This is a genomic window from Brachybacterium sp. J153 (genome assembly GCF_036311905.1).
Lineage (GTDB): Bacteria > Actinomycetota > Actinomycetes > Actinomycetales > Dermabacteraceae > Brachybacterium.
In genome coordinates this window covers 1-113,580 of sequence record NZ_JAZDCH010000005.1, presented here as the reverse complement: position 1 = coordinate 113,580, position 113,580 = coordinate 1, and the positions used below count along the sequence as shown (strand labels likewise).

101 protein-coding genes, 1 tRNA gene and 1 riboswitch (1 of these 103 only partly in view) are annotated in these 113,580 nt (G+C 73.0%); of the genes, 35 read left to right on the top strand and 67 right to left on the bottom strand.

Annotated elements, in window-relative coordinates:
• On the bottom strand, positions 1-346 hold the beginning of the coding sequence (locus tag V1258_RS03415) for a ParA family protein (RefSeq protein ID WP_329748361.1). It extends 446 nt beyond the left edge of the window; the window shows 346 of its 792 coding nt (coding positions 1-346); its start codon is at positions 344-346; its stop codon lies beyond the left edge, outside the window.
• A gap of 95 nt (positions 347-441) precedes the next feature.
• Here V1258_RS03415 and V1258_RS03410 point away from each other — a divergent pair, with 95 nt between their 5' ends.
• Entirely contained in the window at positions 442-1,461 is a 1,020-nt protein-coding gene (locus V1258_RS03410) for a methyltransferase (protein ID WP_329748360.1), read from the top strand.
• A gap of 81 nt (positions 1,462-1,542) precedes the next feature.
• Here V1258_RS03410 and V1258_RS03405 read toward each other — a convergent pair whose 3' ends face one another.
• The 5 genes from V1258_RS03405 to V1258_RS03385 form a co-directional block, all read right to left on the bottom strand.
• Entirely contained in the window at positions 1,543-2,172 is a 630-nt protein-coding gene (locus V1258_RS03405) for a TIGR03085 family metal-binding protein (RefSeq protein WP_329748359.1), read from the bottom strand.
• 4 nt (positions 2,173-2,176) lie between these two features.
• Positions 2,177-3,178, bottom strand: coding sequence for a sugar phosphate isomerase/epimerase family protein (locus V1258_RS03400; RefSeq protein ID WP_329746732.1), 1,002 nt, complete (start codon positions 3,176-3,178; stop codon positions 2,177-2,179).
• Between the two features lie 123 nt (positions 3,179-3,301).
• Positions 3,302-4,462 (bottom strand): Gfo/Idh/MocA family protein, encoded by a 1,161-nt coding sequence (locus tag V1258_RS03395; RefSeq protein WP_329748358.1) that lies wholly within the window; start codon positions 4,460-4,462, stop codon positions 3,302-3,304.
• A 73-nt stretch (positions 4,463-4,535) separates the two neighbouring features.
• The gene (locus V1258_RS03390) at positions 4,536-5,645 is read right to left on the bottom strand and encodes a Gfo/Idh/MocA family protein (protein ID WP_329748357.1); all 1,110 of its coding nucleotides are present in this window, start codon (positions 5,643-5,645) and stop codon (positions 4,536-4,538) included.
• On the bottom strand, positions 5,642-6,391 hold the full coding sequence (locus V1258_RS03385) for a sugar phosphate isomerase/epimerase family protein (RefSeq protein WP_329748356.1): 750 nt from the start codon (positions 6,389-6,391) through the stop codon (positions 5,642-5,644). The genes V1258_RS03390 and V1258_RS03385 overlap by 4 nt, the downstream gene beginning before the upstream one ends.
• A gap of 113 nt (positions 6,392-6,504) precedes the next feature.
• Between V1258_RS03385 and V1258_RS03380 the strand changes: the two genes are divergently transcribed.
• Positions 6,505-7,302 (top strand): transglutaminase-like domain-containing protein, encoded by a 798-nt coding sequence (locus V1258_RS03380; protein WP_329748355.1) that lies wholly within the window; start codon positions 6,505-6,507, stop codon positions 7,300-7,302.
• Positions 7,303-7,351: 49 nt separating this feature from the next.
• On the opposite strand, the gene V1258_RS03375 is transcribed toward V1258_RS03380, so the two are convergent.
• Together V1258_RS03375 and V1258_RS03370 are read right to left on the bottom strand one after the other, a co-directional pair.
• Entirely contained in the window at positions 7,352-8,344 is a 993-nt protein-coding gene (locus V1258_RS03375; RefSeq protein ID WP_329748354.1) for a PAC2 family protein, read from the bottom strand.
• A 103-nt stretch (positions 8,345-8,447) separates the two neighbouring features.
• Positions 8,448-9,251, bottom strand: coding sequence for a TSUP family transporter (locus V1258_RS03370; protein WP_329748353.1), 804 nt, complete (start codon positions 9,249-9,251; stop codon positions 8,448-8,450).
• Between the two features lie 130 nt (positions 9,252-9,381).
• On the opposite strand from V1258_RS03370, the gene V1258_RS03365 reads away from it, so the two are divergent.
• The 11 genes from V1258_RS03365 (at position 9,382) to V1258_RS03315 (ending at position 21,616) form a co-directional block, all read left to right on the top strand.
• A complete protein-coding gene (locus tag V1258_RS03365; RefSeq protein WP_329748352.1) occupies positions 9,382-10,389 on the top strand; it encodes a LacI family DNA-binding transcriptional regulator in 1,008 nt (335 codons plus the stop codon).
• Between the two features lie 215 nt (positions 10,390-10,604).
• The gene (locus V1258_RS03360; protein ID WP_329748351.1) at positions 10,605-12,455 is read left to right on the top strand and encodes an ABC transporter substrate-binding protein; all 1,851 of its coding nucleotides are present in this window, start codon (positions 10,605-10,607) and stop codon (positions 12,453-12,455) included.
• Between the two features lie 7 nt (positions 12,456-12,462).
• Complete coding sequence (locus V1258_RS03355; RefSeq protein WP_329748350.1) at positions 12,463-13,473, top strand: ABC transporter permease; 1,011 nt, start codon at positions 12,463-12,465, stop codon at positions 13,471-13,473.
• A 1-nt stretch (position 13,474) separates the two neighbouring features.
• The gene (locus tag V1258_RS03350) at positions 13,475-14,476 is read left to right on the top strand and encodes an ABC transporter permease (RefSeq protein WP_329748349.1); all 1,002 of its coding nucleotides are present in this window, start codon (positions 13,475-13,477) and stop codon (positions 14,474-14,476) included.
• A complete protein-coding gene (locus V1258_RS03345; protein WP_329748348.1) occupies positions 14,473-15,408 on the top strand; it encodes an ABC transporter ATP-binding protein in 936 nt (311 codons plus the stop codon). Before V1258_RS03350 ends, V1258_RS03345 begins: the two co-directional genes overlap by 4 nt.
• Positions 15,405-16,250, top strand: a complete 846-nt coding sequence (locus tag V1258_RS03340) for an ABC transporter ATP-binding protein (protein ID WP_329748347.1) — start codon at positions 15,405-15,407, stop codon at positions 16,248-16,250. The genes V1258_RS03345 and V1258_RS03340 overlap by 4 nt, the downstream gene beginning before the upstream one ends.
• A 112-nt stretch (positions 16,251-16,362) precedes the next feature.
• On the top strand, positions 16,363-17,019 hold the full coding sequence (locus V1258_RS03335) for an HAD-IA family hydrolase (RefSeq protein ID WP_329748346.1): 657 nt from the start codon (positions 16,363-16,365) through the stop codon (positions 17,017-17,019).
• Positions 17,020-17,029: 10 nt separating this feature from the next.
• The gene (locus tag V1258_RS03330) at positions 17,030-17,599 is read left to right on the top strand and encodes a maltokinase N-terminal cap-like domain-containing protein (protein ID WP_329748345.1); all 570 of its coding nucleotides are present in this window, start codon (positions 17,030-17,032) and stop codon (positions 17,597-17,599) included.
• Between the two features lie 696 nt (positions 17,600-18,295).
• Positions 18,296-19,219, top strand: a complete 924-nt coding sequence (locus V1258_RS03325) for a carbohydrate ABC transporter permease (protein WP_329748344.1) — start codon at positions 18,296-18,298, stop codon at positions 19,217-19,219.
• Positions 19,216-20,157, top strand: coding sequence for a carbohydrate ABC transporter permease (locus V1258_RS03320; protein ID WP_329748343.1), 942 nt, complete (start codon positions 19,216-19,218; stop codon positions 20,155-20,157). Before V1258_RS03325 ends, V1258_RS03320 begins: the two co-directional genes overlap by 4 nt.
• 91 nt (positions 20,158-20,248) lie before the next feature.
• A complete protein-coding gene (locus tag V1258_RS03315; protein ID WP_329748342.1) occupies positions 20,249-21,616 on the top strand; it encodes an ABC transporter substrate-binding protein in 1,368 nt (455 codons plus the stop codon).
• Between the two features lie 91 nt (positions 21,617-21,707).
• On the opposite strand, the gene V1258_RS03310 is transcribed toward V1258_RS03315, so the two are convergent.
• The 5 genes from V1258_RS03310 to V1258_RS03290 form a co-directional block, all read right to left on the bottom strand.
• A complete protein-coding gene (locus V1258_RS03310; RefSeq protein ID WP_329748341.1) occupies positions 21,708-23,105 on the bottom strand; it encodes a multidrug effflux MFS transporter in 1,398 nt (465 codons plus the stop codon).
• A gap of 131 nt (positions 23,106-23,236) precedes the next feature.
• A complete protein-coding gene (locus tag V1258_RS03305) occupies positions 23,237-24,277 on the bottom strand; it encodes a CPBP family intramembrane glutamic endopeptidase (RefSeq protein WP_329748340.1) in 1,041 nt (346 codons plus the stop codon).
• Between the two features lie 98 nt (positions 24,278-24,375).
• On the bottom strand, positions 24,376-25,140 hold the full coding sequence (locus tag V1258_RS03300; RefSeq protein WP_329748401.1) for a queuosine precursor transporter: 765 nt from the start codon (positions 25,138-25,140) through the stop codon (positions 24,376-24,378).
• Positions 25,141-25,211: 71 nt separating this feature from the next.
• Positions 25,212-26,021 (bottom strand): GH25 family lysozyme, encoded by an 810-nt coding sequence (locus V1258_RS03295; RefSeq protein WP_329748339.1) that lies wholly within the window; start codon positions 26,019-26,021, stop codon positions 25,212-25,214.
• Between the two features lie 67 nt (positions 26,022-26,088).
• Positions 26,089-26,901, bottom strand: a complete 813-nt coding sequence (locus tag V1258_RS03290; RefSeq protein WP_329748338.1) for a TetR/AcrR family transcriptional regulator — start codon at positions 26,899-26,901, stop codon at positions 26,089-26,091.
• 195 nt (positions 26,902-27,096) lie between these two features.
• On the opposite strand from V1258_RS03290, the gene V1258_RS03285 reads away from it, so the two are divergent.
• Together V1258_RS03285 and V1258_RS03280 are read left to right on the top strand one after the other, a co-directional pair.
• Positions 27,097-29,889, top strand: coding sequence for an MMPL family transporter (locus tag V1258_RS03285; RefSeq protein WP_329748337.1), 2,793 nt, complete (start codon positions 27,097-27,099; stop codon positions 29,887-29,889).
• A complete protein-coding gene (locus V1258_RS03280) occupies positions 29,889-32,768 on the top strand; it encodes a YhgE/Pip domain-containing protein (RefSeq protein ID WP_329748400.1) in 2,880 nt (959 codons plus the stop codon). Before V1258_RS03285 ends, V1258_RS03280 begins: the two co-directional genes overlap by 1 nt.
• Before the next feature lie 43 nt (positions 32,769-32,811).
• Here V1258_RS03280 and V1258_RS03275 read toward each other — a convergent pair whose 3' ends face one another.
• From V1258_RS03275 to V1258_RS03260, 4 genes are all read right to left on the bottom strand, one after another.
• Entirely contained in the window at positions 32,812-36,273 is a 3,462-nt protein-coding gene (locus V1258_RS03275; protein WP_329748336.1) for an error-prone DNA polymerase, read from the bottom strand.
• Between the two features lie 51 nt (positions 36,274-36,324).
• The gene (locus V1258_RS03270) at positions 36,325-38,046 is read right to left on the bottom strand and encodes a DNA polymerase Y family protein (RefSeq protein WP_329748335.1); all 1,722 of its coding nucleotides are present in this window, start codon (positions 38,044-38,046) and stop codon (positions 36,325-36,327) included.
• A complete protein-coding gene (locus tag V1258_RS03265) occupies positions 38,046-38,951 on the bottom strand; it encodes a hypothetical protein (protein WP_329748334.1) in 906 nt (301 codons plus the stop codon). The genes V1258_RS03270 and V1258_RS03265 overlap by 1 nt, the downstream gene beginning before the upstream one ends.
• A 282-nt stretch (positions 38,952-39,233) precedes the next feature.
• Positions 39,234-40,493, bottom strand: coding sequence for a Bcr/CflA family efflux MFS transporter (locus tag V1258_RS03260; protein WP_329748333.1), 1,260 nt, complete (start codon positions 40,491-40,493; stop codon positions 39,234-39,236).
• Positions 40,494-40,676: 183 nt separating this feature from the next.
• Between V1258_RS03260 and V1258_RS03255 the strand changes: the two genes are divergently transcribed.
• Together V1258_RS03255 and V1258_RS03250 are read left to right on the top strand one after the other, a co-directional pair.
• Positions 40,677-41,708, top strand: coding sequence for an NAD(P)-dependent alcohol dehydrogenase (locus V1258_RS03255; protein WP_329748332.1), 1,032 nt, complete (start codon positions 40,677-40,679; stop codon positions 41,706-41,708).
• Positions 41,705-42,379, top strand: a complete 675-nt coding sequence (locus V1258_RS03250) for an HAD family hydrolase (protein ID WP_329748331.1) — start codon at positions 41,705-41,707, stop codon at positions 42,377-42,379. The genes V1258_RS03255 and V1258_RS03250 overlap by 4 nt, the downstream gene beginning before the upstream one ends.
• 16 nt (positions 42,380-42,395) lie before the next feature.
• On the opposite strand, the gene V1258_RS03245 is transcribed toward V1258_RS03250, so the two are convergent.
• The gene (locus V1258_RS03245) at positions 42,396-42,821 is read right to left on the bottom strand and encodes a hemerythrin domain-containing protein (RefSeq protein ID WP_329748330.1); all 426 of its coding nucleotides are present in this window, start codon (positions 42,819-42,821) and stop codon (positions 42,396-42,398) included.
• 203 nt (positions 42,822-43,024) lie between these two features.
• Between V1258_RS03245 and V1258_RS03240 the strand changes: the two genes are divergently transcribed.
• On the top strand, positions 43,025-43,768 hold the full coding sequence (locus V1258_RS03240; RefSeq protein WP_329748329.1) for a class I SAM-dependent methyltransferase: 744 nt from the start codon (positions 43,025-43,027) through the stop codon (positions 43,766-43,768).
• Between the two features lie 110 nt (positions 43,769-43,878).
• Entirely contained in the window at positions 43,879-45,075 is a 1,197-nt protein-coding gene (locus tag V1258_RS03235) for an MFS transporter (protein WP_329748328.1), read from the top strand.
• A 34-nt stretch (positions 45,076-45,109) separates the two neighbouring features.
• Here V1258_RS03235 and V1258_RS03230 read toward each other — a convergent pair whose 3' ends face one another.
• The 3 genes from V1258_RS03230 to V1258_RS03220 all read right to left on the bottom strand — a co-directional run bounded on the left by V1258_RS03230 (position 45,110) and on the right by V1258_RS03220 (position 47,717).
• Entirely contained in the window at positions 45,110-45,991 is an 882-nt protein-coding gene (locus tag V1258_RS03230; RefSeq protein WP_329748327.1) for a helix-turn-helix domain-containing protein, read from the bottom strand.
• Positions 45,992-46,081: 90 nt separating this feature from the next.
• Positions 46,082-46,843, bottom strand: coding sequence for a TrmH family RNA methyltransferase (locus V1258_RS03225; RefSeq protein WP_329748399.1), 762 nt, complete (start codon positions 46,841-46,843; stop codon positions 46,082-46,084).
• Between the two features lie 79 nt (positions 46,844-46,922).
• Positions 46,923-47,717 (bottom strand): ABC transporter ATP-binding protein, encoded by a 795-nt coding sequence (locus V1258_RS03220; RefSeq protein WP_329748326.1) that lies wholly within the window; start codon positions 47,715-47,717, stop codon positions 46,923-46,925.
• Positions 47,718-47,813: 96 nt separating this feature from the next.
• Here V1258_RS03220 and V1258_RS03215 point away from each other — a divergent pair, with 96 nt between their 5' ends.
• Entirely contained in the window at positions 47,814-49,370 is a 1,557-nt protein-coding gene (locus tag V1258_RS03215; RefSeq protein WP_329748325.1) for an RNB domain-containing ribonuclease, read from the top strand.
• The gene (locus V1258_RS03210; protein WP_329748324.1) at positions 49,367-50,158 is read left to right on the top strand and encodes a hypothetical protein; all 792 of its coding nucleotides are present in this window, start codon (positions 49,367-49,369) and stop codon (positions 50,156-50,158) included. The genes V1258_RS03215 and V1258_RS03210 overlap by 4 nt, the downstream gene beginning before the upstream one ends.
• A gap of 68 nt (positions 50,159-50,226) precedes the next feature.
• On the opposite strand, the gene glgA is transcribed toward V1258_RS03210, so the two are convergent.
• Positions 50,227-51,420 carry a glycogen synthase gene (glgA, locus tag V1258_RS03205; protein WP_329748323.1) on the bottom strand — a complete coding sequence of 398 codons (1,194 nt, stop codon included), beginning with the start codon at positions 51,418-51,420 and terminating at the stop codon, positions 50,227-50,229.
• Positions 51,421-51,525: 105 nt separating this feature from the next.
• Between glgA and glgC the strand changes: the two genes are divergently transcribed.
• Positions 51,526-52,767, top strand: coding sequence for a glucose-1-phosphate adenylyltransferase (gene glgC / locus V1258_RS03200; RefSeq protein WP_329748322.1), 1,242 nt, complete (start codon positions 51,526-51,528; stop codon positions 52,765-52,767).
• Positions 52,764-53,426, top strand: a complete 663-nt coding sequence (gene serB, locus V1258_RS03195; protein ID WP_329748321.1) for a phosphoserine phosphatase SerB — start codon at positions 52,764-52,766, stop codon at positions 53,424-53,426. The genes glgC and serB overlap by 4 nt, the downstream gene beginning before the upstream one ends.
• Before the next feature lie 2 nt (positions 53,427-53,428).
• Here serB and V1258_RS03190 read toward each other — a convergent pair whose 3' ends face one another.
• Together V1258_RS03190 and fabG are read right to left on the bottom strand one after the other, a co-directional pair.
• Positions 53,429-53,956 (bottom strand): SixA phosphatase family protein, encoded by a 528-nt coding sequence (locus V1258_RS03190; RefSeq protein WP_329748320.1) that lies wholly within the window; start codon positions 53,954-53,956, stop codon positions 53,429-53,431.
• Positions 53,957-54,013: 57 nt separating this feature from the next.
• Positions 54,014-54,739: a 3-oxoacyl-ACP reductase FabG gene (gene fabG / locus V1258_RS03185; RefSeq protein WP_329746685.1), complete on the bottom strand. Its 726-nt coding sequence runs from the start codon at positions 54,737-54,739 to the stop codon at positions 54,014-54,016.
• 148 nt (positions 54,740-54,887) lie between these two features.
• Here fabG and V1258_RS03180 point away from each other — a divergent pair, with 148 nt between their 5' ends.
• The 5 genes from V1258_RS03180 (at position 54,888) to V1258_RS03160 (ending at position 59,872) form a co-directional block, all read left to right on the top strand.
• Complete coding sequence (locus V1258_RS03180; RefSeq protein ID WP_329748319.1) at positions 54,888-57,026, top strand: hypothetical protein; 2,139 nt, start codon at positions 54,888-54,890, stop codon at positions 57,024-57,026.
• A 95-nt stretch (positions 57,027-57,121) separates the two neighbouring features.
• A complete protein-coding gene (locus tag V1258_RS03175; protein ID WP_329746683.1) occupies positions 57,122-57,535 on the top strand; it encodes a hypothetical protein in 414 nt (137 codons plus the stop codon).
• Positions 57,532-58,599, top strand: coding sequence for an SURF1 family cytochrome oxidase biogenesis protein (locus V1258_RS03170; RefSeq protein WP_329748318.1), 1,068 nt, complete (start codon positions 57,532-57,534; stop codon positions 58,597-58,599). Before V1258_RS03175 ends, V1258_RS03170 begins: the two co-directional genes overlap by 4 nt.
• Positions 58,571-59,389: a glycerophosphodiester phosphodiesterase family protein gene (locus V1258_RS03165; protein ID WP_329748317.1), complete on the top strand. Its 819-nt coding sequence runs from the start codon at positions 58,571-58,573 to the stop codon at positions 59,387-59,389. The genes V1258_RS03170 and V1258_RS03165 overlap by 29 nt, the downstream gene beginning before the upstream one ends.
• 132 nt (positions 59,390-59,521) lie before the next feature.
• Positions 59,522-59,872, top strand: a complete 351-nt coding sequence (locus tag V1258_RS03160) for an RNA polymerase-binding protein RbpA (protein ID WP_329746680.1) — start codon at positions 59,522-59,524, stop codon at positions 59,870-59,872.
• Between the two features lie 93 nt (positions 59,873-59,965).
• Here V1258_RS03160 and V1258_RS03155 read toward each other — a convergent pair whose 3' ends face one another.
• The 9 genes from V1258_RS03155 to V1258_RS03115 all read right to left on the bottom strand — a co-directional run bounded on the left by V1258_RS03155 (position 59,966) and on the right by V1258_RS03115 (position 71,203).
• On the bottom strand, positions 59,966-60,538 hold the full coding sequence (locus V1258_RS03155) for an FxsA family protein (RefSeq protein ID WP_329748316.1): 573 nt from the start codon (positions 60,536-60,538) through the stop codon (positions 59,966-59,968).
• A complete protein-coding gene (locus V1258_RS03150; RefSeq protein ID WP_329748315.1) occupies positions 60,535-61,341 on the bottom strand; it encodes a polyprenol monophosphomannose synthase in 807 nt (268 codons plus the stop codon). The genes V1258_RS03155 and V1258_RS03150 overlap by 4 nt, the downstream gene beginning before the upstream one ends.
• Positions 61,342-61,343: 2 nt before the next feature.
• Positions 61,344-62,987: an apolipoprotein N-acyltransferase gene (gene lnt, locus V1258_RS03145; protein WP_329748314.1), complete on the bottom strand. Its 1,644-nt coding sequence runs from the start codon at positions 62,985-62,987 to the stop codon at positions 61,344-61,346.
• Entirely contained in the window at positions 62,984-63,745 is a 762-nt protein-coding gene (locus V1258_RS03140; RefSeq protein WP_329748313.1) for a hypothetical protein, read from the bottom strand. Before V1258_RS03140 ends, lnt begins: the two co-directional genes overlap by 4 nt.
• A 35-nt stretch (positions 63,746-63,780) precedes the next feature.
• Positions 63,781-66,771, bottom strand: a complete 2,991-nt coding sequence (locus V1258_RS03135) for a DEAD/DEAH box helicase (RefSeq protein WP_329748312.1) — start codon at positions 66,769-66,771, stop codon at positions 63,781-63,783.
• The gene (locus V1258_RS03130) at positions 66,768-67,736 is read right to left on the bottom strand and encodes a diacylglycerol/lipid kinase family protein (protein WP_329746674.1); all 969 of its coding nucleotides are present in this window, start codon (positions 67,734-67,736) and stop codon (positions 66,768-66,770) included. The genes V1258_RS03135 and V1258_RS03130 overlap by 4 nt, the downstream gene beginning before the upstream one ends.
• Positions 67,733-68,620 (bottom strand): twin-arginine translocase subunit TatC, encoded by an 888-nt coding sequence (tatC, locus tag V1258_RS03125; protein WP_329748311.1) that lies wholly within the window; start codon positions 68,618-68,620, stop codon positions 67,733-67,735. Before tatC ends, V1258_RS03130 begins: the two co-directional genes overlap by 4 nt.
• Positions 68,621-68,698: 78 nt before the next feature.
• A complete protein-coding gene (gene tatA, locus V1258_RS03120) occupies positions 68,699-69,025 on the bottom strand; it encodes a Sec-independent protein translocase subunit TatA (protein ID WP_329746672.1) in 327 nt (108 codons plus the stop codon).
• Positions 69,026-69,142: 117 nt separating this feature from the next.
• Entirely contained in the window at positions 69,143-71,203 is a 2,061-nt protein-coding gene (locus V1258_RS03115) for a WYL domain-containing protein (protein ID WP_329748310.1), read from the bottom strand.
• A gap of 53 nt (positions 71,204-71,256) precedes the next feature.
• Here V1258_RS03115 and V1258_RS03110 point away from each other — a divergent pair, with 53 nt between their 5' ends.
• Positions 71,257-72,375, top strand: a complete 1,119-nt coding sequence (locus V1258_RS03110; RefSeq protein WP_329748309.1) for a DUF3866 family protein — start codon at positions 71,257-71,259, stop codon at positions 72,373-72,375.
• Between the two features lie 34 nt (positions 72,376-72,409).
• Here V1258_RS03110 and V1258_RS03105 read toward each other — a convergent pair whose 3' ends face one another.
• The 16 genes from V1258_RS03105 to V1258_RS03030 all read right to left on the bottom strand — a co-directional run bounded on the left by V1258_RS03105 (position 72,410) and on the right by V1258_RS03030 (position 89,551).
• Complete coding sequence (locus V1258_RS03105; RefSeq protein WP_329748308.1) at positions 72,410-72,901, bottom strand: PH domain-containing protein; 492 nt, start codon at positions 72,899-72,901, stop codon at positions 72,410-72,412.
• A gap of 49 nt (positions 72,902-72,950) precedes the next feature.
• Positions 72,951-73,808, bottom strand: coding sequence for an ATP phosphoribosyltransferase (hisG, locus tag V1258_RS03100; RefSeq protein ID WP_329746668.1), 858 nt, complete (start codon positions 73,806-73,808; stop codon positions 72,951-72,953).
• 90 nt (positions 73,809-73,898) lie between these two features.
• Positions 73,899-74,183 (bottom strand): phosphoribosyl-ATP diphosphatase, encoded by a 285-nt coding sequence (locus tag V1258_RS03095; protein WP_329746716.1) that lies wholly within the window; start codon positions 74,181-74,183, stop codon positions 73,899-73,901.
• A gap of 100 nt (positions 74,184-74,283) precedes the next feature.
• The gene (pnuC, locus tag V1258_RS03090; protein ID WP_329748307.1) at positions 74,284-74,994 is read right to left on the bottom strand and encodes a nicotinamide riboside transporter PnuC; all 711 of its coding nucleotides are present in this window, start codon (positions 74,992-74,994) and stop codon (positions 74,284-74,286) included.
• Between the two features lie 97 nt (positions 74,995-75,091).
• A riboswitch (FMN riboswitch) is annotated at positions 75,092-75,211 on the bottom strand.
• 92 nt (positions 75,212-75,303) lie between these two features.
• A complete protein-coding gene (gene rpe / locus V1258_RS03085) occupies positions 75,304-75,990 on the bottom strand; it encodes a ribulose-phosphate 3-epimerase (protein ID WP_329748306.1) in 687 nt (228 codons plus the stop codon).
• On the bottom strand, positions 75,987-77,630 hold the full coding sequence (locus V1258_RS03080) for an RsmB/NOP family class I SAM-dependent RNA methyltransferase (protein WP_329748305.1): 1,644 nt from the start codon (positions 77,628-77,630) through the stop codon (positions 75,987-75,989). Before V1258_RS03080 ends, rpe begins: the two co-directional genes overlap by 4 nt.
• A complete protein-coding gene (gene fmt, locus V1258_RS03075; protein ID WP_329748304.1) occupies positions 77,627-78,595 on the bottom strand; it encodes a methionyl-tRNA formyltransferase in 969 nt (322 codons plus the stop codon). Before fmt ends, V1258_RS03080 begins: the two co-directional genes overlap by 4 nt.
• A 72-nt stretch (positions 78,596-78,667) precedes the next feature.
• Positions 78,668-80,908, bottom strand: coding sequence for a primosomal protein N' (locus V1258_RS03070; RefSeq protein ID WP_329748303.1), 2,241 nt, complete (start codon positions 80,906-80,908; stop codon positions 78,668-78,670).
• Complete coding sequence (locus V1258_RS03065; protein ID WP_329746662.1) at positions 80,878-81,258, bottom strand: FKBP-type peptidyl-prolyl cis-trans isomerase; 381 nt, start codon at positions 81,256-81,258, stop codon at positions 80,878-80,880. Before V1258_RS03065 ends, V1258_RS03070 begins: the two co-directional genes overlap by 31 nt.
• A gap of 35 nt (positions 81,259-81,293) precedes the next feature.
• Positions 81,294-82,226, bottom strand: coding sequence for an FKBP-type peptidyl-prolyl cis-trans isomerase (locus V1258_RS03060; protein WP_329748302.1), 933 nt, complete (start codon positions 82,224-82,226; stop codon positions 81,294-81,296).
• A gap of 74 nt (positions 82,227-82,300) precedes the next feature.
• Positions 82,301-83,713, bottom strand: coding sequence for a Pup--protein ligase (gene pafA, locus V1258_RS03055; RefSeq protein ID WP_329748301.1), 1,413 nt, complete (start codon positions 83,711-83,713; stop codon positions 82,301-82,303).
• Between the two features lie 4 nt (positions 83,714-83,717).
• On the bottom strand, positions 83,718-83,906 hold the full coding sequence (locus tag V1258_RS03050; RefSeq protein WP_329746659.1) for a ubiquitin-like protein Pup: 189 nt from the start codon (positions 83,904-83,906) through the stop codon (positions 83,718-83,720).
• Positions 83,907-83,955: 49 nt separating this feature from the next.
• Positions 83,956-85,620, bottom strand: a complete 1,665-nt coding sequence (dop, locus tag V1258_RS03045) for a depupylase/deamidase Dop (RefSeq protein ID WP_329748300.1) — start codon at positions 85,618-85,620, stop codon at positions 83,956-83,958.
• Positions 85,617-87,206 (bottom strand): proteasome ATPase, encoded by a 1,590-nt coding sequence (gene arc / locus V1258_RS03040; RefSeq protein ID WP_329748398.1) that lies wholly within the window; start codon positions 87,204-87,206, stop codon positions 85,617-85,619. The genes dop and arc overlap by 4 nt, the downstream gene beginning before the upstream one ends.
• Before the next feature lie 78 nt (positions 87,207-87,284).
• Positions 87,285-88,367 (bottom strand): tRNA (adenine-N1)-methyltransferase, encoded by a 1,083-nt coding sequence (locus V1258_RS03035; protein WP_329748299.1) that lies wholly within the window; start codon positions 88,365-88,367, stop codon positions 87,285-87,287.
• Between the two features lie 68 nt (positions 88,368-88,435).
• The gene (locus V1258_RS03030) at positions 88,436-89,551 is read right to left on the bottom strand and encodes a M50 family metallopeptidase (RefSeq protein ID WP_329748298.1); all 1,116 of its coding nucleotides are present in this window, start codon (positions 89,549-89,551) and stop codon (positions 88,436-88,438) included.
• A 109-nt stretch (positions 89,552-89,660) separates the two neighbouring features.
• Here V1258_RS03030 and V1258_RS03025 point away from each other — a divergent pair, with 109 nt between their 5' ends.
• Entirely contained in the window at positions 89,661-90,470 is an 810-nt protein-coding gene (locus V1258_RS03025) for a PAC2 family protein (protein ID WP_329748297.1), read from the top strand.
• Between the two features lie 43 nt (positions 90,471-90,513).
• Here the strand turns inward: V1258_RS03025 and mshC are convergent, their stop codons facing one another.
• The 3 genes from mshC to V1258_RS03010 form a co-directional block, all read right to left on the bottom strand.
• Complete coding sequence (mshC, locus tag V1258_RS03020) at positions 90,514-91,797, bottom strand: cysteine--1-D-myo-inosityl 2-amino-2-deoxy-alpha-D-glucopyranoside ligase (protein ID WP_329748296.1); 1,284 nt, start codon at positions 91,795-91,797, stop codon at positions 90,514-90,516.
• 34 nt (positions 91,798-91,831) lie between these two features.
• On the bottom strand, positions 91,832-92,704 hold the full coding sequence (locus tag V1258_RS03015) for an undecaprenyl-diphosphate phosphatase (RefSeq protein ID WP_329748295.1): 873 nt from the start codon (positions 92,702-92,704) through the stop codon (positions 91,832-91,834).
• 199 nt (positions 92,705-92,903) lie between these two features.
• Complete coding sequence (locus V1258_RS03010; RefSeq protein ID WP_329746652.1) at positions 92,904-93,233, bottom strand: DNA primase; 330 nt, start codon at positions 93,231-93,233, stop codon at positions 92,904-92,906.
• A 131-nt stretch (positions 93,234-93,364) separates the two neighbouring features.
• Between V1258_RS03010 and V1258_RS03005 the strand changes: the two genes are divergently transcribed.
• Together V1258_RS03005 and V1258_RS03000 are read left to right on the top strand one after the other, a co-directional pair.
• Positions 93,365-93,661, top strand: coding sequence for a DUF5703 family protein (locus V1258_RS03005; protein WP_329748294.1), 297 nt, complete (start codon positions 93,365-93,367; stop codon positions 93,659-93,661).
• 67 nt (positions 93,662-93,728) lie between these two features.
• On the top strand, positions 93,729-94,229 hold the full coding sequence (locus tag V1258_RS03000; protein ID WP_329748293.1) for a prepilin peptidase: 501 nt from the start codon (positions 93,729-93,731) through the stop codon (positions 94,227-94,229).
• Between the two features lie 33 nt (positions 94,230-94,262).
• Here the strand turns inward: V1258_RS03000 and V1258_RS02995 are convergent, their stop codons facing one another.
• From V1258_RS02995 to V1258_RS02925, 15 genes are all read right to left on the bottom strand, one after another.
• Positions 94,263-95,108 (bottom strand): TrmH family RNA methyltransferase, encoded by an 846-nt coding sequence (locus V1258_RS02995; protein WP_329748292.1) that lies wholly within the window; start codon positions 95,106-95,108, stop codon positions 94,263-94,265.
• A complete protein-coding gene (locus tag V1258_RS02990) occupies positions 95,108-95,575 on the bottom strand; it encodes a tRNA (cytidine(34)-2'-O)-methyltransferase (protein WP_329748291.1) in 468 nt (155 codons plus the stop codon). Before V1258_RS02990 ends, V1258_RS02995 begins: the two co-directional genes overlap by 1 nt.
• 38 nt (positions 95,576-95,613) lie before the next feature.
• Positions 95,614-96,468, bottom strand: coding sequence for a ChbG/HpnK family deacetylase (locus tag V1258_RS02985; protein WP_329748290.1), 855 nt, complete (start codon positions 96,466-96,468; stop codon positions 95,614-95,616).
• A 13-nt stretch (positions 96,469-96,481) separates the two neighbouring features.
• The gene (locus tag V1258_RS02980) at positions 96,482-97,858 is read right to left on the bottom strand and encodes an MFS transporter (protein WP_329748289.1); all 1,377 of its coding nucleotides are present in this window, start codon (positions 97,856-97,858) and stop codon (positions 96,482-96,484) included.
• A gap of 177 nt (positions 97,859-98,035) precedes the next feature.
• Positions 98,036-98,121 (bottom strand) — tRNA-Leu (locus V1258_RS02975).
• Between the two features lie 91 nt (positions 98,122-98,212).
• On the bottom strand, positions 98,213-98,632 hold the full coding sequence (locus V1258_RS02970) for a hypothetical protein (protein WP_329748288.1): 420 nt from the start codon (positions 98,630-98,632) through the stop codon (positions 98,213-98,215).
• Between the two features lie 142 nt (positions 98,633-98,774).
• Complete coding sequence (locus V1258_RS02965) at positions 98,775-99,737, bottom strand: shikimate dehydrogenase family protein (protein WP_329748287.1); 963 nt, start codon at positions 99,735-99,737, stop codon at positions 98,775-98,777.
• Positions 99,719-100,876: an endolytic transglycosylase MltG gene (gene mltG / locus V1258_RS02960; RefSeq protein ID WP_329748286.1), complete on the bottom strand. Its 1,158-nt coding sequence runs from the start codon at positions 100,874-100,876 to the stop codon at positions 99,719-99,721. The genes V1258_RS02965 and mltG overlap by 19 nt, the downstream gene beginning before the upstream one ends.
• Positions 100,873-101,421 carry a Holliday junction resolvase RuvX gene (gene ruvX / locus V1258_RS02955; protein ID WP_329748285.1) on the bottom strand — a complete coding sequence of 183 codons (549 nt, stop codon included), beginning with the start codon at positions 101,419-101,421 and terminating at the stop codon, positions 100,873-100,875. Before ruvX ends, mltG begins: the two co-directional genes overlap by 4 nt.
• On the bottom strand, positions 101,418-104,126 hold the full coding sequence (alaS, locus tag V1258_RS02950; RefSeq protein WP_329748284.1) for an alanine--tRNA ligase: 2,709 nt from the start codon (positions 104,124-104,126) through the stop codon (positions 101,418-101,420). Before alaS ends, ruvX begins: the two co-directional genes overlap by 4 nt.
• Before the next feature lie 110 nt (positions 104,127-104,236).
• A complete protein-coding gene (rpsD, locus tag V1258_RS02945) occupies positions 104,237-104,863 on the bottom strand; it encodes a 30S ribosomal protein S4 (RefSeq protein WP_329746640.1) in 627 nt (208 codons plus the stop codon).
• A gap of 169 nt (positions 104,864-105,032) precedes the next feature.
• Positions 105,033-106,397 (bottom strand): replication-associated recombination protein A, encoded by a 1,365-nt coding sequence (locus tag V1258_RS02940; RefSeq protein WP_329748283.1) that lies wholly within the window; start codon positions 106,395-106,397, stop codon positions 105,033-105,035.
• A 57-nt stretch (positions 106,398-106,454) separates the two neighbouring features.
• On the bottom strand, positions 106,455-107,588 hold the full coding sequence (locus tag V1258_RS02935; RefSeq protein ID WP_329748282.1) for a quinone-dependent dihydroorotate dehydrogenase: 1,134 nt from the start codon (positions 107,586-107,588) through the stop codon (positions 106,455-106,457).
• Positions 107,585-108,070: a hypothetical protein gene (locus tag V1258_RS02930; RefSeq protein ID WP_329748281.1), complete on the bottom strand. Its 486-nt coding sequence runs from the start codon at positions 108,068-108,070 to the stop codon at positions 107,585-107,587. Before V1258_RS02930 ends, V1258_RS02935 begins: the two co-directional genes overlap by 4 nt.
• Positions 108,067-108,429, bottom strand: coding sequence for a hypothetical protein (locus V1258_RS02925; RefSeq protein ID WP_329748280.1), 363 nt, complete (start codon positions 108,427-108,429; stop codon positions 108,067-108,069). Before V1258_RS02925 ends, V1258_RS02930 begins: the two co-directional genes overlap by 4 nt.
• A gap of 89 nt (positions 108,430-108,518) precedes the next feature.
• On the opposite strand from V1258_RS02925, the gene V1258_RS02920 reads away from it, so the two are divergent.
• The 3 genes from V1258_RS02920 (at position 108,519) to sucB (ending at position 113,460) form a co-directional block, all read left to right on the top strand.
• Positions 108,519-109,988, top strand: coding sequence for a leucyl aminopeptidase (locus V1258_RS02920; RefSeq protein ID WP_329748279.1), 1,470 nt, complete (start codon positions 108,519-108,521; stop codon positions 109,986-109,988).
• Between the two features lie 220 nt (positions 109,989-110,208).
• Positions 110,209-111,612 carry a dihydrolipoyl dehydrogenase gene (gene lpdA / locus V1258_RS02915; RefSeq protein WP_329748278.1) on the top strand — a complete coding sequence of 468 codons (1,404 nt, stop codon included), beginning with the start codon at positions 110,209-110,211 and terminating at the stop codon, positions 111,610-111,612.
• A gap of 24 nt (positions 111,613-111,636) precedes the next feature.
• A complete protein-coding gene (sucB, locus tag V1258_RS02910; protein WP_329748277.1) occupies positions 111,637-113,460 on the top strand; it encodes a 2-oxoglutarate dehydrogenase, E2 component, dihydrolipoamide succinyltransferase in 1,824 nt (607 codons plus the stop codon).
• Positions 113,461-113,580: the final 120 nt, after the last annotated feature.

Here is a 113,580-nt window from a genome sequence, read left to right as displayed (position 1 = left end):
GGGCGTCGCGCAGGCGCCGCACCTCCCGGGGGCCGGGGGCGGGGGCGTCGAGCACCGCCGAGCGGCTCGAGCCGGGGATGATGTCGAGGTGCGAGGCGGCGTCCTTCGACCAGGGTGCATCGATGATCGACCGGTCGATCGTCTCGGTGCGCGGTGAGGTGAGGACCTCCGCGATGTCGAGGGTGCTCGCCGGCTCGCCCAGCAGGCCGAGCGTCGAGTCGCCCTGCGGGTCGAGATCGATGACGAGGGTGTTCACCTCCTGATGGAGGGCGGCCGAGGCCAGGCCCAGGGTCACCGACGTCTTGCCGACGCCGCCCTTCAGGGAACACACACTCACGATGAACACCCCGCGAGTCTACCGACACGCACCTGCACAGTCGCGCATTCACAGCCGGTAGCCTGCACAGATCACGCCGCCGCCCACCGAAGGAGGGTCCCTCCGTGCCGACCGCCGTCCATCAGCTCGTGCTCGAGGTCCTGCAGGGCTGCGCCGACGCCGCCCTGGTCGAGGCCTCCCGTCTCGGACCCGCCCGGATCGTGACCCCCACCGAGCTCGCCCTCGAGACGGATGATCTCGACGCGGTGCGGTCCCTGCGGCGCGCGGTCTCCGCCTCCACCGCCCTCACCGTGCCTGCGCGGAGACCGCGCGAGCTGCTCGAGACCTCGGTGCAGCAGCGGCTCGGCACCCTCCTCGAGGACCTGGCCCGGCAGCGGCCGCGCCAGCGCTTCACGGGGCTCCGCCTCGAGGCCGCGGGCTCCGACACCCCCGAGATGCTCCGGGTCGCCGAGGCGATCGCGGAACTCGCCGGCGTCGCGCCGGCGGCCGACGGCGACCTCGTCGTGCGGGTGCGTCGCGGACGGGAGGCGGGCACCTGGCAGGTGCTGCTGCGCACCACGCCGCGACCGCTCTCCACGCGGGCCTGGCGGGTGATCAACTATCCCGGCGCCGTCAACGCAACGATCGCCGCGACCGTCCTCGACCTGCTGGAGATCGGCGAGGAGGACTCGCTGCTGGACATGACCTGCGGATCCGGCACTTTCCTGGTCGAGCAGCTGCACGAGGTCGCTCCCGCGCGCTCGCACGGCACCGACCTGGACCCGGCGGCGATCGAGGCCGCCGAACGACATCAGCGGGCGGCGCGCCGCCGCGGTCGGATCGACTGGCAGGTCGGTGACGTGCTCACGGCGAAGATCGAGCCGGGCTTCACCCGGATCGTGACGAACCCGCCGTGGGGCACCCTCCACGGGGAGCACGAGAGCAACCAGCAGCTGCTCGCCGACCTGCTGCGCCGCGCCGCGGAGCTCGCCGCCCCGGAGGCCCGTCTCGGCATCCTCACCCACGAGATCACCCGCATGCACGCGGTGCTCGACGGGGACCGCTTCGGCTGGCGGCCGATCCGCGAGCACCGCTTCTTCCAGAAGGGCCACCACCCGCGGCTGTTCCTGTTCGAGCGCGGCTGAGCAGAGCGCGCCGGGGGCCTCGTGGCAGACGCCGCAGCCCCGAGGTCGCGCGTCAGACACCGCGGCCCCCGAGGTCGCGCGTCAGAGGCCGCGGCCTCCTGCGGCGAGCGCCTGTCGGCCCGCGTCGTCGCCGTGCACCCGCACCCGCGCGACCCGTTCCCGCCCCGTCGCCCAGAGCAGCAGGTCCACCGGCTCGCCGTGGACCCGCACGCTCGCGTCGGCCGTGCGGGAGCCGACCCGGGCCCCACCGAGCGGCGAGACCAGCAGCACCCGCACCGGGACCCGCAGGGTCAGGGGCGCCATCAGCCGCACCGCCCGCCAGGCGTCCTCCTGGGAGACCGCGTCGGGACCGCGCGGCTCCCAGCCGTCCTGCGCCCGACGCAGGTCCTCGTGATGGATCAGCTGCTCGGCGAGGCCGCTGAGACGGTCGACCGCGCCGAGCGGCGAGAGGCGGCCGGGTCCCTCCCGCAGGCGCTCGACGAGCGTCTCCCAGTCCGCGGCCCGCAGTTCGCCCTCGACGGCGCGGGCCCGCGCCCCGTAGGGCCCCGGCATCCGCAGGCCCGGCACCAGGGCACTGTGCCGCTCCCGGAGCAGCAGGTGCACCATCAGCTCACGTGCGTCCCAGCCGGGCAGGATCGTCGGGGCCGCGGGACCGAGCGCGAGGAAGGAGGCGGCGAGGGCCTCCCGCTCGTCGAGATGCGTCGGGGACATGCGCTCAGCCCTCGCTGCTGAACGCAGCGTCGAAGGACAGCTCGGAGGCCGGGTAGTCCAGGGACCGCAGGAACGCGAGCGCCTCCTCGGCGCCGTGCAACCGGTCCATGCCGGCGTCCTCCCACTCCACCGAGATCGGGCCCTCGTAGCCGATCGAGCGCAGCGCCCGGAAGGCGGCGTCCCACGGCACGTCCCCACGGCCGAAGGAGACGAAGTCCCAGCCGCGCCGCGGATCGCCCCAGGGCAGGTGGGAGCCGAGGCGGGTGTTGCGGCCGGTCATGCGCACCCGGATGTCCTTGCAGTCCACGTGGTAGATGCGGTCCGCGAAGTCGGTGATGAAGGAGACCGGGTCGATCTCCTGCCACATGAAGTGGGAGGGGTCCCAGTTCAGGCCGAAGGACTCGCGGTGGCCGATCGCCTCGAGGGTCCGCTGGGTGGTCCAGTAGTCGTACGCGATCTCGGAGGGGTGGACCTCGTGGGCGAAGCGCACCCCGCACTCCTCGAAGACGTCGAGGATCGGGTTCCAGCGGTCGGCGAAGTCCTGGTAGCCCTCGTCGATCACGTCCTGGCCGACGGGCGGGAACATCGCCACGTACTTCCAGATCTTCGAGCCGGTGAAGCCGATGACGGTGTCGACACCGAGCTTCTGCGCGAGGCGGGCGGTGTTCTTCATGTCCTCGGCGGCCCGCTGCCGCACGCCCTCCGGGTCGCCGTCGCCCCACACCGCCGGACCGACGATCGCCTGGTGGCGGAAGTCGATGGGGTCGTCGCAGATCGCCTGGCCCTTGAGATGGTTGGAGATGGCCCAGACCTTCAGTCCGTGCTTCTCGAGGATCCCGAGCCGCTCGGCGATGTAGTCCGCGTCGTCCCAGCGGCTCGCGTCGAGGTGCTCGCCGGCGACGGCGATCTCGAGGCCGTCGTAACCCCAGCCGGCCGCGAGCTCCGCGACCTCGTCGAGGGTGAGATCGGCCCACTGGCCGGTGAACAGGGTGTGGGGATGAGCCATGGTCGGTGCTCCTTCGCAACGGGCGTCGAGGTCGGATGCAGGTAAGTGGGGTGTCGGCGGCTGGGTTGGCGTGGGCGGCTCAGCGCGGGCTCGGTAGGAGCGCAGCGGGAGCTCGAAGGGAGTTCAGAGGGTGATCGTCGCTCCGTCGGCCGCGTCGGAGGCGATGATCGCGTCGAGCACCCGCTGCAGGGCGAGGCCGTCGGCGAAGTCGGGAGAGAAGGGCTCGCCGCCGGTGATCGCGACGAGGAGGTCCCGGGCCTGGTTGGTGAAGGAGTTCTCCCAGCCCAGGATGTGCCCCGAGGGCCACCAGGCGCCGAGATACGGGTGGGACCCCTCGGTGACGAGCACGCGGGTGAAGCCCTGCTCCTCCGCGGGGAGGGTGCGGTCCAGGAACCACAGCTCGTTGAGGTTCTCGAGGTCGAAGCGCAGCGCCCCCTCGGTGCCGTACACCTCGACGGTCAGCTGGTTCTTCGCGCCGGTCGCCATGCGGCTCGCCTCGATCGAGGCGATCGCGCCGCCGGAGAGTTCGAGGGTCGCCCAGGCGGCGTCGTCGACGGTGACGGGCTCGGGGCCGTCGGGACCGGACCGCTCGGGGACGAGCGTCGCGAGGCGGCCCCGCACCGCGGTGACGCGCTGACCGGTGAGGTACTGGACCTGATCGATGGCGTGCGAGCCGATGTCGCCGAGCGCGCCGGAGCCGGCGGTCTCCCTCCGCAGGCGCCAGCTCATCGGGGAGGCGGGGTCCACCAGCCAGTCCTGCAGATAGGCGGCGCGGACCTGGAGGATGGTGCCGAGCCGTCCCCGTTCCACGTATTCCCGCGCGAGGCGCAGTGCGGCGACGCGCCGGTAGGTGTGACCGAGCGCGGCGACCTGGCCGCGCGCCTGCGCCGCCTCGGCCGCGGCGACCATCGCCTCCGCCTCGGCGGTGTCGTTGGCGAGGGGCTTCTCGCAGAGCACGTGCTTGCCGGCCTCGAGGGCGGCGATCGCGATCTCGGCGTGGAGGAAGCCGGGGGTGCAGACGTCCACGATGTCGACGTCCTCGCGGGCGATGACCTCGCGCCAGTCGGTCGCGTGCTCTTCCCAGCCGAGCCGGTCGGCGGCCTCGGCGACGGCCTGCTCGTCCCGGCCCACGATCACCCGGCGGGCGATCGGAGGGACCTCGAAGGCGGCCTCGACGGTGCGCCAGGCCTGGGAGTGGGCACGGCCCATGAAGGCGTAGCCGATCAGAGCGACGCCGAGCGGGCGGTCCGCTCCGGGGGCAGCGGGGGAGTGGGGGGTGGTCATGGCGTCCTCCTGCGGGGCGGCGAGCGGCGTGCAGGGGCGGGCCCGGGGCGCAGCGCCCCGGGTCCGCACCGGGTCAGAGGGTCTTCGCGGCGGGATCGAAGTCCTGCTCGAGCGGGGCGGGTGCCTCCACGCTCGAGGTGATCTCCACCGCGCCGCTGGTCTGCGTCGCCTCGTCGAGCGCGATCATCACGTCCAGGACATGGGCGGCGAGCTCGCCGGTGAGGCGGTGGGGACGGCCGGCGCGGATCGCGCGGGCCATCTCCAGGGTGCCGAGGCCACGGCCGGCGATCGGGCCGACGGGCGGCTGCGCGGTCCAGTCCTCGGCGCCGCGCAGGGCGTGCAGGGTGTCGCCGTCGAAGACGTTCGGGTCCGGCAGCGCGAGGGTGCCGGTCGAGCCGGTCAGCTCGAGGGTGTGCGGGCGGCCGACCGCGTCGTCGAAGGACAGCTCGACCGCGGCGGAAGTGCCGGAGGCGAAGCGCAGCAGGCCCTGCACGCGGGTCGGGACCTCGACCTCGAAGGTCTCGCCGGCGCGGGGACCGGAGCCGATGGTGCGACGGTCCACCGAGCGGGAGCCGACCGCGCTCACCGAGGCGACGGGGCCGTAGGCCAGCACGAGGCTGGTGAGGTAGTACGGGCCGATGTCGTAGAGCGGGCCGGCGCCGATCTGGAACAGGAAGTCGGGCGCCGGGTGCCAGGACTCGGGACCGGGGGAGCGGAAGAGGGCCAGGGCCGAGCGGGGCTCGCCGATCGCGCCGTCGCGGAGGGCGCGCAGGGCGCTCTGGACGCCCGCGCCGAGCACGGTGTCCGGGGCGCCGCCGATGCGTAGGCCCTTCTCGCGCGCGATCTCGATCAGCGCGGAGGCGTCCTCGCGGGTGGTGGTCAGGGGCTTCTCGCTCCACACGTGCTTGCCCGCCTCGAGGATCGCGCGGGAGACGTCGAAGTGCGCGGCCGGGATCGTCAGGTTGACGACGATCTCGATCTGCGGGTCCTCGAGCACGGTCTCGACCCCGCCGTGGACGGGCACGCCGAACTCCTCGGCGCGGGCCTTCGCGGCCTCCGGGCGCAGATCGCCGATGGCTCGCACCTCGATGTCGGGGAAGGAGGTCAGCTGGGTGAGGTACTGCGCGGCGATCACGCCCGCTCCGATGAGGCCGACGCCGACGGGTCCGGTGGTGCTGGTCATGCGGTGTACTCCTGGAGGTGGGTGGTGAGCAGGTCGAAGGACCGCCCGATGGCGGTGAACAGGTTGCCGGAGTGGTTGTCGAACTCGATCACGCCGAGCTCGAGCTGGTCGCTGGCCGCCAGCACGGCGGGGACGTCCATCTCGCCCTCGCCGAGCGGCACCTGATCGTGGACGTCCCCGGTGAGGGGGCCGTCCTTGAGATGCGCGAGCTGGATGCGGCTGCCGAGCGAGGTCAGAAGGTGCGCGGGATCCGAGCCGCCGACGGCGGCCCAGAAGGTGTCCAGCTCGAGCACCACGCGGGGGTCGAGGTGCTCGGCGAGGATCTCCAGGCCGCAGCGGCCGTCCTCGTGCGGGCGGGCCTCGGCGTCATGGTTGTGGTAGCCGATCCGCACCCCGTGCTCGGACGCGAGCGGGGCGAGGGCGTTCAGCCGGTCCGCGATCGCGCGGATGTCCTCCTCGCGGTCCCACTGCTCGCGGTCCGTGTACGGGTCGATGACGGTGCGCACCCCGAGGGCCGCGGCCGTCGCGAGGACGCGCGAGGGATCCTCGGCGCCGAGCAGCGAGGCATGGGCCGACGGGGCGGTGAGTCCGTGCGCCGGCAACAGGGTCCGCAGCGTCTCGGCATGCTCGAGCAGGCCGAAGGGCTCGACCTGGCGGAACCCCATCTCGGCGAGACGGCGGAGGGCCGCATCGGCATCCTCGGCGAACAGGTCCCGGACGCTGTAGAGCTGGACGGAGATCTGCACGGGTGCACCTCGGAGCGACGACGACGACGGAACGCCCACACTATGTCGCTGATCACCGTCGGAGCAAAGGGGGTCCGGGCCGCGCGATGCGGCGGATGCGCGACACTGGGCTCGTGGAGAGACATGTTCGCGCGTGGATGCGCGCCGAGGTCGCCGAGGGCACCGATATCGCGCTGCTCGTCGCCGTCTCTGCGGCGCCCGTCGCCCAGGAGTCCCTGACGGTCGTCGCAGGCGGGGCGGAGCATCCCGTCGGCGAGACCGTCGACCGCTACGGGAACCGGCTGCACCTGCTGAACGGCCTGCCGGCGGGGACGGTGGAGATCGTCTACGCCGCCCGCGGGATCGCTCCCGCCGACGAGGACCCGGTGGAGGACGGCGACGCCGTGCTGCATCTGCGGCCCTCCCGCTACTGCGAGGTCGACGAGTTTACCCGGATCGCGGAGGAGATCGTCGGCGACCGGTCGGGGCTCGAGGCCCTGCAGGCAGTCGTGGACTGGGTGCACGGCCATCTCGACTACGTGCCGGGCTCGAGCAGCATCACCGACTCGGCCCGCAGCACCTATGTGGCCCGGCAGGGGGTGTGCCGCGACTTCGCGCACCTCACCTCGACCCTGCTGCGCGCGAGCGGCATCCCCGCCCGCTGCTCCTCGGTCTACGCGCCGGGCCTCAGCCCCATGGACTTCCATCTGGTGGTCGAGGCGCTCGTGGAGGACCGCTGGCTGCTCGCCGACGCCACCCACCTCGCGCCCCGGGAGTCGATGGTGCGGATCGCGACGGGTCAGGACGCGGCGGACACCGCGTTCATGACCACCCTCGCGGGCGATGTGCGGCTGACCGGTATCCAGGTCACGGCGGTCGTCGACCCCGAGCTGCCGCAGGAGGATCGGCGCCGGGCCGTCCCGCTGCGCTGAGCGACCCGTCCCGACGCGGTCCCCGGGCCGCGGGCGTGCAGGGCCCGGCTCAGGCGACGGGCTCGGAGCCCGGATCGTCCTCGGAGCGGGGATCGTCGGTGCGCTCCGGCGTCCCGTCGGCGGAAGGATCCGCGGCATCGTCGGTCGTCGCCTCTTCGGGCTCGTCCTCCGCCACCGCGGCGAGGAACTCCTCGATCTCCGCGGCGAGGTCCTCGCCGCGCGGCACCTCGACGCCGACGCCCGAGGTCAGCATCCGGTCGAAGCGCTGCTCGAGCCCGGAGACCATCTCCTGCAGCTGAGCGGACTCGGCGACCTGACCGGCGACCGCCTCGCGGACGGGGACGGCCTGCGCCTCGAGGGAGGCGACGGGCAGCACCGGGCCGTGCTCCTGGCCCACCGCGCGCAGCAGCGCGATCGCGGCGTCGGGGTAGGCGGTCTCGTGGAGGTACTGCGGGACGTGCGCGACGAGGCCCACGACGTCGTGGCCGGCGTCGGCCAGGCGCACGGTCAGCAGCGCCGTGAACGGGGAGCGCAGCCGGAAGGTGCCCGGCATGGTGCGACGGATCTGGATCGCGTCGGGATCTCCCGCGAATCGCGTCACCGGCAGCTCGCGGGTGTGGGGGACGGGGGCCGGGAAGCCCTGGACCACGAGGGTCCGCTCGATGCCGAGCTGGTCGACCACGATCCGCAGCGCGCTCGCCACCCGCTCCCACTGGAAGGACGGCTCCGGCCCGGTGAGCAGGAAGAACGTCTCGTCCTCGGGCGAGGTGATCTCGTGCAGCAGGATCTCGGGCCGCTCGTAGTCGGTGAAGTGGTCCAGCTCGAGCGTGATCTCGGGGCGGCGGCCCGCGTAGTCGTACACCTGGTCCATGTCGAGGCGTCCGACGACGCGGCTGGGCAGCGTGTTGAGCAGGTGGTCGTCCACGAGCGCCTGGGCGTGTCCGGCGTCGCTGAAGGCGCCGAGGGTCACCAGCAGGGTGCGGCCGCGCAGCGAGCGCGAGTCGACGTGGCGCTCATAGGTGAACAGCGTGGTCGGGTCCATGGTGGCCTCCTGGCGATCGAGCCGGCTCGGCGGCGGGTGACCCTCTGGTCAACGTGCTCGGACCGGGAGGTATTCCGGTCCGAGCGCGGCCAGGGCGCGGTGCTCAGGTGAGGAGCGCCACGGTGTCCGCGGCGAGGCGGAGCGCGAGGGCTCCGGTGACCACCAGGAACACGATCCGCACGAACCGGGATCCGAGGCGGAGGGCGAGCCGGGCGCCGAGGTATCCGCCGGCGATGTTCGCCGCGGCCATCAGCCCGCCCAGCAGCCACCACACCTCGCCCTGCAGACCGAAGACGAGCAGCGCCCCGAGGTTGGTGGTGAGGTTGGCGAGCTTCGCGTGGACGCTCGCCTCGAGGAACCCGTAGCCGAGCACGGCGACCATCAGGATGATGAAGAAGCTGCCGGTGCCGGGCCCGAGGACGCCGTCGTACAGGCCGACGCCGCCGCCGATCGCCGCGGTGCGCAGCTGGTGGCCGCGGCCGCTCCGCCGCGGCTCGTGCACGAGGCCCAGCTGTGGTTTGAGCAGGGTGTACGTGCCGACGGCGAGGAGGGCCACCAGCACGACGGGGGAGAGCCACGGGCGGGGGATGAGGGAGGCGAGTCCCGCTCCGGCGGCGCTCCCCAGCAGCGCGCAGAGCACCAGCGGGATCACCGTCTCGGCGACGGGGAGAATCCGCCGCACGTAGGTCAGCGAGGAGACGGCGGTGCCGGCGGCGGAGGCGATCTTGTTGGTGCCCAGCACGGTCGACGTTGAGGTCTCCGCGGGGAGTCCCGTGAGCAGGGCCGGCAGCTGGATCAGGCCGCCGCCGCCCACGACGGCGTCCACCCACCCCGCGAGGAGGGCCGCCGCGAGGAGCAGCACGAGGGTGAGCGCGCCGAGAGCAGCGAGCTGGTCGAGGAGGGGCACCCGAGCACTGTAGGCGAGGGGCGCACTGCCAGTGCCTCCCTCGGCGCCCGGCAACAGGGCAGGATCGGGCCGGCACGGTGCGGTCATCCCTTACCGTGAGCCCCAGACACCGAGGAGAGGAGGGATCGGCATGTCCACTCCCACCCTGCTGGACGTGGCCCGACGCGCCGGAGTCTCCAAGGGCACGGCCTCCAAGGCGCTCAACGACGTGCCCGGCGTCTCCGCGGCCACCCGCGCCCGGGTCGTCGCAGCGGCGGAGGAGCTGGGCTGGACCCCGTCCTATGCCGCGCGCGCCCTGTCCCGCTCGAGCACCGGCGTGGTCGGCCTCGCCCTCGCCCGCACCCCCGAGGTGGTCGGCGCAGACAGCTTCTTCATGGCCATGGTCGCGGGGATCGAGGCGGAGCTCGCGGCGACCGACCACGGCCTGCTGATGCAGCTCGTCCCCGACGCCGGCGCCGAGGCCGAGCTGCTCGGGCGCTGGGCGGCCGAGCGGCGGGTCGACGGCGTCGTGCTGCTCGACCCGCGCCGCGACGACCCGCGCCTGGCCGTCCTCGAGGCGACCGGGATGCCCGGGGTGACGATGAGCTGCGAGGTCCTCTCGCCGCAGCTGTCCACCTTGCTGGCCGACGAGGAGGAGCGGATGCAGGTGATGCTCGACCACCTCCTCGCCGCGCCCGTGCCGCACCGCCATCTCGTCTATCTCGGCGGACCCGCGGAGTTCCTCCACGTCGAGCACCGAGCGCGGCGCTTCCGGGCCGCGTGCGCGGAGCAGGGGATCGGCGGCACCGTGCTGCACTCCGACTACCTCCAGGCCGGTGTGGCGCGCTGGGCACACCGGCTGCTGGCGCTGCGGGCGAGCACGGGGGCCCGCGCGGTGCTCGTGGACAACGAGCTGCTCGCCGCCCAGCTGCTGGTCGAGCTGGCCCGCACCGAGGTGCGGGTGCCGGAGGACCTCGCGATCCTCGCCTTCGAGAACTCGATCCTGTGCACGGTCACGAGCCCCCCGCTCACCGCCCTGCACCGCAACATCCCGTGGGCCGGACGGGAGCTCGCGCAGATGCTGCTGCGCCGGATCGACGGCCCGGCCGAGGTGGTCCCGTCGGAGATCGGGACGCTGCGCCGGCGGGGGAGCGGCTGAGCGGTCGGGACCGTCCGCGGGGAGCCGCCCAGAGGGCGTGCGCAAGCGGGAACGTCCACGCTCTCGACGCCGACGAAAACCGGTTTCGATCGTTACGAGTTCGTGACCCGTACCACGTCCTGTAAATGGTGACGAGGGACTAATTTCTGCTGTCAACGGATCAGAGCTGATCCGCGGCTCCAACGGTGGAGCCCTTCCTGAGAGGCAGTGGTCCCATGTCCCACCGCGGTACTCCCGGCGAGTCCCCTCGCATCACGCTCCCCTCCCTTCCCTCGACCCGGCGCGGCTTCCTCGCCGCCACCGGAGCCGTCGGCGGCGCCGCGGCTCTCGCGGCCTGCGGCGGTGCCACCGGCGGAGGCGGCAACTCCGGCGGCTCGGACGCCGGGGGAGACCTCCCCGGCGTCGGCAACAACGGTGCGGCCGGCAGCGGCCGCAAGGGCGACGGTGCGGATCAGCTGTTCATCGCCGGCTTCCAGTGGAGCCCGCCCACCAACTTCAACACCTTCGCCGGCTCGCCCGCCTGGCCCGCCTCCTCGAACGTCGCGCAGTACATCTACGAGACCCTGCTCCGCTTCAACATCGTCACCGGCGAGCTCAAGCCAGGCCTCGCCGCCTCGCACGAGGTCGACGTCACAAGCACCATCACCCTGACCCTCCAGGAGGGCATCACCTGGCACGACGGCAGCGAGTTCACCGCCGACGACGTGCTCTACACCTTCGAGCTCGGCAAGATCGACCCGGGCCTCGGCGTCGCCTCCTTCTGGGTCGAGGTCGACGAGATGACCGCCGACGGCAACACCATCTCCGTCGCGATCAACCAGGACCGAAAGAACGTCGGCACCGTCCTGAACTCCCTCGCCACCCAGTTCATCGTCCCCAAGGCCGTCTTCGAGAAGGCCGCCGCCGAGACCGGCAACAAGATCGCCTCCTGGGAGACCACCGAGGCGATCGGCACTGGGCCCTTCACCCTCGAGCTCGCCGACCAGACCCAGATCATCCTCGCCCGCAACGACTCCTACTGGGGCCAGGAGTTCTACGGCGGCCTGCCCGCGATGACCAAGATCATCCACCCGATCTTCAAGTCCAACGAGGACGGCAACCTCAAGTTCCAGAACGGCGAGCTGGACGTCATGCAGCAGTTCGTCCCGCAGATCTGGAAGATGTGGGAGAGCGGCAAGCCGGTCGGCACCTACCTCCGCGAGGCGCCCTACTACACGCCCGGTTCGATGCCGATGCTGCTCATGAACACTGCTCGCCCCGGCCTCGACGACCCCGCCGTGCGCAAGGCCCTCGCCCACGCCGTCGACTACGCCTCGATCTCCGAGACCGCCATGTCCGGGTACTCCTCCCAGGTGCTCGCCTCGCTGATCATCCCCGACGGCGCCGAGGACCAGTGGCTCGACCGCGACAAGGCCTCCGCCGACGGCTGGACCTACGACGCGGCCAAGGCCGAGCAGCTCCTGCAGGAGGCCGGCTACGCCAAGGGCGGCGACGGCTTCTACGCCAAGGACGGCGTGAAGCTCGGCCCCTGGAAGCTGATCACCCCCCAGGGCTGGACCGACTGGAACGCGGCGCTCGAGATCGTCGCCAAGAACCTCCAGGCCATCGGTGTGGACGCGGCGACCAACTTCCCGCAGCAGGCACAGACCCAGTCCGCCATCCAGAACGGCGACTTCGACATGGCCTGCTGGTACGTCGCCGGCACCGGCCCGTCGACCCCGTGGCTGCGCTTCAGCGACGTCATGAGCAACGTGGAGATGGCCCCCGCGGGCCAGACGGCCTACCGCAACTACGGCCGCTGGGAGAACGCCGAGGTCAACGATCTGCTGCAGGCCGCCGCGGCCGCCGCGGACGACGCCACCAAGCTCGAGGCCCTCACTGCCCTCGACGACCTGTACCGCGCGGAGGTCCCGGCCTTCCCGCTCATGTACCGTCCCGACGAGTTCTTCGAGTTCAACGCCACGAACTGGGCGAACTGGCCCGCCGAGGACAACGACTACGCGCCGCCGATGTTCCGCGGCGCGGGCAACGAGTGGATCTTCAAGCTGCAGAAGATCGGCGGCTGACTCACCCGTGGTCCTCGGCCGTTACATCCTGCAGAAGACAGGGTGGTACCTGGTCGCGCTGGTGGCAGCAGTGAGTCTCAACTTCCTGCTGCCCCGGCTCGTCCCGGGCAACCCCGTCGACGTCATCGTCTCCAACCTCGCCCGCGGCGGTTCCGTCACCGGCGAGCAGCAGAAGGCGATCTACGAGAGCTTCGTCGCCGAGTTCGGGCTCGACGCTCCCCTCTGGCAGCAGTTCCTCACGTACCTCGGGAAGGTGTTCACCGGGGACCTGGGGACCTCCTTCGCCAACTACCCCGCCTCGGTGAACGACCTCGTCGGCCAGGCGCTGCCCTGGTCGGTGGCGGTCCAGCTGCCGGCGATCCTGATCGGCTGGATCGTGGGCAACCTGGTGGGCGCGGTCGCCGCCTTCCGCGGCGGCAACTGGGACCGCAGCGTGTTCACCTCGTCGCTGTTCCTGTCCTCGATGCCCTACTACTGCCTCTCGATCCTGCTGCTCTACGGGCTCGCGGTCGTGGCCGGCGTGTTCCCGGTGGGCGGCGCCTACTCGCTCGGGCTCACCCCCGAACTGAGCGTCGAGTTCCTCTGGGATGCGATCAGCTACTACTGGCTGCCGTTCCTGTCGCTGGTGATCGTGTTCATCGGCGGCCAGGCGGTGGGCATGCGCTCGATGGCCATCTACGAGCTGGGCGGCGACTACGTCAACTACGCGCGGGCGATGGGCATCAAGGACAACACCATCACCACGTACATCTTCCGCAACGCGATGCTCCCGCAGATCACCGGTCTGGCGCTGTCCATCGGCACCCTCGTCGGCGGCGCGCTGATCACCGAGCTGGTGTTCAACTACCCCGGCGTCGGCACCCTGCTGTTCAACGCGATCGCGCAGAACGACTACCCGGTGATCCAGGCGATCACGCTGATCATCACCGTGGCGGTGCTCGCGGCGAACTTCGCCGTCGAGATCGTGTACGGCATCGTCGATCCGCGCATCCGTGCGGCCAAGAGCGGGGAGAAGTGAGATGTCGACTCCGAACGCCCCGGTGACCGACGAGGTCACCGCCCCCCGCTCCAACCTCTTCCGCACGATGAACTTCTCCACCCGTTTCTGGATCTCCCTGGTGCTCGTCGCCGGTGTGGTGCTGCTCGGGCTGGCGGGCCTGGTCTACCCGACCGGGTCCGGGGAGAAGGTCGGCTCGCTCTACGACGCGCCCGGCAACGGACTGATCCTGGGCACCGACAACTTCGGGCACGACGTGCTCGCCGTGCTCATGGCGGGGACCCGTACGTCTCTCATCATCGGCCTGGTCGCCGGGCTCATCGCGACCCTCATCGGCGTCACCGTGGGTCTCGTCGCCGGATTCGTCGGCGGCTGGATCGAGGAGCTGCTCATGGGCATCACCAACGTGGTGCTCGCGATCCCCTCGATCATCGTGCTGATCCTGATCTCGATCTCGCTCCCGCAGAGCAGCATCTGGTCGCTCGCGGTGGTCATCGGCATCACGGCGTGGCCGTGGACGGCCCGCGCGGTGCGGGCCCAGGCGTCCTCCGTGGCGACGCGCGAGCACATCGACGTCGCCCGGCTCTCCGGGGCGCGCCTGCCCAGCATCCTGCTGGTCGACGTGCTCCCGTACATCCTGTCCTACGCGGTGATGGCCTTCGTGCTGCAGGTCTCCGGCGCGATCCTCGCCGAGTCGGCCCTGTCCATGCTGGGCCTCGGCCCCTCGGGCACCGACTCGCTGGGCACCCAGCTCCACTGGGCGCTCGCCTTCCAGGCGGTCGCTTCCGGTGCCTGGTGGGCGTTCCTGCCGCCGACGATCGTGCTCACCCTCGTCTCCTTCGGCTTCCTGCTCCTGCAGGCCAGCCTCGACGAGGTCTTCAACCCGCGCCTGCGGCGCGGCAAGAAGAAGCAGATGAAGGCTGCCGCGGCGCGCCGGGCGAAGGAGGCGGCGGCCCTCGCCGCCGCGACCCCGTCGGCCGCCTCCGGCTCCGCCGTCCCCACCGGCCCGGGAGGTGCCGCATGATCCCGCAGGACCCGACCGAGCATCCGCGCTCGGCGCCCCTGCTCGCCCGCGCCACCGACGTGCGCTCCGTCTACGGCGGCGGCGAGAAGGACTTCACCGCCGTGGACGGCGTGAGCCTCGAGCTGGGGGAGGGGGAGATCCTGGGCCTGGCCGGGGAGTCCGGCTGCGGCAAGACGACGCTCGGCAACACGCTCGCCATGATCGCCACCCCGCCGCTGTACGTCCTCTCCGGAACCCTCGAGATCGACGACGAGGTCATCGACCTCTCGACCCTCTCGCCGGCGGACGTCAAGCGTCATCGGCCCTATCGCGGCAAGACCGTCTCGATGCTCCCGCAGGGAGCGATGAACGCGATCAGCCCCACGGTGCGGATCCGCAGCCTGGTCCACGACGTGATGCGGGCGCACGACCCCCGGGCCACGAAGGACGAGTCCCTCGACCTCGCCCGGGACCGCCTGAAGATGCTCGAGCTGCCCGTGCGGGTCCTGGACTCGTACGCGCACCAGCTCTCCGGCGGCATGAAGCAGCGCGTCATCACGGTCATCTCGACCCTGCTGAACCCGCGCCTGCTGATCGCCGACGAGCCCACGAGCGCCCTGGACGTGTCCAGCCAGCGCATGCTCGTCGAGATGCTGCTGGCGATGGTCGAGCAGCGGATCATGTCCGGCGTGGTCTTCGTGACCCACGACCTGCCCGTCCTCTCGCAGGTCTCGGACAAGCTCGCGATCATGTACGGCGGTTCGATCATGGAGACCGGGCCCACGCGGCAGCTGGTCGAGGATCCGCAGCACGAGTACACCAAGAAGCTGCTCTCCTCCGTGCTCGACCCGACCAAGGACACCCGGGACCGCGGCAGGGAACGGGCGAGCGGCAAGGTCGTGCGGCCCGCCGCCGCAGCACCGACCGCCACCACGGCAGGGGAGACCTCATGAGCGAGAACACGACCGCACCCGAGGACGGGATGATCACCCGCAGCGTCTCCACCGAGCCGCCGCTGCTGTCCTGCCGCAACGTCACCAAGAAGTTCTCGGTGGCCGGCGGGCACATCACCGCGGTCGACGACGTCAGCCTCGACTTCCCCGAGGCGAGCGTGCTCGCCGTGGTGGGGGAGTCCGGCTCGGGCAAGTCCACCCTGGCGCGGATGCTGCTCCGGCTGATGCCGGTCAGCTCCGGCACGATCATCTTCCGCGACCAGGACGTCACGAATCTGCGCGGGGCCGAGCTGCGCCGCTACTGGTCCGAGGTGCAGGCCGTCTTCCAGGACCCGTTCTCGTCCTTCAACCAGTTCTTCACCGTCGGCTCGCTGCTGCGCCGCAGCCTCAAGCTGGCCCAGGTGGGGAAGGACGAGGGCGACGCCCTGATCGAGGAGTGCCTCGGCTACGTGGGGCTCACCCCGAAGGAGGCGCTGCACAAGTACCCGCACCAGCTCTCCGGCGGTCAGCGGCAGCGCGTCATGGTGGCGCGCGCGCTGATGATGCGGCCCAAGGTGCTGCTGGCCGATGAGGCCACCAGCATGCTGGATGCGACGCTGCGCGTGAACGTGCTCAACGTGCTGCACGACCTCCGGGCCGAGCTGGGCCTCACGGTCCTCTTCATCACCCACGACATCGGGCAGGCCACCTACCTGGCCGACCGGGTCGCGGTGATGGAGCACGGCAAGGTCGTGGAGCGGGGCAACACCGAGGAGGTCATCTTCTCGCCGCAGGCCGAGTACACCAAGCGCCTGCTCGCGGACGTCCCCGACCTCCGGGGGAGCCTCAAGCCGCGCGCCTGAACACCCGATCGACGGCCGACGGGGGACCGCTTGCGAGCGGCCTCCCCGTCGGCCGTCGATCGCTGTGCGGGACCTCCCGCGCGCGACGGCGCGGGCCTGGCACGATCGGGGCATGGCAGCGACGAGCATCATCTGGGACCTGGGCGGAACCCTCGTGGACACCTATCCGGAGGTGGACCGGGCCCTCGTGCGGGCCCTCGAGGAGCCGCTCACCCCGGCGCGTCTGCACGAGGTGGCGCTGCTGACACGCATGTCGAGCGCCCATGCGATCTCGGTTCTCGCCGAGCGATACGGCGTGCCGGAGGAGACGCTGCAGGCGGCGTACGACGCGACCAAGGAGACCTGGCGGGTGCAGCCTGCCCCGGTGATGGACGGGGCGCGCGAGGTGCTCGCCGCGGTGCACGCCGGGGGAGGGCTGAACCTCGTCGCGACCCACCGCGACCGGACGAGCGCCCAGACGCTGCTGGACGGCCTGGACCTCGCGGTCGACGACCTGGTGTGCGCCCCGGACGGCTTCCCGCGCAAGCCCGACCCCGCCATGCACCTCGAGCTCCTCTCACGGCACGAGCTCGAGGCGGCGACGGTGCTCGCCGTGGGGGACCGGCCCGCAGACGTCGCCGCCGCGCAGGCCGCCGGGATCCGCGGCGTGCTGCTCTGCACGCCCGGCGTCCCGCTGCACGCGCCCGGCGCGACGCGGATCGACGGCCTGCGCGACCTGCTCGCGGAACTCCCGGCGGGGGAGCGGGACGGCTCGGGCCCGCGCCGGTAGCGTGGTGACCATGGCGATCCTGCACCCCGCGACCCTGCATCCGTCCAAGGCCGAGCTCCTGGCCGACTTGCTGACCACCCGATCCTGGGGCGAGCTGGGGGAGCTGCGCCTGCTCGGCGCCTACCGCTTCGACGATCCCGAGGGCGAAGTGGGCGTCGAGTGTCACCTGGTGGAGGTCGGGGAGACCATCTTCCACCTGCCGCTGACCTATCGTGCGGCGCCCCTGCCCGAGGCCGGCGAGGACGCGCTCGTGGGCACCATGGAGCACTCGGTGCTCGGCACCCGCCACGTCTACGACGGCCTCGCCGACGAGGTCGCCCTGGAATGCTTCGCCCGGGCACTCGCCGGGGAGCAGCAGCAGGCCGAGCTCGAGGTGCATGCGCCCGACGGCACGACGACGCGCCGCGAGCCGACCGTGCAGCTGCGCCTCGAGGTCGACGAGGGGGAGCAGCCGCCGAGCCTGCAGTCGCTCGAGGACGGCGAGCCGTTCACCATCGCCCGCACGCTCGGGGATCTCGACGGCGCCGTGCGCCTCGTGGCGCAGTGGGACGGCGGCGAGGGCGTCGTCGCCGCGTGCTGAGCGCGGAGTCCTACGGCTGAGGATCGTCGACTGCTTCCTCTGGACCGTCTGCTGGCGCTGAGTGTTGCCTTTGGACCGTGTGCCGCCGTCGAGTGCTGCCTTTAGACCGTGTGCTGCCGTCGAGTGCTGCCTTTTGACCGTGTGCTGGCGCCGAGTGTTGCCTTTGGACCGTCTGCTGGCGTCGAGTGTTGCGTTCGGACCGTCATTCGGTGGCGGTAGCGGTCTAGACGGAGCACTCGGTGATGGGTCGTGGTCGAGGACAGCGCGAGCGAGGACTGCGGCGTCGAGGAGGGCGTAGTCGAGGGCAGCGCGGCCGGGGAGGGTCTGCGCGGCGGCCAGACCCCCTATTCCGCCGTCGACTTTACATAACGTACATTATCGGCGGAGTGTGGAGAGCGGGCGCGGACGGCGTGCGGAGGGTGTTCGCGGACGGGGTGTGGAGGGTCGGCGGAGACGGAATGTGGGAGGCGGGCGGAGAGCTGCGCAGCGGCCGCTGACCAGCGCACTCGGAGCGTCGAGCACCACTGCGGGCGCATTTTGTCGCACGGGTCACAGCGCTGGGGACGAGTTCACCGGGCGTTCGCCGAACCGCGGCGCCTCGGACACCGGCGGGTCGTCGGCCGGACACGGACGTCACCTGGGATGGTCCACGGCCGTTCAGCGGAACGGCCTCTGCCTTCCGAGAACGAGGTGCGCATGTCCAGCACGAGTGCCGCTCGGGATGTCCGGCCCCGGCGCCGGCTGTCCTCCTGCCGCCGCCGCGAGGCGCTGTGGTTCCTGGTCCTCGCGCTGCCGAACATCGCCCTGATCATCCTGTTCACGTACCGGCCGCTGCTGACCAACGTGTACTACTCGATGCTCGACTGGACCCTCGGTTCGACCAGCGCGAGCTTCATCGGCCTCGGCAATTACGTCGAGTTCTTCGCCTCGCCGCAGGGACTCGACTCGATCCGCATCACGATCGTCTTCACCCTCGTGACCGTCGGCGGCTCGATGGTGCTCGGCCTGCTGCTGGCCCTCGCGCTGAACACCAAGATCCCCGGCACCTCGCTCGCCCGCTCGGCCGCCTTCGCCCCGTACGTGCTCTCCGGTGTCGGCGTCGGACTGGTGTGGTTGTTCATCTTCGACCCGAACTTCGGCGTGCTCGCCTGGTTCCTGCGGCAGATCGGGCTGGCCAGCCCCCAGTGGGTCCTCGACCCGGACATGGCGCTGATCATGGTGATGATCGTGTACGTCTGGAAGAACCTCGGCTACTGCGCGATCGTCTACCTCGGCGGCCTGCAGTCGCTGCCCCAGGAGGTCATGCAGGCGGCCTCCCTCGACGGCGCCGGTCCCCTGCGGCGCTTCTGGTCGATCAGCCTCCCGCTGCTCTCCCCCACGACGTTCTTCCTGCTCATCACCACAATGCTGTCGAGCCTGCAGGCCTTCGACATCCTCCGCGTCATGACCCCCACGGGCCGCGGCACCAACGCCATGATCTTCGAGAGCTATCTGCAGGCCTTCGGCGGCTACTCCCGCGCCGGGTACTCGGCGGCGATCTCCGTGGTCCTCTTCGTCATGCTCCTGGTGATCACCGTGGTGCAGATCCGCTTCGTCGAGAAGAAGGTGCACTACGCATGAGCGCTCCCGCCCCCGCCCCCGCCTCCGTTCCCTCGGTCGCCCCGCAGGGCGGCTCGACCGCCCCGTCGGCCGTGCTCCCCCGCCGCGCGAACGGGCCGTTCTCCGCGCAGAACCTGGTCGCGACGATCACCACCGGCTACGTGCCGCTGATCCTGTCGACCGCCGTCGTGGTGCTGCCGCTGCTGTGGATGGTGATCAGCTCCTTCAAGGCGCCCACCGAGATCCTCACCAAGGACCTCGTGGTGCTGCCCTCGGAGCCGACGCTGCACAACTACCGGGTGGCCATGACGACGGTGCCGATCCCCCGCTTCTTCCTGAACTCGGTGATCGTCACCGGCGTCGGCTCCGCGCTCAAGGTCGTGCTCGCGATCATGACCGCCTATGCGCTGGTGTTCCTGCGCTTTCCCGGCAAGAACTGGATCTTCCTCGGCATCCTCGTCGCCCTCATGGTGCCGCCGCAGGTCGCGATCCTGCCCAACTACGTGCTGGTCGCCGGCTGGGGTGGTGTGAACACCTACTGGGGCATCATCCTGCCGGGCCTCGGCACGGCCTTCGGCACCTTCCTGCTGCGCCAGCACTTCCTCACGATCCCACCCTCGATCCTCGAGGCCGCGAGCCTCGACGGCGCCGGTCACTGGCGATCCCTGTGGCGGATCGTGGTGCCCATCTCCCTGCCGTCCATCGCCACGGTCGCGCTCGTGACCATCGTCGGCGAGTGGAACGACTACATCTGGCCGCTGATCATCACCACCAGCTCCGACATGATGACCCTCCCCGTCGGACTGACAGCCCTGCAGAACTCCGAGGGCAACACGGGATCGGGCTGGGGGATCCTCATGGCCGGCACGGTCCTGGTGATCGTCCCCGTGCTGGTGGTCTTCGCCGCGCTCCAGCGCTACATCGTCTCGGGCCTCACCCAGGGCAGCGTCACCGGCTGACCCGCGGGCCCGAGCCCCCGTGGCACCGCTCCCCCGCGGCGCCGCACTCCTCCCGCAGGACCCACCCCCACTCGTCCCGAAAGGACACCCCATGACCCGTCTGCCCCGCACCCCGCAGCAGCTGACCGCGTCCCGACGCGCCCTCCTCGGCCTCGGTGCCGCTGGCGCCGGCGCCCTGGCCCTCGCCGCCTGCGGCGGCCCCTCCGTCGGCGGCGGCGACTCGACCGCGAGCGATGCCGGCGGCGAGGAGGTCGACTTCTCCGCGATCGAGCCCGCGACCGAGATCGCCTTCTGGACCAACCACCCCGGCGGCTCCAAGGACGTCGAGGCCGAGCTCATCGCGGCCTTCACCGAGGAAACCGGCATCACCGTCAACCACGTCACCGCGGGCTCCAACTACGAGGAGATCGCGCAGCGCTTCCAGACCGCGCAGGCCGCCCAGGACGACCTGCCCGCGGTCGTGGTCCTCTCGGACGTGTGGTGGTTCCGCTACTTCATCAACGGCAACATCGCTGCGCTCGACCCGATGATCGAGCAGCTCGGCATCGACGTCGCCGACTACCGCGACTCGCTCGTGGCCGACTACCAGTACGACGGCAAGCAGTGGGCGCTCCCCTACGGCCGCTCCACCCCGCTCTTCTACTACAACAAGGACCACTTCGCCGCCGCGGGCCTCCCTGACCGCGCCCCGGAGACCTGGGCCGAGTTCGAGGAGTGGGCACCGAAGCTGACCCAGGGCGACGTCGCCTACATGTACCCCGACCTCGCGGGCTACGCCGGCTGGACCCTCCAGAACGTCCTCTGGGGCCGCGGCACCGCCTGGTCCGAGGAGTGGGACCTCGCCGCCATCACCTCCCCGGAGACCGTCGAGGCCTTCCAGTGGGTGCAGGACTCCGTGTACTCGAACGGCTGGGCCCAGGTGTCCTCGGGCGATTCGGCCGACACCTTCGCGGCGGGCGTCTGCTCCACCACGATCGCCTCCACCGGCTCCCTCGTGGGCGTCCTCGAGGCCAGCTCCTTCGAGGTCGGCGTCGGCTTCCTGCCGGCCGGCCCGGTCGACGGGCCCGTCTGCCCCACCGGCGGTGCGGGCCTCGGCGTGCCCGCGTCCATCACCCCGGAGGAGCAGCTCGCCGGGGCGATGCTGATCGAGTTCATGGGGCGCCCCGAGTCCACCGTCGCATTCTCCGGTGCGACCGGCTACATGCCGATCCGCAAGAGCGCCGACGTCACCGAGCTGCTGGAGACCACCCCGCAGATCCAGACCGCGATCGACCAGCTCGAGGTCGCCCGCACCCAGGACTACGCCCGCGTGTTCCTCCCGGGCGCCGACCAGGAGATGGCCAACGCCGTGGGCACCATGCTCACCGCCGAGGGCGATGTCGAGCAGGCCCTGACCGACCTGCAGGCGACCCTCCAGGGCATCTACGACGCGCAGATCGAGCCGAACCTGCCGGCCTGATCCATCCTGCCACGGCACCCGCCGGGACAACGACGGCGCCCCCGGGGAATCCCCCGGGGGCGCCGTCCGCCGTCGTGGGCCGGAACGGGCCTCAGGCGGTCGCGCGCGCCCCTCCCCCTCGCCCGGCGGCGACGAAGAAGGCGCTCGAGACCAGGGCGCCGAGGAGGATCGCGAGGGCCATCGGCAGGGAGGAGTGGGTGCCGGCGAGGCCGACAAGGGGCGCCGCGATCGAGGCCGAGAACGAGAAGCCGAGGCCGAGCATCGCCGAGCCGGTGCCCGCGAACTCCCGCGCCTGGTCGCTCGCGAGCGCACCGCCGTTGCCGAGGATCAGGCCCTGCGGGGCGACGGTGAAGAAGAACGCCGGCAGCACGATCCATGCGGGCGACCCCAGGAAGAGGCTGCCGATCAGCAGCACGGAGCTGGCGATGATCACGATGATCAGGCCCACGCGGATGATCGAGCGCGGATGGATGGTGCGGGTGAGCCGCGCCGAGAGCAGCGAGCCGGCCATCATGCCCGCCGAGTTGATCGCGAAGCTGATCGAGTAGGCGGTCGAGCTGAAGCCCAGCATCTCCTGCACTACGAAGCTCGACGCCGAGACGTAGGCCATCACGGCGAAGGCCGAGAACGCGTTGACCAGCAGGTACGCGACGAACTGGCGTCGGCCGAGGAGCACCCGGCAGTTGTGCAGGAAGGTGCGGAAGCCGCCGGCGTGACGGCGGCTCGGCGGCAGCGACTCGGGGATCAGGAAGATCGTCCCGAGCAGCGAGATGAGCGACATCGCGGCGATGATCAGGAAGATCTCCCGCCACTGGCCGACCAGCAGGATGAGCCCGCCGAGCAGCGGCGCGACGATCGGGGCGATGCCGCCGATGCCCTGCATGAGGTTCATGATCCGGAACAGCTCGGGGCCGTCGGTCATGTCGATGAGCACGGCGCGGCCCAGCACCATGCCGAAGCCGCCGCCGATGCCCTGCAGCACCCGCATCGCCATGAGCAGCTCAGCGCTGTCGGCGAGGGCGCAGCCGATCGAGGCCAGCAGGCACAGCACGATGCCGATCAGCAGCGGGGTGCGCCGACCGAGCCGGTCCGAGAGCGGTCCCGCGACGACCTGGCCCGTCGCGGTGCCCAGGAAGAAGGCGGTGATGGTCAGCTGCATCCGGGTCGCCGTCGTGCCGAGGTCGTCGGCGACGTCGGGGAAGGCGGGGATGTACATGTCCGTGGCGAGCGGGCCGATCGCGCTGAGGGTGGTCAGCACGACGATCACCAGGACGGTGACCTTGGATCGGGTGCGCCGCAGCTCCTCCTCGGTGGGGAGGTGGGCGATGTCGTGGTCGGCCGGGTCCTCGAGGACCGGGATCGCGCCGGTGATCGTGGGGATCTGACCGGTGACGGTCGGCACCTGACCGGTGGTGGACGGCACCTCCCCGGTGCGGGAGAGCGGCTCGTCGGCGTCGTCGGGGCGGGGGGAAGGGGCGGCGGGAGCCACGGGGGTCCTTTCGGGCGGGCGTGGGCGAGCCGGGAGGGATCCGCGGATCCGACCCGGCTCGAAGACACGATGCTATGCCCGTCCCGGCCCGACGAGGAAGGGGTCCATCGGGCGAGATTCCCACGCGGGAGTCACACCGTGGGCAGCGACTCCAGGCCGCTCCGTACCTGCTCCGTCGGGATCTGAGTGCTGCGCTCGACGCGCGAACGGCGCCGCTCGAGCAGCCACACGATGCCGACGAGGAGCAGGTCGACCCCGATCATCAGCAGCATGATCGGGCCGCCGGCGCCGGCCGAGCGGTCGATGACCACGCCGCCCCCGCCGGTCATCAGCGCGCCGAGGACCATGGCGAGCAGGTTGTTGACCACGTGGAAGGCGATGGGCGCCTCCAGACCGCGACTGATCAGCGCCATCAGCGCCCCGCACAGGCCGAAGGCCACGTAGTAGGCCATGAGCCAGAGGTCCCCCGCGCCGTGCGAGAGGCCGAAGACGATGCTCGAGAGGATGATGCCGACGGCGAGGGCGAGCCGCTCGGGGCGGATCCACGAGGCGATCGCGGGAGTCATGACGCCGCGGAACATGAGTTCCTCGGCGGCGGCCTGGAGGGGCGTGCTCAGCAGGGCGACGACCACCAGGGCGATGGTGGTGCCGGTGACGGTGATCTGTACGGACGGGTCGAGCAGCGAGGTCCCGCCGACCACGAGCCCGAGCGGGAGCACGAAAGCGGCCGCATAGAGGCCGAGGCGGCCCCAGCTGAAGGCTCGCGGATGGCTCAGGACGGAGCGCAGCGGCACGCGGCCCACGAACCTCGTCAGCAGCAGGCCGACGACGGCCGCGACGACCAGCGAGAGGTTCAGGGCGAGCAGGCCCAGCGGTCCGATGGAGAGGAAGTCCTGCGGGTCACGGCCGAGCGCCATGATCTCGACGAACATGGCCACGGTCATCAGCACGATCTGGGCGAGCAGCATGATCACGCCCATCGGGACGATGATGACGAGCGGCTTCCACCAGGCCATGCGGAGGTGCGCTCCGTAGCGGCGGGACGCATCGACGGCGCTCGGGCGCGGTGCCGGGGCGGCCGCCGGGCCGTTCAGGGCCGCGGCCGCGTCGCCGGCGTTGACGGCGGAGGCGGGTGCGGGACGAGGGACGGGAGCGGGAGCTGTGCTGTTCATGCGGCCACTGTGGTCCACGTCATGCACCCTGCGACAGCTCGGGGAGGCGAGGGGCGTGCCCGACCTTTGTCGGCCCGGCGCGCCCCTCGCCCTCGCCGTCAGTCGCGGGCCGGGAGCGCCGCGAGTCGGGCCTGGTAGGTGGGATCGGTGCGCTTGAGGAAGCGGATGACCGCGGAGGTCACGGGGATCATCGCGTACTGGACGGCGACCTTGTAGGCGAATCCGAGGATCGTGTACTCGGCCCACTGCTCGATCGTGGTGATGCCGATCGCCGCCGCGGCGATGGTGCAGAAGATGATCGTGTCGACGAGCTCGCCGAGGCCGCTCGAGGTGAACAGGCGCCCGATCAGGCCCCGCTCCCCCATGCGCTGCTTCATCCGCGCGACGACGAGGGAGTTGAGGGTCTGTCCGGCGGCGAAGCCTGCGAGGCCGGCCAGGACCACGATCCACACCGGGCCCAGGGCGAGCTCGAGGGCAGCCTGCTTCGCGAGGCCGTACTCATCGGGGAAGGGCGGCAGCGCGATGATCACGAAGTAGCTGAGGGAGGCGATCACGCTCACGGTGAAGGAGGTGATCACGGCGCGGCGCGCGGCACGCGGGCCGTAGAGCTCGGTGACGATGTCGCCGAGGACGTAGGCGAGGGGGAAGAGGAAGAAGCCGCCGTCGGTGATGATCTCGAATCCGGTGCCCGGGACGGTGCCGAAGCTGACGCCCTTGGCGGCGCCGATGCCGGAGAGGATCACGACCGTGACCATGGCGGCGAGGAGGATGTCGAAGTGGGAGGAGCCCCGGTCGGCGTAGACGGCGCCGGCCGGGCGTCCAGACACGGGGGCGGGGGACGGTGCTGAGGTGTGTTCTGTGATGTTCACCGGGGCAGGCTACACAGCGGGCCGGGTCGCTCCCCTGTCGAGGTGACCCGGCCCGCAGCGCGGGATCAGATGCCTTCGGCGCCGTAGTCCTTCTCGCCGACGAAGCGGGCGAAGGAGTCCTCTCCGCCGTACCAGCGCACGGAGTCCCCCGCGAAGGGGCCGGAGTCCGAGTACTGCCACAGCTCCCAGGCCCACCAGCGGCCCGGCAGGCGGGTCGGGGCGGCGTCCTGGTAGGCGGCCAGGAAGAGCGGTGAGTTCTTGGGGGTCCAGTCCCCCACCACGTCCCGCCACCAGTAGTAGTTGGTGTAGATGACCGGGCGCCGGGTGGTGGCCTCGCGGTACCGGCTGGAGAAGGTCGCGATCCATTCGCGCATCTCCTGCTGCCCGAGCCCGTAGTCCGCGGGCAGGCCCTCGTAGCCCTCGAAGTCGACCATTCCCGGGAGGGTGCGGCCGTCGTCGCTCCAGCCACCGCCGTTGGCGAGGAAGAAGTCGACCTGCTCCTCCGGGCCGCCCGAGTCGGGGCGGGCGAAGTGGTAGCCGCCGCGGACCAGTCCCGCATCGCCGGCGCCGCGGTACTGGTGGTCGAAGGCGGGGCTGCGGTAGGTGCGGCCCTCGGTGGCCTTGACCCAGGCGAAGCGGGAGCCGGCCGCGGCCTGAGCGGCCCAGTCCACCTCTCCCTGCCAGCCGGAGACGTCCTGGCCGTGGATGCCCGCGGCCTGGGCCGCGGGGGCGGCGAGAGCGGAGGCGCCGACGCCGAGCGCGGCGGCCGAGAGGACCCCTCCCCGCAGGAGCGAGCGCCGCCCGGGATCGGTGCTGGAGCCCGGGGGCTCGGCCAGGTGCTTGGGGCGATAGGAGGACAGACGCAGTGAGGCCATGGAGGTCTCCCGGGGAAGAGGGGACGTGGGGAAGGAGGGTGCGGCGTCCTCCGCACCTGCGTCGACCCTAGGAGTTCGCTGGGGGCGAACCGGGGGTTTCCCCGGTGCTCGGCGTGTCGTGGGTTACGTCGGAGATCGCCTCAGAGGCCGACGGCACCGCCGCCGGAGAGGCCGACGAGGCGGACGGCGCGGCCGCTGGGGCCGACGGTGCGACCCGATCGAGCGGCTCCACGAAGGCGCGGAGCGTGCCGAGGATCGTGGTGGCGGCCAGCTCGGTGATGTCGCGGCCGTCCATCTGCTCACGCACCATGAGGTCGACGAAGACGCCGATCAGCAGCTGGGCGAGGTCCTCCGGCGGGAGCAGCGGCCGCTCCCCCATCGCCTCCATGCGCTCGGCGAGCAGCGCGCCGATCTGGCCGCGCAGTCGACTGCGCAGGGCGGCGACCTCGAGGCGCATCGTCTCGTCCCGCAGGGCGCGGGCCACGGCCTCGGAGTACAGCAGGTACCACTGGCGGCCGAAGGGGCGGATCCCCTCGAACACCGCGACCATCACGTCGGCGTCCTGGAAGGCGCAGAGGCCGGTGCCCGCTCCCCGGGAGGCGGCCTCCTGGACAGCGGCCTCGACGGAGCTGTCCGCGATCGCGAGCACCTCTTCGGTCACCGACGCGAAGAGGGCGACGAACACTTCCTCCTTCGTGGAGAAGTTGGAGTAGAACGCCCCGCGGGTGAATCCGGCGGCCTTCACCAGGTCGTCCACGGTCGCGCCGTCGATGCCCTTCTCCACGAAGACGTCGAGGGATGCCCGCACGAGCTTCGTGCGGGTGTTCTCCTTGCGACGGGTGCCTGCGGACTCCGGCAGCGGATCGAACAGGTCGCTCATGGCGCGGTCGGGTCTCCTCGGGGGATCGGCGGGGGGTCGCAGTGCTCGCCGTCTCATCGGCTCAGGGAACGTTGAGGCTTCTGCGGACAGGTGGATAGTATCCCACTGGATGCATTCGTGTATCGAATGCGCTGGCGTCTCGGGCGACGGGCCGCCGACCGCCCTGCCCGCTCCTGTTCCCCTGCTGGAGGCCGCGTGTCCTCGTCCCTGTACCGCCTCGGTCTGTCCATGGCCTCCCTCCGCTGGAAGATCGTCGCCGTGTGGACGGTCCTGCTGGTCGTGATCGGCGGCCTCGCCGTGGGCCTCGGCGGCTCCTTCTCCACCGAGTTCCAGATCCCCGGCACCGAGGCGCAGCGCGGCATCGACCAGCTCGCCACCCGCTTCCCCGAGATGGCCGGGACGGCCGGCCAGGTGGTGCTGGTAACCGAGGACGGCTCCGACATCGACGAGCATCAGGGGCAGATCGTCGCCCTCATGGAGGACATCTCCGAGGTCGAAGGCGTCGGCGCCGCCCCGGACCCCTTCGACGACCTCTCCCCCGGCACGCGCGATGCCACGGAAACCGCCCTGATCGCGCAGTTCCAGATGGACGGCCAGATCGGCGAGTACCCCGCGGAGTCGGTCGACGAGATCGAGGCCCTCGTCGAGGCGGCCTCGACCGACGGCCTCGAGGCGCATCTCGGCGGCCAGGTCCTGCAGAGCGCCGAGATCCCCTTCAGCGCCGGCGAGGTGCTGGGCATGCTCATCGCGCTGATCATCCTCGCCGTCATCTTCCGCTCGTTCGTGCCGGCGCCCGTCCCGATCATCACCGCCGTGGTCGGCGTGGGCGTCTCCATGCTCGCCGTGATGGCCCTCTCCGCCGGCATGGAGATCCCCTCGGTGACCACCTCGCTCGGCGCGATGCTGGGCCTGGCCGTCGGCATCGATTACGCGCTGTTCATCCTCTCCCGCCACCGCGACCAGCTCAGCCGCGGGGACGACGTGCGGGAGTCGATCGGCGCGGCACTCGCCACCTCCGGCAGCGCCGTGATCTTCGCGGGCCTGACCGTGATCGTCGCGCTCGTCGGCCTGTTCATCACCGGCATCCCCTTCCTCACGATCATGGGCGTCGCGGCGGCCGGCACCGTCGCGCTGAGCGTGGTCGTGGCGCTCACCATGCTGCCGGCGATCCTGGGCATCCTCGGCGAGCGGCTGCGGCCGCGCGCCGTGCGCCGCACGATGGCCGAGAACGGCGGGGTCCTGCCCCCGTCGGCCGACGGCGACCAGGCCGCTCCGCGCCGCGGCCTCGGCCTCGCCTGGGTGCGCCTGGTGACCCGCGTGCCGCTGCTGACGATCCTCGTCGTGGTGATCGGCATCGGCGCCCTCGCGATCCCCGCGAAGGACCTCGCCCTCGCCCTGCCGGACCTCGGCACCGAGAAGCCGGGCACCGCGGCCCGCGACACCTACGACCTCGTCGACGAGACGTTCGGGCCCGGATACAACGGGCCCCTGCTGGTCACCGCCGACATCATCAACACCACCGACCCGCTCGGGGTCGTCGACGAGCTGGAGGCGGACATCGCCGCGCTCGACGGCGTGCAGGAGATCCAGATCGCGACCCCGAACCGCGGCGCGGACCTCGCCGTCATCTCCGTGATCCCCGAGGGTGGCCCCACCGAGCAGTCCACCAAGGACCTCGTCGCCGAGCTGCGCGGCAGCGCCGCGGCGTGGGAGGACGAGCTGGGCATCTCCGATATCACCGTGACCGGCGCGACCGCCGTCGGCATCGACGTCACCGACAAGCTCTCCGAGGCGCTGATCCCCTTCGGCACCTTCGTGGTCGGCTTCTGCCTCGTGCTGCTCGCCCTCGTGTTCCGCTCCGTCTGGGTGCCGATCAAGGCCGCCCTCGGCTACCTGCTCTCGGTCGGCGCGGCCTTCGGCGTGACCGCGATGGTCTTCGAGTACGGCTGGTTCAACGGCGCGCTCAACGTGAGCGTCAACGGGCCGGTCGTCGCCTTCATGCCGATCTTCGTCATGGGCGTCCTCTTCGGCCTCGCCATGGACTACGAGATGTTCCTGGTCACCCGCATGCGGGAGGAGTTCGTGCACACAGGTGACGCGAAGGGCGCGATCGAGCGCGGCTTCGTCGGCAGCGCCCCCGTGGTCGTCGCCGCCGCGCTGATCATGGTCGCCGTCTTCGGCGGCTTCATCTCCTCCGGCTGGTTCATGCTCCAGCCGATCGCGATCGGCCTCGCCGTGGGCGTGCTCGTCGACGCCTTCGTGGTGCGCATGACCCTGGTGCCCGCGGTCCTCGCGCTGCTCGGCGCGCGCGCCTGGTGGCTCCCCCGCTGGCTCGACCGCCTGCTGCCGCGGGTGGACGTCGAGGGCGAGGGCCTCGCCGGCGTCCTCGAGCACCGCCGCTGGACCGAGGAGCACGGCGTCCACGCGCTGCGCCTCGAGGAGGCGGTCGTCCCGCTGCTCGGCGATCGCGGCACGCTCGGACCGCTCACCGGCTCCGTCGTGCCCGGCACGCTGCTCGTGGTCCGCGCGCCCGACGACGTGGACCGCGCGACCTTCCTCGCGCTCGCCGCCGGACGCGTCGCCCCCGTCTCGGGCATCCTCGCCGCGCACGACCGCCTCGCCCCCGACGACCTCGGCACGATCCAGTCCCGGGCCCAGTGGGTCGGCGCCGGCGACGACGTCGCCGAGCGGCTCCGCACCCTCGGCGGCCGCGGCGTGTCCCGCTCCGTGATCGTCATCGAGCAGCTCGTCGATCTCATCCACGCCGCGGACGTCCGCGACGACACCCTCGTCGAGCGGATCGACGCCCTGCTCGCGGCCGGCGCGACGATCGTCGTCGGCTCCCGCTCCGCGGCCTCGACCGACGCCGAGCTCCGCCTCCGCGCGACCCTGCGTGAGCCGGACCGGCTGCTCGCGCTCGCGGTGCGCCGCAGCCAGCCGCTCCCCGACAGCTCCCCCGCCACCCAGCCCGAAGGAGTCCCGGCGTGATGCGCCTCGCACATCCCCGCACCCTGGTCGTCGTCCTCCTGCTCCCCCTGCTCGTGGTCGGCGTCGGCCTGTGGGCGCTGAGCGGCCGCGTCGACCGGCTCGACACGGTCCCCGCCGCCGTCGTCAACCTCGACGAGGGCGCCGAGATCACCGATGCCGATGGGAACACGCAGACCGTCCCCTTCGGCCGCCTTCTCGCCGGGGCCCTCACCCAGCCGGGAACCGTCGACGGTCAAGAGGCCCCGGAGACGACCGGCTTCGACTGGCAGCTGACCAGCGAGGAGGATGCCGAGGAGGGTCTGCGCAGCGGCACGTACGCCGCCGTGGTCGTGATCCCCGAGGACTTCTCCGCGCACCTCGCCACGATCGGCACCCCCGAGGCGTCCCGGGCCATCCTCGAGGTCACCACGAACGACGCGAGCGGCCAGATCAACGCCCTGGTCGGCACCGCCGTCGCGGACGCCTCCGCCACCACCATGGGCGGCCAGCTGGCTCAGCAGTACCTCGACGGCCTCTACCTGGGCTTCAACGACCTGCAGTCCGGGTTCAGCGACGCCGCGGACGGCGCCGAGCAGCTCGCCGAGGGCACCACTTCCCTCGACGACGGCACCCAGGAGCTCGCCGGCGGCACCCGCGAGCTCGCCGACGGCGCGGACGCCGCGGCGGACGGCACCGAGGAGTTCGCGGGCGGCGTCTGGAGCCTCGCCGACGGCGCCGACCAGACCGCGATCGGCACCCGGCAGCTCGCCGGCGGCCTGGACGAGCTGGCGACCGGGGCCGACGGCGCCGCGTCGGGGACGGGCGAGCTCGCCACCGGGCTCGACACCCTCGCCGGCGGCACCGAGGACCTCGACACCGGCGTCGCCGCCCTGCAGACGGGCATGCGCGGCACCGATACCCAGCCCGGTCTGCTCACGGGCGCCGAGCAGCTCGCCGCTGGCGTCGAGGGCGACGGCACCGCCGAGAACCCGGGCCTCGTCGCGGGCGCAGAGCAGCTCGCGAGCGGCGCCGAGACCTACGCCGACGGCGTCGCGCAGGCCGGAGCGGCCGTCTCCGGGGACGGTACCGCCGAGAACCCCGGCCTCGTCCCCACCGCCCGGTCCGTGGCCGACGGCGCGGTCCAGCTCGGCGAGGGCGCGCGGCAGACCGCCGACGGCGCCGCGCAGCTCGGCGAGGGCGCCCAGCAGGTCGCCGACGGCACCGCCGCCCTCGCCCCGGGGGCCCAGGAGCTCGCCTCCGGCACCGAGCAGCTCGCAGCGGGCGTGACCGGGGACGGCACCGCCGCGAACCCTGGCCTCCTGGCCACCGCCGAGGACCTCGCCGCGAGCCTCTGCGCCGAGGACCCGGCCTCCGTCGACTGCGCCCAGGCCCAGGGCCTCGTCGCCTACGCCGAGGGGGTGGAGACCGGCCTGACCGGGGACGGCACCGCGGAGAACCCGGGCCTCGTCGCCGGCACCCAGCAGATCTCCACCGCGCTCGCCGGGGACGGCACCGCCGCGAACCCGGGCCTCGCCGCCGGGGCGCAGGGCGTGGCCGACGGCCTCAACGGCACCGCCGAGCAGCCCGGGATCGTGCAGGGCACCGAGCAGATCGCCGACGGGATCCAGGGCACCGAGGAGCAGCCCGGCCTGGTGCAGGGCGCCCAGGGCACCCTCGCCTACGCCGAGGGCGTGGGCACCGCCTTCGCCGGGGACGGCACCGCCGAGAACCCCGGCCTGGTCTCCGGGGCCGAGCAGCTCGCCGCGGGCACCCGCACGAGCGCCGACGCCGCCCCCGCCCTCGTCGACGGGGTCACCGCGCTGCGGGACGGGCTGGCCGAGTACGCCGACGGCGTCGACGAGCTCGCCACCGGCACCGGACAGCTCGCGGTCGGGGCCCGCAGCAGCGCCGACGGTGCGGGCGAGCTCGCGACCGGCATGGAGCAGCTCGCCGCCGGCACCCGCTCCAGCGCCGACGGCGCCGGGCAGCTCGCCGACGGCACCGATCAGCTGGCCGCCGGCGCGACCGAGCTCGGCGAGGGCGGCGACCAGCTCGCCACCGGCAGCCGGCAGCTCGCCGACGGCACCGACGAGCTCGCCACCGGCACCGAGGAGCTCGCCGGCGGCACCGAGGAGCTCGCCACCGGAAGCGACGAGCTCGCGACCGGCCTGCGCGAGGGCGCCGACGGCATCCCCACCTACTCCGAGTCGGAGCGGGAGCGGATGAGCGAGATGGCCGCCGACCCCGTCGGCACCGAGGCCACCCGCCAGAACGCGGCCGACGGCGCGACCACCGCGACGTTCCCGTTCGTCGCGGCGCTCGCGCTGTGGCTGGGGGCGTTCGCGAGCTTCCTGCTGCTGCCCGCCCTCTCCCGCCGCCTGCTGGACCGGGCGGTGCCGATGTGGCAGGTCGTGCTGCGGTCGCTCGCCCCCGCGCTGCTGATCGCGGTCGTGCAGACGATCGCCGTGCTGGCCGTGCTGACGGCCGTGGGCATCGCCCCGGTGTCGCCGCTCGCGGTGGGCCTCGTGGCGCTCGCGGGCGCCGTGATGTTCGCCGCGCTGCACCAGGCGCTGCTCGCGGTGCTCGGTGACCGGATCGGACGGATCGCCTCGATCCTGGTGATGGTGCTGCAGGTGGTGGCGCTGGTGGGGATCCTCCCCATCGCGACCGCTCCCCCGGCGCTGCAGGCCGTGAGTTCGCTGATGCCGCTCTCGATCGTCACCGAGGGCCTGGTGCACGCGGCCCTCGGCGGCTCGCTGGTCTCCACCTCGGGGATCCTGCTGTCGATCCTCGCGTGGGCGGCGGTGTCGCTGATCGCGACGCTGCTCGCGGCCCGCACGGCCCGCCGCGCCGAGCGCTCGGACCGGCTGCGGTTCGCGACGGTGCCCGCGACCGCCTGAGCCTCCCGGGCCCGGGCCCGAGCGCGGCGGCCCGCCGCACCGCTCAGCGGAAGTCCCTGGACCTGCCCGCCGCCGGCAGGTCCAGCGGCTCGACCCCGTCGGCCACCAGGTTCACCGCTCCCGTCGCGTTCTCCACGATCCCGCGCAGCACGACCGCCCGGGTGGTGCGCAGCAGCGCCCGGTGCCGCTGCCAGAAGCCCTGCGAGCAGATGACGTTGAGGATCCCGGTCTCGTCCTCGAGGCTGAGGAAGGTGATGTTCCCGGCGGTCGCGGGGCGCTGTCGGTGGGTGATCACCCCCGCGACCCGGATCCGGGTGGAGTCCTCCGCCGCTCGGGTCCCGCCGATGCTGAGCACCCCGTCGGACTGCAGGCGCTCCCGCACGAGCGCCATCGGGTGGTCGTCGAGGGTGATACCGGTCGCCCAGGCGTCGGCGTCGGCGAGCTCCGCATCGCTCATCCCCGGCAGCATCGGCGCCCGCGCCCCCACCGCGAGGTGCGGGAGGGTCTCGGGGGACTCCTGGGCCGCGGCGCCCGCCGCCCACAGCGCCTGCCGACGCGACGGGGCGAGCGCGTCGAGCGCCCCCGCGGTGGCGAGCGCCTCGAGCTGGCGGGCGCTCAGCCGCACGCGGCGGGCGAGATCCGGGACCGAGGCGAAGGGACCGCCCTCCTCGCGGGCGGCGACGATCGCCTCCGCGGTCTCGGTGCTGATCGAGCGCACCTGGTCCAGACCCAGCCGGATCGCGGGCCCGGCCGCGGCGGCCCGGCCCTGCACCTGCTCGCGGGCGGCCCCGGCGGCGACCTCCGCGTCGGAGCGCACCCGGTAGCCGTGATGCTCCGCATCGGTCTCCAGACCCGTGCGGGCCGCGCTGACCAGCACGTCGGGGCCGCGGGTGAGCACGCCGTGGCGGCGGGCGTCGGCGACCAGGGACTGCGGCGAGTAGAAGCCCATCGGCTGGGAGCGCAGCAGCGCCGCCGTGAACGCGGCCGGGTAGTGGCACTTGAGGTAGGAGCTGGCGTAGACGAGGTACGCGAAGGAGTAGGCGTGCGACTCGGGGAAGCCGTAGTTGGCGAAGGCGAGCAGCTTGCGGTGCACCGCCTCGGCGTCCTCCCCGGTGATGCCGTGCTTCGCCATCCCGCTGAACAGGGCGTCGGAGAGGTCGAGCATCTTCTGGGTGGAGCGCTTGGAGCCCATGGCGCGGCGCAGCTGGTCCGCCTGGGCGGGGGTGAAGTCGGCGATGTCCACGACCATCTGCATCAGCTGCTCCTGGAAGAGGGGGATCCCCAGGGTGCGGCGCAGCGACTTCTCCAGCCGCGGGTGGAGGAAGGTGACCTCCTCCTCTCCGGTGCGGCGGCGCAGGTAGGGGTGGACGCTGCCGCCCTGGATGGGGCCGGGCCGGATCAGCGCCACCTCGACGACGAGGTCGTAGAACACGCGCGGCTTCAGCCGGGGCAGGGTGGAGATCTGGGCGCGGGACTCGATCTGGAACACGCCCACGCTGTCGCCGGTGCAGAGCATGTCGTAGACGGCCGGGTCCTCCTGCGGCAGGGTGCGCAGCTCGAAGTGCTGGTCGTGGTGCTCGGCGACGAGGGCGAGGGCGTGGTCGAGCGCCGTGAGCATCCCGAGCCCCAGCAGGTCGAACTTCACGAGGCCCGCGTCGGCGCAGTCGTCCTTGTCCCATTGCAGCACCGAGCGGTCCGCCATCGCCGCCCACTGCACGGGGCACACCTCGATCACGGGCCGGTCGCACAGCACCATGCCGCCGGAGTGGATGCCGAGGTGGCGGGGCGCGTCGCGCAGCTGCCGGGCGAGGGTCAGCACGTCCTCGGGGATCCCTTCCCCCTCGATCGAGGAGTGGGAGTGCTCGAGCCGACGGGAGAAGGCGTCCTGCGCGCCGACGTCGTGGCCGAGCGCCCGGGCCGCGTCGCGCACCGCGAGCTTGCCGCGGTAGGTGATGACGTTCGCGACCTGCGCCGCGTTCTCCCGCCCGTAGCGCTCGTAGACGTACTGGATGACCTCCTCGCGGCGGTCGGAGGCGATGTCGATGTCGATGTCGGGCGGGCCGTCCCGCTCGGGCGCGAGGAAGCGCTCGAACAGCAGGTGGTGGCCGACGGGCTCGACCGCGGTGATCCCCAGCGCGTAGCAGACGGCGCTGTTGGCGGCGGAGCCGCGTCCCTGCGCGAGGATCCCCTCGCGGCGGCAGAAGGCGACCAGGTCGTGGACGATCAGGAAGTAGCCGGGAAAGTGCAGGTCGGTGATGACCCGCAGCTCGTGGTCGATCTGCGCCCACGCCCCGGGGATCCGCTCCTCGGCGCCGCCCCCCGGGCCCGCACCCGGCCTGGGCCCGTAGCGCTCGCGGCCCTCGACCTCCACCAGCTCCCGCAGCCAGCTCGCCTCGTCGTGCCCGGCCGGGACGGGGAAGGGCGGCAGGTCGGGGGCGAGCAGGCGCAGGTCGACGGCGCAGTCCCGGCCCAGGCGCGCGGCGGCGGCGAGGGCCGACGGGTAGCGGGGCAGCAGGCGGTCCATCTCCTCCCCGCTGCGCAGGTGCGCGGGGCGGGAGGGGAGGTGCGCGTCCGCCTCGGCGAGCGGCACGGCGGCGCGCAGCGCGGCATGGGTGTCGGCCAGGCGCTTGTCCGCGGGCCGGGCGTAGTGGGCGTTGGTGGTGGCGACGAGCGGGAGGGTGATCGCGTCCAGGCCGTGGGATTCGCGCACCAGGCGGGCGCCCTGGGCGAGGGCGTCGTGCAGCTCGTCGGCCTCCCCGCCGCCGCCGGCGACCAGCTCGACGGCCACGTTCCCCACGCCGAACAGCTCGACGAGGCGGCCGATCTCGTCGGCGGCGGCCTGGGCGGCGCCCTCGAGGTCCCCCTCGGCGAGGCGGGCGCCCGCGGCACGGGTGACGGCGCCCTTGCGGCAGCCGGTGAGGATCTGCCAGTGCCCCTCGGCGGCCAGACGGGACAGCTCGGCGAGCCGGTAGCGGGGCGTGCCCTTGCGGCGGCTGTCGAGGTGGGCGCGGGCGATCGCGGCGGAGAGCATCCGGTAGCCCTCCTGGTCCCGGACCAGCACCAGCAGGTGCTCCCCGTCGGGATCCGGGATGCCGGTGCGGGGCGCGGCGATCATCGGCGCGGTCCCGGCCCGGTGCCCGCCGGGCTCGAGGCCGAGGGTCAGCTCCGCGCCGAACACGGTCGCGATCCCCGCCTCCCGGGCGGCCTGGGCGAAGCGGACCGCGCCGGGCAGGCCGTCGTGGTCGATCAGGGCGAGGGCGTCCAGGCCCAGCCGGGCGGCCTGGGCGACCATGTCCTCGGGGCTCGAGGCGCCGTCGAGGAAGCTGAAGTGGGAGTGGGCGTGCAGCTCCGCGTAGGCGACGCGCTGTGCGGGCCGGTAGCCGTCCTCGGCGACCTTCCCGGTGTGCTCGACGATGATCGGCGGGGAGACCAGCTCCGCGGCACGGTCCGAGAGGATCGCCTCGAGGTCCTTCCAGGCGGGCGGGCCCAGGAACCAGCCGGCCATCAGCGGGGCCCCGGGGACGGCGGGGTCAGGGCGGCGGCGAGGGGCGAGGGGTCAGTCATAGATCCCCTCCAGGGTCCAGGCGCCGGTGCGGGAGAGGACCAGCGCCGCGGCCTCCTCCCCCGTGGCGGTGCGCAGCACGAGCGGCAGGCGGGCGGCGCGGGTGCCCGTCGGCGTCCACCAGCGCTCGTCGAGCACCGTCGGCGCGCCGTGGGAGAGCACGGGATGGGCCGTACCGACCCGCAGCCCGAGCGCCTGCAGCGCGGGCGCCCCCGGGGCGGGGACCAGCAGGCGCGCGGGCGGGGCGCTCAGCAGGCCCCGAGCGGTGACCACCACCGGCTCCCCCGCGGCGTCCTCGAGCCGCACCGGCGGCGGGGTGCGGAACACGGTGGCGGGGGCGGGGCGGGGCAGAGAGCCCGGCCAGGGGCCCTCGCGGCGGGCGGGACGCTCGGTGCGCCAGGGCACCGCGACCACCTCGTCCGCGAGCAGCCGGCCCCCGACGGGGACGGGGATCTGCACGGCGTCCTCCCCGGCGAGGCCCTGGGCACGGGCGAAGGCGCGGGCGGCCCGCTGCGCGGCCTCCCCCGAGCTGCCCCAGAGGGCGGGGGCGGCCTCGCCCGCCGGGGCCAGCTGCAGGGGATGCAGGCCCAGGTGCACGATCGCCCCGGTCCGGGGTCCGCCGAGGCGGGCGCGGGTGATCCAGCCGTCGCACTGCCAGCGGATGCGGTCGACCACGTCGGCGACGCCGAGGGCTCCGTCGTGCCGCCAGGTGCGCTCCATCTCCTCCCCGCTCTCGGTGCGGGCCACGATCCGCAGCCGCGTGCACACCAGTCCCCGCTCGGTGAGCATCGCATGCAGCTGCTCAGCGAGCGGGCGGGCCACGAAGGCCGCCTGGTCGGTGCGCACCAGCGGGGTCTCCAGCGCGGTCTCGGCGAGCACCGGCTGGGTGGGGTGATGGGCGGAGGGCGGGGCCGGCTCCCCGCCGCGGGAGAGCAGGTGGAGGGCGGCCACGTCCGGGCCGAAGCGGTCGGCGACCGAGGCCGCGGGCAGGTCGGCGAGATCGCCGAGGGTGGCGATGCCGAGCCGCTGCAGCAGGTCAACGGTCTCGGCGAGCTCGAGGCGCTTCTCGGGCCGCGTCGCGGAGGGCTGGCCGCGATGCCCCCAGCCGGGGCCGACGGGGGCGTGCCGCAGCGCCTCGATCGGGTGCGGGGCGAGGTAGTCGGCGCTGCGGCCGGGGCGGATGACCCTCCCGGCCGGGGCGGCGAGCAGGGCCGCGAAGGGGCCGTCGGCGATGCCCACGGTGCACTCCCAGCCGGTCAGCTCGGCGACCGCGTCGAGGATCCGCTCCGCGAGCGCCGCCTCCCCGCCCTGGTGCCGGGCGGGCCCGCGGGCCGACATCAGCAGCACTCCGGGGCGGAGCACGTCGACCCCCGCGGCGATGGTGTCCACGGCGGCGGCGACCAGCTCGAACAGGGCGGACTCGGCGTCGCGGTCCGTCTCCAGCACGAGCGCCTCGGGGCAGGCGGCACGAGCCGCGCGACGGGTCATGCCGGGCCGCGCCCCTGCCTCCCGGGCGGCGGGACCGACGTGGGTGACGCGATGGTTCTCGAGCAGCAGCACCGGCACGGCCGACGGGTCGACCGGCCCCGGCGGGCCTGCGCTCTCCGCCCCCGTCGCTGCGGCGCTCGCCTCCGCGCGGCGCTGATGGCGGTCCAGCGCCGCGAGCAGCGGCCAGTCGGGCACGGTCACGGCGACCGTGCGGGTGGCGTCGGCCATCAGCCGGCCCTCGGGATCATCTGCAGCGGGCGCACCTCGGCCGCGGCGAGACCGGCGGCGGAGCTGGCCGCGGCGGTGCTGGACAGGGCGGGGCCGGGGATCGCAGCGAGGAGCCCGCGGACCTCGGGCAGCAACACCTCCACGCCGCGGCCCGCGCCGATCCCCCGCCCGCTCGCGGTGACCGCCAGGCGCCGCCGACGCAGCCGTCCCGAGCCCTGGCCGAGACCGGTCCAGCCGCGGCTCTCGGTGCGCAGCACGAGATCCGCCCGACCGGGCGGCGAGGCGGCCAGCAGCAGGGTGTCGGCGGTGCGGGCGCGGCCCTGGAGGGTGCGCCACAGGGCGGGGGCGGGCAGCGCGCCGGGACCGAGCACGAGCACCCCCACGCCGTCGGCGAGGGCCGAGAGCACCTGCGGGGCGCGGTCCCCGTCGGCCGGGGCGAGGGCGAGGCGGAAGGGATCCAGCCCGGCGTCCAGGGCGGCGCGCAGCCCGAGGTCCGGCAGGCCCGCGAGCGCGCACCAGGAGTCCTCCCCCGCGGCGGCGACCGCGAGGGCGAGCAGCAGCGAGGTGCTCCCGGCGCCCTCGATCGCCACCGAGCTGCCCGCGCGCAGGCCGGTGCGCGGGAACAGCGGGGCCAGCGGCGCGGGGACCGGCAGCCGGGTGCCGGTGGGATCGGCGGCGGTGAGGTCCGCTGCGGACCCGCCGGGCTCCCCCGCCGTCGGCCTCTCCCCCGCCGGCGCGGGGCCGACGGGAGCCGATGCACCGGGGACGGACGGCGCCGCGGACTGCAGCGCGGTGCGGTCGATCCGCCCGCCCCAACGGGCGGCGGAGCGCTCCGCGGCGCTGAGCGCGGCACGGGCCCGGGAGAGCCGCTGCTCCCGGTCCTCGCTCTGCAGGGCGGTGCTCATCGTGCTCCTCCTCCCGGACGCCATTTCCTCGCACACGTGTTCGAACAGGGATTCGAACTGTACGCCGCGGAGGGGTGGCTCTCAAGGTGTCCTGGTCGTGACATCGAACGTATGTACGAAGTCTGCAGGAGGGGTGTGACAGGCGAGTCGGGGGCGTCTGCGGCAGGATCGGGGGATGCGTCCCGAGCCCCTTCCGCCCGGCGCGAGCGGACCTGGAGGAGCTGCGGCTGGTCCGCTGAGCCGGAACCGGGACGACCAGGCCGGAGCTCGACCCCGCGCCCGTCAGAGGGCGTCGAGCAGGCGCCGCCGGTCCAGCAGGTGCCAGCCCCACAGCAGCGCGCCCACCACCACATAGCCGAGCGCCGCGAGCGCCAGCACGGTGAGGCTGCCGGTGACCAGCGGGGCGACCACTCCGGAGAGCAGCGCGTTCATCACCAGGGTGAAGAAGGTGCCCAGCGAGGCCGCGGCGCCGCGCTGGTGCGGGAACAGGTCGAGGATCTCCAGCTGCATCGGGGCGAAGAACAGCGAGGCCGTGAAGGTCATCAGCATCGGCCCCACGAGCACCGGGATCAGGGAGGGGTCCAGGCCGCCCGACGGCGCCGGGACCAGCATCACCACCACCAGGTTGAGCACGGTGGTGATCAGCGTGCCGAGGAAGCCGAGGGTGATCAGACGGCTGCGGTCCATCGACTCGGCCACCCGACCGACCACGAAGGACCCGGCCATCATCCCGAGGATCAGGGGGCCGAAGAGCACCCAGAAGTCCTGCTCGCCGAGGCCCAGCAGGCGCACCACGACGATCGGGGCAGCGGCGACGAACACGAAGTGGGCGGCGAAGCCGAAGGCCGTCGCGAGCGCGATCCGCACCATCATCAGCGAGCGGCCCACCTCCCACAGTGACCCCAGCACCGCCCCGATCCGCAGCGGGATCCGCTGCTCGCGGGGCAGCGACTCGGGCATGAGCGCCGTCAGCACCAGGACGAGCACGCCGTAGAGGCCCACGCCCGCGAACACCCACCGCCAGTCCCCCAGCAGCATCAGCCAGCCGCCCAGCATCGGCGCGATCACCGGGGAGAGGGCGAAGATCATCATCACCCGGGCCATCAGGCGCTGTGCCTCGGCTCCCTCGAAGAGATCGCGGATCACCACGCGGGAGACGATCGTGGCGGCCCCCGCGCTGACGCCCTGCAGCACGCGCAGGGCGATGAGCATGCCCATGCCGGAGGCGAGCACCGCCCCGAACATCGCCAGGATGTAGATCGCGAGACCCGTGAGCATCACCGGCTTGCGGCCCAGCGCGTCCGAGAGCGGGCCGTGGAAGACGCTCATCACGGCGAAGGACGCGAGATACACGCTGATCAGCTGCTGCAGCACCACGTCCGAGGCGCCGAACTCCCCGCCGATCTGGGCGAAGGCGGGGAAGATCGTGTTGATCGTGAACGGACCCAGCATGCCCAGCGCGGCGAGGGTCAGCGTGATCCGGGCACCGCCGGCGCCCCGGGGTGCCGCAGGGGCGGAGCGGGACGGATCAGCGGTGGTCACCGCCCGATCCTAGTCGGGAGGACGACCGACGGGGCGGGGCGTCTCCGCGCCGCCCGGGCGCCGGTCGCCGGAGCGTCCACCCGTCGGCCGACGGGCCGGCCCGTAGGGGCGGACGCTCCTGACGCCCCCGCGTCGGCCGATGCCATGATGGGCGGACGCCCACCCCCGATGGAGGAGAAGAGCATGCGAGCACTGGTGCTGCACGAGAAGGGCCGGATGACCCTCGAGGACGTCCCCGCGCCGGGAGCGCCCGGACCCGGTCAGGTGCGCATCGGGATGCACACCGTCGGCATCTGCGCCTCGGACGTCCACTACTGGACCGACGGGAAGATCGGCCCGTTCGTGGTCGAGGCGCCGATGATCCTCGGCCACGAGGGCGCCGGCACCGTCCTCGAGGTGGGCGAGGGCGTCACCGGCCTCGCCGTCGGCGACCGCGTCGTCATGGAGCCGGGCGTGCCGGACCCCGCCTCCCGCGCCGTCAAGGAGGGCAACTACAACGTCGATCCCGGCGTCGAGTTCTGGGCCACCCCGCCGGTGCACGGCTGCCTCGCCGAGGAGGTGCTGCACCCCGCGGCGTACACGTACAAGCTCCCCGATGCGATGAGCTTCGCGGAGGGCGCGCTGATCGAGCCCTTCGCCGTGGGCATGTTCGCGGCGACCAAGGCCGAGATCTCCCCCGGGGACGTCGCGGCCGTCGTCGGCGGCGGCACGATCGGGATCATGACCGCGCTCGCAGCCCTCGCGGGCGGGGCGAGCCACGTGTTCCTCTCCGACGTGCTGCCCGAGAAGCTCGCGCTGCTCGACGGCATCGCCGGGATCACCACCGTGAACGCCAAGGAGCAGGACCTCGGCGAGGTGGTCCGCGAGGCGACCGGCGGCTGGGGCCCGCAGGTGGTCTTCGAGGCGACCGGCGCCGCGCCCGCCTACCGGGGGCTGTGGTCGCTGCCCGCACCCGGCGGACGCATCGTGTTGGTGGGCATGCCGGTGGACCCGGTGCCCTTCGACATCGCGACCGCGCAGAGCCGCGGGGTCTCGCTCGAGACGGTGTTCCGCTACGCGAACGTGCACCAGAAGGCGATCGACCTCGCCGCGAGCGATGCCGTGGACCTCTCCCGCTTCGTCAGCGAGACCTTCGCCTTCGAGGACTCGGTCGCCGCCTTCGAGCGCTTCCTCGAGGGCCGCCCGTCGGACGTGAAGATCCAGATCACCCTGTGAGGCGGCCGCCGCTGGTCCTCCTGGACCTGGACGGCACCCTGGTGGACCGGCAGCGGGCCTTCGAGGACTGGGCGCGGTCCTTCCTCGACGGGGTCGGTGCCGGTCCGGGTGACCTCGACTGGCTCGTGGAGGCCGATCGGGGCGGGTACCGACCGCGCGCCGAGCTCGCGGCGGAGATCCGCCGGCGGCTGCGCCCGGAGGTGACGGCGGAGGAGCTCCACGAGCACCTGTGCCTCGGTGTCGTGGAGGGCATCTCCGCCTATCCGGGGATCATCCCGGCGCTGCAGTCGCTGCGCGGGATCGGCGCGGAGCTGGTGCTGGTCACCAACGGCACGGTCGTGCAGCAGACGGCGAAGCTCGAGCGCACGGGTCTCGGTCGGCTGCTGGACCGGGTGGTGATCTCGGAGGCGGCCGGGGTGGCGAAGCCGGATCCGCGGATCTTCGCCCGCGCCGTCGACGGGATGGAGGCCCGCGGAGAGACCTGGATGATCGGTGATCATCCGACGGCGGACATCGAGGGAGGCCGCGCCGCGGGGTTCTCGACCGGCTGGGTCTCCCATGGGCGGCCGTGGCCCCACCCGTGGAAGCCGACGCTGTCCGCACCGACCACGGCGGAGCTCCTGCAAGCGCTCGTGAGCGGCGCCCGAGGACCGGTGTCGGGGCCGCTGTGAGCGACCCCGACGCGGCTCACAGCGTCCCCAGCACCTCTCCCGGGTCCGCGTCGAGGTCGAGGCCCTCGAGCACGGTGAGCAGCTGCCGCTCCTCGTAGCGGACGTGACTCTCCATGATCGCGGCGATGCCCTCGAGATGACCGGCGAGCACCGCCGGGGAGGAGCGTGAGGCCACCGCCGCCTGCAGACCGCCGAGCAGGTGGCCGAACATCGAGTGGTCCTGCTCGAGCGCGCGCAGCACCGGCGCGAGATCGGGACGGGCGGCCGCGATCGCCGGGAACAGGGTGCGGTCCTCGCCGGTGTGGTGGGCATCCAGCGCGCTGCAGAACCCGTGGCAGAACAGCAGCAGCTCCCGGGCGGGATCCGCGGCGGGATCCCCCCGATCCACGGCCTCGCGGGTGAGGTGCAAAGCTTCGCGCAGGCGCGCATGCACGCGCCTCATCTCCTGGCTCCAGGCGATGAGCCGGGCCGTCTCGCGCTCAGTCACGCGCGGACGACGGGGGCGACGAAGTCATCGTCGGACTCCCTCGGTTCGGCGCCTCCATGCCTGACACGGTCTGCCACCGGCACGCGACACTGGCGGGAACGCTACCAGAGCCGTGCAATCCGCTGGACGAGCGCGGCGGGCGGTGCCAGTCTCGGGCGATGAGCACCCACGAGACCACCCGCTCCGCCTGGGAGGACGCCTCCCAGAAGCACATGCGGGAGTACGCCGAGCACCTCGAGCAGGCCCGCACCTGGCGCCTGCTGCCGGTCGAGGAGGAGGTGCTCGGCCCGTTGCTCCCCGGCGCGGAGGTGCTGCACCCGCAGAGCGGTCACGGCCTCGACGACCACGCCCTGTGGCGGCTCGGAGCCGCCTCAGTGCTGGGGCTGGACTACAGCCCGACGGCGGTCGCGGCCGCGCAGCGCCGGGCCGACGAGCTCGGCGCGGCCTGCCGCTACGAGGTCGTCGAGCTGCCGGAGACCGGTCTCGACGGCGGGATCGCGGACGTGGTCTACACCGGCAAGGGCGCGCTGATCTGGATGGCGGACCTCGACGCCTGGGCGCGGGAGATGCACCGCCTGCTGCGGCCGGGCGGGCACCTGTTCGTGCTCGAGGCGCATCCGCTCGTGCCGCTGTGGGCGTGGGACGCCGACGTGGCGCGCGTGCGCGCGGATCGTGGCTACTTCGCGCCGAGCCACGTCAACGACACCTTCCCCGCCCGGGGTGCGGTCGAGCACCAGCGCACCCTCGCCGAGCTGGTGATGACCGTGCAGGGCGCGGGCTTCGAGCTGCAGCACCTGGCCGAGCACCCCGAGCCGTTCTGGCGGCCGGACGGGGAGGAGACCGCCGCCGCCTGGGACGGCCGGCTCCCGAACACGGTCAGTCTCCTCGCCCGGAGGGCCTGAGGAGCCCGCGAGGTGCCTGGGCCCTGCTGCCGGAAGGGGTGTCCTGACAGGTCCTCCCTGCCCGGCGCGGGTCCCCCTAGGGTTCCTGAGAGACTCCCGGAAGGAGCCCGATGACCGTCGATGCGCCGCGGCGCCCCCTCGCCGCCCGCCTGCTCGTGCCCTCCGCCGCCGTGCTGTGGGGGCTGCACTTCGCCCTCCTCGCCCCCGCGCTCGCCCTGATCCTGGCGACGCTGTATGACGCCTCCACCGCGGACATCGGCTGGGCGATCGCGATCTACAACGCCGGGGGCTTCCTGGCATCGATCCTGATCCCCGCCTGGGCGGATCGCAGCCGCTCCTACCTGCAGGTGCTGCTGCTCGCCGCGGTGCTCACGATCGCGCTCGCCGGGGTCCTCGCCGCGATCAGCTCCCTGGCCTGGGCCACGGCTGCCCTGGTGGTGCTCGGAGGGCCCGCGAGCCTCGGCACCACCATGCTGTTCGCGCACCTGCGGGACGACGGGGCGTCGACCTCCGCGATCGTCGACACCCGCGCGATCATCTCCGCCGCCTGGATGGCGGGGCCGCCGCTCGCGACGGCGATCATCGGCTGGGCGGGCGGGCGCGGGATCCTGGCCGCCCTCGTGGTGATCGCCGCGGCGAACATCGTGACCACGGTGCTGATGCTCCGCACCCGTCGGCCCGCCGGGGAGGAGGCGCCCGCGCCGACCCGCTCACCGCATGCCCTCCCGCCGGGAAGCCGCCTCGCGACCGTCGTCATCATCGGCGCGTTCGTGCTGTTCCAGGCGACGAACGCGACGGCGATGACCTTCATGACCCTCTACGTCACGCAGACTGTGGGGCTCACGGTGGTCTGGGCCGGCGTCGCTCTCGGCGTCGCGGCCGCCCTCGAGGTGCCGGCGCTGATGATCGTGGGACGGCTCGGGGACCGCATTCCCCATCTGACCCTGGTCGCAGTCGGGGCTCTATGTGCGGCCGTCTACTACCTCGGCCTCATGCTGGTCACGGAGCCGGTGCTGCTGCTGGCCCTGCAGCTGCCCAACGCGATCGGCTTCGCCGCGATCTCCGGGATCGGCCTCGCCCTGTTCCAGGACCTGATCCCGGGGGCGGGCATGTCCACCGGCCTGTTCATGAACGCTCGACGGGTCGGGGCGATCCTCTCCGGTCCGATCATCGCCGCGGGCGCCCTGCCGCTGCTCGGCCAGCGCGGGATCTTCGGGATCTGCGCGGTGCTAACCCTCCTGGGCCTCGCCCTGATCCCCCTCGCCAAGCGGTTCGCGCGAGCTCCCGAGCCGGAGCCCGCCAGCTGAGAGCCGTCGGCCGGGGCGGTCCCGCCCCAGGGGTTCAAGCCCGCTCCACCGCAGCGGTCCCGCCGGCGGCCGGGGCGGGAGAGGTCTCCGCGAGGCTGCCCAGCAGGCGCAGCCGGTCCGCACTGGGGGTGTCCGGCGCGGCGGTGTACCCGAAGAGGAACCAGTCGGGATGGGCGGGCAGGGCCATCGCCTCGTAGCCGAGCTCGAGGTCGCCCACCTCGGGATGGCGGATGCGCTTGCTGCCGGTGCGGTGGTGGCGCACGTCGTGCGCCGCCCAGCGCACCCGGAAGTCGTCGCTGCGGGTGACCAGCTCGCCGATCAGGTCGGTCAGGCGCCTGTCCCGCGGGCTCTGGCCGGCATAGGTGCGCAGGGTGGCGACGATGCCGGAGGCGTTCTCCTCCCAGTCGGGGAAGAACGTGCGGGACGCGGGGCTGAAGAAGACGAAGCGCGCGGTGTTCCCCCGGGCGGCGGGATCGCTGATCACCGGGGCGTACAAGGCACGGCCGATGGGGTTCGCGGCGATCAGGTCCATGCGGCGGTCCCGCATCCACACCGGCACGGGGATCGCGTCGACGAAGCGCTGCAGGCTCGGCGGGACCTCGGTCTCGGCGGGTCTGACCCGTCGGCGCGCCGGCGGGCCCGCGGCCTCCGCCAGGTCGTGCAGGTGGTCGGACTCCGCCTCGTCGAGCTGCAGGGTGCGGGAGATCGCCTCGAGCACCTCCGGGGAGACGCCGCGCAGGTCACCGCGCTCGATCCGCGCGTAGTACTCGACGCTGATGCCCGCGGCCATCGCGACCTCCTCGCGGCGCAGCCCGGGGACGCGCCGCCGACCGCCGCCGAGGATCCCCGCCCGTTCGGGCGTGATCCGATCGCGACGCGTGCGCAGGAAGTCGCTCACCTCTGCTCGATGGTCCATGGCGATACCGTACGGCGGCGGGCGGGCACGAGGGAGGACCTGCGGGGGCACCCCTGCCCGCTCCCGACGGGCCGGACCGGACCCCTCGCGTCAGCTGCCGGCCGCGGCCCGTCGCTGCCAGAACACGACCGCGCTCGCCGCGGCGACGTTCAGGGAGTCCACTCCCCCGGCCATCGGGATCACCACGTGCTCGTCGACGGCGCGAAGGGTCGCGGGCTTCAGGCCGTGCCCCTCTGCGCCGAGGACCAGGGCGACCTTCCGATCCGCCCCGAGATCGACCTCGTCGAGGGAGCGGGCTCCGTCGGTCAGCGCAAGGGCGAGCACGTCGAAGCCCGCCCCGTGCAGCACGTCGATCCCGTCGCCGGGCCAGGCGGGCAGGCGGGCCCACGGCACCTGGAAGACCGTGCCCATGGACACGCGGATCGAGCGGCGGTACAGCGGGTCGGCGCACTGCGGCGTGACGAGCACCGCGTCCACGCCGAGCGCGGCGGCGGAGCGGAACATCGCGCCGACGTTCGTGTGGTCGACGATGTCCTCGAGCACGGCGACGGTGCGGGCGCCCGCCAGCAGCTCTGCGACGTCCGGCAGCTCGGGCCGCTGCATGGCCGCGAGCGCGCCGCGGTGCAGGTGGAAGCCGGTGAGGTGCTCGATCAGCGCCTCCTCCCCCACGAAGACGGCCGCCTCGGGGAAGCGCTCGTAGAGCGGGGCGAACTTCGGAAGCCATTTCTCGCTCATGAGGAAGGAGCGGGGCGTCATCCCGGCGTCCATCGCGCGGGAGATCACCTCGTAGCTCTCGGCCATGAACAGGCCGCGCTCGACCTCGACGCGGGAGCGGAGCTTGACGTCCGTCATCCGCAGGTAGTCGTCGAGCGCCGGGTCGGCGAGATCGGTGATCGGGCGCAGCTGCTCGCTGCGGTCCTCCGTCACCGGGTCAGTCCAGGGACAGCGAGCGGGCGGTGAAGCGCTCCCCGCGCTGCTCGACCACGAGCGGCAGCCCGAAGGTGCGGGTGAGGTTCTGGGAGGTGAGGGTCTCGGCGATGGGGCCGGCCGCCACGATCTTCCCCTCGCGCACCAGCGCCGCGTGGGTGTACCCCGGCGGGATCTCCTCGACGTGGTGGGTGACCAGCACGGTCACGGGGGTCGCCGGGTCCTTCGCGAGGCGCCCGAGGGAGCGCACCAGGCCCTCGCGGCCGCCGAGGTCGAGGCCCGCCGCGGGTTCGTCGAGGAGCAGCAGCTCGGGGTCGGTCATCAGGGCACGGGCGGCGAGGACGCGCTTGCGCTCGCCGGTGGAGAGGGTGCCGAACATGCGGTCCGCGAGGTGGCCGACGCCGAAGGCGGCCAGCAGCGTGCTCGCCCGCTCGGTGTCCATCTCGTCGTAGGACTCCTGCCAGCGGCCCACGATCGAGTAGCCCGCCGTCACGACCACGTCGAGGGCCTTCTCCTCGACGGGGACGGTGTCGGCCAGCTCCTGGCTGGCCAGACCGATCAGCGGGCGCAGTTCGAAGATGTCCACCCGTCCCAGCTGCTCGCCGAGGATGGTGACGGTGCCGCTCGTGGGGTGCAGGCGGGTGGAGAGCAGCCTCACCAGAGTCGACTTGCCGGCACCGTTGGGGCCGAGGACCGCCCAGCGCTCGCCCTCGTGGATCTCGAGGGACACGGAATCGAGGATGTTGCGACCGCTCCGGCGGACGACGACATCGGAGAAGGAGGCAGCTGCGACGGACATGATCCGAGCCTATCGTCAGCAGGGCGTCGGGGTCGGCACCGACCGGCCGCCGCGCCCCTAGACTGACCGCACCCCAGCCGCCGCCCAGGAGGTCCTGTGCCGCATCGCCCCGTCTCCCTGCACGCCCCACGAGGATCGGTCGCCGCCGACGTGATCCGCGAGGGGATCGACGCCCTGCTCGCCCGGGACGGTGAGGAGGTCCCGCTCGTCTTCCCGGCCGAGGTGCTCGCCGCGGCCGAGGCGGCCGCCGCCCGGGATCCCGCCGCAGAGGAGCGCGTCGATCGCATCGACGTCCCCTTCGTCACCCTCGACCCCGCCTCCTCCACGGACCTCGACCAGGCGATGCACCTCGAGCGGCAGGGCGACGGCTTCCAGGTGCTCTACGCGATCGCCGACGTGCCGTTCTTCGTCGACCTCGACGGCCCGATCGATCACGAGGCCCGCCGCCGCGGCGAGACCCTCTACCTGCCGGACCGACGGATCCCGCTCCACCCCGAGGTGCTCTCGGAGGGTGTCGCCTCGCTGCTGCCGGACCAGACCTGCCCCGCCTTCGTGTGGGTGCTCGACCTGGACGCGCGCGGCGAGGTGCGGAGCGTCGACCTCGAGCGGGCGCTGGTCCGCTCCACCGCCAAGCTCGCCTACGACCAGGTGCAGCAGGAGCTGGAGACGGGCGAGGGCCACCCCACGATGCTCCTGCTGCAGGAGATCGGCGGCCTGCGCACGGCGCTCGAGGCCGAGCGGGGTGGGGCGAGCCTGAACGTCCCCGAGCAGGAGGTCATCGCCGAGGACGACTCGGTGCGGCTCACCTGGCGCCGGCCTGCCCCGATCGAGGACGCCAACGCCCAGATCTCCCTGATGACGGGGATGGCCGCGGCCTCTCTCATGCTCGAGCACGGGGCGGGGATCCTGCGCACCATGCCCGCCGCCGAGCAGCGGGCCGTGGAACGCTTCCGGCGGCAGAGCGAGGTGCTCGGCGTGCCCTGGCGCAGCGACCAGGCCTACGGCGAGTTCCTCCGCACCCTCGACTGGCGCGAGCCCTCCCATCTGGCGCTGCTGAACCAGGCCACCTCGCTGTTCCGCGGCGCCTCCTACGCGGCGTTCACCCGACCCGAGGAGATCCCCGAGGATCCCGTGCAGGCCGCGATCGCCGCTCCATATGCCCACACCACCGCTCCCCTGCGCCGGCTCGTGGACCGCTTCGTGCTGCTGATCTGCCACGCCCATGCCCAGGGCCACGCCCCGGCCCCGGAGCTGCTCGCCGCCCTCGGGGAGATCCCCGGGGCGATGCAGGAGACCGGTCAGCGAGCCGGAAATCTCGAGCGGCGCGCCCGCGAGCTCGTCGAGACCCTCGCCCTCGCCGCCTGGGAGGGCGAGACCTTCGACGCCACCGTGATCGAACGGCGCGAGGCGAGCGAGGGCCGGGACGGCGAGGGCGGCGCTCCGACCCGCGTCGAGGTCCAGCTGCTCGACCCGCCGGTCACCGCGTGGGTGCCGATGGACGCCGAGCCCGGCACCGTGGTGCGGGTGCGGCTCGAGTCCGTGGACCCGACGCAGCGCACGGCCGAGTTCGTCGCCGCCGACGGGGCTGGTTCCGACGACGGGGCGGGCACCATCGACCCGGCGGATCCGGCTCACTCCCCGGAGTCCTCGTGAGCGAGCCGGGCGGTCGCGACCTCGTCGCCCTCCCCCGCGCCGCCGTGCTGATGTTGTGGGCCTCCGCCTACCTGCGCGGCGATGTCGGACCCGACGACGTCACGGAGCTCTCGATCGGCGCGGACCGCTCCGGGCCCAGTGGCCAGGGCGAGGACCTCTTCGATTGGCTCACCGCGCTGCGTCGGCTTCCCCTCCCGCAGCTGCGCCTGGTGCTCCCGGCGCCCGGCCGCATCGCCGGACTGGTGGGTCCGCCGCAGGCCCTCCCCGCGGCGCTCGAGGCGGAGCAGGCGATCGTCGTGACCGCCGCGGGCATCGCCGACCACACGCTCGTGCCGCTCGTGACCGAGGTGCCGGAGAGCGCCCGTCCGATGCATGCCGTGACCTGGATGCGCTTCCCCGCCCCGCTCGGCGCGCAGGTGCCGCCGCCGGCGAGTTCCGGCAGCGCCCGCGAGGAACTGCTGCACGCCCTGCGACGCACCGCCGAGGGCAGCGTCGACCTCGATCTCGTCCCCGACGAGCCGGTCGAGCTCGCCCGGGTCCCCGCGACCTGGACCACGACGGGCCTGCCGCGGCATCTCGAGGCCGGGACCGCCCACCTGCTGGTCCTCGCGGCCCGCACCCTGCTGCTCACCCGCAGCGAGATCGAGGAGGGGCACGGGCACACGCAGCACCTCGCCGAGGCCCTCGCCCGCCGTGGACTCCTCGACGAGCTGCACGACGCGGCACGGTCGGCGCTCGTCGAGGTCATCGAGCGGATCGTCACCGCGGAGACCGACGGCATCGGCTGACCGCCGGGCGGGCCGACGGGTCGCGCCCCGTCGACCTCCGCCGACAGCACCGGCTCAGCCGGGCGGGCTCAGCCGTGCTGGGCGATGACCTCCCGGTACACCTCGAGGGTGCGCTCGGCGATCGAGGACCAGGAGAAGTGCTCCGCCGCACGACGCCGCGAGGCCTCCCCCATCTCCTGCGCCCGGACCGGGTCCGAGACCATGCGCACCAGGGCGTCGCGCAGGTCCGCGACGAAACGATCCGGGTCCACCGGGGTGCCGGTGCCGTCGGTGACCTGCTCGAGCGGAACCAGATAGCCCGTCTCTCCGTCCACCACGACCTCGGGGATGCCACCGGTGGCGGAGGCGACCACCGGGATGCCGCAGGCCATCGCCTCGAGGTTCACGATGCCGAGCGGCTCGTAGATGCTGGGGCACACGAAGGTCGTCGCGTGGCTGAGGATCTGGGTCAGCTCGTGCCGGGGCAGCATCTCGGTGATCAGGTGGACCGTGCCGCGCTCGGCGGCGAGCTCGCGGACCAGACCGTCCACCTCGGCGGCGATCTCCGGGGTGTCCGGCGCGCCGGCGCAGAGCACCACCTGGTACTCGGCGGGCAGTTCGCGCACCGCGCGCAGGAAGTAGGGCAGGCCCTTCTGGCGCGTGATCCGGCCGACGAAGACGATCGTCGGCGCCTCCGGGTCGATGCCGCGGGAGGTCAGGGCCGAGGTCTCCGGGTTCGGCTGCCAGACGTCGACGTCGATGCCGTTGTGGACCACATGGACCTTGGCCGGGTCCACGCCCGGGTAGGCGCGCAGGATGTCCTCGCGCATCCCGGCGGAGACGGCGATGATCCCGGCGGCGCCCTCGTAGGCGGTGCGCTCGGCGAAGGAGCTGACGCGGTAGCCGCCGCCGAGCTGCTCGGCCTTCCAGGGACGCAGCGGCTCGAGCGAGTGCGCCGAGAGCACGTGCGGCATCCCGTGCAGGAGGGACGCCATGTGGCCGGCGAAGTTCGCGTACCAGGTGTGGGAGTGGACCAGGTCCGCGCCCGCGCAGTCCGCGGCGATCAGCAGATCGGTACCGAGGGTCGAGAGGGCGGCGTTGGCGCCCTCGAGCTCGACGGGGGTGGTGTAGGAGCGGGTGTCCTTCTCGTCGCGCTCCGCGCCGAAGGCCCTCACCTGCACCTCCACGTGCTCCCGCAGCACCCGGGTGAGCTCGGCGACGTGCACGCCGGCCCCTCCGTAGATCTCCGGCGGGTACTCCTTCGTCAGCAGGTCCACGCGCATGTCCCGACCCCTCTCCTGATCCTCTGGTCCACCGGCACCGCCCGCCGTCGATCGACGTCCGCGATCCCGGCGTGACCGGTGCCACGTCTGCACTATCCTCGCATTATGTCCTCCAAGAAGGTCCTCGCCATCGTCCTCGCCGGCGGAGAGGGGAAGCGGCTGATGCCGCTGACCCTGGATCGTGCGAAGCCTGCCGTCCCCTTCGGCGGCATCTATCGTCTGATCGACTTCGCCCTGTCCAACATCGTCAACTCGGGCTACCTCCGAGTGGTCGTGCTGACCCAGTACAAGTCCCATTCCCTGGACAAGCACATCGCGCAGACGTGGCGGATGAGCTCCCTGCTCGGGAACTACGTCGCTCCCGTCCCCGCGCAGCAGCGCCTGGGCAAGCACTGGTTCCGCGGGAGCGCCGACGCGATCGCGCAGTCCCTCAACCTGATCCGCGACGAGAAGCCCGAGCACGTGCTCGTGGTCGGGGCCGACAACATCTACCGGATGGATTTCTCGCAGATGCTCGAGGCGCACATCGCCTCCGGGAAGTCCTGCACCGTCGCCGCGATCCGCCAGCCGCTCGAGCTCTCCGACCAGTTCGGTGTGATCGAGACCGACCCGGCGGACCCGACCACCATCAAGGCCTTCGTCGAGAAGCCGACGGAGACGGAGGGGCTCGCCGACGACCCCACCCAGATCCTCGCCTCGATGGGCAACTACATCTTCGACGCGGATGCCCTGGTCGAGGCCGTGACCCGCGACGCGGAGGACGACTCCTCGGCGCACGACATGGGCGGCAACATCGTCCCCGGTTTCGTCGCCGCGGGCGATGCGGCGGTCTACGACTTCATCCGCAACGACGTCCCCGGCTCGACGGACCGCGACCGCGACTACTGGCGGGACGTCGGCACGCTCGACGCCTTCTACGACGCGCACATGGACCTGATCGCCGTGCATCCGGTGTTCAACCTGTACAACAGCGACTGGCCCACCTTCACCGGCCACCGCAACGAGCCGCCGGCGAAGTTCGTGCACGCCGGGCCCGGCCGCGTGGGGACGGCGGTGGACTCCGTGATCTCGCCCGGCGTGGTGATCTCCGGTGCGCAGGTCTCCAACTCCGTTCTCTCCCCGGGTGTACGGCTGAACTCCTGGTCGACGGTCTCCGACTCGGTGCTGATGGACAACGTGACCGTCGGACGGCACTGCCAGATCCACCGCGCGATCATCGACAAGGACGTGATCATCCCGCCGCGCACGCAGATCGGTCTGGATGCCGCCGCCGACCTCGCCCGGGGCTGGGTGGTCACCGAGTCCGGGATCACCGTGATCGGCAAGGGAACGGTCATCGAACCGTGAGCGGGACGGTGCGCACGGCGACGGGCCTGCTCGTGTCCGACGTCGACTCGACCTTCCTCACGCAGGAGGTGATCGAGCTCGTCGCCGAGCACGCGGGAGTGCGGGACCGGGTCGAGGAGATCACCACCGCCGCCATGCGCGGGGAGCTCGACTTCTCCCAGTCGCTGCGCGCCCGGGTGGCGCTGCTCGAGGGGCTCGAGGAGTCGGTGCTCGCCGAGGTGCGGGCGGTGCTCGTGCCGACGCCAGGCGCGCTCGAGCTGATGGCCCGGGCGCGGGCCGCCGGCTGGGTGACGGCTCTCGTCTCCGGAGGCTTTCACGAGATCATCGATCCCCTCGCCGCCGAGACGGGCATCGATCACGTGCTCGCCAACCGCTTCGAGATCGTCGACGGTCGCTTCACCGGCAAGGTCAGCGGTCCGATCATCGACGGCGAAGCGAAGCGGCGCACCCTGCTGGAGCTCGCCGAGCGCTACGGGCTGCCGCGCGAGCGGGTGGTCGCGATGGGCGACGGCGCGAACGACCGGCTGATGGTCGAGGAGGCGGGGACCGGTATCGCGTTCCGGGCGAAGCCCGCGCTGCGTGAGGCGGCCGACGTGATCCTCGACGGCGAGTCGCTGTTGGACGCCTGGCCGCATCTGGAGGCCGCTGCCTCCCGCTGACCTCAGGGGCGCACGATGGTATGCAACGTGAGCCCGTCCTCGTCGAGGTCCTGCCAATGGGGCAGCGCGCCGGACAGCACTCCCATCGCCCCCGTCGGCATGCCGATGCGGGCCTGTGCCTCGGCCCCCGAATCGGAGTCCTCGGCGGCGAGATGGGAGATCACCGAGGAGATCGTCGGCTCGTGCCCGATGACCAGCAGCACGGAGTGCTTGTCCTTCACCTCGCGGATGAGGGCGAGGAGCTCGCGGCCGCCGCCGGTGTAGATGTCCTCGTGGAAGGTCACCTTGCCGTCGAAGGACGGCATCGTCGAGAGCACCGCCTCCCAGGTCTCGGTGGTGCGCCGGGCGTCCGAGACGAGCACCCGCGAGACCCGCACGTTCTGGGACTCGAGGTACTCCCCGACCAGTTGGGCCTGGGACCGGCCGCGGTCGGCGAGGGGACGCTCGTGGTCCGCGACGCCGGTGCCGCTGTCGGCCTTGCCGTGACGCATCAGGAGCAGGAGGCGACTGTCGGGGTCCGAGGATGACATGGGGCTGCGTTCACGCCTTCGTTCGTTCGATGGGGAGGGGCCGGTCGAGGGCCGGGCTCAGTGTCCCATGCCGAGGCCGCCGTCGACGGGGATGACGGCGCCGGAGATGTAGGCCGCGTCGTCGCTCGCGAGGAAGGACACGACGCGTGCGACCTCGGCCGGATCGGCGAAGCGGCCCGCCGGGATGGCCTTGCGGTACGAGGCCTGGAGATCCTCGGAGAGAGCCTGGGTCATCTCGGTGTCGATGTAGCCGGGGGCGAGGACGTTCGCGGTGATGCCGCGCGAGCCGAGCTCGCGGGTCAGCGCGCGGGCGATGCCGACGAGCCCGGACTTCGAGGCGGCGTAGTTGACCTGACCGGGCGAGCCGTAGAGGCCGACGACCGAGGAGATCAGCACGATGCGGCCCTTCTTCTTGCGCACCATCGACTTGATGACGCGCTGGACGACACGGAAGGAGCCGGTGAGGTTCGTGTCGATGACGTTCTCGAAGGACTCATCGCTCATGCGCAGCAGCAGCTGGTCGTCGGTGATGCCGGCATTGGCCACGAGGACCTCGATCGGGCCGTGCGCCGACTCGGCGGCGGCGATCGCCGCATCGAGGGAGGCGCCGTCGGTGACATCCGCGGCGACGGTGAGCGCACCCTCGGGACCGCCCTCGCCCGAGCGGCTGGTGACTGCCACCCGGTCGCCGCGGCGCAGGAACTCCTCGGCGATGGCGCGGCCGATGCCGCGGTTGCCGCCGGTGATCAGGACGCTGCGGGGCTCGTGGGGGGCGTCGGACATCGGGGGCTCCTTGCTGGTCGGCATCGTTCGGCACGCTTCGGGGATGCATCTCCCGCGGCGCAGTGTGCTCTACGATACGGTGCGAGAGAGTGTCGGGGTTCTTGGGGGAAGCCCGTCCGTGGATACAGCCTCTGGAAGGTGCTGCCTGATGGCCTACCGATTCAATCCTCCGCCGAACTGGCAGATCGACGATCCCAACTGGACCCCGCCGCCCGGGTGGCAGCCGGATCCGGCCTGGGGTCCCGCCCCCGAGGGCTGGAACTTCTGGGTCGAGGGCGAGGCCGCCCCGGCCGATCAGGCGTCCGTCGAGCAGGCCCCTGCCGAGCAGCCCGTGGCTCCCGCCGACGAGCCGAGCGCCCCCGCCCAGGAGGCGCCGCTCGCCGAGGACGCGGCTGCCGCGCCCGCCGTCGAGGAGCAGGACGATGCCACGCGGATCGTCTCCGCGGGTTCCGTCGCCCCGAGCGGCGAGGACCTGTCCCCCGCCGCTGAGGCTCCGCAGGCCGAGGCTCCGCACAGCGAGACTCCGCAGGGCGACGCGCCGGCGGACTCCGGGATCGCTGCGGAGGGCGAGGCCCTCCCCGCCGAGCAGGCACCGTTCGGCAGCCAGGAGTCCACCGACTCCGAGCCCGCGGCCGCCCCCGAGTACACCGGGAGCTACGCCGGGGCCGCGGACGCCTACGGCTCGAGCGCGTCCGGGTCTGCGGACGCGTCCGACGCGTCCTCCTCCGACTTCGCGGTGGCCGAGGAGCCGTCCGCTCCGGTCGAGGACAGCGACTCGGGCACCGAGGACTCCGCTCCCGCGTCGGCCGCGACCGCAGGCACCGTGGGCGCCGGGGCCGTCGGAGCCGGAGCCGCCGCTGCCTATGCCGGTTCCCATCGCGGGGAGCCCCGTGATGAGCAGCCGCTGGCCACCGACGCCGAGACCGGTGCCGGCGCCGAGGCGACCGGAACCGAGTCCGAGCTGCCGTCGGCGGAGGAGCCTGCGCTCGTCGATGCCGACGCGACCCACATCGCCGGGACCGATCAGCAGGCCGCAGCCGCTCCGGTCTTCGATGACGACGCCACGCACGTCGCCAGCACCGATCAGCAGGCCCAGGTTGCCGGCGGAACCGAGGCCTCGGCCACGGGCGCGAGCGAGACGGCCGAGTACCAGGGACCCGATCTGCAGGCGGACCTCGCCCAGCAGGCCCCGTACGAGACCGCGACCGGCGCCGAGCAGCAGGGCTCCGCTCCGGCCGAGCAGGGACAGGATGCGGCGGCCGCGGCGCCGGCCTACGGACAGGATGGCGGCATGACCAACGGATACGGCCAGCAGGGCGGCTACGGGGACCAGTCCTCGTCGGGCTACGGCCAGCAGGACTCCGCCGACGGCTACGGCCAGGCCTCCCCCGCCGGATACGGCCAGCAGGACCAGGCCGCCGGCTACGGCCAGGCGTCTCCCGCCGGCTACGGCCAGGCGTCTCCCGCCGGCTACGGCCAGGCGTCCCCCGCCGGCTACGGCCAGGGCTCCGCGTCGGACTACGCCGCCCCGGCCTTCGGCCAGGGCTCGCCGGCCACGTCGCCCGGGGGCTGGACCGCCACGACCGGCCCGAACGAGGCGCCGAAGAAGGGCGTCATCGCCCGCTTCTGGTGGGTGGGCTGCATCGCCCTCGTCCTCGTGTTCGCTCTGATCGCGGCCATCGTCGGCATCGTCCTGTTCTCGCGGAGCGGGAACGACGAAGCCGGCGGCGGCGGGGATCAGACGACGACCGCCGAGGAGACCACCGTCGAGGAGGATCCCACCGCCACGGAGGAGGAGCCCACCGACGAGGAGACCACCGAGGACGAGGAGGAGTACGTCTCCCCCGATCCGACCACCCCGGTGCCGACCATGCCTGCTGAGGGCGCCCAGACCCAGGAGGTCATCAGCGACACCGGTACCGCGAACGTCACCGTGCACATGCAGTGGCAGACCGCGGAGAACCTGCCCAGCAGCTACGGCGGCACCATTGAGCCGGCCGAGTTCGGCGAGTACCTCGTCGTCACCGCGCAGATCGAGGTCACCGAGGGCGAGATGGACTTCCCGTCCTTCTACTGGGAGCTGAACACCCCCTACGGCGGCACCGTCAGCGAGTCCATCGAGACCTACTCCCTCGCCGACAACGGCCGGGACTACGACAGCCTCTACCCGTTCAAGGCCGGGGAGACCTACACCTACATCCTGCTGTACGACGTGCAGCGGGCCGGTGGCAACAAGCTCGTCTACAACAACTGGACCGACGAGTACACCTGGGACGTCGTTGCGTGAGTCCGCGCTTCAACCCCCCGCCCAACTGGCCGGAGCCCCCGCATGACGGGTGGACCCCTCCGGACGGCTTCCGGCCCCCGCACGCGTGGGGGCCGGTGCCGGCGGGATGGCGTCTGTGGCTGCCGGACGAGCCCCTCGCCCGCACCGCACCGCCGCTGCTGGACTCCGTCGATGTCCCCGCGAGCGGTGCCCGCCCCCGGGCTCGCGTCGACACCTACCCCGTCTCCGTCCTCAACCCGGGGATGTGGTCCCAGAACCATCTCGAGGACGAGGACTACGGCTTCCCGCCGGCGAAGCCCGAGAAGCGGCGTCCGCGCCTGCGCCTCGGCATGACGATCACGGTGACGGCCCTCGGATTCGTCCTCGCCGCCCTCACCGCGATCGTCTTCGTACGGCTCGTCGACTTCGCCGTTGACGACCTCATCGGCGTGCTCACCGAGGCCTCCGGGCACCTGGGGGCCGTCACCGCGATCGAGGGAGACCAGGCGCGCACGCCGGACGCCCCATGACCGGTCCGCTGCACCCCGCTCCCCCGACGGCGAGTGCGGGGAGCGACGCCTCGCCACGGGTCTCCTGGCGCCGAGTGCTCCTCAGCCGAGAGACCCTCGTCGGTCTGCTCCTCGTGACCCTCGCCGCCACCGTCTGCCTGGGCCTCGGCCGCTGGCAGTGGCACCGCTTCGAGGAGCGCCGCGCCGAGGCCGCCGTCATCGAGGCCAACTACGACGCGGATCCCGCCGCCCTCTCCCGGCTGCTGCCCACCCCGGGCAGCACGCTCGCGGCCGAGGACGACTGGCAGCGCGTGGAGCTCCGCGGCGAGTACTGCACCGACCCGGGCTGCGTGCTCTACGTCCGCAACCGCCAGTACGGCGGCGCCACCGGTTTCTATCAACTGGTCCCCTTCCGGGCCGAGGACGGCACCGTTCTGCTGATCGTGCGCGGCTGGGTCGACTCCCAGGACTCCGCCTCGCAGCCCGACGACCCTGCCCCCGTCCCCGCGGGAGAGCTCACCCTCACCGCCCGGGTGCGGCCCGCCGAGCGGGTCCTGGATCGTGAGCGCCCCGAAGGCCAGGTCCACTCGATCAACCCCCAGCAGATCGCCGCGGACCTCCCCCTCGACGGCGAGATGGTCACCGGTGCCTACGCGGTGCTCGATGCCGAGCAGCCGGATTCCGCCCGCCCGATCGCCCTGCGCGCTCCCGACACCTCGCTCGGCCCCCATCTCTCCTACACCGTGCAGTGGGTGCTCTTCGCGATCTTCTTCCCCGCGGCGCTGGTGTACGTCCTGCGACGCCGACTGCAGGATGAGCGCGACGCCGTCGCCGCCGAGAGGTCCGGTCCCGCGGACGAGTCGGCACCCGCCCCGGGGACGACCCCGACCATGCCGGAGCCCGCCCCGGCCACGGTCGCGGCGGCTGGGGGCTCCACGACGGAGCTCTCGAGCGAACAGAGCACGAGCCGCGGCCGCCCCCGTCGGACCCGCACCAGCACCCAGCCCCGGACCGTCGCCCGTGCGCGACGCCGAGGCCAGGACGAGGAGGAAGAGGATGCCCTCATCGATCAGCAACAGCCCTGAGGGGCGACCGCACTCGCGTTTCCTGCCCGGGTCCCGGCCGCGGCGGATCGCGCACCGGGGGCTCGTCGCGGACGGCGCCGAGAACACCCTCGGGGCCTTCGAGCGCGCGATCGCCGCGGGCGCCGACGTCCTCGAGACCGACGTGCGCGCCACCGCGGACCACCTCGCGCTGACCGTCCACGACCCCGATCTGCAGCGGATCGCCGGGGACCCCCGCCGCATCGCGGAGCTCAGCGCCGAGGAGGCAGGCGCCATCCGCCTCGCGGGCGAGGAGCCGCTCGCGATGCTCGAGGACGTGCTCGGAGGCTTCCCCGAGGTCCAGGTCAACGTCGACGTCAAGGTTCCCGAGGCCATCGGGCCGACCGTCGCGGCCATCGCCCGCACCCGCAGCGCCGACCGCATCTGCCTGACCAGCTTCCACGACGTCGTGGCGCGCAAGGCCGTCGCGACGGTGAAGGCCGCCACCGGGGTCACCCCGGTCCGCTCCCCCGGCCGCGCCACGATCGCCGCCTTCCTCGCCGCCCGCGCCGTCGAGGCGCCCGACCGGGTCATCGCCCGGATCCTGCGGCCCTTCGGCGCGCTCCAGGTGCCGGAGACCTACCAGGGCGTGCCCATCGTCACCCCCGCGAACATCGCGGCCGCTCACCGCGCCGGCTGCGAGGTGCACGTGTGGACGGTGGACGACCCGGAGCACATGCGGCATCTGCTGGTCAGCGGCGTGGATGGTATCATCACCAATCGCGTCGATCTGCTCTCGGAGCTCCTCTCCGGGCAGGCCGACGGCGCGTGACCGACGGTCCGCCGCGGGCACCGGTCCCCCGACCGGAACGGGAACAGATCGTGCCCGTGCGGCGTTGACCGACACAGACCTTCCGGGCGGCACCCCGCCCGGAGCATCTTTCCGGCAGGAAGCGAGAACCGCATGAACAGCCGCAGTCTGCGAGGAACCCGTCTGGGCTCCCTCTCCATGGAGACCGACGAGGGCGTGCTGGCCGCTCCGCGTCAGGAGGCCATCTACGACTGCCCCAACGGCCACAACATCGTGCTGCCGTTCTCCGTCGAGGCCGACGTCCCGGCCGTGTGGGAGTGCCGCTGCGGCGCGACCGCGGTGCTCCGCGACCACGAGAAGCCCGAGGAGAAGCCCGGCAAGCCGGTGCGCACCCACTGGGACATGCTCCTGGAGCGTCGCAGCGAGGAGGATTTGCAGGTGCTCCTCGACCAGCGCCTCGCGCTGCTCCGCGCCGGCAAGCTGCACCAGCGCACCCACTTCTGATCCCGACGGCCCGGCCGTCGCCGCAGAGCCCCCGCATCGTCCGAGACGGTGCGGGGGCTCTGTCGTGAGGTTTGGTCCTGTGGCGCGGGAGGGTCAGTCCTGCTGGATGACCGGCGGGGTGGAGCCGCCCTCGCCACCGGTGCGCCGCTGGCCGCCCGGCCCCTGCTCGGGCCGCTGCGCATCGAGGATGATCTCCCCGTCGATCACGCCGCCCGTGCTGCGCCGGTAGAGCACGCGCGAGGCGCCCTCGGAGCCGCCGGAGAGGCCCATGGCCCGGACGGTGCGGCGCTGCACCGGGGTGAGCAGCAGGATGATCCCGATCAGGTCGCTGAGCACCCCCGGGAAGGCGAAGCAGAGCGCGGCCAGGAGCGTGAACGCGGGGCGGGAGAGATGCTTCTGCACGTCGCCGCGCCCCCCGAGGGCGCGGAACAGCGACCGCAGCCGCACGAAGGACTGCTGCCCGGCCGCGACCACGAGGGCGACCGCGACGATGCCGCCGACGAGCACGATGACCAGGGGCCACCACAGGTTCGTGTTCACGCCGATGACGATCAGGATCGCGAGCTCGAGCAGGCCGAGGGCGATGATGCCCACCGGCACGAGTACGCCGAGGCGGGAGCGGAGCGGGCCGGGACGCTCGGAGCCGGTCCCCGTGGAGCTGGTCATCGTGCGTCCCCCTTCGCTGCCGTGACGGACCTGCGGGCGCGGCCAGGGTAGCGCAGGGCCGTGCGAAGCTGCTGGGTGCGGTGCGCGACCCCCCAGAGGGTGACCTTCACGAGCGCCTCCCGCACGATCCGCGAGGACATCTTCGAGGCGCCCTCGGTGCGCTCGTCGAAGTCGATGGGGACCTCCGCGATCACGGCGCCGGCGGCGCGGGCCCGACGGGTCATGTCCACCTGGAAGCAGTAGCCCTGCGACGCGACCCGGCCACGGACGATCCCGGCGAGGGTCTCCGCGCGGAACGCCCGGAAGCCCGCGGTCGCGTCCCGCACCCCGAGGCCCAGCACCAGCTGGACGTAGAGGTTCGCCCCGCGGGAGAGCAGCAGGCGGCGCAGCGGCCAGTCGTGGACCCGGCCCCCGGTCACCCAGCGGGAGCCGATCGCGAGGTCCGCCCCGCGGCGCAGCCCCTCGAGCAGCCGCGGCAGCTGTTCGGGACGGTGCGAGGCGTCGGCGTCCATCTCCACGAGCTGGGCGTAGCCGCGCTCGAGGCCCCAGGCGAAACCCGCGAGATAGGCGGGGCCGAGGCCCTCCTTGCCCGTGCGGTGCAGGACGTGCACGTGATCGTCCGCGGCCGCGGCCCGGTCCGCCCACTGGCCCGTGCCGTCCGGGGAGGCGTCGTCGACCACGAGCGCGTGCGCCTCGGGCACCGCGGCGCGGAGCCGGGCGAGGGTCCCGGGGAGGGCGTCGCGCTCGTCGTAGGTCGGGATCACGACGAGGGAGGGCGGCAGCGGGGCGGAGGAGGGGTGCATGCTCAGGTCCTGGTGGATCGACGCGGACGGGGGCGCGCGAGCGCCCGACGGGAAGTGGACAGCGCCCCGAGGAGGCCGAGGACCGCGACCGCGCTGATCCCCACCCCGATCCAGGGACCGGCGGCGACGGCGAGCGTGGTGCCGGTGCGGAGCGGGACGTCCGCGACGACGGCTCCCTGGTCCCAGTGATCCACGAAGTCGAGCTGCCGTCCCTCGGGGGTGAAGATCGCGCTATGCCCGACGGTGGAGACGTGCACGACGCTCCGTCCCGAGACCACGGCCATCACCTTCGCCTCGGCGAGCTGCTGGATCGCCTCGTGCGAGTCCCCGAAGAGGGCGTTGTTGGACTGCACCACGATCACCTCGGCACCGTCCTCGACGACGTCGCCGACGAGGTCCTGGTACGCGATCTCGAAGCAGATCAGCACGCCGACGGACCCCTCGCCCTGCCCGACGGCGCCGAGGTCCAACACTCCCACTTCCTCGCCGGGGATCATGTCGCGGCCGACGAGGTCGACCTTGTCGGTGAGGGTGCGGAAGAAGTCCCGGAAGGGGACGTACTCGCCGAAGGGCACGGGGTGCCGCTTCGCGTAGGAGTAGGGCATGCTGCCGTCGGGCGTGACGAGGACCGATTCGTTCAGCCGCTGCGTGTCCCCCACCGCGGACTGGGTGCCGATGAGGATCGGGGCGCCCGCCTCCGTGGAGGCGGCGGCGAGCTGTTGGGCGAGCCAGGGATCCTGCCGCGGGTCGTAGCCGGTGGAGTCCTCGGGCCAGACGATCAGCCCGAGCTCCGTGCCGTCCGCCTCGGCGTCGGCGATCACCTGGTGGGTGGTCTCGAGGTGGTTCTCGAAGACTCCCTCGGGCATGGCCATGGTCGCGGGGTCGATGCGCTCCATCGAGCCCTGCACCCCGACGATGCGCATCGTCGGGCGGCCCTCCGGGGCACGGTTGGCGGGATAGGGGGTGAGGACGGTCGCGAGCACGGCGGCGACCGCGATCGCCAGCGGCCACACCCCCGAGAAGCCGACGAGACCCCGGTGGCGCCGTCCCAGGAGCGACAGGGCACCGTGCACCAGCAGCTGGCCGAGCAGGGCCGTGACGAAGGCGAGGCCGGACATGCCGACCCACGGGCCGAGGTTCAGCAGGGGCGAGTCACCCAGCGCGAAGGCCGCCGACCCCCAGGTCAGTCCGCCCCAGGGGACGGTGCCGCGCAGCAGCTCGACCGCGGTCCACAGGGCGGCGACGACGATCGCCGAGCTCAGCGAGAGACCGCGGCGCACCATCACGGTGCGCGCGGCGAGGCCGTAGACCACCATGTACAGCGCCTCGAAGACGCCGAGCGCGAGCCACGGCATCCACCCGGCGTAGGTGCTCGCCCACTGGGTCAGGGGGACGAAGAACGCGAGGCCCCAGACGAGGGAGACCAGCACCGCGAGCCGGACCGTGCGCACCAGCAGCGCGGCGCTGAACAGGGCCAGCGCGACCGGCAGGAGCATCCACAGGTCATAGGGCGGGAAGGCCAGCAGGGCGCAGACCCCTCCGAGGGCGGCGAGCAGCAGGGCGACGGGCCAGGGCGTCGGGTCGACCTCGTCGGACGTCGTCTCCGCGGTCCCCCGCGGGGCGGCGGTGCGGGCGGCCGCGCTCATCCGCGCCCCTGCCCGAGCAGATCGTGCACGATCCGGCCGTCGACGACGGTGCGCAGCGCCCGCGGGCTGCCCTGGTCGAGGTCGGGCAGCAGGGGCGTGCGCGAGCGCGGGTCCGTGGACCACGAGTCCACCCCGGTGGCCTTGGACTGGACGGTGAGGTCCCACGGTTCCCAGACCACGAAGGTCGCGGGCTGCCCGGTGCGGAGATCCCCGGGGTGGCGGTCGCCGGCGAGGCGGCGCCCTCCGCGGGTCGCGGCGAGGAAGGCGGCCCGATCGCTGATGCGCTGCTCCGCGGGCGGCCGACGGGTCGCGCCCCGCAGCCAGTCCCACGGATCCGCCGCTTCGGGGACACCGCCGGACCCGAGGGCGAGCGGCGTGCCCGAGGAGGTCAGATCGAGGAAGTCGGCGCTCTCGGTGACCGGGGCGATCACGCGCAGTCCTTCCCGTTCCCCCGTCGGCCCGGGCAGGCGCAGCACGATCCCGGAGGCAGCGGCCGCCGCGTCGTCGGCGGGATCCGGTGCCGAGCCGTCGGCGGTCGCGGCGGCGTCGACGAAGCCGGGGGTGAGCAGGCAGCCGGTCGCGTCGACGCGCTCCGCCTCGGGGAAGAGCACGGCGGCGGAGTCCTCCGGGCCGGTCCAGGCGATCAGCCCGTCGGCGACCAGCATCGCCGCGGCCTCGGGGTCGACGGTGCTGTACAGCACGATGCCGGTGTAGAGCGCGGGCGTGGAGGCGGCGGGGACGGTGTCGGGCGTGGTCACGGGCCCCAGGGTGACGGGTCCTCCTGGGAGAACGCTCATCGGTCGATCTCCTGGGCGACGAGGCCGCGCCGCACCGCCGTGATCGCACGGCGCGCGGTCGCCCCGAGCTCCGGGTCCTCGGCGAGTTGGTCGAGGAGGTCGATCACCTGGCGGCAGTGGCGGACGAAGTCCCCGGCCGGGAGGTCGTTGCCGTCGAGGGCGGCGGCGAGATGCTCCCCGCGCGCCCAGCGATGGACGATCCCGGCGATCGCGGGATCCGGGGGGACCGTCGGTTCGATGCCGTGCCGGGACTCCGCGGCCTGCAGCTCCCGGGCGAGGTGCGCGGAGGCCACGAGCGCCGCGTCCACGGCGGGATCCGGGATCGCCTCGGGGGCGCGGTCGTCGCGGCGGGACTCGTGCACCGCGGCCGAGACCACGGCCGCGAGGCCCGGGGCGTCCAGGCCCCTCCAGGCCCCGTGCTCGAGGCACTGGGCGATGAGCAGGTCCCGATCGCTGAACAGTCGGCGCAACCGCAGTCCGCTCGGGGTGGGGCGCAGATCGGGCTCGGCGGCGGACCTGTCCTCGGCGGGCTCGAGGTACCCGAGTTCCTGGAGCAGGTCGGTGAGCCGATCGAACTGCCGGGCCAGCGAGCTGGTGCGCCCCTCGATGCGCCGCTGCACGCCCTCGAGCTCGCGTCGGCTCGAGCGCCAGCGGCCGACCCAGCGCAGATGGGCGGCGAGGTCGGGGCAGGCGGCGCACGGATGCGCCGCGAGTTCCTCCCGCAACCGCAGCAGCGTCTCGTCGGTCGCGGCGCTGGACGGGACCTTCTCCGCCCGGCGCCGCACCTCGCGGCGCGCGTCGTCGTCCGCGCCCGACAGCCGCTGGCGCAGCGCGGCGGCGGTGTCCTTGCGGACCTTCCCGCTGCCGAGCGCCTCCTGCCGCGGCAGACGCAGGGTGTCGAGCACGGCGGGCGGCGAGGGCACGTCCCCCGGGCGGAGGCTGCGCCGACGGCCCTCGGTGTCGAGCAGGTCGAGCTGCGGGCCCCCCAGCACGGTGCGGTCCACGTCGAGCACCACGGCATAGCCGCGCCGCTTCCCGCCCGGCAGGGCGATGACGTCGCCGCGGCGGAGCGCGCCGAGCACCGACCTGGTCCGGTCCTGCTGGGCGGAGGCCCGGGAGCGCGAGAGGGACTTCTCGCGCTCCGCGATGCGCTCCTGGATCGCCGCGTAGCCGAGCAGGTCCCCGTGCTCGCAGGTGATCGCCTCGAGATAGGAGTCGGCGGTGTCCTCGAGCTCGCGGGCGCGACGGGCGAGACCCACCACCGAGCGGTCCGCCTGGAACTGGGCGAAGCTGGTCTCCAGGGTCTCCCGGGCGCGGGACAGGTCGAAGCGGTCCAGCAGGTTGACGGCCATGTTCGGCGTCGGCCGGAACGCCGAGCGGAGCGGGTAGGTGCGCCTAGAGGCGAGGGAGGCGACGGCCGCGGCGTCGAAGTGCGGCCCCGCGAGCACCACCGCATGCCCCTCGGTGTCGATGCCGCGGCGTCCTGCTCGCCCCGTGAGCTGCGTGAACTCCCCCGGGGTGAGATCGGCGTGCTCGACCCCGTTGAACTTCACGAGCTTCTCGAGCACGACCGAGCGGGCCGGCATGTTGATGCCCAGTGCGAGGGTCTCCGTCGCGAAGACCACCTTGATCAGGCCCTGCGCGAAGAGCGTCTCCACCACCGCCTTCAGCAGCGGCAGCATGCCCGCGTGATGCGCGGCGTAGCCGTCGAGGGCGGCACGCCGGAAGGCCTCGATCCCGAGCACGTCCTCGTCCTCGGGGCCGATCTCGGCGAGGTGCTCGTCGAGCACAGCCCGGATCCGGCGGCGCTCCTGCTCGTCGGTGAGGTGGACGCGCGCCCGGGAGCACTGCTGGACGGCACCCTCGCAGCCGGCGCGGGAGAAGATGAACACGATCGCGGGCAGCAGCGCCGCATCGTCGAGCAGCGCGATGACGTCGGCGCGTCGCATCGGCCACTGCCCGCCGCCCGGACGCCCGCCCCGCGGCCTCCCGTCCTGAGGGCCGTCGCGGTGCCCGCGGTCGGGCCGACCGCCCTGCCGGTGGTCGCTGCGGCCCTCGCCGCCGGAGGTCCCTCCTGCTCCGGGGCGATCGGGGCCCTGATCGCGGCCTCCGCGCCGGCCGTGCTGACCCGAGCCGCGGGGCCGGTGCCGACCGCTGGTGCCCTTCCGCCCGCGGTAGCCGCGTCCGCGCGGGCCGCCGGAGCGCTCGTCGACCGGGAGGGAGAAGGAGGTGACCCGCTCGATCTCGGGGTTCACCACGCGATGCGCCCGGGCGCCGGGGCCCTGGGAGACCACCGCCTCACCGGCCTCGTCGACGAAGAGGTCCAGCAGTTCCTCGCCCGCGATCACGTGCTGCCACAGCGGCACGGGTCGCGTCTCCGAGACCACGATCTCGGTCTCCCCGCGGACCTCCTGCAGCCATGCCCCGAACTCCTCTGCGTTGGAGACGGTCGCGGAGAGCGCCACGAGCTGCACCGAGAGGTCCAGGTGCAGGATGACCTCCTCCCAGACCGGCCCGCGCAGGCGGTCGGCGAGATAGTGCACCTCGTCCATGACCACGAAGCCGAGGTCCGTCAGGAGGTCCGAGTCGGCGTAGAGCATGTTCCGGAGCACCTCGGTGGTCATCACGACCACCTCGGCCTCGGGCCGGATCGAGGTGTCGCCCGTCAGCAGGCCCACCCGGTCATGTCCCAGCCAGTCCACCAGCTCGCCGAACTTCTGGTTCGACAGCGCCTTGATCGGTGCGGTGTAGAAGACCTTGCGGCCCTGTGCGAGGGCGAGGTGGACTGCGAACTCGCCCACCACGGTCTTGCCGGCGCCGGTCGGGGCGGCGACCAGGACGGAGCTGCCGGCCTCGAGGATCCGGCAGCCCTCCAGCTGGAAGTCGTCGAGGGTGAAGTCGTAGCGCCGCGTGAAGGCGCTCAGGGCGGAACCGGCCTCGCGCCTCTCCGCTGCCCAGCGGGCGTAGCGATCCGCGGGTGAGGTCATCGGGTCCTCCTGGTGGTGCTCGCCTCCTCGGCCCCCGGCTCCGGCACCTCCGCCAGCAGACGGACGGCGCCGGGCAGCACCCGAACGGTCAACGGGAGCAGGGCGCGCGCCTCGCCGTCGGCATAGGCGCGCAGGCCGCGCCCGTGGCGCAGGCCCACCGTCACCTCGCGCACGGGGCGGGTCGCGAAGCCCCGCACGGAGGTATGGGTGCCGCGGAAGACGCGGGGGAAGAAGCGCAGCAGCTGGATGCGGGAGAGTCCCTCGAGGGTCACGAGCTCGAGCTGACCGTCGTCGACCCGCGCGTCGGGGACGACCCGCATCCCCCCGCCGAACAGACCGGTATTGGACACGGTCAGCAGGGTCGCATCGATCTCGATCCGTTCCCCGCCGTCGATCTCGAGCCAGTACGGGAACGGGGAGAACGCGGCGAGCTCCCGGAGCACGGCCGCGGTGTAGCGGGTGGACGCCCCCCGGGTGGAGCTGTTGGCCCGGGCGTTGACGAGGGCGTCGAAGCCGAGGTTCACGTTGCCCAGGGCGAGGGAGCGGTGCGGCAGGGAGTGCTCGCCGGCGGCGGTGATCTCGAGGGCGTCGATGGTCACCGCGGGGCGCGAGAGGGCGTGCAGCAGCGACCGGGTGGACGCCTCGGGATCGTTCAGCGGCAGCCCCAGGGCGCGTGCGAAGTCGTTGCCGCTGCCGGAGGGGACCACGCCGAGCCGCACCGGCGAGCCCGCCACGATCTCCGCGCCGAGGGAGACAGTGCCGTCCCCGCCCACGACGACGAGGGCGGTCAGCGTGTCCCGGATCTCGAGGGCGCGGGCCCGCGCCACCTGGGCCGACGGCCCGGAGAGGTCGACGACGGAGATCCCGGCGAGGCTCAGCAGGTTCGCGACCTGCCGGCCGGTGCGCCGTGCCGCGCCGAGGGCCGCCGTCGGATTCGACAGCAGTCCCACTCGGAGTCGACTCACCGATCGTCCTCGTCCAGGCGCGAGGGCCCGTCGATCTCGCTCGCCTCGTCATCGGCGAGCCCGTCATCGGACTCCTCGCCGGTGATGCCGTGGCGCTTGTCGTGGATCAGCGCGATGATGATCGCGCCGAAGAACAGGGAGGCCACGGCCGCGGACATCGCCAGCAGCGTGAAGGGCTCCGGGGTCGGGACCATCACGGCGGTGAACAGCACGCTCGCGAAGATCAGCCAGCGCCACGCCTTGAGCATCGTCTTGCCGCGGATGATGCCGAGGAAGTTCAGCAGCACCATCACCACCGGCAGCACGAAGGCGATGCCGAAGGCGAGCATGGTCTTGACCAGCATCGCGAGGTACTCGTCGTACCGGATCAGCTGGTCGGTCGTGTCGCCCTGCGGGGTGAAGGAGAGCAGCACCGGAACCAGCTGGTTGATCGCCCAATAGCCCGCGGCGCAGCCGAGGAAGAACATGGGGATCGCGGTGCCGAAGAAGCCGATCGCGTACCGGCGCTCCGTGCGGTGCAGGCCAGGCATCACGAAGAGCCAGATCTGCAGCATGATCATCGGCGAGGACAGCAGCAGGCCCACGTAGGCGGACATCTGCAGCTTCACGCTCAGGCCGGTGCCCACGCCCTGGAAGTTCAGCGAGGCGGGGAGCCCCTGCGCCTCGGCGAGGCGGAAGGGCCGCTCGAGCAGCGCGTACACCCAGTCGAAGACGAACCAGCCCACGATCGCGAAGACCACGACGGTGATCGCGCAGATCACCAGGCGGTTGCGCAGCTCCAGCAGGTGCTCGCCGAGGGACATCCGCCCCTCGGGGTTCTTGGGCGTGCGCGAGCGCTTCTCCTGCGCGGTGCTCTGGGCGTCGCCCTGGGTGTCACTGGCCACGTCGGTCTCTCCTCCCCGTCGTCGACGGTCCGGTCCGCAGCTGCGGACCGGACCAGCAGCGTCCTGTGTCGACGCTGATCAGTCGCGACGGTAGGAGTCGTCGTCCTCCCGGGAGCGGACGGGCTCGCGGTCCGCCTCGTCGCGGGGGTCGTACTCGCGCTCGTCCCGACGGGGGCGGTCCTCGCGGCGACGGTCCTCGTCGCGGGCGGGGCGCTGACGCGGGGCGTCGTCGTCCTCGTCGTCCTCCGCGCGGTCGTCGCCGCGCAGCTCCTCGACCTCGCTCTTGAACACGCGCATGGACCTGCCCATGTTGCGGGCGAGACCGGGCAGCTTGTTCGCGCCGAAAAGCAGCACGACGAGCACGATGAGGATCACGATCGGCCAGGGGCTACGGAAGAAACCCATGAAATTCCCTTTCAACAGCGCCGCGGAGGTCTCGCGAGCGCACCTATCATCCCACAGCGGATGGGGCACATGACGAGCGGCGAGGTCCGGGATCGGGCCTCCGCACGGCGGGTCGATTCAGGGTAGCGGCCCCGTCTGGCTGTGACGTGCGTCCGCGGCCCGTGCCACGGTCACGATCGTGTCTCTCAGATCACTCGGGGAGAGCACCTCGGCCGCTCCCGCCGCCTCGAGCACCGCGTCGACGAGCGCCGCGCGGATCGGCGAGTCGAGCCGGGCGAAGGTCCGACCGTTCTCCCCGTCGCGCAGCTCCCCTGCCGCGAAGGACTCGGCGATCCAGTGCGCGGGCGGTTCGAGCGCGAGCCAGACCTCGCTCTCGACGCGGCCGCCGAGCTCCGCTCCCGCGGCGTCCTCCGCACGGGACTGGGGGGTTCCGTCCGGCAGCAGTTCGACGATGCGGTCCAGGCGGAACCGGCGCGGCCCCTCGGCGAGCTCGCAGTCGGCGATCAGGTATGAGCGGGAGCCGTCGGTCTCGATCCGCTCGGGACGGATGCGGCGGACGCTGGTCCCGGGGCGGTCCGCCGAGGAGTAGCGGATGGTGAGGGCGCCCGCGGCGGCGTCCCCGGCGGCGAGGGCGCGCTGGACCGCGGCGAGCACCGCCTCGGCGCGGTCCGCCGTGCGCGCCGCGGTGGCGTCGGCGGCGATCGCGTCGTCGACCTCCCGGGCCGTGGGGAGCACGGGGTCGCCGTCGGGCGCGGCGCTCGCGGGGTCCCCCGCGGTGGGTTCCCGGTCCGCGGCGACGTCGGCGTCCTCGCCCCGCAGTCCGGCGAGCAGCTTGGCACGGGCGCTCTCGAGCACGCTCTCGGCCTCGCCTGCTGCCTCCTCGAGGGTCGCGAGCCCCGCGAGGAGCGCCGTGATCTCGGGGGGCGTCAGGCGGAGGGCGCGGCGCAGCGGGTCCGCATTGCGCACCCGCACCGTGCCGGCCTCCCACTCGGCCTCGATGAGGTCCTCCCAGCCGGTGCCCATGTCCCCGCAGACGAACAGCACCTGCAGGTCGTCGATGAGCTGCTTCTCGGTGACGCCGACGGCGGCGGCGAGCTCGGCGAGCTCGACCTCTCCCCGGCTCATCACGTAGGAGGCCTCGGAGATCAGCCGGGAGAGCACGTCGCGGTCCGTCGCCGTGGTGCGGATCCGCGGCCGCGGGCGCACGGGTGCCGCCTCGAGCGCGGTGAGATCGGCGGCTCCCTCGTGGGCGGCGCGGAGAGCGGCGAGCACCTCCAGCAGCTCCTGGCGCCAGGAGTCGGGCCCGGTCAGCTCGAGCCAGCGGAGATTGCCGAGCACGAGTCGCCGCGCCGCGGTGCGCGGGAGTTCCGGCAAGGTGACCTCCCGCGCCTCGAGCGGGGCGCCGGCGCGGTCGCGGATCGCGAGGGCCTTGAACGGCTCCACGCGGAGGGTCGCCGGGGCCCGGTCGTCGCCGGTGTGCAGGGACTCGAGCGCGGTCGCCAGATCGATGCCCTCGGGGCGCGGCCGGGTGCTCGCGGGCAGGGCCGCGGGAAAGGACTCGATGCGGGAGGCGCGGAAGACGCGCGGCGCCTCGCGGTCCAGGTCCCAGCCATGGACGTACCAGTGCCCCTCATGGACGCCCACCACCCAGGGCTCCACGCGCCGCTCGGCGGGTGAGCCCTGCGCGGTGCGGTAGACGAAGCGCACCCCGTGCCCGGCGGTGACCGCCTCGAGCAGCGGCGAGAGCACGGGCAGGGACTCGACGGCGCCGCGCGGGGTGCGCCGCAGCAGGTCGGGATCGGCGTCGTGGCCGAGGCTCAGCAGCTTCGCCCGGACGCGCCGCGCGGCGCCGCCGGCGGCCGCGGCGTCCCAGGCCCTGCTCGCAGCGAGCAGCACGGTGTACTCCGCGGCGGTGAGGTCCAGCACCGCCCCCGCACGGGGCGAGTCGATCCGGTAGTAGACCGTGTTCTCGTCGAGCACGTCCTTCTCGGTGGTGAGCGGCAGGCCGAGCTCGAGGATCGACGCCTTGTCCCGCTCGAACATCCGCTCGCGCGCGGTCTCGGAGGCGGCCTCCGCGTAATCGGGGATCACCGCGAACAGCTTCCGGCGATCGATCCGTCGCCGTGAGCCGATCGTCATGATGACGTTGAGCAGTCGTTCCACACCCTTGGCAGCCACCTGCCCAGACTACTGGTCCGAGCACCCGCTCCCTCCCGCCTACGCTGGTGCCCATGCTGCGTTGGGAACGAGGGACCGTCGTCGAGGAGCGCCCGGGGTGGCCGGGCGTCGCACGGATGCTGATCGCGCTGGACGACGGGACCGGACAGGTCCCGGCCCTCGCGTACACCGAGCTCACCGGGGCCCCGGCGCGCGGGGAGCGGGTCCTGCTGAACACCAATGCGCTGCGCCGCGAGCTCGGCACGGGCGGCGAAGCCCTGGTGATCGCCCGCCCCGACGTGCTGCCGGAGGCGGAGGAGACCACGGGCCACCTGGTCAAGGCCCGGTACACCCCGATGCAGACCATGGTCGATGCGATCGACGACCCCGACGGCGAGCACTATGCGACCGTGCGCGACGCCGACTCCCTCGAGGGGATGCCGGTCGTCGTCGCGGACCTCCACTCGGCCCTGCCCGCGATCGTCGCCGGCGTGCGGGCGACCCGACGCTCGGCCCGCATCGCCTACGTCCACACCGATGCCGCGGCCCTCCCCGCGGCCTTCTCCCGCACCGCCGCCCGACTGCGGGAGACGGGCCTGCTGGCCGGCGTGATCAGCGCGGGTCAGTCCTTCGGCGGCGACCTCGAGGCGGTCACGGTGCACTCCGCGCTGCTCGGCGCACGGCACGTCCTCGGAGCCGACGTGGCGATCGCGATCCAAGGTCCCGGTAACCTCGGCACCGGGACCGGCTGGGGCTACTCCGGCGTGCAGGCCGCGGAGGCGCTGCACGCGACGGCCGTGCTCGGCGGGACGCCCGTCGCGAGCCTGCGCGTCTCGAGCGCGGACCCCCGGGAGCGGCACCGGGGCCTGTCCCATCACTCCTCGACCGCCTACGGCCGCGCGACCCTGGTTCCGGTGGACCTTCCCGTGCTCCCCCCGAACGACGTTCGCTACAACGCTTTTCATGCGTCTGTACGGGAACAGGTGGAGACGTCGATCCTTGCGCCCTCGATGTCCCGCGGCGGCGCGCATCGGATCGTCGGTGTCGACGCGCGCGGCCTGCGCGATGCGCTCGAGGAGATGCCCGTGCGCCTGTCGACCATGGGCAGGACCCTCGCGGAGGACCCGGAGTCCTTCCTCTATGCCGCGCTCGCCGGACGCCGGGCCGCCGAGCTGCTGCCCCCGCGCTCCTGACCGCTGCGGCGGAGCGACCCGACGCGGGACCCGGTCAGGCGCCGTCGGCCGGGTCGACGGCCTCCCCGCGCTCCCGGATCAGCTCGCGCAGCCGGTGCGCGGCGGCCACGGCGCGCGGTCCGTCGTAGCGCTGCAGCGCCTGAAGCGGATGGGTGGTGCCGTCCCACAGGTTCACGTGCGCCCAGGGGTCCCCCATCGGGAAGCTGACGTCGAGGATCTCCGGCCAGCTCAGCTCGCGTCGCGAGAAGACGTTCTGGATCACGAGGCTGTGCGGCCCCGCGATCAGGCGCACGCGAGCCTCGAGGTGGCAGAAGGCGAGGGCGGCCACGCCCAGCGCCACGAGCCCGGCCCGACCGGCCGGCTCGAAGGATTGCAGGAGGATCGCCCCCGCGATCATCCCGCCGAGCACGATGCCGCCGGAGAGATAGGCGGCGACCCGCACCGCCCGCGGACGCATCACGATCGGAGGGTCCTGCAGGGCGTCCGCTCCCCCGGTCGAGGGGTCCGCTCCCCCGGTCGGCGTCATCGCGCCGCCTCGGCTCGGCGGAGCCCCCGTCGTCCCGGCATCCCCGGGCTCAGATCCGGCAGGCCTGGATCGCGGTGACCAGGATGGCGCGGGCGCCGGCGTCGTAGAGCTCGTCCATCATGCGGTGCGCGGACCGGCTGTCGACCATGGCGCGCACGGCCGACCATTCGCCGCCGTGCAGCGGCGAGACCGTCGGCGACTGCAGGCCGGGGGTGATCTCGACGGCGCGCTCGAGCAGCGAGGTCGGCACGTCGTAGTCGAGCATCACGTACTCGCGGGCGACGAGCACGCCCCGGAGACGTCGCTCGAGCACCTCGAGGGAGCGGGCGGCCTCGTCCTCCAGCTCCATGCCGGGGCGCGAGAAGAGGACGGCCTCGCTGGTCATGATCGGTTCGCCGAACGGCTCCAGCCCCGCTTGGCGCAGGGTCGTGCCGGTCTCCACCACGTCGGCGATCACGTCGGCGACGCCGAGGCGGATCGAGGACTCGACCGCACCGTCCAGGTGGACCACCCGGGCGGTCACGCCGCGCTCGGCGAGGTGGTCCTCGACGAGGTTCTCGTAGCTGGTGGCGATGCGGGCGCCGGCCAGCTCGGGCACGTCCAGCTCGGCGCCGATCGGGGCCGCGAAGCGGAAGGTCGACCGGGCGAAGCCGAGGGCGAGGATCTCGGCGGCCGGAGTGCGGGAATCGAGCAGCATGTCCTGCCCGGTGATGCCCACGTCGACCGTGCCGGAGCCGACGTACACGGCGATGTCTCGCGGTCGCAGGTAGAAGAACTCGACGTTGTTCTCGCGGTCGACGACCACGAGCTCCTTGGACATGCCGCGGCGGCGGTAGCCCGCCTCCTGCAGCAGCTCGGCGGCGGGCTCGGAAAGGGCGCCCTTGTTGGGGACGGCGATGCGGAGCATGGATCCTCCTGGCCGCGGGGCGGCCGACGGGTCGGGGTGGGGCGGGGCGCGCTAGGCGCGCTCGGCGGGTCGAGTCGAGCGCTGCGGGGCTCAGAGGTGGCGGTACACGTCCTGCAGGGAGATGCCCTTGGCCACCATCATCACCTGCAGGTGGTAGAGCAGCTGGCTGATCTCGAGGGCGGCGTCCTCGTCGGTCTCGTGCTCGCAGGCCATCCAGACCTCGGCCGCCTCCTCGACGATCTTCTTGCCGATCTGATGGACGCCCGCGTCGAGCTCGCGGACGGTGCCGGAGCCCTCCGGTCGGGTGCGGGCCTTCTCGAGGAGCTCCGCGTACAGGCCCTCGAAGTCCTTCGGGGCGCCGTCGGCGGTCTGCATGTCGGAATCGTTCACCCGGTCAGGGTACGCGTCCGGGGAGGATGCGCCGACGGGCGGCCCGTCCAGCGGACCGCCCGTCGGGAGAGGGACGGAGGACTGTTCAGTCCCGGCGCACCGTGGGATCGAGATGCGCGGTCTCCACGGAGACCGCCCCGCCCTCCCCGGCGACCCGTCGGCTGCGCACACGCCACCAGACGACGAAGCCGATGGCCGTGAAGCAGCCGTAGAAGATGTACATGAAGGCGCTCGCCCAGTACCCGGCGCTGATCAGGAGCGGCACGCCGACCACGTCGACGGCGACCCAGATCAGCCAGAACTCGACCCAGCCCTTGGCCATGCCGTAGGTCGCGAGGAGCGAGCCCATGAAGATCCAGGCGTCCGCCCATACCGGCTCGTAGGAGCCGAGCGCGCGGAAGATCGGGGTGAGCAGGGCGGTGCCGCCCACCATCGCGACGACCAGCAGGGCGCGCGTGCCCCATGAGGCCCATTCGGGCTCGACGGCGGTGCCGCCCTCGTTGCGGGCCTGCCGCCAGCGGACCCAGCCGTAGATGCTGGTGGCGATGAACATGATCTGGCGGCCAGCCTGGCCGAGGAGGTTCACGTGGTCGGCCTCGCCGAAGAGCGAGCCGAGGAACACCGTGAGCAGCAGCAGGTTGCCGACGATGCCCACGGGCCAGGCCCAGACCTTGCGTCGCATGCCGCCGAGCGCGCTGAGCAGTCCGAAGACGTTGCCGAGCACCTCGCGCCAGAGGAGGAACTGTCCGTTCCCGAATTCGAGTCGGGCGTGGAAGAGCCACTGCAGAAGATCCATGAGGGTCCTTTCTCCCGTCGGATGCAGTGGCTCCGGGGGAAAAAGGGATCCAGCAGGCCTCGGCGAGCACCGCGGGGGTGCGTCCGAGGACCTGCAGGACGTGCGCCTCTCATCCAGGCTGTACTGTCGGTGCCGGAATTCCACCGGCTCCACCGCAGGGATGCGGGTCGCGGACTGTCACCGCCGGCTCGGACTTTCACCGACCCCGGAGCACGTCACTTCGTGTGACCGGCACAGGATACCCCTGCGCCGAGCGGCACGGCACGCCCTGTGACGGGAGCGACCGGAGGATGCTCCAGCACCGCCCGCTCAGTGGGCGCGGTGGACCGAGGCCAGCTCCCGCAGCGCCGAGATCTCGTCGGCCGCGTTCTGCGCGCGGTAGATCGCGGAGCCGGCGACGAAGACGTTCGCCCCGGCCTCGGCGCAGCGCTCGATGGTCTCGCGGGAGACGCCGCCGTCGACCTGGATCGAGACCTCGAGATTGGCGGCGCTGATCGCCCGGCGGGCGCGGCGGATCTTGGGGAGCATGGTCTCGAGGAAGGACTGGCCGCCGAAACCGGGCTCCACGGTCATGATCAGCAGCATGTCGAACTCGCCGATCACGTCGAGCAGCGGCTCGACGGGGGTGGCGGGCCGCAGGGCCACGCCCACCTGGGCGTTCTTGCGGCGCAGCTCGCGCGCCAGGCGGATCGGGGCGGCGGTGGCCTCGAGGTGGAAGGTGACCGAGGAGGCGCCGGCCTCGGCGAAGACGGGCGCCTCGCGATCGGCGTCCTCGATCATCAGGTGCGCGTCCACCGGGATCGCCGACCGCCGCACGATCTGCTCGACCATGCTCGCGCCGAAGGTCAGGTTGGGCACGAAGTGGTTGTCCATGACGTCCACGTGGACGCTGTCGGCGGTGCTGATCTTCTCCAGCTCGGCGCCGAGGGCGAGGAAGTCGGCGTTGAGGATGCTGGGGTGGATGTACTGGCCATCGGTCGAGTAGGCGGCGTTCATCGGGTCGGGTGTCCTTCCTCGGAGGGGGCGTCGGGCGTGCGCAGCAGCGCGATGTACATGGCGTCGGTCCCGTGCACGTGCGGCCACAGCTGGACCGAGGGGCCGTCGCCGAGCTCGATCTCGTCCCGGCGACCGGGCAGGACCCCGGCGCGCACGGCGGGCCGGGCGTCGAGCTGCTCGACCTCCGGTCGCTCCTTGAGCACATCGGCGACGACGAGGCGGGTCTCGGCGAGGTGCGGGGAACAGGTCACGTAGGCGACGACGCCGCCGGGGGCCGCGGCGTCGAGCGCGGAGCGGAGCAGGTCCCGCTGCACCCTCCCCAGGGTGGCGATGTCGGAGGGGCTGCGACGCCAGCGTGCCTCGGGCCGGCGACGCAGCGCTCCGAGCCCTGAGCAGGGAACGTCCGCGAGGATGCGGGAGAAGCGACCGGGCAGCTCGGCGCCGATGGTGGTGCCGTCCGCGGTGCGGGTCTCGATCTCGCAGCCGGCGTCCCGCAGGCTCGCGACGGCGCGGTCGACGAGCTCGGTGCGGTGGGGCTGCAGCTCGACGGCGAGGAGGTCCGCGTCGTGGTCGACGGTCAGCCCGCCGAGCAGGGCGGCCTTGCCTCCGGGACCGGCGCACAGATCGAGCCAGTGGGCGTCGTCGGCGCGGACCAGGTCGTCCGCGCCGAGGGCGAGGGCGAGGGCCGCGAGCTGGCTCCCCTCGTCCTGGACCGCGACGCGGCCCTCGCGCACCAGGTCGATGCCGCCGGGATCGCCGGAGGGCCAGGCGGCGGAGAAGACCGAGAGCCGGCCCTGGCTCGCGCCGTGGTCGATGAGCTCGTCGAGATCGGTGAGGCCCGGCCGCATCACGAGGGACACCGCGGGGGCCTCGTTCTGCGCGGCGAGCAGGGCGTCGATCTCCTCACGGGAGCGGCCGTGACCGCCGAGGGCGTCCTGCAGGGCGCGCACCACCCAGCGGGGGTGGGAGTGGACGACCGCGAGGTGCCCGGCGGGGTCCTTCTCGCGGTCCGGGGCGACCTGCTCGATCCAGGTGGGCAGGTCCTTCTCCCCCACCCGGCGCAGCACCGCGTTGACGAAGCTCGCGCCGCCCGCGCCGACCTCGGACCGGGCGAGGGCCACGGTCTCGCTGGTCGCGGCGTGCGGGGCGACGCTCATGTCGAGCAGCTGGTAGGCGCCGAGGCGGAGCACGTCCAACAGTGCCGGCTCGACATCGGCCAGGGGACGGTCCACGCAGGCGGCGAGGACGGCGTCGAGGCGGCCCTGGGCGCGCAGCGAGCCGTAGAAGAGCTCGGTCGTGAACGCGGCGTCGCGTCCGCTCACCCGGTGGCTGCGCAGGAGCCGCGGGAGCACGAGGTTCGCGTAGGCGTCGTCCTCGCGGATCAGGCGCATCCCCTCGAAGGCGACCTGGCGGGACGGGGTCGAGCGGCGGCCCCGCTCGGAGGGCCGGGAGGCGGACCAGCCGCGGCGCGGCCCGCCCTCACCGCGGCTGCCGGAGCGCTCACGGCCCTGGGCGTCGCGGGGCCGACGGTCTCCGCCGCCGTCCCTCGGACGGTCCTCGCGGCGACGGTCGCCCCGTCGGCCGTGGTCCTCGCGTCGGCCATGGTCGTCGCGTCGGCCGCCGCCCCGCTGCTCGCTCATGCCTGCTCTCCGTCCTGCTCGTCCTCGAAGCGGGCGCCGGGGACGAGCCCCGCGCCGCGCGCCCAATCGGCGGCGCGCATCGCCTTCCGTCCCGCCGGTGCGAGCGTCGAGATCGCGACCGCCTCGGTGCCCGTGCCCACGAGGAGCTGCCGCTTGGTGGTGCCGATCTCGCCCGGTGCCAGGGCGGCTCCGAGCGCGTCGAGGGAGGCGGGCTGGACCGCCTCGACCCCGAGGATCTTGGTGCGGGCGCCGTCGAGGAGCGTCCAGGCCCCGGGCTGCGGGCTCATGCCGCGCACGTGGGCGGAAACCTCGTCGGCGGAGCGGGTCCAGTCCACGCGGGCCTCGGCGGGGCTGAGCTTCGGCGCGTGGGTCGCGGCGGCGTGGTCCTGCGGGGCGAAGGTCGCGGTGCCCGCGGCGAGGGCGTCGAGGGCCTCGAGCAGCAGGGCGGCGCCGTCCTGCGCCATCCGGTCCAACAGCTCCCCGGAGGTCTCGAGGGCGCCGATCGAGGTGCTCGCGATGGTGATCACATCGCCCGTGTCCAGGCCCTCCTCGAGGCGGAACACGCTCATGCCGGTCTCCTGCTGACCGGCGAGCACGGCACGCTGCGCGGGGGCGGCGCCGCGCCATGCCGGCAGGAGGGAGAAGTGGAGGTTGACCCAGCCGTGGCGGGGGATGTCGAGCGCGGCGCGGGGCACGAGGTTGCCGTAGGCGACGACAGGGGCGGCGTCGGGCGCCAGCTCCCGCAGCTGCTGCTGCACGGCCTCGTCGCGGAGCGTGGCGGGGGTCAGCACGGGCACGCCGGCGTCGAGGGCGAGGGCCTTGACGGGGCTCGGCGCGAGCCGGCGACCGCGGCCGGCGGGGGCGTCGGCACGGGTGAGCACGCCCACCACCTCGTGGTCCGAGTCGAGCAGGGTGCGCAGGGAGGGCAGGGCGGCCTCGGGGGTTCCGGCGAAGAGCAGTCGCATGATGGGCCGAGTCTACGTCCCGACCGGGTGATCACCTGCGGACCAGCGGCTCCGCGCCCCGGCCGCTGCGGCTCAGAACACGTCGGGCGGATCCAGCCGCACGCGCAGGCTGCCGCGCGCCTTGCGGGCGGAGCGGGCGGCGACGGCGGTGCGCAGGGCATCGGCGAGCTCGCGCGAGCGGGACGGCTCGAGGCGCAGCACCGCCCGGGCGCGTCCCGCGGCGTCGGGCCCCTCGAGGTCCGTGGGACCGAAGACCTCGGCGCCTTCGGGCAGGTCCGCGGCCTCGAGGAACTCGCGGCAGGCCTGCCGGTCCCCGACCACCTCCGCGATGCGGCGGAAGGGGGGCAGGCCCAGCTCGCGGCGGTCGGCGAGCACACGGTCCGGGAAGACGGTGGAGCGGTGGGCGACCAGATGGCGCACCGCGGGCAGGGTGGAGGTGCCGACCACGAGCACCTCTCCCCCGTCGTCGGCGCTGCGCACGAGGGCGATCGCGCCCTGCCAGCGGCGCACCGCCTCGACGTCGGCGTCGAAGGCCGCCCGGCCCAGCGCGGCGTCGACGTCGAGCAGCAGGGCGGCTGCGTAGCCTCCCGGCGGCGCGGGCTCCGCGCCGGGGGTGGAGACGACGATCGCGTCCTCGGGCACGGCGTCGTCCTCGAGCGGTCCCTGGGCTCCACCGGCCACGCGCAGGCTCGCCTGCGGGAAGGCGCGGGAGAGTTCCTCGGCGGTGCGGGTGCTGCCCACCACGGCGGCCCGCACGTGCGTGCGATCGCACTCCGGGCAGCGGTAGGCGTCCTCGCGGCGACCGCAGACCCGGCAGTGCAGGGCGCCGTGGCGCCCGGTCACGGACAGCGGGGCGCTGCAGGTGGGGCACTGGGCGCGGGTGCCGCAGAAGGTGCAGGCGATCGCGGGCACGTAGCCGGTGCGCGGCACCTGCACCAGCACCGGGCCGCGCTCGAGACCGCGGCGGATCACCCGCATCGCCTCCTGCGGCAGCCGCGAGCGTCCCGAGGGGCCCTCGCGGTCGCGGAGGTACTGGTCCATCGCCACGATCCGGGGCCGCACCGCGTTCACCGGGGCGGGGACGGGCTCGAGGCGGGCGAGATATCCGGCATCCACGAGGGAGCGCAGCGTCACCGACTCGCTCGCGCCGAGGAAGAGCAGGGCGCAGCGCTCCTCGGCGGAGCGGCACTGCAGCACGGTCCGGGTGTGCGGGTACGGGGCGCGGGGCTCCTCGAGCAGGTCGTCGGCCTCGTCCCAGCAGATCACGAGCGCCAGATCCCGCACCGGCGCGAAGGCGGCCGAGCGGTTGCCGAGCACGATGCGGGTCGCGCCGCGGAGGATGCGTCGGAAGGTGCGGTACCGCTTCTCGGGCCCCTCGGTGCCGGCGAGGACCTCGTGCTCGATTCCGCGCTCGGTGAGCACCCGGGAGAGGCGTCGCACGTCCCGCTGGTCGGGGGCGACGACGAGCGCCCCCTGGGCGGGGTCGAGGGCGGCCAGGGCCTCCGCCGCCACCTGGGTCCAGGCGTCGACGGGGTCGAGGGTGAGGGTCGCGCGCGGGACGGGTCCGTCGGGCCGACCCGCGCGGGCGAGGAGCGCGGCGAGGCCCGGATAGCGGTCGCCGGATCTCCCCGCCGGCGCAGCCGACGCAGCCGACGGCGCCGACGGCGGGATCTCCTCGGCCGTCTCCTCCGCGGTCGGGCCGGACTCCGCCTCCTCGACGGTGCCCTCCTCCGCGGCGCTGTCCGCCTCCGGGGCGGACTCCGCCTCCGCGGCGGCACGGTCGGCCTTCTCGGCGCGGGCGTGGCGGGGTGGCAGCGCGAGGCGGAGCACATCGCCGACGGTGCCCGCGCTACGGGCGGCGACCTCCTCGCAGACGCGCATCATCTCCGGCGGCACCACCACGTCCTCGGAGACGAGGCGGACGAGCGGGGCGAGGGCCCGATCGGTCGAGGGCTCGGCGCGGCGCTCGAGGACGATGCCCTCGGTGTCCTTGCCGGAGAAGCGCACCCGCACCCGCATCCCGGGCCCCGCCGCGGCGGTCTCCGGGGTGACCGCGTACTCGAAGGGACGGTCCAGGTGCGGCAGCACCCCGATCAGGCGGACGCTCGCGACCGGGAGCTCGTCCGCCACCGCGAACCCCGCGGTGGTGCGCAGACCACCGGCCCGGGCCGCATCGGGGCGGCCCGGGTCCGTGCGGGCGGGAACGGCGACGGCGGGGGCCGCGAAGAGGCTGGCCTGGTCTCCCGGCCGCTCCCGCTCCCCCGCCGTGCCGGCGGATCCGGTCAGCGCTTGTGCACCGCCACCAGGTCGCACACGAAGATGAGCGACTCGCCGGGGGCGATCACGGGCGGCGCGCCGTGCTCGCCGTAGGCGAGGTGGCTGGGGATGTCGAGGCGACGGCGGCCGCCGACCTTCATGCCCTGGACGCCCTGGTCCCAGCCGGCGATGACCTGGCCGACGCCGAGCTGGAAGCGCAGCGGCTCGCCGCGGTCCCAGGAGGCGTCGAACTGCTCGCCGGTGGAGTGGGAGACGCCGACGTAGTGCACGTCGACGACGTCGCCGCGGCCGGCCTCCTCGCCGTCGCCGAGGATCTCGTCGGTCGAGACCAGCTCGGTGGGCGCGGAGCCCTCGGGGTGGTCGATCTCGGGCTTGCTGCGGTCCATGGTTCCTCCTGTGGGGTGGGGGTCCGGTGGGTGTCTCAGGACGCCGCGGGCTGGGCGTTCAGGACGTCGATGACGAAGAGCAGGGTCTGCCCTCCGAGGGGGTTGGAGTCCGAGGGCTCCTCGCCGTAGCCGTCGACGGGCGGGATCACGAGCATGACCTGGCTGCCGACCGGGATGTCGAGCAGGTGCTCGTCCCAGCCGGCGATGACCTGGCCCTGGCCCTGCACGAAGGTGAAGGGGGCGCCGCGATCCCAAGAGGAGTCGAACTGCTCCCCGGTGTCCCAGCTCCAGCCGGTGTACATCATCGTCAGCGAGTCGCCGGCGGCGGTGGGCTCGCCCGTGCCGCGGATCAGCATCTCGACGGTGGTGGCGGTGGGCGGCTCGCCCTCGGGGGCGGCGGCGAGCGAGGGGGCGCCGTTCTCGGCGAGGGTCACCGCGGGGAAATCGCCGGAGGGGGCGACGGCCTCGCCCTCGGCGCGCCCCGGGATGATCCGGTCGACGTCGGCGACCTGGATCAGGGAGTAGGCCTGGCCGCTCGTGGACTGCTGCCAGCCGGCCATGGCGATGCGCGAGCCGACGGTGACGGTGGTGAGGAAAGCGAAGGCGGCCGCTCCGATGCCGTCGGAGGTCACGGCGATGACCTCGGCGGGGGCGCCCTGCCACGAGGACTGCAGCACCTCTCCCGTGGAGGCGTCGACATAGAGGCTGCGCCAGCTGATCAGGTCGCCCTCGGCGATGGTCTCGCCGTCCCCCGCGACGACGACCTTCGAGTCGGGGGCGGAGATGTCCAGCGGCGCCGTGAACTCGACGACCGGCTCCGCCTCGAGGTCCTCGCTGATCGTGACCCCGGCCAGCGCCGCGGCGGCGGAGGTCGCCTCGGGGTCGGATCCGTCCTCGGAGCAGGCGGCCAGCCCGAGGGCGGCGCTCGCGGCGAGGGCGGTGGTCAGGATCGTGCGACGACGGATCACGGGGGGCCTTTCACGGGGGTCGCCCCTTCGCGGGGCACGGGGACCAGGGTACGGGCTGGTGCCTGGGGCGGGGCTCAGGCGGGCGGGGCGTCGGACGACGGCGCGCCGAGCGCGCGGATCTCGGCCAGCAGGGCGTCGACCCCTTCATGGGAGGTGGTGAACGGGTCCAGGACCTGCACGGGCATGGCACCGGGACGGGTGAGGCGGAAGCTGGTCCAGTCCACGACGTGGTCGACGCCCGCCGCCTGGGCGGCCGTGACCACCTGGCCGCGCAGGTGGGCCCGGGTCGTCGCCGGGGCGGTAGTGCGCGCCTCCTCGATGCGCTCCTCGGGGAGCACCGACGGGGCGAGGCCCCGGTCGCGCAGCCGGGAGAACAGCCCGGTCCCCGGGTCGATGTCGTGGTAGGCGAGGTCGAGGCGCTCGATCGCGGGATCCTCGAGCCCCACTCCGCGGCGCGAGGCCACCTGCTCGACGAGGCGCTCCTTGATCGCCCAGTCGAGGTGCAGCGCGGCCCAGGAGCGGTCGCCCGTCGCGACGGCGTCCAGGGCCTGCTGCCAGGTCTCCAGCACCTCCTGCTCGGACTCGTCGGCGAGGTCGGCGACGTGGTCGAGCCAGCGCTGCTGCACCTCGAGGGCGGTCGTGGTGCCGCCGCCGGCCAGCGGCAGCGGATCGCGGCCGGTGAGGTCGCGGGAGACGGTGCGGATCGCCGCGATGTCGTCGGCGAGGGCGATCTCGGGCAGGGCGCGGCCCGACTCGATCGCACGCAGCACGAGGTCGGTGGTCGCGAAACGGAGGTGGGTCGAGACCTCGCTCATCGTCGAGTCGCCGACGATCACGTGCAGGCGACGGAAGCGGGTGGGGTCGCCGTGCGGCTCGTCGCGGGTGTTGATGATCGGCCGGGTGCGGGTGGTGGCCGAGGAGACGGCCTCCCACATGTGGTCGCTGCGCCGGGAGAAGACGAAGCGCGCCCGACCGGGGGTGTCGGGGGAGGCGTCCTCCGCGCGGTCGAGGACGATCCCGCCCGCGCCCGTCACGATCTGGCGGGTGACCAGGAAGGGCAGGAGGTACCGGGGCAGGCGGGTGAACTCCCCGCGGCGGTCCACGAGATAGTTCTCGTGCGAGCCGAAGGCGTTGCCGGCGGAGTCGACGTTGTTCTTCAGCAGGTGGATGCGGGCGTCCTGGCCCGAGGCGGCGAGGCGCTCGTTCGCGCTGGTGACGAGATCCGCGAGGATCCGCTCCCCGGCCCGGTCCTGGGCGACCAGCTCCCACCAGTCATCGCATTCGGCGGTCGCGAACTCGGGGTGCGAGCCGACGTCGAGGTACAGCCGAGCCGCATTGCGCAGGAACACGTTCGAGGAGCGCCCCATGGCGACGACCGGGGCGAACAGCTCGCGGGCCGCGGCCTCGGGCTCGAGCGCGCGGGTGCCGTCGGCCCGCACGCACACCAGGCCGAACTCGGTCTCCAGTCCTCCCACGCGGCGCTTCATCGGGTCACTGGCCGCCCTTCTGGACGAAGGAGCGCACGAAGGTCTCGGCGTTCTGGTCGAGGACGGCGTCGATCTCGTCGAGGAGGTCGTCGGCCGCCTGGGCGGAGGCGAAGGTCTGGCCGCCGGCGAGGGTCTCCTCGCCGCTGGCGTCGTCGTCGCCGGGGCCGGCGCCGTGCAGGGACTGCTGGGTCATGTCGTTCTCCTGGGGTGCTGCCGCCGGGTGGCGGGCGGGGCGGGGTGGGTCACTCGGCCGCGACGGCGCGGGCGAGGGCCTCGTGGAGGGCGGACGGCTCGGCGGCGAGGTCGACGCCGTGGTCACGGCACCAGTCCGCGGAGCCGAGCCGGGGATCGGCGAGGCGGAGGCGGAAGCCGCCGGTCTCGCCCGCGAGGGTGATCGCGTCCCATCCGGCCGACGGCACGCGGCGCGGGTGGTGGCGGATCAGGGTGCCGCGCAGGTGCGCGCGGGTCGAGGCGGGGGGCGCGGTCATCGCGTGCTCCACCTCCTCGGCACCGACCAGGGTGCCGACGGCACCGGCCGCGCGGAGCTTCTCGAACAGGCCGCGGCCGGGTCGCAGATCGGAGAACTGCAGGTCGACCATGAGCAGGCGGGGGTCCTCCCAGCCGAGACCGTGGCGACGCCGGTACTGCTCGAGCAGGCGCAGCTTGGCGACCCACTCGATGCGGTCCGCGGCGAGCATCGGGTCCTCGGCGAGCAGGTCCAGCAGCTCACCCCAGGCGGTGAGGACCTGCGCCGTCTCCGTGTCCGCGAGGTCGGCGACCGGGCGGAGGGCGTCGAGATGTGCGCGCTGGATCTCGAGCGCCGTCAGCTCGCGGCCGTCGGCGAGCGTGACCGTGGCGGTGAGGCTCGGGTCGTGGCTGATGGTGCGGACCGCCTCGACCGGATCGGCGAGGGGCAGGTCCGGGAGGATCACGGGGCCGGTGCGGTGCTCCGTCTCGAGCGCGGCGAGCACGAGGGAGGTCATGCCGAGCTTGAGGAAGGTCGACTCCTCGAGCAGGTTCGCGTCCCCGATGATCACGTGCAGGCGGCGGAAGCGGGAGCGATCGGCGTGCGGCTCGTCGCGGGTGTTGACGATCGGGCGGTTCAGCGTCGTCTCCAGGCCGACCTCGGCCTCCATGAAGTCGGCGCGGGAGGAGATCTGGAAGCCGGGGTGCTGACCGCGGGTGCCGCGGCCCACGCGCCCGGCCCCGACCAGCACCTGACGGGTCGCGAAGAAGGGCAGCAGCGCCGCGACGACGCGCTCGAAGGGGACGTCCCGGTCGAGCAGGTAGTTCTCGTGGGTGCCGTAGGAGGCCCCTTTGCCGTCGGTGTTGTTCTTGTGCAGCGCCACCTCGGGGATGCCGTCGGCCCGGGAGAGCAGGCCCATCGCGGCGCGGGCGATCTCCTCGCCGGCGCGGTCAACGACCACCGCCTCCCGGGCGCGGAGCACCTCCGGGGAGGAATACTCGGGGTGCGCGTGGTCGACGTACCAGCGGGCGCCGTTGGTGAGCACGGCATTGCCGATGGAGCGCTGCGAGGCCCAGGCGAGCACCTCGGCGTCATCGCCCTCGGGCGCGACCTCGGGGCCCTGCAGCGGGGCGTCCGCGTCGACGCTCGGCACGTGTGCGTCCTGCACCTCGTCGGTCAACTGGGTGGGGTGCGCCGCGGCGCGCTGCAGCTCGAAGCCGCGGGCGTCGCGCAGCGGGGTCTCGTCGCCGTAGTCCCAGCGGACGCGGCGGCCCCGCTCCCCCTCCCGCGGGTCGAGCAGGGCGTAGGCACCGACGACCAGGTGGGAGAGCAGGATCGAGGATCCGGCGCCCGCTCGGGCCCGGTCCTCGAGGTCGGCGTGCAGCACCCCGAACTCGGTCTCGATCCCCATCACCCGAGCGGTGGTGATCCCGTCGCTCATGCCTTCTCTCCCCTGTTCTCCCCCGTCTGCGCCTCGGCGGCGCGGGTGCGGCCCTTGAGCGGAACGACCGCGACGACCCGGCGCCCCGCGCGGCCGTGGTTCCCGGAGACGCGGGCCCAGTCCTCGGGATGGGCGGCCGAGGGCATGTCCTCGTTCTCGACGAACTCCGCCGTGATCGCGGCGCTCAGGTGGTCGGCGCCGAGGCCCACCTGTCCGGTCGCGATCTGGTCCTTGACCGCGTGCTTCTTCGCCCGGTCGACGATGTTGCGCAGGGTCGCGCCGGAGACCACGTCGCGGAAGTGCAGGGTCTCGGTCTCCCCGTCGGAGTACTCCAGGCGCACGAAGGCCGCCTCGGGGCCGGTCGCGTAGATCTCGCGCACGGCGAGGTCGAGGAGCGCCTGGCGATCCTCGCGCAGCGGCACCGACTCGTCGAGGTAGAGGCCGAGGATCTCGCGGCCGGCCCGCTGGTTCGGGCGGCGCACCCGGATCTTCACGTCGAGCCGGCCCGGGCGCAGGATCGCCGGGTCGATCATGTCCTCGCGGTTCGAGGCGCCGATGACGATGACGTTGTCGAGGCCCTCGACGCCGTCGATCTCGGCGAGCAGCTGCGGCACGATCGTGGTCTCGACATCGCTCGAGAGACCGGTGCCGCGGGTGCGGAAGAGCGCCTCCATCTCGTCGAAGAAGATCACCACGGGGTGGTCCGCGGCGGCCTTCTCCCGGGCCCGCTCGAACACCAGCCGGATCGACCGCTCGGTCTCGCCGACGTACTTGTTCAGCAGCTCGGGCCCCTTGACGTTGAGGAAGGCCGAGTTCTCGAGCGCCTCGGCGACGCTCACCCCGCGCAGCTCGGCGCTGCGCAGCACCAGCTCGTGGGCGACCGCCTTGGCGATCATGGTCTTGCCGCAGCCGGGCGGGCCGTACAGCAGCACGCCCTGCGGGGGCCGCAGGCCGTAGGTGCGGTAGAGGTCCTGCTGCAGGAACGGCAGCTCGACGGCGTCCCGGATCGCCTCGATCTGGTCGCCGAGGCCACCGATCTGCTCGAAGGAGATGTCGGGGACCTGCTCGAGCACGAGATCGGTGATCTCGGCGCGGTCGATGCGCTCGAGCACCAGCTGCGCCTTGAGGTCCACGAGCACGTGGTCGCCGGCGTGCAGGTCGGTCTCGGCGAGGACGCCGGCGCGCCGCAGCACCCGGGTGTCGTCGGGGGCGACCGCGACCAGCACGCGGGTGTCGGCCAGGGTCTCGAGCACGCTCACGACGTTGCCGGCATCGCCCTGGGGCACCGCCTCGACGGCCGCGAGGGACTCGTTCAGACGCAGCTCGGTGCCGGGCTCGAGCGCCTCGAGGTCGAGGCTCGCCGCGGTCGCGACCCGCAGCCGGCGGCCGTTGTGGAGCACGTCGATCGTGGTGCCCTCGCAGCGGCGCAGGAACGTCGCGTACGAGTTCGGCGGGTCCCCGATGCGCTCGAGGTCGTTCTTGAGCTCGACGATCTGGGTGCGGGCGGAGCGGAGGCTCGTGGTGAGCCGCTCGTTGCGGTCGGCGAGCTGCTCGAGCTCGGCGGTCATCTCCGCGTAGGTCTTCATGGCCATGTGCTCCCCTTCCTGCGAGGTGCGGCGTGCCGGTGAGGCGGCGGTGGTCGAGGGGACCGGGACGCGAGCGGGTCAGCGGTCGCGGCCCTGGCGGATGTCCCGCAGGGCCCGCTTCAGCTTGCGCGGGGCGACGCCGCGCTCGCCGAGGTCCTGGGAGGACCACTCCGAGTCGGTGCCGCCGAAGCCGTCGTTGTCGGGATGGCTCAGCTCCTCCTCATCTCGGGAGCCGGGTGCCGGGCGCGTGGAGCGGGTCATCGCCCCGGTGCCGTGGGCGGTGCGCCGCGCGGTGAGCAGGAAGCCGGTGTGGGCGTTCATGCGGTGCTCGGGACGGACGGCGAGCCCCTCGAGGTGCCAGGGCCGCACGAGGGTCTCGAAGGCGTACGGCTCGGTGAACTCGCCGTGGGCGCGCAGCGCCTCCGCGGTGCGGGAGAGCTGGGTGACGGTCGCGACGTACGCGAGGTAGACGCCGCCGGAGACGAGCACCTCGGCGGCCGCGTCGACGCACTCCCAGGGGGCGAGCATGTCGAGGACCACCCGGTCCACGCTCGGACCGTCGGGGCTGAGGGTCGGGGCGACGTCCTGGAAGTCGCCGATCGAGAGCTGCCAGGTCGGGGGCAGCTCTCCTTCGGGGGTGCCGAAGAAAGTGCCGACGTTCTCGCGGGCGACCTCCGCGAAGTCCTCGCGGCGCTCGATGGAGTGGACGGAGCCGGTGGGGCCGACGGCGCGCAGCAGGGCGGTGGTCAGGCCGCCCGAGCCGACACCGGCCTCGAGCACCCGGGCACCGGGGAAGATGTCGCCCCACATGAGGATCTGCGCGGAGTCCTTGGGGTAGATGATCGCGGCGCCGCGGGGCATCGAGAGCATGTAGTCGGCGTAGAGGGGGCGCAGGGCCTGGTAGCGGGTGCCGTGGTTGTCCTCCACGACGGACCCGTCCTCGGCGCCGATCAGCTGATCGTGGCGGAGCACGCCGCGGTGGGTGTGGAACTCCCCGCCGGGCTTGAGGGTGATCGTGTTCAGCCGGCCTTTGGAGTCCGAGAGCTGCACCTTGTCCCCCACGTCGAGGGGGCCGGTGCGGTCCAGCCCGCGGCGCGGGGCGCGCGGGGCGGGGACGGTCGGCCCCTGGGCGGGGACGGTCTGCGGGTGCTGCTCGGTCATGCGTTCCAGCATAGGGCGGGGCCGCCGCGGGCGGTTCGTCCCCGGAGGCTGATGAGACGTGCGCCGCCTCAGGGGCGGCGCGAGGCGCCGAGGCGCCGCTGCACATCCGCCGCGAGGACCACGCCGAGCATCCGCTGCTCGGCGTCCAGGACGGCGTAGGCCGGGGCGGGGCGCCGCATCATCGCGGAGACCAACTGCTCGCCGCCGAGCGTCGCGGGGAGGACGCCGAGCTCGCCGAGCGGGGCGGCGACCGCGCTCACCGGCGTCCTCTCGCGGTGCTCCGCGGGGACGGCGGCGAGGGCGGCCGCATCGAGGCGCCGGACGCGGCCGAGCACCCCGGGCCGGGCGGTCCCGGGCTCGAGCACGAGCACGTCCTCCGGGTCGACGTCGAGGGCGCCGAGGGGCTGGGTCGGGGGGACGAGGCGGATCGGGCGGGCCAGGGCCGCGAGGTCGAGCCCCTCGATGCGCCGCTGCAGCCGCGCCCCGTTCAGCGCGCTGCTCGCGCCCTGCCAGAGCATGCCGGCGATGAGCAGCGCCCACAGCAGGGTGAGCAGGCCGAGGGTTCCGGTCCCGCCGGCCTCGAGGATCCGCCACAGCGGGACACCGAGGGCGAGCACGGCGATCCCCCGTCCGATCCAGGCGGTGATCACCGTGCCGCGCACGGGGCTCCGGAGCACCCCGCCGAGCAGCGCCTCGAGCGCGCGCCCGCCGTCCATCGGCAGCCCGGGCAGGAGATTGAAGACGGCGAGAGCGAGGTTCAGCAGCGAGCAGGCGGACCAGAACGCGAGCGCCGCCTCGCTCTCGACGGAGCGGGCCGCGAGATGGGCGAGGCCGGCGAGCAGCAGGTTGCTCAGCGGACCGACGAGGGAGACGACGATCGAGGCGAGGGGGCCGAGCGGCGCGCCACGGTACTGGGTGTGGCCGCCCCAGAGCGTCAGCGCGATGTGATCGACCGTCGCCCCCGAGAGGTGCGCGGCCACGGCATGGGCCGCCTCGTGCAGCAGCACCGAGAGGATCAGGACCAGGGCGACGCCGACGGCGAGGGACGCGGCGAGGGCGAGGCTCGCACCGGGCAACGCCATGCTGGGGAAGATCATCGCGGCGAGCAGCAGGACCGTGATCAGGGTGCCGGGGCTGACCTGGATCGGGGGCAGCGGGCCGAGGCGCAGCGCAGGGCGGGGCATGGGGCGTCTCCTCCTGTCCCGCGGCGCACGACCGCGGGGCAGGCCGAGGATAGCCGTCCCGCCTGCGCCCCCGCCGCTCAGGCGGTGGCCCCGGGGCTACGATGGGTCGATGAGTCGAATCGCCATCGCGGCCTTCAGCGGCTGGAACGACGCCGGGGAGGCCGCCACCGGGGTGATCGATCACCTGCTGGAGACCTGGCCCTCGCGGCCCGCCGGCCGGGTGGACGCCGAGGAGTACGTCGACTTCCAGGTGAACCGCCCCGACATCCGCACCACCGAGGACGGGTTGCGGGTCGTCGACTGGCCGGACACCGAGCTGCGGATCGTCACCCCGCCGCAGGGGCCGGAGATCGTCACGGTCCTCGGCGCGGAGCCCTCGCTGCGCTGGAAGAGCTTCTGCGACGAGGTGCTCGAGCAGATGCAGCTGCTGGACGTCTCCGCCGTGGTGTGCCTCGGGGCGCTGCTCGCCGACGTCCCCCACACACGTCCCCTCCCGGTCAGCTCGCAGGTCGAGCCGGGTGCCGCGGAGTCCGTCGGCGACCGCGACCAGTACGTCGGCCCGGTGGGCATCCCGACGATCCTCGCCCGCCGCACCACGAGCGCGGGCCTGCGCACGACGAGCATGTGGGTGCAGGTGCCGCACTACATCTCGCACTCCATCTCGCCGAAGGCGGTGCTCGCCCTCGTGCGCGAGCTGCAGGAGCTGATCTCGGCGCCGATCCCGCAGGACGAGCTCGAGGCGATCGCCGAGGGCTGGATGCGCGGGGCCGATGAGCTCGCGCGCACCGATCAGGAGATCGGCGCCTACGTGCGCGAGCTCGAGCAGATCCAGGACGCCGGCGAGCTGCCCGGCGCGAGCGGCGAGGCGATCGCTCGGGAGTTCGAGCAGTTCCTGCGCCGTCGGCGCGAGGCCGACTGACACCTCCCGCTGCGGAGCGGGACGGCCCCCGGGGCCGGGCCGCTCAGTCGGTCAGGGCGAGTCCGAGGAGGGCATCGCAGGCGGTGGCGACGTCCCCGGGGCGCGCCTCCGCCGCGTCGGGCCCCGTCTCCCCCGCCGCCTGCTCGGCCGCGGGATCCGCGGCACCGGCACGCGCCGCCCAGGCGTCGAGGGCGACGAGAGCCGACGGCGTGTCGAGATCCTGCCGCAGCGCGGCGCGCAGCGCCTCGACGGTATCCGGGTGCCGGCCCCCGAGCGCCGCGGCGGCGCGGTAGGACGCCAGGCGCGCCTCGGCCTGCGTCAGCTCCGCCTCGGACCACTCCCAGTCAGCCCGGTAGTGGTGCGCCATGAGGACGAGACGGATCGCCATCGGATCGACCCCGTCACGGACCAGGCGGTGGACGAACACGAGGTTGCCGAGCGACTTGCTCATCTTCTCGCCGTCGAGGGCGACCATGCCGCTGTGGGCGTAGGCGGTCGCGAAGTTGCGGCCGAGGGCGACGGCATGGGCCGCGCTGAGGTCGTGATGCGGGAAGACCAGGTCCGAGCCGCCGGCCTGCACATCGAAGGGGAGCCCGAGGCCGCCCTCGGCGATGCATACGCACTCGACGTGCCAGCCGGGGCGTCCCCGCCCGAGCTCCCCGGCGTCCCAGGCCGGCTCCCCGGCGCGCTCGGCCCGCCACAGCAGCGGGTCGAAGCGGCCGCGCTTGCCGCGGCGGTCGGGGTCGCCGCCGCGCTCGGCGACGACGGAGAGCATCTGCTGCTCGCTCCATCCGGAGACGTCCCCCAGCGCGCCGTCCACGGAGAGGTCGAGGTACCAGTCCTCGCCCTCGGCGTCGGGGGTCTCCACCTGGTAGGCGCGTCCCCGCTCGCGCAGGCGATCGACGGTGTCGATGATCTGGTCCATCGCCTCGCTCACCGAGAGGTAGGTCTCGGGGGCGACGATGCGCAGCGCCTCCATGTCCTCGGCGAAGAGGTCCACCTGGGAGGCGGCGAGCTCGCGCCAGTCCACGCCGTCCCGCTCCGCGCGTTCGAGCAGGGGGTCGTCCACGTCGGTGATGTTCTGGGCGACCTCCACCTCGAGGCCGCTGTCGCGCAGCGCGCGCCGCATCAGATCGGCGGCGTGGTAGGTCGCGGCGTGTCCGAGATGGGTCGCGTCGTACGGGGTGATCCCGCAGACGTACAGCCGCGCCGTCCCCGGCGTGAGGGGCACCAGCGGGGCGATCCGCCCGGTCCGGGTGTCGTGCAGCCGCAGCGGGAGGCCGGAGGCGGGAAGGGGCGAGATGCTCGGGGAGGTCCAGGAACGCACCGGTCGATCATACGGTTCCCGCCGAGGTCAGCGGTCAGGCGCCGCCCAGCGGATCGACCAGGCCCGTCCACAGCAGGATCAGCAGCACGAGACCGGCGACGACGCGGTAGACCACGAAGACGGTGTAGGAGCGGTTCTCGATCATGCGCATGAACCAGACGATCACCGCGTAGCCGACGCCGAAGGCGACCAGGGTCGCGACGATGATCACGAGCAGGGAGGGTTCCCCGGCGGCCGCGGCCGCGGCCCGCCCGTCGGCCGTGAGCAGCGCCGGGACCTCCTTCGCGGCCTTGTAGAGGCCCGACGCGAAGACGGCGGGGACGGCCAGCAGGAAGGCGTAGCGGGCCGCCGCCTGGCGGGTGTAGCCCATGAGGAGCCCCGCGGTGATGGTGCCGCCCGAGCGGGAGACCCCGGGGATCAGGGCAAGCGCCTGCGCGAGGCCGAAGAGGATGCCGTCGCGCCAGGAGAGCTCCTTCAGCTCCTTGCGCTGTGGCGCGATGCGATCGGCGAGGCCCAGCAGGAGGCCGAAGACGATGAGCATCGTGGCGGTGATGTAGAGGTTCCGCAGGCCGTTGTCGATCTGCTCCTCGAAGAGGAGACCCAGCACGCCGATGGGGATCGAGCCGAGGATCACGAGCCAGCCCATCCGGACGTCCGGATCGGACTGCGGGAGGCGGCCGACGAGGGCCCGGCACCAGCGGCCGATGATCCGCGTGATGTCCTTCCAGAAGTAGATCAGGACCGCGGTCTCGGTGCCCAACTGGATGATCGCGGTGAACGCCGCACCGGGATCCTGCCCGGGGGCCATGAGCTCGCCGACCACGCGCACGTGCGCGCTCGAGGAGATCGGGAGGAACTCCGTGAGGCCCTGGACGAGGCCCAGGATCACTGCCTCGATGAACGACATGCGGACTCCTCGACGGACGGCGATGGCGGGACGGGCCGGGGATGCTCACCGGCCCAGGACAGAGTACGCGGCGCCGGGCGGGATGCCCGGCGCCGCGTGGGGGCCGTTCGTGCAGACGTCGTGAAGGGACGGGGATGTCGCCGTGAGAGAACCGCGACGACGACGAAAACGGGGACGACGACGGGACGGAGAGCGCTGCTCAGCGCTCGTCGTCCTCCTCGTCGTCCTCGAGGTCGTCGTCGCCGAACTCCTCGTCGTCGTCCTCGTCGTCCTCGAAGTCGTCGAGATCGTCGAAGTCGTCCTCGTCGTCGTCCTCGTCATCATCCTCGCCGTCGAAGACGATCAGCGGGGTAGCGATGTCGTAGGCGTCGAAGAGGGCGTCGTCATAGTCGTCGAAGGCCGTGGTGAGCTGCTCGGTCGCAGCCTCCAGGGCGGGATCGTCGTCACCGCGGGAGGCGGCGGCCGCCTCGTAGTGACGTTCGAGGGCAGCGATCAGCGCAGCGAGAGCGGAGCGAGGATCCGTGTTCATGGTTGGACGGTACATCGTCCGGCGGCAGAATGGACAGCGGAAACTGCCGTGGCGAGGTCACGGATCCGTGCCGCCTGCCAGGCCCGGACCCGACCCGGCGCGGCGTCGTCGATCCCCGGAAGCGAGTGCCCGTGCCGTCCCAGCCACCACCCCTCGTCGCGCGCATCGAGATCGTCCGGGATCCGCGCGGCCTGAGGGACCTCCCCCTCGAGCGCGGCCGGTCGGCCGAGGACTACGAGTTCCAGATCATCACCGTCCCCCGGGAGAGCTCCGTGTCCCAGGTGCGCGCAGCGCTCACGGAGCACGCGGAGTACGGCCGGTGGGAGCATGCGCGCACCCGGAAGTACCTCGGCGGCGGCCGGAAGGTCTGGATGCGGCGCCGGATCGTGCGCGTGGAGTCGGCTCTCGGGGCGGACCGCTCGGACTGACCGCCGCGCTGTCCACAGAGCGCGGGGTGCGGGAGCGCCGACGGGCGCGGTCTGATGGACTGGGCGCATGTCGCCGCCGGTGCTGCTCCCGCTCCTCGTACTGGCGGTCGCCTATGCGCCGCCCGCGGTGGTGCTCGCGCGCATCGATCTGCGGGAGCACCGGCTGCCCAACCGGTGGGTCGGCCTGCTCACGGCGGCGGTCGCGATCGGCCTGATCCTCTGCGCCCTCGTCGAGCCCGCCCTCCGCGCGCCACTGCGATCGGCGGCCGTGCTCGCGCTCGTCCTGGGCCTCGGCGCGGTGCTTCTCGCCCTGCTCGCCCCGCAGCTGCTGGGGATGGGCGATGCCAAGACCCTGCCGGCCGTGGTGCTCATGAGCGGGGCCCTCGGCGGGGAGGAGCTCCTCGCGGCGCTGTTGGGGATCGCCCTGCTCGGAGGGATCGTCGGATCGGTGCTGCTGCTGCGCGGCCGGTCCGGGGAGCGCTTCGCGTACGGTCCGATCCTGCTCTCGGGCCCCGTGCTGGGCCTCGCCGGGGCGCCGCTCGTGGCGGCCGCCCTCGGCACGGCCTGACCCCGCTCCCCCGGCGTCCCGCCCGGGCCCCGATCAGCGGGCCGCGGCGTCCCGCTGGCGTCGCGCTTCGTAGAGGGCGATCGAGCCCGCCACGGCGGCGTTGAGCGAGGAGGCGCCCGTGCCGGGGACCATGGGGATCTCCGCGATCACGGCGCAGGCCTCCCGCCACTGGGCGCTCATGCCCGCGGTCTCGTTGCCGACCACGAGCAGCACCGGACCGGTGAGATCGGTGCTCTCGAGCGTGTGCCCGCCGGCCTCGTCCAGACCCACCACCCGCCAGTCGACGCCGCCGGCCCGTTGCCCCTCGAGATGCGCGAGGACCTCCCGCGGCGACGACAGGCGCAGCACCGGGAGGGCGAAGACGCTCCCGGTCGAGGCGCGGATCGCGGCGGGATCCCAGACGTCCGCCGCATGACCGGTGGTGATCACCGCGCTCGCGCCGAGCGCGTCGGCCGAGCGCACCAGCGAGCCGATGTTCCGCGGACCGGAGGGACGGTCGAAGGCGACCACGAGCGCGTCGGGGCCGAGCACCTCCGGCGAGAGGCGCGAGAGGTCGTCAGCGGGGATCGCGGCGAGGGCGAGCAGCTCGGGGGTCCCCTCGTCCCGCTCCCCCAGCTCGGCCATGAGCTCGGGGGCGAGATCGATGACCGGCGCGGGAGGGTCTGCGAGGAGCTCGCGCGCCCAGCGGCTCGGGGTCTCGCGGCCGTCGCTGAGCAGAGTGCGGATCTCGATCCCGTGCTCGAGGGCGAGCGTCAGGGGACGCACCCCCTGGATCACCATCTCCCCGCTGCGGGTGCGCTTGGTGCGGTTGGTCAGCAGCGCCTGCCACTGCTGGAACTGGGCGTTGCGGCGCTCGATGCGGACGGGACGTCGGGCCATCACACGCCCGCCCCGTCGTAGCCGTTCTGGCGCCAGGCCTCGTAGACGGCGATCGACACCGAGTTGGCGAGGTTGAGCGAGCGGCGCGCGGGCAGCATCGGGATCCGCACCCGGGCGGTGACCCGCGGATGGGAGAGCGCCTCCGCGGGCAGCCCGGTCGGCTCGGTGCCGAACAGGAGCACGTCGTCCGGCCGGTACTCGATCTCGCCGAAGGTGGTCTCGGTGCGCGCGGTGAAGGCGAAGACCCGGGAGACCGGGACGGCCGCGAGGGCCGTCTCCAGATCGGGGTGGACGTTCACGTCGGCGAGGTCGTGGTAGTCCAGCCCGGCGCGGCGCAGTTTCGCGTCCTCGAAGTCGAAGCCGAGAGGCTCGATGAGGTGGAGGCGTGCCCCGGTGACGGCGGCGAGGCGGATGGCGTTGCCCGTGTTGCCGGCGATCGCGGGCTCGTGGAGGAAGACGTGGACCATGCCGGGATTCTTCCACGGGCGGGCACCGCTCCCCCGCCTCACCAGCGGTCGACGAGCTCGACCCCCGTCGAGGCCAGGGCGTCCCACCACTGCGCATCGTGCAGCAGCCGCGCCTCCCAGGCCCGCTCCGGCGGGATGCCGGGGCCCTCGCCCGACGGATGGAGGAACAGCTCCGAGGTGCCGGGCGGCAACCGGGCCACGCCGTGCAGCAGCCGGTCGCGGAGCGCCTCGTAGGAGCCGAGGAGGCGGGCGGGGAGCGGGTTGGTGAGGATCGCAGCCGGGATCGGCACCCCGAGGTGGTCGGCGAGCTCCACGGCCCGGCGGTGCCGCGCCTCGCGCTCCGTCGGACCGAGCAGGGAGGACCGCGGCGCGGCGGCACCGGGCCGGTCGAGGTGGCGGAGCGGTTCGGGGTCGCGGGGCAGGCGCACGGCGAGGCCGTGCCGAGCGGCCCAGTGCAGCGCCCCGGGCAGGAGCCCGCCGCCGTGCAGGCCGTAGAGGGTTCCGGTGTGCGAGTCGACGGCCCGCGGTCGCATGCCCCTGTCGTGCATCCATCCCAGCTGCGCCTCGAGCTCGGCCAGGACCTCCCTGTCCTGGGCGCAGAGCTCGGTGAGCGGGTCCGCGAGGCGCAGGGTGCCGTCCGGCTCGTGCAGCGAGGGGGCGTCGGTGAGCAGCCGCCACGGTCCCCCGGTGCTCTCGGCGACGAGGCAGGTATGCAGGTGCGGGGTGATCCCCGCGGCGTGGACCGCGCGGGCCGCCCGCTCCGCGTGGGGCGTGGTGACGAGCAGGGAGGCGGCGGTGATGGCCCCGGCCGCGGCGAGCTCGGCGATCACCTGGTCGGTGAGGGGGTCGCGGCCGAGGTCGTCGGCGGTGATGACGAGTCGTCGAACGGCCACGGCGCCTCCCGGTTCAGTCTGTACTGGACACTACTCCAGAATCTTCGGGAGCGGCCGGGATGCGCACGAAACGGGCGGCGATCGCGCCGAGGACCACGAGGCCGAGCGGGTAGGCGCACAGGTAGACGCGGAAGGCGAGGCCGGTCCGCTCCCCCGGGTCCTCTCCCGAGTAGTAGCCGAAGAACACTCCGAGCGAGGCCAGGGCCACGCCCGAGACGATGCCGTTGAGCCGGCCGAACACCCCGAAGGCCGAGAGGAACAGGCCCTCCCGGTGCGTCCCGTGCCGGGCCGCATCGGCATCGAGCACCCGCGCGACGACGAGATCGTGCGTCGCCATCATCCCGGCCCAACCGGCGCCGAGCACCACTCCCGCTCCGATCGCGGTCGCCAGCGTCGGCGCCATCAGCAGCAGCGCGAACCCCGCCGCCAGCACGACGAAGGCCCAGCGCCAGGCGCGCAGGGCCCCGATGCGCGCGATCACCTGCGCCCACACCGCGAGCCCCGCGGCCGCCACGACGATCACCGCCCCCTGGAGCGCGAAGGCGTAGGCGACGGGAAGCCCGAGGGTGTGACGGACGTAGAGCTGGACCCCCGAGAGCACGAGGCCGAGCGCGGCGGTGTAGCAGGCGCCGGTGAGGCCCACGGACCAGAACTGCCGGGTGCGCAGGATCTGCAGCACCGCCCGGCCCAGACGCGGTCGCTCGAGCGCCGAGTGGCGGGGGTCCTCCCGGGCCCCGAGGGCCATCACGACGATCACCACGACCGCGATCACGCCGTAGAGCAGCGCGGTGCGCGAGAAGCCCTCGGTGCTGTGCTCGCTGCCCAGCCAGGAAGTCGTCAGGATCGGGGTGAGGGCGAGGGAGATGATCATGGCGATCAGCTGGAAGCCCTGGCGCAGGGCGTTGGCGACCGCACGCCGCCGCTCCCCGGGGAAGAGCTCGGGCAGGAGCGCTCCGTAGTTCGCGTTGAGCATCGAGTCCATCAGCTCGCAGAGGATCGCGAAGACGGCGAACCAGAGCACCAGGGCCGTGCCGTCGAGCGCCGCGGGCGGGCTGAACAGCGCGATCATCGAGGCGGCGAGGAGAGGAGCGCCCACCAGGAGCCAGGGTCGACGTCGGCCGAAGCGGCTGCGGGTGCGGTCGGAGAGATGACCCAGCAGCGGGTTGTCGAGCGCGTCGATGATCGCGTAGACGATCATCACGATCGCATAGGCCCGCACGTCCAGCCCCAGCTCGTCGACGTAGAAGAGGACGATCGACCCCTTGATGAAGTTGATCGGGATCGAGGTGCCGAACATGCCCAGGGCGTAGCGCCACGGCGGGGTGGGGCGGACCGCGGGCACGTCCGACGGGGGCTCCGCCGCGGGGACGGGTTCGGGCAGGCTCGTCACGGGGGCTCCTTGTGCGCCGGATGGCCGCATCGTAGCGAGCAGGGAGCCGTCGAGGAGCGGCTGACCGCCCCGCCTTCCCCCGGGTCCCGGGACGTGCTCGGGACCGAGCCGCCCTGTCCGCTCCGCCCGGACGACGACGAAGGGCCCCGGTGAGAACCGGGGCCCTTCGTCATACCGTGTCCGAAGGGGGACTTGAACCCCCACGACCTAATACGGTCACTAGCACCTCAAGCTAGCGCGTCTACCAATTCCGCCATCCGGACGAATGGCCGCCGTAGCGACTCGAGAAGATTAGCACGACCCCGGGTCCGTCGACGACCGATCTGGGCTCTGCCAGGCATGACGTGGCCATCATCACGCTGGGGCTGTCACTCGCGATCCGGGCATGACGGCGTGGAGGAGATCCAGGACGAGGGCGATCTGGGACCCCGCCCCCACCCGCGCCGGATCCGCCACGCGCTCGGCGAGGTCCTGCAGCGAGGCGGCGGCGAGGGCCAGCATGGTCGGATCGGGGTCGATGACCCGCTGCGGCTCCCAGGTGCTCAGCTCGGCGAGCACCAGCTCGAGCTCGTCGGCCGAGCCGTGGACGGAGGGGGTCAGCAGGTCGACCCGGGCCCGGGCCGCGAGGGCGGTGCAGCGGCGCAGCAACGGGGTGGACGTCTCGGGGAGGATCGGGAGGGAGGTGGTGTCCGCGGTCGGGATCGGGGTCGCCGGGGAGTCGATCTCCGTGCGCTGGGTCGCCGTCGGCTCCCAGGATCCTCGCCGTGTCTCCATGAGTCACTCCCTCGTGCTCGTCCGATGGCCCTCTGCCCCCGTGGATCCGTCCGACTTTACTATCCCTTGACTGAAGGATTCAAGGGACCATCGACCCTCCGCGACCGCCGTCGCGGCGACGGCCCCGGGACGCTCGCGCGGCTCAGCTCGAGCGGGAGGCGAGCTCGCGGCGAGCGGCCTCGAGCATGGCCCGGACCGGGGCGCGCTGCACCCCGAGCATCGAGCGGACCTGCAGATCCGCTTGATGGGCGAGCATCTCGAGCCCATCGGCGACCTCGCCGCCGAGCGCCCCGACGAGACCGGCGAGGGGTGCCGGCCAGGGGTCGTAGAGGACATCCAGGAAGACGCCCGGCACCGCTCCCGGTGCCGTATCCCGCTGGCCGCCCGTGGTCCAGTCCGCGGCGACGGCCTGCGCCCCGGGGACGGCGAGGGCGCTCACGACGAGGTCCGCGGTGAGCAGCTGCCGGTTGTCCTCCCAGGAGACGCGGCGCACCTGCACGCCATGTCCCGCGGCCAGGACCTCGAGGGGGACGAGCTTCTCGGGGCTGCGGGCGCTGAGCAGGATCTCGCGGGCACCCAGCTCGACGAGCGCCGCGACGGCGCTCAGCGCGGTCGCCCCCGAGCCCAGCACGGCCCCCGTCGGCCCGGCACCGCCCGCGCTCGATGGCGCGACCGCTCCCCGACCGCGGCGGACGGGGGCCCCGTGATCGCGCAACGCGGCGACGATGCCGTGCACGTCATGGTTCTCGGCCCGCCAGGTGCCATCGGGCCGGCGCACGAGGGTGTTGGCGATGCCGAGAGCCGTCGCGGTCGCATCCCGTTCGGCCGCCAGGTCGTGCGCCTCGGGCTTGCCGGGCATGGTGACGCTCAGCCCCTGCAGGTCACGGCCTGGACCGTCGGTGAGGAAGGCCGCGAGCTCGCCCGCACCGACCTCGTGGCGCACGTACTCGGCATCGGTGACGCCGAGCTCCGCGTAGGCGGTGCGGTGCAGCACCGGGGAGAGCGAGTGGTCCACGGGCGAGCCGATCACGGCGAAGCGTCGCCGCGGGAGCGCCTGCCCGATCGCAGGCTCGGGCTCGGCCGACATCACTTCGACTGCGCCCATTCCTGCCAGTCCGCGACGTTCTGCTCGTGCTCGGCCCAGGTCTCCGCGAAGCGCGTCTCGCCTGTGTCGGTGTTGACCGTGACGAAGTAGAGCCAGTCCCCCGCGGGCGGGGACACCGCTGCGTCGAGGGCCGGTCCCCCGGGGGCGGCGATCGGACCGGGCGGCAGACCGGCGTACTTGTACGTGTTGTACGGGGAGTCGATGGCGCGCTCGGCATTGGTGGTGGCCACCGCCGAGTTCTTCCCGGCCACGTAGTGCACGGTCGAGTCGAACTGCAGCGGCATGGGCGTTCCGCCGGCTTCCCCGGCACCCTCGAGGCGGTTGAGGATGACGCGGACGACCTTCCCGTAGTCCTCCTCCTTGTTCGCTTCGAGCTCGGCGAGAGAGGCGAGGGTGAGCGTGCGATGCCAGTCGGCCTCGGCGATGCCGCGGTCCGTCAGCTGCTTCTCCATGCGGTCCCACATCATCTGGATCACCTGCTCGGCGGTGGCGTCCTCGGGGATGTCGTAGCGGCCCGGCCAGAGGTAGCCCTCGAGGGTCCCGGCGGAGTTCTCCGGGATGCCGTAGGCGGTGTAGTCGACCGCCGCGGCCTCGAAGTCCTCGACGGGGATGCCGGAGGCCTCGGAGAGCAGCGGCCAGATCTGGGTGAGCCGCAGCCCCTCCGGGATGATCACGCGGTGGCCTGCGAGGTTCGCCGGATCCAGGAGCGCGTTGAGCGCATCGGCCGAGGACATCTCCAGCTTGAGCCGGTAGACGCCCGGCTCGATGCCGGCGGCGTCCGGGGTCGAGGTGAAGAGGTTGATGAAGGGACCGCTCGACTTGATGACGCCCGCCTCGACGAGGGTCCCGGCGATGTCCGTGCCGGTGTCGCCCTCGGCGACCTCCACGATCGCCTCGCCGGAGCCGGGGCCCGGGAAGTCCGTCTCCTCCGCCTCCATGGAGACGTTGGAGGTGACCCAGCGGTAGCCGGTGTAGCCGCCCCAGCCGATGCCGACGACGACGGCGATCACCAGCAGTGCCGGGAGCACGGTGCGCAGGAAGCCCGCGCGGCGACGTGTGGCGCGGCGCCGTCCCCGGCCGCTGCCGGATCCGTGCTGCTCCTCGGCGAGCTCCTCGAAGCTCGAGTCCTCGTCGTTCATCCCGCTTCCTCCTGTCCCACGGGGCCGGCGTCGCCCGGGAGGTCGGTGTCGACCTCGACGAGCTCCCCGGCGCGCGCCCCGGTCGACCGTTCGATGTCCAGCGCCTGCTGGAGGATCATCACGGCGGCGACCTGGTCGACGACCTGGCGGTGCTTGCGTCCCTTCCGCCCGGAGGCGTGCAGGGCCTGGTGCGCCGAGACGGTGGTGAGACGCTCGTCGAGCATCCTCACCTCCACGTCCCGATCGCTCCGGTCGAGCTGTGCGGCGAGCCGTTCGGCGAAATCGCGCGCCTTCCTCGCCGCTGCGCCCTCGCTGCCATCCAGGGAGCGCGGGAGCCCGACCATGATGACACGGGCCTCGGCCTCGACGGCCTCGGTGAGGACCCGTGTCACCGCGGTGTCACGGGGGGCGGTCTCGACGGGCGTGGCGATCAGTCCGTCGAGGTCGCTGCGGGCGATGCCCACGCGGACGTCGCCGACGTCCACGCCGAGGCGGACCCCCCGGGGCAGGCCCGCGGGGGCGTCCGAGCCGGGAGCGCCGCTCATGCGCCCGCGGTCGCCTCGATCGCGGCGCGCACCGCGGCCAGGGCCTCGCCGATCCGCGCGGGCTCGCCGCCGCCGCCCTGAGCCATGTCCGGCTTGCCGCCGCCGCGTCCACCCATCGCCTCGGCGCCGCCCTTCAGCAGGTCACCCGCCTTGAGGCCGAGCTCCCGGGCGCCCGCGCTGGTCGCGATGACGAGCGCGGCGCGGCCGTCCTCGTGGCCGGCGACCGCGACGACGACGGGCGAGTCCTCGCCGAGGCGGGCTCGCAGGTCGAGCGCGAGGGTGCGCAGATCGCCTGCGGCGATCCCCTCCCCGGCATCGTGCGCGAGCAGACGCACGCCGGAGACCTCGGTCGCGCCCTCGACGAGACGACCGGCCTCGGCCTGGAGCTGCTGGCCGCGGAGCGCGGCGAGCTGCTTCTCCAAGTCCTTCATCCGCTGCGTGAGCGAGCGGACCCGCTCGGGGATCTCGTCGCTGCTGCCGACCTTGAGGATCTCGCTCAGCTGGGAGACCAGCGCGCGCTCCTTCGCCTGATGGCGGTAGGCCGAGAGTCCGACGAGGGCGTCGACGCGGCGCACGCCGGAGCCGATCGAGGCCTCGCCCATGAGCTGCACGGAGCCGATCGCGCCGGTGCTGGCGACGTGGGTGCCGCCGCACAGCTCGCGCGACCAGTCCCCGCCGATCGAGACCATACGGACCACGTCGCCGTACTTCTCGCCGAAGAGCGCCTGCGCGCCGGCCGCCTTCGCCGCGTCGAGGGACATCTGCTGGTCGGTGACCTCCAGCTCCTCCTGCAGCAGCGTGTTGACGCGCCCCTCGATCTGGCTCAGCACGGAGGCGGGGACCGCGTGGCCGTACCGGAAGTCGAAGCGCATCCGGCCCGGGGAGTTCTCGGACCCCGCCTGCGTGGCGCCGTGGCCGAGCTCCTCGCGGAGGGCCTCGTGGACCATGTGGGTCGCGGTGTGGGCGCGGGCGATCGCCCCGCGACGCTCACGGTCGATGGTCGCGAGGGCGGAGGCGCCCGCGGCGATCTCGCCCTCGACGAGACGGCCGCGGTGCACGATCAGACCCTTGACCGGCTTCTGCACGTCATCGACCTCGACGAGGCCGCCGCCGGTCAGCGCGATGCTGCCCTGGTCCGCGAGCTGACCGCCGGACTCGGCGTAGAACGGGGTCGCCGCGAGAACGATCTCGACCTGCGCCGGTGCCTGCACGGAGTTCACGAGCGCGCCGTCGACCAGCACGGACTCGACGGTCGTCGCGACGGTGTCCTCGGTGTAGCCGAGGAAGGGCACCTCGCCGCCGCGCTCACCCAGGAGCCGGTTGTAGATCGCGGTGTCGGTGTGGCCGGTCTTCTTCGCCGCTGCATCGGCGCGGGCGCGCTCACGCTGCTCCTGCATCGCGGAGCGGAACGCCTCGGCGTCGACCTGGAGGCCCACCTCCGCCGCCATCTCCATCGTGAGGTCGATCGGGAAGCCGTAGGTGTCGTGGAGCTTGAACGCCTCGTCACCGGGGAGCACCCGCCCGCCATCGGCCGAGGCCGCCTTCGCGACCTGGTCGAAGAGCGCGGTGCCGGTCTCGAGGGTGCGGCGGAAGGTCTCCTCCTCCGCGTAGACGATCTCGGCGATGCGCGGGAAGTCCGCCTCGAGCTCCGGATAGGACTCGGCCATGAGGTCCTTGGAGATAGGCAGCAGGTGCGGCATGGCGGGCTCCGCGTAGCCGAGCAGGCGCAGGGAGCGCACCGCGCGGCGGATCAGGCGGCGCAGCACGTAGCCGCGGCCCTCGTTGCCGGGCCGCACGCCGTCGCCGACGAGCATCAGGGCGCTACGCACGTGGTCGCCGATGATCCGTAGGCGGACGTCGTCCTCCTCGTCGTCGCCGTAGCGGCGGCCGGAGAGCTCCTGCGCCTTCTCGATGACCGGGAAGATCTGGTCGATCTCGTACATGTTCTGCTTGCCCTGCAGCAGGTAGGCGAGTCGCTCGACGCCGAGACCGGTGTCGATCGCCTTCTGGTCGAGCTCGCCGACGAGCTCGTAGTCCTTGCCGCTGCCCGGACCGCGCAGGAACTGGTCGAAGACGAGGTTCCAGATCTCGAGGTAGCGATCCTCGGCGCGCTCGTCCCCGGGCCACTGCGGGAGGGTCCCGGTGGGCGCGTCGGGACCGTACTCGGGGCCGCGGTCGTAGTACCACTCACCGGTGGAGCCGGCGGGTCCGGGCTGCCCGGTGTCCCAGCAGCTCTCCTCCCAGGGGAGGCGCACGATGCGCGCCGGGTCCAGGCCGATCACCGAGGTGAGGTGCTCGTAGGACTCCGCGTCCTCCTCCCACAGCGTGATCCAGAGGCGCTCGGGCTCGAGGCCGAATCCTCCGTCCTCGACGGAGGAGGTCAGCAGCTCCCAGGAGAAGTCGATGGCGCCGCGCTTGAAGTAGTCCCCGAAGGAGAAGTTGCCGGCCATCTGGAAGAAGGTGCCGTGGCGGGTGGTGCGGCCGACGTTCTCGATGTCGTTGGTGCGGATGCACTTCTGCACGCTGACGGCGCGGTCGTAGGGCGCCTTCTCGGTCCCGACGATGTAGGGGATGAAGGGGACCATGCCGGCGATCGTGAAGAGGATCGACGGATCGCTCGAGACCAGCGAGGCACTGGGCACGACCTCGTGCGCCTTCTTCTCGAAGTGGGCGAGGTAGCGCCGATGGATCTCAGAGGTGCGCATGGTCGGTGGGGGTCCTTCCGGGACTGCGGTGGACGGAGGGGGACACGAAGGCCCCGGTCAGGGTACCGGAGTACACCTGCCGGGGCCGTTCGCGACGCGTGAGGCGGAGGTCAGCGCGCGTAGTACTCGACGACCATCTGGACGTCGCAGGTCACGGGGACCTCGGAGCGCTTGGGGCGCGAGACCAGCTGGGACTTCAGCTCGGCGAGCTCGACCGACAGGTAGGACGGGACCTGGGCGAGGACGTCGGAGTTGCCGCCCTCGGCCGCGATCTGGAAGGGCTCCATCGCCTGGGACTTGGGCTTGATCTGGATGGTCTGGCCCGGCTTCACGCGGAAGGAGGGACGGTCCACCAGCTTGCCGTCGACCAGGACGTGACGGTGCACGACGGCCTGGCGGGCCTGGAGGATGGTGCGGGCAAAGCCGGAGCGCAGCACGAGCGCGTCGAGGCGCATCTCGAGCAGCTCGACCATCGACTCACCGGTCAGGCCGGACTCCTTCTTGGCGTCCAGGTAGGAGCGGTGCATCTGCTTCTCGCGCAGGGCGTACTGGGCGCGGAGACGCTGCTTCTCGCGCAGACGGACCGCGTAGTCGGACTCGGTCCGACGACGGGCGCGGCCGTGCTCGCCCGGGGGGTACGGGCGCTTCTCGAAGTACTTGACCGACTTCGGGGTCAGGGGGAGCCCGAGGGCTCGGGACAGGCGCGCCTGACGACGCGCGCGGGTGACGTTGGTCACGAGGTCTACCTCTTATCGCGTGTGGTGAATCCAGTCTTGCAGCCGCGGATTCAACGACCAACACTAGCGCAGGGCCCTGCGCTGCTCAACGGTTCGCGGCGCAGGTCGCGCGCGGATTCCTGTGGAGTCGCCCACAGGGCGGCGATGCTCTCGCCGCCCTGGACCCGCCTCATCCGCCGCGCAGGATGCGCCGCAGCGCCTCGACGCGCCGGGCGGTCTGCGCCTCCTGGCCGTGTCCGGTGGGCTCGTAGTAGTCGGTCCCCACCAGGTCGTCCGGCGGGTACTGCTGGGCGACCACCCCGTGCGGGAAGTCGTGGGCGTAGCGGTACTCGACGCCGTGCCCCAGGGACTTTGCCCCGGAGTAGTGGGCGTCGCGCAGGTGCGCGGGGACGCCCTGGCCGCGCCCGGCGCGCACGTCGGCGATCGCGGCGTCGAGCGCCCGGTAGGAGGCGTTGGACTTGGGGGCGGTGGCGATGTGCACCACCGCCTGCGCGAGCGGGATCCGCCCCTCGGGCATGCCCAGCAGCTGCACGGCCTGCATGGCCGCGACCGCGACCTGCAGCGCCGTCGGGTCCGCCATGCCCACCTCCTCGCTCGCGGCGATCACGACGCGCCGGGCGATGAAGCGCGGGTCCTCGCCCGCTTCGATCATGCGGGCGAGGTAGTGCAGCGCGGCGTCGGCGTCGCTGCCCCGCATGGACTTGATGAAGGCGCTCGTGACGTCGTAGTGCTGGTCGCCGGCACGGTCGTAGCGCAGCGCCGCCCGATTGACGGCCTGCGCGAGCGTCGCGGCGTCGATCTCCTTCGACTCCTTCATCAGCGCGGCGGCCGCCGCGGCCTCGAGCGAGGTGAGGATCTTGCGGGCGTCGCCCCCGCCGAGCCGCAGCAGCGCCTCCCGGGCGTCGTCGGCGAGCGTGACGGCGCCGCCGAGCCCGCGGTCCTCGGTGAGGGCCCGGTCGATCAGCGTGTCGAGATCGGCGCGGTCCAGCGACTCGAGGGTGAGGACGATCGAGCGCGACAGCAACGGGGAGATGACCGAGAAATGCGGGTTCTCGGTGGTCGCGGCGATCAGCGTCACCCAGCGGTTCTCGACGCTGGGCAGGAGGGCGTCCTGCTGGGACTTCGAGAAGCGGTGCACCTCGTCGACGAAGAGCACCGTCTCCTTCCCGATCGTCCGCAGCCTCGACCGGGCCTGGTCGACGACGTCGCGGATGTCCTTGACCCCGGCGAGCACGGCGGAGACCTCGACGAACTCCCGGTCGCCGGACTGCGCGACGACGTAGGCGAGGGTGGTCTTGCCGGTCCCGGGCGGACCCCAGAGGATCACCGAGGACGGGGCTGTGCGGGAGTCGTCGGCCGCGACGAGCCGGCGCAGCGGGCTGCCGGGCTCGAGCGCGGCGTGCTGCCCGACGATCTCCTCGAGCCGGCGCGGCCGCATCCGCACCGCGAGCGGGGCGCGGTGGTCGTGGTTGCGGTCCGACAGGGTGCGCGGCGCCGGGGCGTCGTGCGACACCGAGAACAGGTCCTCCTCCATGTCCCTCAGACTATGCCGCGGGGCGGACGGCAGGGCAATGCGCCCCGGCCGGGGAGGTCAGCCCCACGGATCCGCGCCGAGCTCGCGGACGATCCTGCCGGCCCAGCCGGGACCGCGGTAGATCAGCGCGGTGTAGCCCTGGACCAGGTCGGCGCCGGCCTCGAGCCGGGCGCGGAGATCGGCCGCGGTGGTGACGCCGCCGCAGCTGATGATCACCGCCTCCTCGGGCAGCTCGCGGCGCAGCAGGCGGAGCATCTCGAGGGAGCGCTCGGCGAGGATCGGGCCGGAGAGCCCGCCGGCACCGATGCTATGCACCCGGTCCGCGTCGGTGAGCAGGGACTCGGGTCGCGCGATCGTGGTGTTCGCGGCGATCACCCCGGCGAGGCCGACCTCGGTCGCGAGGCGGGCGACGGCGAGGACGTCGTCGTCGTGGAGGTCGGGAGCGATCTTGACCAGCACCGGGACCTCGCGGCGCAGGCGTCGGGCGGCGGCCCGCGCCTCCTCGAGGACCGCCTCGAGGATGGGGCGCAGGGCCTCGGTGGTCTGCAGGTCCCGCAGGCCCGGGGTGTTGGGGCTGGAGACGTTGATCGCGAGATAGGTGGCGTACGGCGCGAGCAGACGGGCGGAGAAGCGGTAGTCCTCCGCGGCGTCCTCGAGCGCGGTGACCTTGGACTTGCCGATGTTCACGCCGATGACCGCGCGCTGGCCCCGTTCGGTGCGGCGGGCCGCGGCGAGGTTCCGGGCGAGCTCCTGGGCGCCGTGGTTGTTGAAGCCCATGCGGTTGATCAGGGCCTGGTCGGCCAGGAGCCGGAAGGCACGGGGCGCGGGGTTGCCGGGCTGGGCCTGGGCCGTGACGGTCCCGACCTCCACGTGGCCGAAGCCGAGGTCGAGCAGGGCGAGGGGCACCTCGCCGTCCTTGTCGAAGCCGGCCGCCATCCCCAGCGGGGAGCGGTGCTCGGCACCGAGCACGGTGCGGGCGGGCCGACGGTCGCGGAGCGGGTGCGGGGTGCCGAAGACGGTGCGGAGAAGGGCCGGACCGCCGGGCACGGCGTGGGCCAGACGGAGCGCGCGCACGGTCAGCCGGTGGGCCTGCTCGGCGTCGAGCCGGGTGAGGACGTGGCGGAAGAGCGCGGCGTAGGCGCCGCGGGGGGCGTCGTCGGTGGAGGGCACGGCCTTACGGTACGTGCTCATGCGGCGGCGATCGGGGTCGCACGTCCCGCCCGGCGGGTCAGGAGCACGTAGACCAGGGCGATCAGCGGCAGCGCGAGCGGCACGAAACCGTAGCCCTGCCCGTAGTGGGTCCAGACCGTCGCATCGGCGAACAGTCCCGGCAGAGCGTAGGTGAGGGTGCCGACGAGCAGCACGCCGGCCAGCTCGACGAGGCACAGTCCCAGCACGACCGGGGAACGGCGGCCGCCGCGGATCAGCGCGACGGTCACCGCGATGTAGGTGAGCGCGGCGGCGAGGGAGAGCAGGTAGGCGAGCGGGGCCTGCTCGAAGCCGCGCAGGATCTGCACCAGGCTGCGCGCCGTCGCCGAGAGGGCGAACAGGGCGTAGACCATGATCAGGACGACCTCGAACCCGCGGGAGGCACGGGTCGGAGCGGCCGCGGGACGCTCCCCGTCGGCCGGGGTCCCGGCCCCGTCCTCGAGCACTGCGTCGTCCTGGGTCATGCGAAGCCTCCCGGCCAGATCTGGTGGAGCCGCAGCAGCAGCACGAGCGAGGTCGCGGCCACCACGGCGATGACGAGGCTGCCCCAGCGGGACCGCTCCCAGAGCGAGACCCAGCCGCCCCCGATCACCATCGCGATCGCGGTCAGCAGGTAGCCGTAGAGGGTGATCGGATCCTCGGGGGTGCCGCCGGCCAGGTCCCGCACCAGCAGGGCGGCCCCGAGCACGATCCACAGCAGAGCGGTGAGGGCGCAGGCTCCGAGCAGGACCAGGTCGGTGCGGAGATCGCGGACCGCGTAATAGAGACCCAGCAGGGCGGTGAGGCCGCCGACGACGCTCACCACGATGCCCAACGCCGCCATGGGTGCCGTCCGTCCTCTCGGGCGCCGACCTCGCGTCGGGCGCTGTGACCGCCCGGTACGGGATGCCCGAGCGCCCCTACGATAGATCCATGCCCACACTGACTGCTGCGAACACCGCCCTGACCGACGTCGACGTCGACGTCCTGATCCTCCCGCTGGTCCCCGGCTCCGACGGCGCCCCGTCGACCGTGCCCGGCGCCGCCGACATCTCCTCGGCCATCGCGAGCCTCGACCCCTCCGCGGCGCGCGGGGACGTGCACCGCATCCCCTCCTACACCTTCGCCTCCGCGGGCTCGCTGCTCCTCGTCGGGCTCGGCGAGGCCGATCTCGCGGAGCTCTCCGCGGAGGACCTCCGCCTCGCGTACGGCGCCGCCGCCCGCTCGCTGGTCGGCGTCGAGCGCGCCGCGGTCGCCCTGCCCGGAGGGTCCCCCGAGCAGCTCGCCGCCGCCCTCGAGGGCGCCGCCCTCGGCGCCTACACCTTCACCGCCTTCAAGTCGGGCACCGCGGGGTCCGCCCCGGACGGCGCCCTGGCCGAGATCGTCCTGCTCGCCGATGACACCGCCGCGGCGGAGTCCGCGATCGCCCGTGCCGAGGTTCTCGCCGACATCGTCACGGTCACCCGGGACCTGGTGAACACCCCACCGAACCTGCTCTACCCGGCGGAGTTCGCCCGCCGCGCCGAGGAGCTCGCCGCGGGCCTCCCCCTCGAGGTCACCGTGCTCGACGAGCAGCAGCTCGCCGAGGGCGGCTACGGCGGCATCGTCGGCGTCGGCCAGGGCTCGGCCCGCCCGCCGCGGCTCGTGCGCCTCGCCTACTCCCCCGAGGGCGCGACCGCCTCGGTCGCCCTGGTCGGCAAGGGCATCACCTTCGACACAGGCGGCATCTCGCTGAAGCCCGGCGCGGGGATGGACGAGATGACCTCGGACATGACCGGGGCCGCGACGGTGCTCGCTGCGACCCTGGGCGCGGCCCGCCTGGGCCTGCCCATCACCGTGACCACCTATCTCGCCCTCGCCGAGAACATGCCCGGCGGCGGCGCCCAGCGCCCCGGCGACGTGGTCACCATGCGCAACGGCACGACCGTCGAGGTGCTCAACACCGACGCCGAGGGCCGCATGGTCATGGCCGACGCGCTCGTGGACGCCGTCGCCGACGAGCCGGACCTGGTGATGGACGTCGCGACCCTCACCGGTGCCGCGATGGTGGCGCTCGGCAAGCGCACCGCGGCCGTCATGGGCACCGACGCCGGCCGCGAGAGCGTGCTGAGCGCCGCGGAGACCGCCGGCGAGCCGTTCTGGCCCCTGCCTTTCCCCGCGGAGCTGCGCGCCGACCTGACCGGTCGCGTCGCGGACCTGCGCAACATCGGGGAGCGCTGGGGCGGCGCCCTGTCGGCAGGGATCTTCCTGTCCGAGTTCGTGGGCGAGACCGAGTGGGCGCACCTGGACATCGCCGGTCCGGCCTTCGCCTCCGCGCCGCTGGGATACATGGGCAAGGGCGCGACGGGTATGAGCGTCCGCACCGTGCTGCAGGTCCTCGAGGACCGCGCCGCCGCGCGCTGAGCCGGCTCCCGGCTCCGTCGGATGCCGACGGAGCCGGGAGGACCAGACCGGGGTCCACCGGTCAGCCGGTGTGATCCGCTCCTCGTCACGGGGCCGAGAGTCCACGTCAGCGGGCCGACGGGTGCCGCCCCGTGCCCTAGCATGGGTCACGCAGGCGGCGCCGTCGGCCATCCGGGTGGATGCGCGCCGGGTAGACACCCATACACCGAGGAGCACACAGGTGGCGGATACAACCACTGACCAGTACGACGTCGTGATCCTGGGCGGTGGCAGCGGCGGCTATGCGGCTGCGCTGCGCGGAGCCCAGCTCGGCCAGAAGATCGCGCTCGTGGAGAAGGACAAGCTCGGTGGCACCTGCCTGCACCGCGGTTGCGTTCCCACCAAGGCGCTCCTCCACGTCGGCGAGGTCGCCGACGCCCCCTCCGAGGGCAAGGAGCTCGGTCTCGACATCTCCCTGAACAGCATCGACGTCACGAAGATGCTGGACTTCAAGGACAAGATCATCGGCCGCCTGTACAAGGGCCTGCAGGGCCTCGTGAAGTCCCGCAAGGTCGAGTACGTCGAGGGCTTCGGCCGCCTCACCGGCAAGAACACCGTCGAGGTCGAGACCGCCGAGGGCACGCGCACCCTGACCGGCAAGAACATCATCCTGGCCTCCGGCTCCTTCTCGAAGTCGATCCCCGGCATCGACCTGGGCGGCCGCTTCCTCGACTCCGAGGCCGCGCTGCAGCTCCCCGAGATCCCGAAGAACCCGATCATCCTGGGCGGCGGCGTCATCGGCGTCGAGTTCGCCTCGGTGTGGAAGTCCCTGGGCGCCGAGTCGGTGACGATCATCGAGGGTCTCCCCCACCTGGTCGCGAACGAGGACGAGTCCCTCTCCAAGGCTCTCGAGCGCGCCTTCAAGAAGCGCGGCATCGCGTTCTCCCTCGGCGTCTTCACCGAGAAGGCCGAGCAGGATGAGACCGGCGTCAAGGTCACCCTCGCGAACGGCAAGGTCTACGAGGGCGACTACCTGCTCGTGGCCGTCGGCCGCGGCCCGAACACCCAGGGCCTCGGCTACGAGGAGCAGGGCATCGAGATGGATCGCGGCTTCGTGCTCGCGAACAAGGAGACCCTCGAGACCAACGTGCCCGGCATCTACGCCGTCGGCGACATCGTCCCCGGCCTGCAGCTCGCGCACCGCGGCTTCGCCCAGGGCATCTTCGTCGCCGAGCGCATCGCCGGCCAGAGCCCCGCGCCGATCGTCGAGTCCGGCATCGCCCGCATCACCTACTGCGAGCCGCAGCTCGGCTCCGTCGGCCTCACCGAGAAGCAGGCCAAGGAGCAGTACGGCGAGGACGGCGTCGAGTCCTACGAGTACAACCTGGGCGGCAACGGCAAGTCCCAGATCCTCGGCACCACCGGCTTCATCAAGCTGGTCCGCGAGAAGGGCGGCGCGATCGTCGGCGTCCACATGATCGGCTCGCGCATGTCCGAGCTCATGGGCGAGGCCCAGCTCATCGTCAACTGGGAGGCCTACCCGGAGGACGTCGCGTCCCTCATCCACGCCCACCCGACGCAGCACGAGGCCATGGGCGAGGCCGCGCTGGCGCTCGCCGGCAAGCCGCTGCACGCCCACGCCTGAGACCACCCCCCGAGGAGAACCACCATGTCCGAAACCGTGAAGATGCCGGCCCTCGGCGAGTCCGTCACCGAGGGCACCGTCACCCGCTGGCTGAAGTCCGTCGGCGATACCGTCGAGGTCGACGAGCCGCTGCTCGAGGTCTCGACCGACAAGGTCGACACCGAGATCCCCTCGCCCGTCGCGGGCACCATCGAGCAGATCCTGGTCCAGGAGGACGAGGACGCCGAGGTCGGCGCCGACCTGGTCGTGATCGGCGACGGCTCCGGCTCCGCCGCGCCCGACGCCGGTGACTCCGGTGCCGCCGCCGAGGAGCCCGCCGCGGAGCAGCCCGCTCCCGCCGGTGAGGATCTGGCCTCCGACGAGACCACCGCCCCCTCGACCGAGACCCCCGTCGCCGAGGAGAAGCCCGCCGCCGAGGAGGCACCGGCCGCCGGTGGCTCCGGCGAGGGCCAGGAGGTGACGATGCCCGCGCTCGGCGAGTCCGTCACCGAGGGCACCGTCACCCGCTGGCTCAAGGCCGTCGGCGACACCGTCGAGGTCGACGAGCCCCTGCTCGAGGTCTCGACCGACAAGGTCGACACCGAGATCCCCTCCCCGGTCGCGGGCACCCTGCTCTCGATCGCGGTGCAGGAGGACGAGGACGCCGAGGTCGGCGCCGTGCTCGCCGTCATCGGTGATGCCTCAGGCGCCTCGGCCCCGGCGGAGCCCGCCGCCCCCGCCCCGGCCGAGGAGAAGGCTGCTCCGGCGCCCGCTCCCGAGGAGAAGGCCGCTGCCGAGGAGAAGCCGGCCGCTGCGGAGGAGAAGCCCACCGCCGCTCCCGAGCCGGCTCCGGCTGCTGAGGCCGCTCCGGCTCCGGCTGCTGCTCCCGCGGCTCCCGCCCCGAAGGCCGACGAGGCCGTCTCGGGTGCGGAGTCCTCCGGCTATGTGACCCCGCTGGTGCGGAAGATGGCGGCCGAGGCCGGCGTCGACCTGTCCTCCGTCGCCGGCACCGGCCTCGGCGGTCGCATCCGCAAGCAGGACGTGCAGAAGGCGATCGAGGAGCAGAAGGCTGCGGCCTCCGCTCCCGCCGCCGCTGCCGCTCCGGCCGCGGACTCCGCACCGAAGGCCGCTCCGGCGGTGAACGTCTCCTCCAAGCGCGGCACCGAGGAGAAGATGCCCCGCATCCGCAAGGTCATCGGCCAGCGGATGATGGAGTCGCTGCAGGGCATGGCCCAGCTGACCACCGCGGTCGAGGTCGACCTGACCCGTGTGGCGAAGCTCCGCGCCCGGGCGAAGGACGACTTCGCCGCCCGTGAGGGTGCGAAGCTGACCTTCCTGCCGTTCCTGATGATGGCCGCGATCGAGGGTCTGAAGACCTACCCGCAGCTGAACTCCACCATCGATGGCGACAAGATCGTCTACCACGGCTCGGAGAACATCGGCATGGCGGCGGACACCGAGCGCGGTCTCGTGGTCCCGGTCATCAAGAACGCCGGCGACCTGAATCTGGCGGGCCTCGCGCGCCAGATCGGCGATCTCGGCGGCCGCGCCAAGTCGAACAAGCTCGTCCCCGACGACCTGGCCGGCGCGACCTTCACCATCACCAACACCGGCTCGGGCGGTGCCCTCTGGGACACCCCGATCGTGCCCGCTCCGCAGGTGGGCATCCTCGGCACCGGCACCATCACCAAGCGTCCGGTGGTCGTGCAGAACGCCGAGGGCGATGACACCATCGCGATCCGCTCGATGATGTACCTGTTCCTCTCCTACGACCACCGCATGGTCGACGGCGGCGACGCCGCCCGCTTCCTCACCTTCATGAAGAAGCGGCTCGAGGAAGGCGCGTTCGAGGGCGAGCTCGGTCTCTGACCTCCCCTCTCCGCGGAAGACCAGCGACTCCGCGACCGGGACGGGCCCGGCACCTTCGGGTGCCGGGACCCCCCCTCGCTCCCGGGATTGTCCGCGTCACGCCTCGCGCTCGCGCCCCCC

Bases quoted from the DNA above. Each gene is read 5' to 3' on its own strand.
- V1258_RS03050 (WP_329746659.1), bottom strand. From the start codon at position 83,906: ATGACCCAGCAGTCCCTGCACGGCGCCGGCCCCGGCGACGACGACGCC.
- V1258_RS03280 (WP_329748400.1), top strand. From the start codon at position 29,889: ATGCGCCTCGCACATCCCCGCACCCTGGTCGTCGTCCTCCTGCTCCCC.
- V1258_RS03160 (WP_329746680.1), top strand. From the start codon at position 59,522: ATGAACAGCCGCAGTCTGCGAGGAACCCGTCTGGGCTCCCTCTCCATG.
- V1258_RS03375 (WP_329748354.1), bottom strand. From the start codon at position 8,344: ATGGACCCGACCACGCTGTTCACCTATGAGCGCCACGTCGACTCGCGC.
- V1258_RS03390 (WP_329748357.1), bottom strand. From the start codon at position 5,645: ATGACCAGCACCACCGGACCCGTCGGCGTCGGCCTCATCGGAGCGGGC.
- V1258_RS03150 (WP_329748315.1), bottom strand. From the start codon at position 61,341: ATGCACCCCTCCTCCGCCCCGCTGCCGCCCTCCCTCGTCGTGATCCCG.
- V1258_RS03325 (WP_329748344.1), top strand. From the start codon at position 18,296: ATGTCCAGCACGAGTGCCGCTCGGGATGTCCGGCCCCGGCGCCGGCTG.
- V1258_RS03170 (WP_329748318.1), top strand. From the start codon at position 57,532: ATGACCGGTCCGCTGCACCCCGCTCCCCCGACGGCGAGTGCGGGGAGC.
- sucB (WP_329748277.1), top strand. From the start codon at position 111,637: ATGTCCGAAACCGTGAAGATGCCGGCCCTCGGCGAGTCCGTCACCGAG.
- ruvX (WP_329748285.1), bottom strand. From the start codon at position 101,421: ATGAGCGGCGCTCCCGGCTCGGACGCCCCCGCGGGCCTGCCCCGGGGG.
- V1258_RS03400 (WP_329746732.1), bottom strand. From the start codon at position 3,178: ATGGCTCATCCCCACACCCTGTTCACCGGCCAGTGGGCCGATCTCACC.
- V1258_RS03245 (WP_329748330.1), bottom strand. From the start codon at position 42,821: ATGAGGCGCGTGCATGCGCGCCTGCGCGAAGCTTTGCACCTCACCCGC.
- V1258_RS02970 (WP_329748288.1), bottom strand. From the start codon at position 98,632: ATGGAGACACGGCGAGGATCCTGGGAGCCGACGGCGACCCAGCGCACG.
- V1258_RS03240 (WP_329748329.1), top strand. From the start codon at position 43,025: ATGAGCACCCACGAGACCACCCGCTCCGCCTGGGAGGACGCCTCCCAG.
- V1258_RS03295 (WP_329748339.1), bottom strand. From the start codon at position 26,021: ATGGCCTCACTGCGTCTGTCCTCCTATCGCCCCAAGCACCTGGCCGAG.
- rpe (WP_329748306.1), bottom strand. From the start codon at position 75,990: ATGAACGCCGCCTACTCGACCGATGGCCAGTACATCCACCCCAGCATC.
- arc (WP_329748398.1), bottom strand. From the start codon at position 87,206: ATGAAGACCTACGCGGAGATGACCGCCGAGCTCGAGCAGCTCGCCGAC.
- V1258_RS03165 (WP_329748317.1), top strand. From the start codon at position 58,571: ATGCCCTCATCGATCAGCAACAGCCCTGAGGGGCGACCGCACTCGCGT.
- alaS (WP_329748284.1), bottom strand. From the start codon at position 104,126: ATGCGCACCTCTGAGATCCATCGGCGCTACCTCGCCCACTTCGAGAAG.
- V1258_RS03180 (WP_329748319.1), top strand. From the start codon at position 54,888: ATGGCCTACCGATTCAATCCTCCGCCGAACTGGCAGATCGACGATCCC.
- lnt (WP_329748314.1), bottom strand. From the start codon at position 62,987: ATGAGCGCGGCCGCCCGCACCGCCGCCCCGCGGGGGACCGCGGAGACG.
- tatA (WP_329746672.1), bottom strand. From the start codon at position 69,025: ATGGGTTTCTTCCGTAGCCCCTGGCCGATCGTGATCCTCATCGTGCTC.
- V1258_RS03340 (WP_329748347.1), top strand. From the start codon at position 15,405: ATGAGCGAGAACACGACCGCACCCGAGGACGGGATGATCACCCGCAGC.
- V1258_RS03305 (WP_329748340.1), bottom strand. From the start codon at position 24,277: ATGAACAGCACAGCTCCCGCTCCCGTCCCTCGTCCCGCACCCGCCTCC.
- V1258_RS03320 (WP_329748343.1), top strand. From the start codon at position 19,216: ATGAGCGCTCCCGCCCCCGCCCCCGCCTCCGTTCCCTCGGTCGCCCCG.
- V1258_RS03190 (WP_329748320.1), bottom strand. From the start codon at position 53,956: ATGTCATCCTCGGACCCCGACAGTCGCCTCCTGCTCCTGATGCGTCAC.
- fabG (WP_329746685.1), bottom strand. From the start codon at position 54,739: ATGTCCGACGCCCCCCACGAGCCCCGCAGCGTCCTGATCACCGGCGGC.
- V1258_RS03220 (WP_329748326.1), bottom strand. From the start codon at position 47,717: ATGTCCGTCGCAGCTGCCTCCTTCTCCGATGTCGTCGTCCGCCGGAGC.
- V1258_RS03255 (WP_329748332.1), top strand. From the start codon at position 40,677: ATGCGAGCACTGGTGCTGCACGAGAAGGGCCGGATGACCCTCGAGGAC.
- V1258_RS03135 (WP_329748312.1), bottom strand. From the start codon at position 66,771: ATGACCTCACCCGCGGATCGCTACGCCCGCTGGGCAGCGGAGAGGCGC.
- glgC (WP_329748322.1), top strand. From the start codon at position 51,526: ATGTCCTCCAAGAAGGTCCTCGCCATCGTCCTCGCCGGCGGAGAGGGG.
- V1258_RS03365 (WP_329748352.1), top strand. From the start codon at position 9,382: ATGTCCACTCCCACCCTGCTGGACGTGGCCCGACGCGCCGGAGTCTCC.
- V1258_RS02920 (WP_329748279.1), top strand. From the start codon at position 108,519: ATGCCCACACTGACTGCTGCGAACACCGCCCTGACCGACGTCGACGTC.
- V1258_RS03230 (WP_329748327.1), bottom strand. From the start codon at position 45,991: ATGGACCATCGAGCAGAGGTGAGCGACTTCCTGCGCACGCGTCGCGAT.
- V1258_RS03065 (WP_329746662.1), bottom strand. From the start codon at position 81,258: ATGGACCGCAGCAAGCCCGAGATCGACCACCCCGAGGGCTCCGCGCCC.
- V1258_RS03000 (WP_329748293.1), top strand. From the start codon at position 93,729: ATGTCGCCGCCGGTGCTGCTCCCGCTCCTCGTACTGGCGGTCGCCTAT.
- pafA (WP_329748301.1), bottom strand. From the start codon at position 83,713: ATGAAGCGCCGCGTGGGAGGACTGGAGACCGAGTTCGGCCTGGTGTGC.
- V1258_RS02965 (WP_329748287.1), bottom strand. From the start codon at position 99,737: ATGGGCGCAGTCGAAGTGATGTCGGCCGAGCCCGAGCCTGCGATCGGG.
- V1258_RS03360 (WP_329748351.1), top strand. From the start codon at position 10,605: ATGTCCCACCGCGGTACTCCCGGCGAGTCCCCTCGCATCACGCTCCCC.
- dop (WP_329748300.1), bottom strand. From the start codon at position 85,620: ATGAGCGACGGGATCACCACCGCTCGGGTGATGGGGATCGAGACCGAG.
- V1258_RS03010 (WP_329746652.1), bottom strand. From the start codon at position 93,233: ATGAACACGGATCCTCGCTCCGCTCTCGCTGCGCTGATCGCTGCCCTC.
- V1258_RS02995 (WP_329748292.1), bottom strand. From the start codon at position 95,108: ATGGCCCGACGTCCCGTCCGCATCGAGCGCCGCAACGCCCAGTTCCAG.
- V1258_RS03225 (WP_329748399.1), bottom strand. From the start codon at position 46,843: ATGACGGACGTCAAGCTCCGCTCCCGCGTCGAGGTCGAGCGCGGCCTG.
- mltG (WP_329748286.1), bottom strand. From the start codon at position 100,876: ATGAACGACGAGGACTCGAGCTTCGAGGAGCTCGCCGAGGAGCAGCAC.
- V1258_RS03105 (WP_329748308.1), bottom strand. From the start codon at position 72,901: ATGACGCCGACCGGGGGAGCGGACCCCTCGACCGGGGGAGCGGACGCC.
- V1258_RS03315 (WP_329748342.1), top strand. From the start codon at position 20,249: ATGACCCGTCTGCCCCGCACCCCGCAGCAGCTGACCGCGTCCCGACGC.
- V1258_RS02940 (WP_329748283.1), bottom strand. From the start codon at position 106,397: ATGGAGGAGGACCTGTTCTCGGTGTCGCACGACGCCCCGGCGCCGCGC.
- V1258_RS03030 (WP_329748298.1), bottom strand. From the start codon at position 89,551: ATGCCCCGCCCTGCGCTGCGCCTCGGCCCGCTGCCCCCGATCCAGGTC.
- V1258_RS03405 (WP_329748359.1), bottom strand. From the start codon at position 2,172: ATGTCCCCGACGCATCTCGACGAGCGGGAGGCCCTCGCCGCCTCCTTC.
- fmt (WP_329748304.1), bottom strand. From the start codon at position 78,595: ATGCGACTGCTCTTCGCCGGAACCCCCGAGGCCGCCCTGCCCTCCCTG.
- hisG (WP_329746668.1), bottom strand. From the start codon at position 73,808: ATGCTCCGCATCGCCGTCCCCAACAAGGGCGCCCTTTCCGAGCCCGCC.
- V1258_RS03265 (WP_329748334.1), bottom strand. From the start codon at position 38,951: ATGAGCACCGCCCTGCAGAGCGAGGACCGGGAGCAGCGGCTCTCCCGG.
- V1258_RS03015 (WP_329748295.1), bottom strand. From the start codon at position 92,704: ATGTCGTTCATCGAGGCAGTGATCCTGGGCCTCGTCCAGGGCCTCACG.
- V1258_RS03350 (WP_329748349.1), top strand. From the start codon at position 13,475: ATGTCGACTCCGAACGCCCCGGTGACCGACGAGGTCACCGCCCCCCGC.
- V1258_RS03345 (WP_329748348.1), top strand. From the start codon at position 14,473: ATGATCCCGCAGGACCCGACCGAGCATCCGCGCTCGGCGCCCCTGCTC.
- V1258_RS02935 (WP_329748282.1), bottom strand. From the start codon at position 107,588: ATGAGCACGTACCGTAAGGCCGTGCCCTCCACCGACGACGCCCCCCGC.
- V1258_RS03395 (WP_329748358.1), bottom strand. From the start codon at position 4,462: ATGACCACCCCCCACTCCCCCGCTGCCCCCGGAGCGGACCGCCCGCTC.
- pnuC (WP_329748307.1), bottom strand. From the start codon at position 74,994: ATGGATCTTCTGCAGTGGCTCTTCCACGCCCGACTCGAATTCGGGAAC.
- V1258_RS03270 (WP_329748335.1), bottom strand. From the start codon at position 38,046: ATGGCCGACGCCACCCGCACGGTCGCCGTGACCGTGCCCGACTGGCCG.
- V1258_RS03155 (WP_329748316.1), bottom strand. From the start codon at position 60,538: ATGACCAGCTCCACGGGGACCGGCTCCGAGCGTCCCGGCCCGCTCCGC.
- V1258_RS03095 (WP_329746716.1), bottom strand. From the start codon at position 74,183: ATGCAGACCGCCGACGGCGCCCCGAAGGACTTCGAGGGCCTGTACGCG.
- V1258_RS02925 (WP_329748280.1), bottom strand. From the start codon at position 108,429: ATGGCGGCGTTGGGCATCGTGGTGAGCGTCGTCGGCGGCCTCACCGCC.
- V1258_RS03275 (WP_329748336.1), bottom strand. From the start codon at position 36,273: ATGGCCGGCTGGTTCCTGGGCCCGCCCGCCTGGAAGGACCTCGAGGCG.
- V1258_RS03290 (WP_329748338.1), bottom strand. From the start codon at position 26,901: ATGAGCGACCTGTTCGATCCGCTGCCGGAGTCCGCAGGCACCCGTCGC.
- V1258_RS02990 (WP_329748291.1), bottom strand. From the start codon at position 95,575: ATGGTCCACGTCTTCCTCCACGAGCCCGCGATCGCCGGCAACACGGGC.
- V1258_RS03235 (WP_329748328.1), top strand. From the start codon at position 43,879: ATGACCGTCGATGCGCCGCGGCGCCCCCTCGCCGCCCGCCTGCTCGTG.
- V1258_RS03330 (WP_329748345.1), top strand. From the start codon at position 17,030: ATGGCGATCCTGCACCCCGCGACCCTGCATCCGTCCAAGGCCGAGCTC.
- glgA (WP_329748323.1), bottom strand. From the start codon at position 51,420: ATGCGCGTGGACCTGCTGACGAAGGAGTACCCGCCGGAGATCTACGGA.
- V1258_RS03335 (WP_329748346.1), top strand. From the start codon at position 16,363: ATGGCAGCGACGAGCATCATCTGGGACCTGGGCGGAACCCTCGTGGAC.
- V1258_RS03025 (WP_329748297.1), top strand. From the start codon at position 89,661: ATGAGTCGAATCGCCATCGCGGCCTTCAGCGGCTGGAACGACGCCGGG.
- V1258_RS02930 (WP_329748281.1), bottom strand. From the start codon at position 108,070: ATGACCCAGGACGACGCAGTGCTCGAGGACGGGGCCGGGACCCCGGCC.
- V1258_RS03080 (WP_329748305.1), bottom strand. From the start codon at position 77,630: ATGAGCGAGCAGCGGGGCGGCGGCCGACGCGACGACCATGGCCGACGC.
- V1258_RS03035 (WP_329748299.1), bottom strand. From the start codon at position 88,367: ATGACCGAGCAGCACCCGCAGACCGTCCCCGCCCAGGGGCCGACCGTC.
- V1258_RS03110 (WP_329748309.1), top strand. From the start codon at position 71,257: ATGCTGCGTTGGGAACGAGGGACCGTCGTCGAGGAGCGCCCGGGGTGG.